The 90,242-nt window shown below is 70.8% G+C and carries 97 protein-coding genes; 17 read left to right on the top strand and 80 right to left on the bottom strand.

The window, feature by feature from the left end; genetic code table 11:
• The first annotated feature begins 133 nt into the window (after window positions 1-133).
• Complete coding sequence (locus tag J4709_RS45900) at window positions 134-715, top strand: coenzyme F420-0:L-glutamate ligase (protein ID WP_307802096.1); 582 nt, start codon at window positions 134-136, stop codon at window positions 713-715.
• A gap of 79 nt (window positions 716-794) precedes the next feature.
• Window positions 795-1,313: an AAA family ATPase gene (locus tag J4709_RS45905; protein ID WP_307802097.1), complete on the top strand. Its 519-nt coding sequence runs from the start codon at window positions 795-797 to the stop codon at window positions 1,311-1,313.
• 134 nt (window positions 1,314-1,447) lie between these two features.
• Here the strand turns inward: J4709_RS45905 and J4709_RS45910 are convergent, their stop codons facing one another.
• The 3 genes from J4709_RS45910 to J4709_RS45920 form a co-directional block, all read right to left on the bottom strand.
• Complete coding sequence (locus J4709_RS45910; RefSeq protein WP_208251792.1) at window positions 1,448-1,855, bottom strand: MazG-like family protein; 408 nt, start codon at window positions 1,853-1,855, stop codon at window positions 1,448-1,450.
• Between the two features lie 384 nt (window positions 1,856-2,239).
• On the bottom strand, window positions 2,240-3,529 hold the full coding sequence (gene fxlM / locus J4709_RS45915) for a methyltransferase, FxLD system (RefSeq protein ID WP_307802098.1): 1,290 nt from the start codon (window positions 3,527-3,529) through the stop codon (window positions 2,240-2,242).
• 406 nt (window positions 3,530-3,935) lie between these two features.
• Window positions 3,936-5,360 (bottom strand): coiled-coil domain-containing protein, encoded by a 1,425-nt coding sequence (locus J4709_RS45920; protein ID WP_208251794.1) that lies wholly within the window; start codon window positions 5,358-5,360, stop codon window positions 3,936-3,938.
• Window positions 5,361-5,606: 246 nt separating this feature from the next.
• Between J4709_RS45920 and J4709_RS45925 the strand changes: the two genes are divergently transcribed.
• Window positions 5,607-6,137 carry a J domain-containing protein gene (locus J4709_RS45925; RefSeq protein ID WP_208251795.1) on the top strand — a complete coding sequence of 177 codons (531 nt, stop codon included), beginning with the start codon at window positions 5,607-5,609 and terminating at the stop codon, window positions 6,135-6,137.
• A gap of 73 nt (window positions 6,138-6,210) precedes the next feature.
• Here the strand turns inward: J4709_RS45925 and J4709_RS45930 are convergent, their stop codons facing one another.
• The 4 genes from J4709_RS45930 to J4709_RS45945 form a co-directional block, all read right to left on the bottom strand.
• A complete protein-coding gene (locus J4709_RS45930; protein ID WP_208251796.1) occupies window positions 6,211-8,295 on the bottom strand; it encodes a hypothetical protein in 2,085 nt (694 codons plus the stop codon).
• A gap of 973 nt (window positions 8,296-9,268) precedes the next feature.
• Window positions 9,269-10,168 (bottom strand): hypothetical protein, encoded by a 900-nt coding sequence (locus tag J4709_RS45935; RefSeq protein ID WP_208251797.1) that lies wholly within the window; start codon window positions 10,166-10,168, stop codon window positions 9,269-9,271.
• Complete coding sequence (locus tag J4709_RS45940; protein WP_208251798.1) at window positions 10,165-11,241, bottom strand: ParA family protein; 1,077 nt, start codon at window positions 11,239-11,241, stop codon at window positions 10,165-10,167. The genes J4709_RS45935 and J4709_RS45940 overlap by 4 nt, the downstream gene beginning before the upstream one ends.
• Before the next feature lie 931 nt (window positions 11,242-12,172).
• Window positions 12,173-13,276: a C40 family peptidase gene (locus J4709_RS45945; RefSeq protein WP_208251799.1), complete on the bottom strand. Its 1,104-nt coding sequence runs from the start codon at window positions 13,274-13,276 to the stop codon at window positions 12,173-12,175.
• 148 nt (window positions 13,277-13,424) lie between these two features.
• Here J4709_RS45945 and J4709_RS45950 point away from each other — a divergent pair, with 148 nt between their 5' ends.
• The 8 genes from J4709_RS45950 to J4709_RS56000 all read left to right on the top strand — a co-directional run bounded on the left by J4709_RS45950 (window position 13,425) and on the right by J4709_RS56000 (window position 22,769).
• Window positions 13,425-13,988: a hypothetical protein gene (locus tag J4709_RS45950; RefSeq protein WP_208251800.1), complete on the top strand. Its 564-nt coding sequence runs from the start codon at window positions 13,425-13,427 to the stop codon at window positions 13,986-13,988.
• Complete coding sequence (locus tag J4709_RS45955; RefSeq protein ID WP_208251801.1) at window positions 13,988-14,335, top strand: hypothetical protein; 348 nt, start codon at window positions 13,988-13,990, stop codon at window positions 14,333-14,335. The genes J4709_RS45950 and J4709_RS45955 overlap by 1 nt, the downstream gene beginning before the upstream one ends.
• A gap of 9 nt (window positions 14,336-14,344) precedes the next feature.
• On the top strand, window positions 14,345-15,079 hold the full coding sequence (locus J4709_RS45960; protein ID WP_208251802.1) for a hypothetical protein: 735 nt from the start codon (window positions 14,345-14,347) through the stop codon (window positions 15,077-15,079).
• Entirely contained in the window at window positions 15,076-16,875 is a 1,800-nt protein-coding gene (locus J4709_RS45965; protein ID WP_208251803.1) for a hypothetical protein, read from the top strand. The genes J4709_RS45960 and J4709_RS45965 overlap by 4 nt, the downstream gene beginning before the upstream one ends.
• Window positions 16,872-18,296 carry an SCO6880 family protein gene (locus J4709_RS45970; RefSeq protein ID WP_208251804.1) on the top strand — a complete coding sequence of 475 codons (1,425 nt, stop codon included), beginning with the start codon at window positions 16,872-16,874 and terminating at the stop codon, window positions 18,294-18,296. Before J4709_RS45965 ends, J4709_RS45970 begins: the two co-directional genes overlap by 4 nt.
• A gap of 61 nt (window positions 18,297-18,357) precedes the next feature.
• The gene (locus J4709_RS45975; RefSeq protein ID WP_307802099.1) at window positions 18,358-20,001 is read left to right on the top strand and encodes a putative type IV secretion/conjugal transfer ATPase; all 1,644 of its coding nucleotides are present in this window, start codon (window positions 18,358-18,360) and stop codon (window positions 19,999-20,001) included.
• Window positions 20,002-20,079: 78 nt separating this feature from the next.
• Window positions 20,080-22,113: a type IV secretory system conjugative DNA transfer family protein gene (locus J4709_RS45980; RefSeq protein ID WP_208251805.1), complete on the top strand. Its 2,034-nt coding sequence runs from the start codon at window positions 20,080-20,082 to the stop codon at window positions 22,111-22,113.
• A complete protein-coding gene (locus tag J4709_RS56000) occupies window positions 22,110-22,769 on the top strand; it encodes a DUF4913 domain-containing protein (protein ID WP_208251806.1) in 660 nt (219 codons plus the stop codon). The genes J4709_RS45980 and J4709_RS56000 overlap by 4 nt, the downstream gene beginning before the upstream one ends.
• A gap of 85 nt (window positions 22,770-22,854) precedes the next feature.
• On the opposite strand, the gene J4709_RS45990 is transcribed toward J4709_RS56000, so the two are convergent.
• The gene (locus tag J4709_RS45990; protein WP_208251807.1) at window positions 22,855-23,532 is read right to left on the bottom strand and encodes a hypothetical protein; all 678 of its coding nucleotides are present in this window, start codon (window positions 23,530-23,532) and stop codon (window positions 22,855-22,857) included.
• Between the two features lie 446 nt (window positions 23,533-23,978).
• On the opposite strand from J4709_RS45990, the gene J4709_RS45995 reads away from it, so the two are divergent.
• The gene (locus J4709_RS45995; protein WP_208251808.1) at window positions 23,979-25,016 is read left to right on the top strand and encodes an AAA family ATPase; all 1,038 of its coding nucleotides are present in this window, start codon (window positions 23,979-23,981) and stop codon (window positions 25,014-25,016) included.
• 18 nt (window positions 25,017-25,034) lie between these two features.
• Here the strand turns inward: J4709_RS45995 and J4709_RS46000 are convergent, their stop codons facing one another.
• The 8 genes from J4709_RS46000 to J4709_RS46035 all read right to left on the bottom strand — a co-directional run bounded on the left by J4709_RS46000 (window position 25,035) and on the right by J4709_RS46035 (window position 33,631).
• A complete protein-coding gene (locus tag J4709_RS46000; RefSeq protein ID WP_208251809.1) occupies window positions 25,035-26,153 on the bottom strand; it encodes an NsdA family TPR-like regulatory protein in 1,119 nt (372 codons plus the stop codon).
• 95 nt (window positions 26,154-26,248) lie between these two features.
• Window positions 26,249-26,665 (bottom strand): DUF6300 family protein, encoded by a 417-nt coding sequence (locus J4709_RS46005; protein WP_208251810.1) that lies wholly within the window; start codon window positions 26,663-26,665, stop codon window positions 26,249-26,251.
• Window positions 26,662-30,213, bottom strand: coding sequence for a DNA polymerase III subunit alpha (gene dnaE, locus J4709_RS46010; protein ID WP_208251811.1), 3,552 nt, complete (start codon window positions 30,211-30,213; stop codon window positions 26,662-26,664). The genes J4709_RS46005 and dnaE overlap by 4 nt, the downstream gene beginning before the upstream one ends.
• Window positions 30,214-30,469: 256 nt before the next feature.
• Entirely contained in the window at window positions 30,470-30,673 is a 204-nt protein-coding gene (locus J4709_RS46015; RefSeq protein ID WP_208251812.1) for a hypothetical protein, read from the bottom strand.
• Between the two features lie 64 nt (window positions 30,674-30,737).
• Complete coding sequence (locus tag J4709_RS46020; RefSeq protein ID WP_208251813.1) at window positions 30,738-31,337, bottom strand: hypothetical protein; 600 nt, start codon at window positions 31,335-31,337, stop codon at window positions 30,738-30,740.
• Complete coding sequence (locus J4709_RS46025) at window positions 31,334-32,014, bottom strand: putative 2OG-Fe(II) oxygenase (RefSeq protein WP_208251814.1); 681 nt, start codon at window positions 32,012-32,014, stop codon at window positions 31,334-31,336. Before J4709_RS46025 ends, J4709_RS46020 begins: the two co-directional genes overlap by 4 nt.
• Before the next feature lie 61 nt (window positions 32,015-32,075).
• Window positions 32,076-32,864 (bottom strand): aKG-HExxH-type peptide beta-hydroxylase, encoded by a 789-nt coding sequence (locus J4709_RS46030; RefSeq protein WP_208251815.1) that lies wholly within the window; start codon window positions 32,862-32,864, stop codon window positions 32,076-32,078.
• 14 nt (window positions 32,865-32,878) lie between these two features.
• Window positions 32,879-33,631, bottom strand: a complete 753-nt coding sequence (locus J4709_RS46035; protein ID WP_208251816.1) for a hypothetical protein — start codon at window positions 33,629-33,631, stop codon at window positions 32,879-32,881.
• Window positions 33,632-33,818: 187 nt separating this feature from the next.
• Here J4709_RS46035 and J4709_RS46040 point away from each other — a divergent pair, with 187 nt between their 5' ends.
• Window positions 33,819-35,204 carry an NsdA family TPR-like regulatory protein gene (locus J4709_RS46040; RefSeq protein WP_208251817.1) on the top strand — a complete coding sequence of 462 codons (1,386 nt, stop codon included), beginning with the start codon at window positions 33,819-33,821 and terminating at the stop codon, window positions 35,202-35,204.
• Window positions 35,205-35,422: 218 nt separating this feature from the next.
• On the opposite strand, the gene J4709_RS46045 is transcribed toward J4709_RS46040, so the two are convergent.
• The 4 genes from J4709_RS46045 to J4709_RS46060 form a co-directional block, all read right to left on the bottom strand.
• Entirely contained in the window at window positions 35,423-35,716 is a 294-nt protein-coding gene (locus J4709_RS46045) for a hypothetical protein (protein WP_208251818.1), read from the bottom strand.
• Window positions 35,717-35,950: 234 nt separating this feature from the next.
• The gene (locus J4709_RS46050) at window positions 35,951-37,366 is read right to left on the bottom strand and encodes a DUF1173 family protein (protein ID WP_208251819.1); all 1,416 of its coding nucleotides are present in this window, start codon (window positions 37,364-37,366) and stop codon (window positions 35,951-35,953) included.
• A gap of 53 nt (window positions 37,367-37,419) precedes the next feature.
• Window positions 37,420-40,095, bottom strand: a complete 2,676-nt coding sequence (locus tag J4709_RS46055) for a hypothetical protein (RefSeq protein WP_208251820.1) — start codon at window positions 40,093-40,095, stop codon at window positions 37,420-37,422.
• 8 nt (window positions 40,096-40,103) lie between these two features.
• The gene (locus J4709_RS46060; RefSeq protein WP_208251821.1) at window positions 40,104-40,562 is read right to left on the bottom strand and encodes a hypothetical protein; all 459 of its coding nucleotides are present in this window, start codon (window positions 40,560-40,562) and stop codon (window positions 40,104-40,106) included.
• Window positions 40,563-40,794: 232 nt separating this feature from the next.
• Between J4709_RS46060 and J4709_RS46065 the strand changes: the two genes are divergently transcribed.
• Window positions 40,795-41,250 carry a hypothetical protein gene (locus J4709_RS46065; RefSeq protein ID WP_208251822.1) on the top strand — a complete coding sequence of 152 codons (456 nt, stop codon included), beginning with the start codon at window positions 40,795-40,797 and terminating at the stop codon, window positions 41,248-41,250.
• 377 nt (window positions 41,251-41,627) lie between these two features.
• Here J4709_RS46065 and J4709_RS46070 read toward each other — a convergent pair whose 3' ends face one another.
• The 14 genes from J4709_RS46070 to J4709_RS46135 all read right to left on the bottom strand — a co-directional run bounded on the left by J4709_RS46070 (window position 41,628) and on the right by J4709_RS46135 (window position 49,146).
• Window positions 41,628-42,179, bottom strand: a complete 552-nt coding sequence (locus J4709_RS46070; protein WP_208251823.1) for a single-stranded DNA-binding protein — start codon at window positions 42,177-42,179, stop codon at window positions 41,628-41,630.
• A 605-nt stretch (window positions 42,180-42,784) separates the two neighbouring features.
• Window positions 42,785-43,258 carry a hypothetical protein gene (locus J4709_RS46075; protein ID WP_208251824.1) on the bottom strand — a complete coding sequence of 158 codons (474 nt, stop codon included), beginning with the start codon at window positions 43,256-43,258 and terminating at the stop codon, window positions 42,785-42,787.
• A 39-nt stretch (window positions 43,259-43,297) separates the two neighbouring features.
• Window positions 43,298-43,519, bottom strand: coding sequence for a hypothetical protein (locus J4709_RS46080; RefSeq protein ID WP_208251825.1), 222 nt, complete (start codon window positions 43,517-43,519; stop codon window positions 43,298-43,300).
• Window positions 43,516-44,133, bottom strand: a complete 618-nt coding sequence (locus J4709_RS46085) for a hypothetical protein (RefSeq protein ID WP_208251826.1) — start codon at window positions 44,131-44,133, stop codon at window positions 43,516-43,518. The genes J4709_RS46080 and J4709_RS46085 overlap by 4 nt, the downstream gene beginning before the upstream one ends.
• The gene (locus J4709_RS46090; protein ID WP_208251827.1) at window positions 44,130-44,840 is read right to left on the bottom strand and encodes a hypothetical protein; all 711 of its coding nucleotides are present in this window, start codon (window positions 44,838-44,840) and stop codon (window positions 44,130-44,132) included. Before J4709_RS46090 ends, J4709_RS46085 begins: the two co-directional genes overlap by 4 nt.
• A gap of 70 nt (window positions 44,841-44,910) precedes the next feature.
• Complete coding sequence (locus J4709_RS46095; protein WP_208251828.1) at window positions 44,911-45,126, bottom strand: hypothetical protein; 216 nt, start codon at window positions 45,124-45,126, stop codon at window positions 44,911-44,913.
• A gap of 100 nt (window positions 45,127-45,226) precedes the next feature.
• Window positions 45,227-45,394, bottom strand: a complete 168-nt coding sequence (locus J4709_RS46100) for a hypothetical protein (protein WP_208251829.1) — start codon at window positions 45,392-45,394, stop codon at window positions 45,227-45,229.
• Between the two features lie 78 nt (window positions 45,395-45,472).
• On the bottom strand, window positions 45,473-45,670 hold the full coding sequence (locus tag J4709_RS46105; RefSeq protein ID WP_208251830.1) for a hypothetical protein: 198 nt from the start codon (window positions 45,668-45,670) through the stop codon (window positions 45,473-45,475).
• Between the two features lie 533 nt (window positions 45,671-46,203).
• Window positions 46,204-46,893: a hypothetical protein gene (locus tag J4709_RS46110; protein ID WP_208251831.1), complete on the bottom strand. Its 690-nt coding sequence runs from the start codon at window positions 46,891-46,893 to the stop codon at window positions 46,204-46,206.
• A 200-nt stretch (window positions 46,894-47,093) separates the two neighbouring features.
• Window positions 47,094-47,501, bottom strand: coding sequence for a hypothetical protein (locus J4709_RS46115; protein WP_208251832.1), 408 nt, complete (start codon window positions 47,499-47,501; stop codon window positions 47,094-47,096).
• Between the two features lie 121 nt (window positions 47,502-47,622).
• A complete protein-coding gene (locus J4709_RS46120; RefSeq protein WP_208251833.1) occupies window positions 47,623-47,820 on the bottom strand; it encodes a hypothetical protein in 198 nt (65 codons plus the stop codon).
• Between the two features lie 124 nt (window positions 47,821-47,944).
• Complete coding sequence (locus J4709_RS46125) at window positions 47,945-48,220, bottom strand: hypothetical protein (protein ID WP_208251834.1); 276 nt, start codon at window positions 48,218-48,220, stop codon at window positions 47,945-47,947.
• A 105-nt stretch (window positions 48,221-48,325) separates the two neighbouring features.
• The gene (locus J4709_RS46130; RefSeq protein WP_208251835.1) at window positions 48,326-48,613 is read right to left on the bottom strand and encodes a hypothetical protein; all 288 of its coding nucleotides are present in this window, start codon (window positions 48,611-48,613) and stop codon (window positions 48,326-48,328) included.
• Window positions 48,614-48,705: 92 nt separating this feature from the next.
• A complete protein-coding gene (locus J4709_RS46135; protein ID WP_208251836.1) occupies window positions 48,706-49,146 on the bottom strand; it encodes a hypothetical protein in 441 nt (146 codons plus the stop codon).
• A gap of 731 nt (window positions 49,147-49,877) precedes the next feature.
• On the opposite strand from J4709_RS46135, the gene J4709_RS46140 reads away from it, so the two are divergent.
• The gene (locus J4709_RS46140) at window positions 49,878-50,387 is read left to right on the top strand and encodes a DUF6624 domain-containing protein (RefSeq protein ID WP_208251837.1); all 510 of its coding nucleotides are present in this window, start codon (window positions 49,878-49,880) and stop codon (window positions 50,385-50,387) included.
• A gap of 261 nt (window positions 50,388-50,648) precedes the next feature.
• Here J4709_RS46140 and J4709_RS46145 read toward each other — a convergent pair whose 3' ends face one another.
• The 35 genes from J4709_RS46145 to J4709_RS46315 form a co-directional block, all read right to left on the bottom strand.
• Window positions 50,649-51,656, bottom strand: a complete 1,008-nt coding sequence (locus tag J4709_RS46145; RefSeq protein ID WP_208251838.1) for an MvdC/MvdD family ATP grasp protein — start codon at window positions 51,654-51,656, stop codon at window positions 50,649-50,651.
• A gap of 110 nt (window positions 51,657-51,766) precedes the next feature.
• The gene (locus J4709_RS46150; RefSeq protein ID WP_208251839.1) at window positions 51,767-52,000 is read right to left on the bottom strand and encodes a hypothetical protein; all 234 of its coding nucleotides are present in this window, start codon (window positions 51,998-52,000) and stop codon (window positions 51,767-51,769) included.
• Between the two features lie 553 nt (window positions 52,001-52,553).
• Complete coding sequence (locus J4709_RS46155; RefSeq protein ID WP_208251840.1) at window positions 52,554-53,678, bottom strand: protein-L-isoaspartate O-methyltransferase family protein; 1,125 nt, start codon at window positions 53,676-53,678, stop codon at window positions 52,554-52,556.
• 40 nt (window positions 53,679-53,718) lie between these two features.
• The gene (locus J4709_RS46160; protein WP_208251841.1) at window positions 53,719-54,183 is read right to left on the bottom strand and encodes a lasso peptide biosynthesis B2 protein; all 465 of its coding nucleotides are present in this window, start codon (window positions 54,181-54,183) and stop codon (window positions 53,719-53,721) included.
• The gene (locus tag J4709_RS46165; RefSeq protein WP_232385093.1) at window positions 54,180-54,446 is read right to left on the bottom strand and encodes a PqqD family peptide modification chaperone; all 267 of its coding nucleotides are present in this window, start codon (window positions 54,444-54,446) and stop codon (window positions 54,180-54,182) included. Before J4709_RS46165 ends, J4709_RS46160 begins: the two co-directional genes overlap by 4 nt.
• Window positions 54,446-56,398 carry an asparagine synthase-related protein gene (locus J4709_RS46170; RefSeq protein WP_208251843.1) on the bottom strand — a complete coding sequence of 651 codons (1,953 nt, stop codon included), beginning with the start codon at window positions 56,396-56,398 and terminating at the stop codon, window positions 54,446-54,448. Before J4709_RS46170 ends, J4709_RS46165 begins: the two co-directional genes overlap by 1 nt.
• A gap of 86 nt (window positions 56,399-56,484) precedes the next feature.
• Window positions 56,485-56,712: a hypothetical protein gene (locus J4709_RS46175; RefSeq protein ID WP_208251844.1), complete on the bottom strand. Its 228-nt coding sequence runs from the start codon at window positions 56,710-56,712 to the stop codon at window positions 56,485-56,487.
• Between the two features lie 211 nt (window positions 56,713-56,923).
• On the bottom strand, window positions 56,924-57,346 hold the full coding sequence (locus tag J4709_RS46180) for a hypothetical protein (RefSeq protein ID WP_208251845.1): 423 nt from the start codon (window positions 57,344-57,346) through the stop codon (window positions 56,924-56,926).
• The gene (locus J4709_RS46185; protein ID WP_208251846.1) at window positions 57,343-57,978 is read right to left on the bottom strand and encodes an ATP-binding protein; all 636 of its coding nucleotides are present in this window, start codon (window positions 57,976-57,978) and stop codon (window positions 57,343-57,345) included. Before J4709_RS46185 ends, J4709_RS46180 begins: the two co-directional genes overlap by 4 nt.
• A 473-nt stretch (window positions 57,979-58,451) precedes the next feature.
• Window positions 58,452-58,679, bottom strand: a complete 228-nt coding sequence (locus J4709_RS46190; protein ID WP_208251847.1) for a DUF397 domain-containing protein — start codon at window positions 58,677-58,679, stop codon at window positions 58,452-58,454.
• A 13-nt stretch (window positions 58,680-58,692) separates the two neighbouring features.
• Window positions 58,693-59,556, bottom strand: coding sequence for a helix-turn-helix domain-containing protein (locus tag J4709_RS46195; RefSeq protein ID WP_208251848.1), 864 nt, complete (start codon window positions 59,554-59,556; stop codon window positions 58,693-58,695).
• A gap of 198 nt (window positions 59,557-59,754) precedes the next feature.
• The gene (locus J4709_RS46200; protein WP_208251849.1) at window positions 59,755-60,183 is read right to left on the bottom strand and encodes a hypothetical protein; all 429 of its coding nucleotides are present in this window, start codon (window positions 60,181-60,183) and stop codon (window positions 59,755-59,757) included.
• Between the two features lie 56 nt (window positions 60,184-60,239).
• The gene (locus J4709_RS46205) at window positions 60,240-60,854 is read right to left on the bottom strand and encodes a DUF6573 family protein (protein ID WP_208251850.1); all 615 of its coding nucleotides are present in this window, start codon (window positions 60,852-60,854) and stop codon (window positions 60,240-60,242) included.
• Window positions 60,855-61,047: 193 nt separating this feature from the next.
• Window positions 61,048-61,434: a hypothetical protein gene (locus J4709_RS46210; RefSeq protein WP_208251851.1), complete on the bottom strand. Its 387-nt coding sequence runs from the start codon at window positions 61,432-61,434 to the stop codon at window positions 61,048-61,050.
• Window positions 61,431-62,123 (bottom strand): hypothetical protein, encoded by a 693-nt coding sequence (locus J4709_RS46215; RefSeq protein WP_208251852.1) that lies wholly within the window; start codon window positions 62,121-62,123, stop codon window positions 61,431-61,433. The genes J4709_RS46210 and J4709_RS46215 overlap by 4 nt, the downstream gene beginning before the upstream one ends.
• 196 nt (window positions 62,124-62,319) lie before the next feature.
• On the bottom strand, window positions 62,320-63,189 hold the full coding sequence (locus J4709_RS46220; protein WP_208251853.1) for a class I SAM-dependent methyltransferase: 870 nt from the start codon (window positions 63,187-63,189) through the stop codon (window positions 62,320-62,322).
• A 178-nt stretch (window positions 63,190-63,367) separates the two neighbouring features.
• Window positions 63,368-63,646 carry a hypothetical protein gene (locus J4709_RS46225; protein WP_208251854.1) on the bottom strand — a complete coding sequence of 93 codons (279 nt, stop codon included), beginning with the start codon at window positions 63,644-63,646 and terminating at the stop codon, window positions 63,368-63,370.
• A gap of 92 nt (window positions 63,647-63,738) precedes the next feature.
• Window positions 63,739-64,086 (bottom strand): hypothetical protein, encoded by a 348-nt coding sequence (locus J4709_RS46230; RefSeq protein WP_208251855.1) that lies wholly within the window; start codon window positions 64,084-64,086, stop codon window positions 63,739-63,741.
• A 235-nt stretch (window positions 64,087-64,321) separates the two neighbouring features.
• Window positions 64,322-64,726, bottom strand: a complete 405-nt coding sequence (locus J4709_RS46235) for a hypothetical protein (RefSeq protein WP_208251856.1) — start codon at window positions 64,724-64,726, stop codon at window positions 64,322-64,324.
• Window positions 64,727-64,901: 175 nt separating this feature from the next.
• Window positions 64,902-65,345, bottom strand: a complete 444-nt coding sequence (locus J4709_RS46240; RefSeq protein ID WP_208251857.1) for a L5-gp82 domain-containing phage-derived protein — start codon at window positions 65,343-65,345, stop codon at window positions 64,902-64,904.
• On the bottom strand, window positions 65,342-65,977 hold the full coding sequence (locus tag J4709_RS46245; RefSeq protein ID WP_208251858.1) for a hypothetical protein: 636 nt from the start codon (window positions 65,975-65,977) through the stop codon (window positions 65,342-65,344). The genes J4709_RS46240 and J4709_RS46245 overlap by 4 nt, the downstream gene beginning before the upstream one ends.
• A gap of 140 nt (window positions 65,978-66,117) precedes the next feature.
• Window positions 66,118-66,459, bottom strand: a complete 342-nt coding sequence (locus J4709_RS46250; RefSeq protein ID WP_208251859.1) for a FliH/SctL family protein — start codon at window positions 66,457-66,459, stop codon at window positions 66,118-66,120.
• On the bottom strand, window positions 66,446-67,009 hold the full coding sequence (locus J4709_RS46255) for a hypothetical protein (RefSeq protein ID WP_208251860.1): 564 nt from the start codon (window positions 67,007-67,009) through the stop codon (window positions 66,446-66,448). The genes J4709_RS46250 and J4709_RS46255 overlap by 14 nt, the downstream gene beginning before the upstream one ends.
• Window positions 67,009-67,902 (bottom strand): hypothetical protein, encoded by an 894-nt coding sequence (locus J4709_RS46260; protein WP_208251861.1) that lies wholly within the window; start codon window positions 67,900-67,902, stop codon window positions 67,009-67,011. Before J4709_RS46260 ends, J4709_RS46255 begins: the two co-directional genes overlap by 1 nt.
• A 60-nt stretch (window positions 67,903-67,962) precedes the next feature.
• Window positions 67,963-68,502 carry a single-stranded DNA-binding protein gene (locus J4709_RS46265; RefSeq protein ID WP_208251862.1) on the bottom strand — a complete coding sequence of 180 codons (540 nt, stop codon included), beginning with the start codon at window positions 68,500-68,502 and terminating at the stop codon, window positions 67,963-67,965.
• 107 nt (window positions 68,503-68,609) lie between these two features.
• A complete protein-coding gene (locus tag J4709_RS46270; protein ID WP_208251863.1) occupies window positions 68,610-69,194 on the bottom strand; it encodes a hypothetical protein in 585 nt (194 codons plus the stop codon).
• Window positions 69,191-70,045: a phosphoadenosine phosphosulfate reductase gene (locus tag J4709_RS46275; protein WP_208251864.1), complete on the bottom strand. Its 855-nt coding sequence runs from the start codon at window positions 70,043-70,045 to the stop codon at window positions 69,191-69,193. The genes J4709_RS46270 and J4709_RS46275 overlap by 4 nt, the downstream gene beginning before the upstream one ends.
• A 149-nt stretch (window positions 70,046-70,194) precedes the next feature.
• Entirely contained in the window at window positions 70,195-71,334 is a 1,140-nt protein-coding gene (locus J4709_RS46280) for a DUF932 domain-containing protein (RefSeq protein WP_208251865.1), read from the bottom strand.
• A gap of 71 nt (window positions 71,335-71,405) precedes the next feature.
• Window positions 71,406-73,040: an ATP-binding protein gene (locus J4709_RS46285; RefSeq protein ID WP_208251866.1), complete on the bottom strand. Its 1,635-nt coding sequence runs from the start codon at window positions 73,038-73,040 to the stop codon at window positions 71,406-71,408.
• A 124-nt stretch (window positions 73,041-73,164) separates the two neighbouring features.
• Window positions 73,165-73,551 (bottom strand): hypothetical protein, encoded by a 387-nt coding sequence (locus tag J4709_RS46290; protein WP_208251867.1) that lies wholly within the window; start codon window positions 73,549-73,551, stop codon window positions 73,165-73,167.
• Window positions 73,552-73,713: 162 nt separating this feature from the next.
• On the bottom strand, window positions 73,714-74,823 hold the full coding sequence (locus tag J4709_RS46295) for a DUF4192 domain-containing protein (protein ID WP_208251868.1): 1,110 nt from the start codon (window positions 74,821-74,823) through the stop codon (window positions 73,714-73,716).
• A gap of 95 nt (window positions 74,824-74,918) precedes the next feature.
• Window positions 74,919-75,860: a recombinase RecT gene (locus J4709_RS46300; RefSeq protein ID WP_208251869.1), complete on the bottom strand. Its 942-nt coding sequence runs from the start codon at window positions 75,858-75,860 to the stop codon at window positions 74,919-74,921.
• Complete coding sequence (locus tag J4709_RS46305) at window positions 75,850-76,848, bottom strand: YqaJ viral recombinase family nuclease (protein WP_208251870.1); 999 nt, start codon at window positions 76,846-76,848, stop codon at window positions 75,850-75,852. The genes J4709_RS46300 and J4709_RS46305 overlap by 11 nt, the downstream gene beginning before the upstream one ends.
• The gene (locus tag J4709_RS46310) at window positions 76,845-77,330 is read right to left on the bottom strand and encodes a hypothetical protein (protein ID WP_208251871.1); all 486 of its coding nucleotides are present in this window, start codon (window positions 77,328-77,330) and stop codon (window positions 76,845-76,847) included. The genes J4709_RS46305 and J4709_RS46310 overlap by 4 nt, the downstream gene beginning before the upstream one ends.
• Before the next feature lie 136 nt (window positions 77,331-77,466).
• Window positions 77,467-79,371, bottom strand: coding sequence for a ParB/RepB/Spo0J family partition protein (locus J4709_RS46315; protein ID WP_208251872.1), 1,905 nt, complete (start codon window positions 79,369-79,371; stop codon window positions 77,467-77,469).
• A gap of 800 nt (window positions 79,372-80,171) precedes the next feature.
• Here J4709_RS46315 and J4709_RS46320 point away from each other — a divergent pair.
• The gene (locus J4709_RS46320) at window positions 80,172-80,735 is read left to right on the top strand and encodes a hypothetical protein (protein ID WP_208251873.1); all 564 of its coding nucleotides are present in this window, start codon (window positions 80,172-80,174) and stop codon (window positions 80,733-80,735) included.
• Window positions 80,732-80,941 carry a hypothetical protein gene (locus J4709_RS46325; RefSeq protein WP_208251874.1) on the top strand — a complete coding sequence of 70 codons (210 nt, stop codon included), beginning with the start codon at window positions 80,732-80,734 and terminating at the stop codon, window positions 80,939-80,941. Before J4709_RS46320 ends, J4709_RS46325 begins: the two co-directional genes overlap by 4 nt.
• 18 nt (window positions 80,942-80,959) lie before the next feature.
• Here the strand turns inward: J4709_RS46325 and J4709_RS46330 are convergent, their stop codons facing one another.
• The 11 genes from J4709_RS46330 to J4709_RS46380 all read right to left on the bottom strand — a co-directional run bounded on the left by J4709_RS46330 (window position 80,960) and on the right by J4709_RS46380 (window position 90,063).
• A complete protein-coding gene (locus J4709_RS46330; protein ID WP_208251875.1) occupies window positions 80,960-81,253 on the bottom strand; it encodes a hypothetical protein in 294 nt (97 codons plus the stop codon).
• Window positions 81,254-81,512: 259 nt separating this feature from the next.
• Window positions 81,513-82,016: a hypothetical protein gene (locus J4709_RS46335; RefSeq protein WP_208251876.1), complete on the bottom strand. Its 504-nt coding sequence runs from the start codon at window positions 82,014-82,016 to the stop codon at window positions 81,513-81,515.
• An 89-nt stretch (window positions 82,017-82,105) separates the two neighbouring features.
• On the bottom strand, window positions 82,106-82,846 hold the full coding sequence (locus J4709_RS46340) for a DUF6585 family protein (RefSeq protein ID WP_208251877.1): 741 nt from the start codon (window positions 82,844-82,846) through the stop codon (window positions 82,106-82,108).
• A 303-nt stretch (window positions 82,847-83,149) separates the two neighbouring features.
• Entirely contained in the window at window positions 83,150-84,565 is a 1,416-nt protein-coding gene (locus tag J4709_RS46345; RefSeq protein ID WP_208251878.1) for an MFS transporter, read from the bottom strand.
• Window positions 84,566-84,606: 41 nt separating this feature from the next.
• Window positions 84,607-85,083, bottom strand: coding sequence for a nuclear transport factor 2 family protein (locus J4709_RS46350; protein WP_208251879.1), 477 nt, complete (start codon window positions 85,081-85,083; stop codon window positions 84,607-84,609).
• Window positions 85,084-85,169: 86 nt separating this feature from the next.
• Window positions 85,170-86,063 carry an alpha/beta hydrolase gene (locus J4709_RS46355; RefSeq protein WP_208251880.1) on the bottom strand — a complete coding sequence of 298 codons (894 nt, stop codon included), beginning with the start codon at window positions 86,061-86,063 and terminating at the stop codon, window positions 85,170-85,172.
• A gap of 201 nt (window positions 86,064-86,264) precedes the next feature.
• Window positions 86,265-86,693 carry a PPOX class F420-dependent oxidoreductase gene (locus J4709_RS46360; protein ID WP_232385086.1) on the bottom strand — a complete coding sequence of 143 codons (429 nt, stop codon included), beginning with the start codon at window positions 86,691-86,693 and terminating at the stop codon, window positions 86,265-86,267.
• A gap of 239 nt (window positions 86,694-86,932) precedes the next feature.
• Window positions 86,933-87,538, bottom strand: a complete 606-nt coding sequence (locus J4709_RS46365) for a dihydrofolate reductase family protein (RefSeq protein ID WP_208251881.1) — start codon at window positions 87,536-87,538, stop codon at window positions 86,933-86,935.
• A gap of 81 nt (window positions 87,539-87,619) precedes the next feature.
• Window positions 87,620-88,210, bottom strand: a complete 591-nt coding sequence (locus J4709_RS46370; RefSeq protein ID WP_208251882.1) for a TetR/AcrR family transcriptional regulator — start codon at window positions 88,208-88,210, stop codon at window positions 87,620-87,622.
• A gap of 56 nt (window positions 88,211-88,266) precedes the next feature.
• Window positions 88,267-88,497 (bottom strand): hypothetical protein, encoded by a 231-nt coding sequence (locus J4709_RS46375; RefSeq protein WP_208251883.1) that lies wholly within the window; start codon window positions 88,495-88,497, stop codon window positions 88,267-88,269.
• A 129-nt stretch (window positions 88,498-88,626) separates the two neighbouring features.
• Entirely contained in the window at window positions 88,627-90,063 is a 1,437-nt protein-coding gene (locus J4709_RS46380) for an MFS transporter (RefSeq protein ID WP_208251884.1), read from the bottom strand.
• Between the last annotated feature and the right edge of the window lie 179 nt (window positions 90,064-90,242).

The raw sequence follows: 90,242 nt of genomic DNA on the forward strand, positions 1-90,242 counted from the left end.
CTCCCACCCCGCCAGCACCGCCTCCCGCACGCCGCTCCGGACCGCATCCTGCGGCACCCACCGCACCCGCCAACTCAACCTGGAGCACCTCTCTCGATCAGCTACGACAGGCTAAGTCAATAGGGAAGTCTTCGTGTCCATCACCGAGAAACGGTACGTCGACCTCACCACCGTCACCCCCGGCGCCGAGGCGCTGGAACTGTCCGCCACGACCGGCAAGCCCGCCGAGCTGGTGCAGGTGATCCTCGACTCCTCCGACAGCTACTTCCTCGCCACCGCGAAGGGCCCGATCATCGCCCGGCACCACCTGGGCTACCAGCTCACCTCCGCCGGGATCGACCGCGCCGGCGCCGAGGGCGCATGGCTGCTCCCCGCGGACCCCGACGCGTCCGCCCGCGCCCTGCGCGACGCGCTGGCCACCGCCACCAAGGCGGACGTCGCGGTGGTCATCGCCGACTCCGACGGCCGCGCCGACCGCCGCGGAGCGACCGTCATCTCCATCGGCGCCGCAGGCATCGCCCCCCTGCGGGTCTCCGAGCACGACGGCAAGCGGCAAGAGGAGACGTTGGTCGACCTGTTGGCGGCCGCAGCCGCGATCATCCTCGGACAACGCGGCCGAGGCGCCCCTGTTGCTGTACTACGCGGCATCTCCTACAACGGCAGCGACGAAGGCGTCTCGGCGATGCTCCACCACAGCGGTCTTCGCAAGCAGTAGGGCTGCGCGGCGATCTGCGGCGCCGGCGCCGCGGATCGCTAGAACAATGGTCCGCATGTCTTCATCGAGGTCAAACCGCGTGTTGGTCGTCCTGCGCGGGAACTCCGGTTCCGGTAAGTCCAGCGTCGCGCGCGAGGTGCGTCTGCGCTATGGCCACCGGGATCTGGCGATCGTCTCCCAGGACGTGGTCCGCCGGCAGATCCTGCGGGAGAAGGACGTGCCGGGCGGCGCCAACATCGACCTGCTGGACACCATCGCTCGTTGGAGCTTGCACCGGGGCTACCACGTACTACTCGAAGGCATCTTGGACAGCGGCCGGTACGGGGCGATGCTGGAGACGCTGGTCCGCGATCACACCGGGCCGGCCTTTATGTACTACCTGGACATCCCGCTTGCGGAGACCCTGCGGCGCCACGACACCCGTCCGCAACGCCACGAGTTCAGTGCCCAGGACATGACGTCGTGGTACCGCGCGCACGACCTTCTGCCAGGGGCCGGCGAAACGGTCATCAAGGCCGACCAGAGCCTGGACGCCACCGTCGCGCAGATCCAGGAAGACACCGGCCTCCGCACCCCTATCACCGGACGTATTCCCTGATCGCAGGGGCAGCGGCTGGAATCCGGCATGGCTCCGCCGATGCGGTAGGCAGACCGCAGGTTGGTCACGGCGAGTGAGGCGGGCGGCTACCCGAACGATTCCGGCGCCGTCAGAACGCTTGGACGCCGCGGTGTTCAGCAGGTCGCAGCGGGCGGTGGCGCGCAGGAGGAGGCAGGGCCTGGACCGCCGACGGTGTCGGCACCGGAAGGTGGGGCGGCCACGTCACGGGCAGAAACGATTTCGAGCCTCCTGGCCATGTGCGCCTCGGCTTCGTCGACGCCGCCCGCCAGATCAGCCATCGCCACTGCGACGGTCAGCATGACGTCGGCGAGTTCGTCCAGAACGTCGACTCTGGTCTTATGAATCCCTTTGCGTGGATTTCCACCAGTCATTCCGATGTAAGCTTCGGCGACTTCGCCAACCTCTTCGGCGATTTTCAACACGAGAGTTTGGGTCGGTACTTCAACAAGGTAGCCGGAGCGGATTCGGGCAGTATCGGCCCAGAAATCGTGGCACGGCTCGGCCCGTTCAGCGGTCGTCACACGTCGAGACTAGACGGTGAAAGAGCGCTCATCTCGACTTCCTCGAACATTTGATCGAGCAGATTCCAGTGACGGCAGAGCCTGGGCCCGACGATCCCGTAGGCAACCGGGGGGCTGGCACGCCGCGCGGAGCGCCAGCAGCTCGCGGTCAGGACGGGTCGTCGAACGTGGAGTTGCACGTGGAGTTGCACGTACTGTCGTTGTCCGAGCAGGTGTTGCCCCTGCCGTCGTCGGTCGGGGCAGTTCCCGCGGGCCGCCGGTGCTTAGGCGACGAGCACCCTCACGTCCAGGTCGAACTCGTCGAACTCGTCGACCTCGGCGGGCCGCTCGGCCAGCGCCGCGGCGCCGCCCCGGGTCTGGTCGTGGACCATCTGACCACTCTCCTCACAAAACGGGGGTTGCAGAAAGCCCCTGGTCGGCCGCGGCGGTCGCCGACTGCGGCCAGAAGATCAGAATTCGGCTGTGCGCCTTGTCCACGGCGCGCCCGGCCGGCAGCAGGTCATCGGACGTGCCGGCGGGGTAGATCCGGTACTGCGGGCCGGGGGCCCTGCGGTACTCCCGGCTCCAGACCCGCAGCTGCTCGGCCACCGACTCGGCGAGCCCGGCGGCGCCGGGACCGTAGGCGTGCACGCCGTACTCCAGCGCCTTGCGGCCGTCCTCGGTCGCAGGCCGGGTCGTCAGGTAGGCCAGGTTCCCGGCATCGTCGACCACAGCCATCGCGGCGTTGCGCGGCGCGACCACGCCGGTGTCGCGGTCCTGGTCCACCAAGACCATGCAGAAGCCGGGGAAAGCAGTGGCCAGCCACATCTGCAGGGTGTCCAGGAACTCGCCGAGGCCGATCAGAGCACCGCTCCACGCCTCCACGCGCGGGGTGTCGAACACGCCCTCCAAAAGGCCCGGGTCGAGGTCGGTCCCGTCGTCGAACCGCAGGGTGACCTCACCGCCACGCATCACCAGCAGCGTGGCCTGGTGAGCGCCGGCACCCTGCACGGCCACGAACCCGAACATCTTCGACGCCGTACTGACCAGGTAGCCGTCGGCGCGTTCGAAGGTGATGACCCGGTGCAGCCCGCGGATACGCAGCGCGGTGGTGAGGCGGCCGCCCTCGGCCAGCTGCGCCGGCCAGGCGGGCGGGATGTCCCACGCCCCCACGGTGACCAGGATCCGGTCATAGGGCGCGTGCGCGGGCACGCCCGCCTCCGCGTCGGCGAGAACGACGTTCACCCGTGAATACCCGGCCTCATCGAGCATCCGGCTGGCCCGGTCGGTCACATATGGGTCGATGTCGACCGTGGTGACCGTGCCGGCCGGGCCGACGAGCTCGGCGAGCAGCGCCGCGTTGTATCCGCCGCTGCCGATCTCCAGCACGTTCATGCCCGGCTCGATCGCCGCCTGCTCCAGCATGAACGCTTGGACGTGCATGTCGGAGACCGAGCTGAGCGCGTTGCCTTCCTGGTCTCTCTTGGTGACGACCGCCCGGAACGGCTCGTAGGCATCCCGCGGCGGCACCTCGGGGATGAACAGGTGACGAGGCACGGTCCGCATCGCGTCGGCGACGACGCCGGACACGATCGTCCCGTTGCCGATGAGTTGCTCCACGGCGCCCTCGCGCCAGGAGGCGATCTGGCCGCCGCCGGACTCGCCGGTTCCGATGCTGTCGCTGGACTCGGTCACGAACATTCCCCATCTGCTACTCGAGTGCGGTTTGGTGGATCCCAGCGCGCGGTCGAGGTCCAGCAGCTCCACATGGCGGACACCGCCGGCTCCTGACCCGCCCGTCAAAGCCTGTCCGAGATAGCCGGGCGCCGCCTCGCGAACCGCGCTTGCGGGCGCTCAAGAGTGCGAAAGGCACACCGGGTCGGGACGGTCTCGCTGCCAGCGTCCGCCGCTGGACACCCCGGTCGCGCATCTGGTGGGTTCCCGGAACCGGGGACCTGTTGCAGTGACGGGGGCCCGTGGGGCCGGGGCCCGCACGCTCGATCGGCCGGAGCCTCCATGTCGAGGGGCTGGCGGGCGCCACAAGCGGGAGGGAAGCCCAACGGTCCCTCAACCGAGCTGACCCGAGAGCACGGGGGCCCGGCTACGGCTCGTCCGGTGCGGAGCCGCCCTTGCGGCCGGTGCTCTTACTGGAGGCGCCGGGGGACCGCCGACTACGAGGGCGGGGCTTCGGTCTGGGCTCGGCCGGGGCATCGGCGGTGGAACCTGTTTCAGCGGCGGAGCCCGTGTCGGGACGGCGAGCGGACCGGGTGGCGTGGTTGAGCTCCTCCTGCAACCGATCGATGTGCTCGTGGAGCGCTTCGAGACGTTCGGCCGCCGCGACCCGCTCGCGGCGTTCGGTGTCCAGGGCCTGCTCGGCGCGGGTGGTGCTGCGGCGCGCTTCGGTCAGGGCCTGCTCAAGGGCCTGCTTCTCGCCGGCGTGCACGCCGGCGAGAAGCTCGCGGTCACGTTCTGCGTCGGCGCGGGCCCGGGTGAGCTGGGCGTCTCGTTCGGAGTTTGCGGCTTCGGCCTGCGCCCGCAACCGCTGCTCGGCTTCATCGCGGATCCGTTCGGTCTCTGCCCGCGCGGTGGCGACGTCCTCGGCCGCCCGCCGCTGCACCTCGCGCAGTTCCTGGTTAGCACGCTCCCGCTCGGAACGCAGATCCACCCGCATCTGCTGGCGCTCCTGGTCGGCGGCGTCGCGGACCCGGTCCAACTCGGCTCGCACATCGCTGACCTGCTGGCGAGCGCGCTCGGCGTCGGCTTGGGCGTCAGTGGCGCGCTGGTCGGCCTGGGCGGCGGCTGTCAATGCCTGGTCCCGCTCGGTCTGCGCGGCGGCAGCCTGCCGCTGAGCGGCAGTAACCCTCTCGTCAGCCTGGCGGCCGGCCCGCTCGACCGCCTCGTCGCGCTCGGCGCGCGCGGCATCGATCCCGGCCTGGGCGTCGGCCGCGGCCTGCTGGACCAGTCTCTCGGCCTTGGCACGGGCGGCGGCGGCGTCCTGCTCGGCGCGCTCAGCTCGCTGGTCACTGGCTTCCAGCGCCTGCCGAGCAGCCTCGGCAGCCTCCCAGGCGGCATCGGCCTCCTCGGCCGCCTCAGCCGCTCCGGCCTCGGCAGTGGACGCCCGAGCCTCGGCGCGGCGCTGAGCGGCCTCGGCGTCAGCGAGCTGGGTACGGACCCGGTGGACATCGACCTGGTCCAGATCCCCTCGGATCCGCCGCACCAGAGCCGGAACCTGCCGCACCATCTCCTCCAGCGCCGCCAGCGGGTCCTGCTCGCTCTCGGCTTCCCGCTCGGCTTCCCGCTCGGCCGCCGCCTCCTCGGGCGAGCCGTATCGGCGCGCGTTGTGGTACTTGGTCGCGTGCTCCGGGCTGCAGAACAGCCGCTTACGTCCCCGGCGGCCTTCGGCCTCCAGGGGGATCTCATTGAGGCATTCGGGCAGCTTGCAGACCCGCCTCACCGCGGCCTGCGCGAGCGTATCGGCCGTCGGCCGCGCACTCGGTTCCTTGTCCTGCTGGGGCGTCTCTGTCACGGACCCGAGTCTATCATCTTTTCTTTTCTGATCTTATCTTTTCCACTCGATATGAAAAGAAAATAATTTGGTACCGGTGATGTTGCAGGTCACTCGTAACGCTCCTCCCGGCGGGGCTCGCCGGGAAGGACGCGACGAGCAATTGAGTGGCGCGTGGCGATGGTGGCGTCTGTTACTGGTGACTCGTAACGTTACGAGTCACCAGTAACCCGTGGGGTTGCAGGAGAGGGAAGGGATCTCACGTCAATGGCTCGCTACGCGACGGATCCGCCGATGCCTCCGGTGGAGGAAGTGCTGCGGTGCGGGTTCGAGCCCTGCAGCCTGGTCTGGCGCCGCCTGTCGAGGCCGGGACCGACGCCGGAGTTCTGCAGCGATCGCTGCAAGCAGGCCGATTACCGGGCCCGGCTGCGGTTGCCGAACAAGCAGGCGCGGGCGGCGCATGTGGCCGCTCGCCAGTGCCGACGCCGGAAGTGGGAGCACTTCGAGCGTGAGGAGTGGCTGCGCTTCGAGCGCGACTTCCACGACCAGTCCGGCAGGTTCTTCAACGAGCCGCCCTGGGGGTCGGCCGGCATGTCGGTTGGGGAGGCCCGGGCGGCGATCTTCAAGCTGGCCGACACGGCCGACGACGGCAGCGTCTCAGTGGTGCGAGCATACCGGCGGGCGCTTAAGCGCTCTCATACCGACACCGCCGGCGTGTCGACCGAGGAGGCCAAGAAGCTGCTGGCTGAGCTGCAGAAGGCTCGACAGATCCTGGAGGACGCAGGGGCCTGGCCGTGACGCCCGGCCCCCAGCACTACAGCCGCGGCGATGGAAGCGGCCTTTGCCGACGGGCGTGAACGGGGCGGCTAGGTCATGCGGCGGGGTTCACGGCGGTGGGGGCGGTCGGCTCAAGCCGTTCAGTGCCTAGTAGGCGCAGCGGGTCGACGACGGTGCCAACGTCGAGCTGGTGCAGCGTGGCAGCCGCGAGCGCGGCGGCTTCCAGCCGGGTCGCTTCGATCATCCAGGCGCGGTCGTGGTCGGGTGTGCCGTCCGGCTGGCGAGGGTAGGCGCGAGCGGTCGCGGCGAGGCCGGGCAGCGTGGTCTGGTCGGCTGGGGCCCGGCGGCCGCGGACGCGCTTCTCGGGGCGGCTGAGTCTCATCCAGGCGACTTCGGCCGACCACCACCGGTGTACGGCCCGCTCAACTGCGTAGACCACCGCGCGGTCGACACTGCGGGTCCGATGCCGGTCGGGCAGCTCGCGCACGGCGTCGGCGACGTCGCGGCCGGTGCGCTGCCAACCGTGTGGTCCCTTGCAGACGAGTCCGTGTCGCGTCAGGCTCGCCAGGTGCTTCGCCGTGGTCGTCGAGCTGTAGCCGGTGATCCTCTCCATCTCCTGGGCGGTGCGGGGCACGTCGCGCACCGCTTGCAGCGTCCAGGCTGCATGATGACCAAGCATGCCCCATAGATCGGAGCGGACCTCCCCCAGTACGATCCGCAGACTGTCAGCCAACTGCCGACCCCCGCCCTTTACGCTGTAAAGATCGGCGCTTGGAAACCTCCCTAACCCCTCCGGGGGGCGGGCGTTCGCCCTTGTGTCAGACCCGCTATTCCCTATATCGGCAACCGACGAGGACATAGCGCATTCGTGCCGGTGGTGCGTGTTGCACACGTGGTCGGCGGCCAGGCCGAGCGTGCGGGCCTGGGAGCGGCGCCGGTCCGCCGGCGCCGCCTCGCACAGCCAGCCGTCGGCGATGAGTCGGCGCATCGCCTCGTTGGCGGTCTGGCGGCTGTAGCCGGTCATCAGCGCAGCGCGGCGGACGTCCAGCGACACCTCCAGCCGGCTCGCGGTCAACATCACCACGGCGATCGCTAGCAGCGTCGCTCGGTCGGCCGGGCCACTCGGCCGCGTCCACCGGCCGGTACCGGCGGCATCCATCCGCCGCAGCAGGTCCACCACCGCGGCGGTGACATCGGGCGCTGGGTCGCGCTCACCGGCGCCGCCCGCGGGCACCCTGGCGGCGGCCTCCACCGCCAGGTCCCACTGGCGCGCCAGCAACGCCGAGCGGTCCCAGCCCTCCCGCGCGACCCGAAGCGCGGCACCACCGCAGGACCGCGTGGTCCGCAGCCATTCCAAGCCCGGCGAGCGGTCCGGGTCGTTTACTAGCTGCACCACCGCGGCGTGCGTGAAACCGGCCAGCGCCAGACCCTTGAGCACTCGGAAGGCGTGCGCGCTGTGGTCCACGGCGGGATCGAGCCGGGCCTGCAGGGCCTGCTGGGTGGCCTCGCCCGGCGTTCGCAAGCCCAGCTCCAGCCGGAGCCGCCCGCCGGCGTCCCGGGCGATCGGCCGGACCGGCTCGCCGTGGCGGAAAAGACTGGGCGGTAGCCGCCGGATCCGGCCCGCGCCCGCGTGCCGAGGCTGGTGTTCTCCCACCCGGTGCGTTTGGCCGGGAGGGGCCGGCGTGGCGGGCCGCCGCGGAGGCATGCGGCCCGCGAGCTGTTCCAGCCGCTCGGCGAGTTGCTTGTAGGCCAGCAAGGGCGCACCCCGGCGCAACACCGCGATCGCCTCGTCCGGCGAATGCTCCAGCAGCCGGGAGTACCCGCCGTTGCGATGCGGGCTGCCCGGCACCCGCACACACCCCGTCGCCGGGTTGAGCAAAGGACCGGCATCCAGCGTGGGGCACAGCGGACGTCGCCCGTCCGCACCGGTCAACGCGGTGACGATCCGCTTGACCAGCGATGCGGGGATCTCATCACGGCACCGCGTCCACACGTGCCGGCCCGGCCCGGGACCCGAGGCAGCCTTCACCACAGGGATTCCGACGGCGGCGAGCTGCTCGGTCAGGAACTCGACGTCGGGCCCGACCAGCTCGGCGACGCCGTCCAGGTCGAACGCGCACAGCCGGAAGCTGCCGGCCGGGCGGCCACGACGACCACCAGGCCCCAGGTACATCGACACCGGCCGGGACGGCTCGACGTCAACAAGCGCGACCTGCTCGTCGTACTTGTTCGCCCACCCCCCCTCAACCAGGGGGTTGGCGACCCTCGCACGGCTTCTTGGCGATAGCGCCGTCAGAAACTGGGTAGCTAGTCGATGAGCCTCCGTTGTGGCAGGTAGGTGCGTACGTTGTTGCGCTGGCAGGGTCCGGGCGGCAGCGTCCGTGCCTTCCCGGCAATCCGGTGATACGGGACCAGACACGCCGGAAGAAGGCAATGGTCGACCCGCCCCTTGGCGGGAAGCTATAGTGAAGCCTCACAACCCAATAAGGGGCTGCCCCGCCCACTAGGTACGTGGACGGGTGACAGTCCGAGGAGATGGGCCCACCAGTCACGTGGCGTGGCAACCGAAGTGGACTGGGGCCCGACGGACTCTCGAGTGTTCTTCTGGCCCCGGTGCTTCCGGGGCCTCTCCTTTTGGAGCGTCAGCTCACCAAGGGCAGCTCCTGGCCTGGCTTCATCAGCTTCTGGAGGTCGGCCTCATACGACGCCCAGTCCAGCGGAGGGTCGTTCGGGCTGGTAGGCATGCGCTCGATGAGCACGATGAGAGCAGCGGCCATGCTGGGGCGCGGCTCAAGCCGGCCCAGAATTTCATGCAGCTTGTCCGCGGTACGAGGCGGAAAACAGATGCTGGTGCGCCAGTCTCGTCCGCATCCAGGCTCGTAGGTGCTCCGCCGCGTTCGTTGGCCTCGCGCGGTTCCTCGACCAGGCATGCGAAGGATCATGGCACACGACGCCTCGGATCGTTTATTTATCGAACGGCGTGTTGCGATGCTTGCCCGATCAGTGACCCGAGACGGCAGCCTCTAGGCGGCCGTCTAACCCAAATCGGCGGATACCGGCACATAGCGGTATCCGCCGATGGTCTCGCTTAGCGAGCGATGATGCCTCGTTCTGAGGCTGACCTGCAGCGACAGCTCTCTCTGTGGCGGCGGTTACATTGACCGGCCCATCGACACCGGGATGTCGAAGTAGGCGCCCAACGCCAGACGCACGAGGACGGACAGCTTCAGGTTGTGTCGTTTCGCCAGAGCCTGCAGGCTCGGCTTCCATTGGGGCGACAGCTGGTACTGGACCCGCACGTTGGATGGCTCGTTCCGCCTGGTTCGGCCGGGAGCTCGTTCGATCACCGCAAGGCCGGGGAACAGGCCGCCATCGTGGACTGGTCCTCTTGCTGCCCGGATGAGATCGGGGAACTGGTCCTGGGCTTGAAGCACGGCGTTCAGGACGATCTTCTCTGCGGAGAGGCCGGTCTGCTGCATCCGCTTGACTCTGGCGGCGATGCTGACAGGCACGTACGCCTGGTGGGTGACCTTCCCCGCGTGGATCCAGTCCGATTCGTCGTATCCGTCTGTGTCACGGTCCTCAGCGAGCGATGAATGCGGGTCGGTCGAGACCGTGGGCTCGTCGGCTGAGGGTACTGTCGCGCCGGCTAGGAGGGGCGGATCCGCCCGGAACTCGGCGTCCAATGGCGCACTAGGCGACGGCACCGTCCGTTCCCGGACTGGCGCAGGCTCCTCAGCCGTAGGTGTTCTCGTCGGCGCAGAGCTGGCGACCTCGCTGATCGGTTGAGGTGAGACCTTCGGGTCCTGCGACTTGACCTGTGTGGTCTCGAGGTCGGCTTCGGCCGCTTCTTCCGAACTTCCTGACTGCGCTGGTTCGACCTTCTGGACGGCAGGTTCTCCCCGCCCGGCGGGATCTTGCGAGCTGGATGCTCCGGCAGAGGCCTCGGCGATACGTGCGCCGCGGCGACGTCGACTCCGGCCCAGCCCTGCGGTGTCAGGTTTCGGAGGAGCCACCGGAGTGTTCCCCGCCGTCTGGGTGGTGTCGGTCATACCGCTGCCTCCTCCTCTTCTCGTTCGATCTCGGTGATGCGTTTGACGACTTCGACCGTCAGAGACTCGTAGTCTCCGCCGACGGCTTCAGCGCGATCGGTCGGGAGCACAGTGCCGGATTCCCCTCGGGCTTTCTGCCACCATTTGATCCCATCGGTAGCTTCGCCCACTTCAAAAGTGAGCTGGCCACGATCACGACACCGCACCGCAACCGTCTCGGCGGAGCGGATCACCGCGTCGAAGACGGGCGCGTCTGAGCCCGCCTCCTGCAGCAATTGCTCAAGGCGTCGACGAGTTTCTACCCATAGCCCTACCGGCCGCTTCTCCCCCGTTATCCGGTCCGTCCGGTACCGATGGGTGAATCCGAAAAGCACGGCCCCGAGCAACTCCAGGTCGGGGTTGAGGTCTTCGGTCGACTGGAAGCGGTGGGCGACCCCACCGAGCCCGTCGACTGAGGCCTGGTCTCCAGTGGAGACCGGGGTGAGCACCCAGCGAGCTGCGCCGAGGGCCAGCTCCTGCGGCTCCCTGGTGACCGGCGGACAGTCAATGACGATCCACCGATAGATATGAGCCAACTTGGCCAGCATGACCGCCAACGACAGCCAGGCGGCTCGTCCGCGCTTGTTGACTAGCGCAACCATCTGTACCGGGAGCTGCTCCAACTCCACGCCGCTGGGGATCACGTCCAAGAAGGGCCGGACATCCCTAATGATCTTCGGGTCTGTCCCGTACTGCAGGGCCATCGCCAGGGATTCGCCGTTGTCGTTGAGGGGGTGTCCCTTGACCCCCAAATCGAGCAATGTGTTGCCCTGAGAGTCCATTTCGAGAACCAAGACACGTCCGGCGTCCAGTCCTCGCTCAGCCTTATCCTGCTCTGCCTCAGCCAGCAGGCCGGCGACATGAGTGGTGACGCTGGTCTTGCCCTGCCCGCCCTTGCCGTTGAAGACCGCAATCACACGTCTGAGAGATGGCCGCAGAAGGTCTACCAAGGCGTTGAGCTCGGAGGGGCTGGTCCGTCCGCTGAACTGTTTCAGATCCAGGTTCAACAGCTGCTCAGGCGCTTGAACGACCATGACTGCGGCTCTCCCGTACCAACTACCCCGGCTTGCGCGGTCGACGTCAGGCCAGACCGCCTAGTAGCTCGCGACCCTAGCGCAGAGATCCCTTGCACGCCCATACCTTCGGTACGGCGTGTCGCCGATGGGGGGTCTGCTTCGACGCCCAACCCGACGCTGCAACGATCGACGTCCTTCACGACAGCTCGTGCACTGGGCTCAACGCATGATCGTTCGATCCGCCGCCCATCACTTCTTGCAGGCGCCCCCAAGGGTGATTCGCCAGCGGCCTCTTCGCTGAGCCGATCAGCCGACCCACAAGCGGGATTAGCCTTCGACCCTGCCTAGAGACAAGCGCGCATCAGGACGTTCACCCTTCCGCCTAAATGTAAGGAGGATCGTGCGTCAGTTATTTCAAGCAACCTATCAAGGAGTTTTGGCAAAGCATTACAAATCGGGCTATGCATGGAACTTAACTAAGTCGCTTACGGTAGCCTACTGCTAGATGTCTATCTAGCTATCGAAGCTAGCCTCATATTAGGCAGCGCTAGAGGCATCACATAAGTCGGCATCCATCTCTTCGCTTGCAGGCTATGCAAGAGACTTCCTCTAGCTCTAGATAGAAGCCTTGATCTAGGACTAACTCAGAGACTAGCTCAACGCTCTGAACTGGGAAAACATGACTCACGTCACGTTCAGCACCCGGGGTAGGCGTGACGTGACAACTGCATGTTGGTCGACTCGATGTCGTCCTGCGTTGGGACTTCTTGTTTGGGGAGCAGAGTCATGAGTGTCAGTACATGTCGTGGCTGAGATGGCACGGTGTTCGTCGCCGGATGACAGGTCGTGCTTGGATCAGGGTCACAGGCCGCATCTCTTCACCGTGATCTTCGGTGTCTGCGGGTAGTTCAGCGCAGTTCTGGTCGATTGTAGAAGGCCCGGGCGCGGGTCATCCGTTGCCAGCCGGAGCGGTGAAGCGGACGCCGCCGCTGAATTCGCTGCGGTAGGTGCCGCTGATGGTGGAGATCCTGACCCAGTCGCCGGTGTGGGGGGCGTGGATCATTTTACCGCCGCCGATGTAGATGCTGACGTGGTGGGAGACGTCGTCGGTGGGATGGGTGAAGAACATCAGGTCACCGGGTTGCAGCTGGCCGAAGGAGACGTGCTTGCCGTGGGGGTCGTTGAACTGGCTGCCGGTGAAGTGCGCGATCTTGATCTTGCCGCCGGTGGCTTGGGCGACGGCGTACATGGTCAGACCGGAGCAGTCGAAGGCTTTGCCGCACTTGCCGTAGGAGCAGGCGTAGCCGGTGGGGCCGTCCCAGTTGCCGGCGCCCCACTTGTAGGGGGTTCGCAGCCAGCGCATGGCGGCCTGGACGATCCGCTGGCCGGTGGGCCCGCCGGCGGTCAGGCCGGTGCCGTCGGGGCAGTCGGCGCCGGTGAGGGAGGCGTCGGCTGAGCCGCCGTTGGGGCCGCCGACGGTGAAGTTCCCGGCGGCGTAGCGCTGGGCGAGGGCCATGACCTTGGTGGCGTAGGCCTCGGCCTGGGGTCCGGAGCCGTTGTAGCGGCGGACGGCGGTGCGGGCGTCGGAGCGGTAGCCCTTGTCCTCGATGAGGATGCGGGCGGCGGTGGGGATGGCGTCGGCGGGGTCGTAGACGTCTTTGTGGCCGTCGCCGTTGCCGTCGACGCCGCGGCGTTGCCAGGAGGTTCCGGCGGCGCCGCCGATGCCGATCTGCATGGGTCCGGCGGCGCCGGCCCAGTTGGCGCCGTGCCGGACGCCGGAGCCGGGGTCGCGGCCGTGGTCGGATTCGACCTTGCCGATCGCTGCGAGAACGTTCCAAGGGATGGCGTAGTCGCGGCCGGTCTTCTGGTAGATGGCGAGGTAGTTGGCGGGGATGTCGCGTGCGTCGCCGGAGGCGGCGGGCTGCCCTGCGGTCGGTGCGCTGCACAGGCCGCCGCTGCCGATGAGGCTGACGGTCAGCACGATCATCAGCATCCACAGCAGCACGATCGCGGCGCCGACGGCGACGAGCTTGGAGGTCGCCTTGGACAGCATCGTCCCCCTCGACGCGGCCTGCTACCGGGCGCCCGGTGGCGGGCCGGGTGCCCGGTAAATCCCAGTAGTCAATTCCGGCAACTTGCGAGTAATTACATCACTGTATGATCTTCGGCACCATCGCGGCGATCACCCCTGAGGGAGGGCCATGGCGGACACAACCGTCCGCGCGGGCGTTGCGGATCTGGCGCTGCACCAGGCCGGACAGCCGGGCGGACATCCGGTGATGCGGCCGGTGACCGGGGCCGGTGACCATCCGGGATCCGCGGTGGGCCGACCGGGCTTAGTGGCGATCGGGACGCACGGTGGGGCGGGAGTTTCCACGCTGGTACGGCTGCTGGATCCCTCGCGGAGCGGGGCGGTGGTGGAGTGGCAGACCGGCATGGCGGCGGGCGCTGATCGCGTCCCGCTGTTGGTGGCACGTTCCACCGCGGCGGGGACTATGGCCGCGGCGGGGTGGATCACGCAGTGGCGTCCTGATCTGCCGCGTCCGGTGTTGGTGCTGGTCGCTGATGTGCCGTTCCGTGCGCCGCCGGTCGTCCGCTACCGGGTCCGTGCTCTGTCGTCCCAGGTCGTGGGTGTGGTCGAGGTGCCGTACATGTTCCTGCTGCGGCATTTTGACGATCCGGCCGATGCGCTGACCAACCGGAAGATCATCCGCGCCGTCAAGTCCGTGCACCGTCAGCTCGACAAGCTTTCCGGAGGATCGTGATGTTGCTGTCTGTCGCCGTACGCCTCACCAACGCCGCCGCGCTGGCGTTCGCCCCATCACCGGCGCCGTCTGGCGGGGGAGGCGGCAAGCTGGACGACCCTGCCCCGAAAGCGCCCAAGGGGCTGGAGGGCATCGCCAGCGACTGGATCGCGTGGGCCAAGTGGGGTGCCCTGGTGGCGGGCGTGATCGGCCTGATCGTCTCGGGCATCATGATGGCGATCGGCCGGCGTAACCGCTCCCATCTGGCGGGTGAGGGTGCGGCCGGTATCCCGTGGGTGGTGGCGGGGTTGTCGCTGGCGGCGATGGCGGTGCCGATCGCCAACCAGATCATGAGCGCGACGGGCTGATCGGCTGACGTGGCTTCTACGCAGCAGATCAAACGCGCCGTCGAGCGTCGCCGGCGGCGCACCTGGATGTTGTTCATCGCCGTCGGCCTGCTGGTGGTGGTGTTGCTGGTGTCGTTGCTGCTCGGCGGGACGGGTTCTGGCGACAAGGCGACGCCCAAGCCGACGGCCCCGGCGCCGGGCACCGGCGCGCCTGCGCCAGGCTCAACGGTGACGCTGCCGCAAGCCGGGCAGGTGATCGACCAGAAGTTCCCGGTGAGGTTCCCGCACACTCCGGCTGGCGCGGCCGCGGCGATGGCGGCGATGCTCAGCTCCACCTGGACGATGGACGCCGTCAGCAACGCCCAGGCCGCCGACGTCTACGCCCAGCCGCAGATTCGGTCGGTCGCGCGGCAGGCCGGTGCTCCGGCCGCCGCCGGTCTACGGCAGCGAGTCGGGTTGCCAGTGGGCGGGAAACTCCCCGAGGGCGCGTATGTGTCGCTAACGCCGACCGGGGTCCGCTGGAAGGTCCTCGGCCCCGACCGGGTCCAGGTCGCGATGATGGTGAACGTCTCCAGCGCCGCCAGCACCCAGAACCCGCCCGACAACTGGGTGCACACGATCGGCTCCGGGTGGGTGTGGGACAGCAGCGTCCGCGGCGGCGACTGGGTGTTCACCGGCGACGACGTCGACGCGATGGTCCCCGACATCGCCACTCCGGGCACGCCGCAGTTCACCAAGCTGGGTTGGCTGGCGATCGCGTCATGAACGCCCCGCTCCTCGGCCGGGTGCGTCGGGCGGGCGTGTTGGTCGCCGCCCTGACCATGGCGGTGCTGGTCGCGGTCCTGGCGGTCCCTGGCATCGCCGGCCAGGCGGCTGCTGATCCGGCTCCGACCCCGTCCTCGAGCCCATCGGCCACTGCGACACCCGGCGGGGGCCAGAACGGCAAGAACGACAAGAAGAACTGCTGGGGAAAAATCCCCAACCTTCCGGTTCCGATTCCCAACATCCCGAACCTGCCTGACTGCTCCCGGCAGGCCATCCACGAAGGGGCTCAGCAGGTGGCGGGGGCCGCGTCGGACGCTGTGCTCACTCCGCTGGCGAACGCGATCGCCAAAACGACGAACCAGCTGGTGTTGGTGACGGTGACGGGGTGGCTGCAGCTGCCCTCGATCCGGCTGACCAAGTCGGGCATCTACGTGCAGCCCGACCAGTCCCATGCCGGTAAGAAGCTGGCGAACGGGGGCTGCATCAAGCCGCTGCCCAACGCCACGCTGTCTCCCCAGGCCCCGGGGGCGGATCCGCCGGCTAGCGGTGACGGTTCGGGCGGAGGCGCGACCGGGGATGCGTGCTCGATAGACAGCCCGGCGGTCACCCAGTTCGCCAGCGCGAAGGTCCAGGCCGTGATGATCAGCGTGGGCACGCTGGTGGCGGTGCTGCTGCTGATCTTCCAGGGGATGCGCACCGCGTTCTCGCGGCGCGGCACCCACCTGATGGATGCGCTGCAAGGGCTGATGGTGATGGCCGTGATGGCGGCGATCGGCATCGTGATCCTGGACGGCCTGCTGGTGTTCTCCGACGTGCTGACCAAGGAGATCTTGCAGGGCTCGATGGGCGACGGGCTGAACAAGCGGGTCACGGCCATGCTGGGGCTGTCGGTGACCACGCTCGGGCCCGGCCCGGTCATCTTGTTCGGCCTGTTCGTGTTCACCGTCGGCTTGGTCCAGTTGGTCATGTTGTTCATCCGGCAGGCGGCGATCCCGGTGCTGGCGATGCTGATGCCGGTCGCGGCCGCCGGGCAGGTCGGCGGGCAGATCTCCCGCCAGTGGCTGATCAGGTTGTGGACCAGCCTGTTCGCGATCGTCTTGTACAAGCCGCTGGCGGCGCTGATCTTCGCGGTGGGGTTCCTGGAGGTCAACCAGGGTCAGGGGTTCTGGGAGATCGTCCGCGGCCTCACCACCCTGGTGTTGGCGATCATGGCGCTGCCGACGCTGATGAAGATCTTCCAGCCGATCGTCGGCGCGGCGGTGTCGATCGGCGAGCACAACGTGACCCTGGCGGGGTTCATCGGCGGCATGGGCGAGGCCGGGGGGATCATGAGCAACCTGACCGGCCGCGGCGGCGGCGCCTCGGGCGGCAACGGTCAGGACGGTGACGCCGCCCCGGCCAACCCGCAGTCCTACCTGGGCGGCGGCCTGGGCGGGCGCGGCGGCGCCGAGGCCGGGGCCGGGGCTGCCGGAGGCGGTGCCGCGGCCGCGGTCCCGGCGGCCGGTGCGGCGCTGGCGGTCGCCGAGACCGGCGAGAAGGTCGGCGACCGCGTCGACCAGGCGGTCGCCAAGGGCGCGGACGCGTTCGTCGGCGGCGACGGCCAACCGGCCCCGCCGACCGCGGGGACGGGGCTGGGCGGGTCGAGCACCTCCGGTGACGACCGCGGCGCCGGTCCCGGCGGCGACCACCGAGACGACCCGCGTGACGATCCCCGCGATGTGGGGTTGGACCCGGGCCGGCAGCCGACCGACCAATGGCAGCACGAGCGGCACGACCGTGAGGGGGATGGGCGTTGAGCAGCGGATACGGCGACTGGCGGGTATCGCGGTCGATCGGGCTGGGCGGGATGGACACCCGCCAGACCGTGATGGTCGTCGCGTCGGTGATGGTGCCGCTGCTGACGTTCTCGGTCGCCGGGGTGGTGCCGGGGCTGGTGGTGGCGGTCCCGGCGGTGGTGGTGCTGGCGCTGGCGGTCACTCGCCGCAGCGGGGTGCTGGTGATGGACCTGGCCATCGCGCGGGTCCGCTGGCAGCGGGCGCACTGGCGCGGCGAGACCTCCTTCAGGGGGCAGGTGTTCGCCGAGCTGCCCCGGGCGTGGGACCTGCCGGGCGTGCTGGCGCCGTGCAAGCTGGTGGCGGTTGAGGAGCCCGGACGCGGCCCGGTCGGGGTGGTGTGGAACCAGGCGAGTGGGTTGATGTCGGCGACGGTGCTGCTGTCCCCGGCCGGGGCGCTGCTGAACGACCTGTCGACCATCAACTCCCAGGTGTCGGCGTGGGGGAACCTGCTGGCCTCGCTCGCCGACGACGAGACGATCCGGCATGCGGCGGTGACGATCGAGCTGGTGCCCGAGGCCGGCACCCGGCTGGCCGACCACGTCGCCGGACGCGCCGACCCGGACGCGCCCCAGCTGTCCAAGGACGTGCTGGACCAGCTGGTGGCCGCCGCGCCGCGCGGCGCCTCCCAGGTCCGGGCCCGGCTCACCTTGACCTGCGACCCGGCCGCCGGCGGTGGCAAACCCCGCTCTGCCGCCGCGTCGGCGGCCGAGGTCGCACGGATCCTGGGCGGGCTGTCGATCAGCTCGGCCGGCGCGGACGTGCTGCGCCGCGCCACCCCCGCCGACCTGGTGCGGATCGTGCGGACCGCGTTCGACCCGGCCGCCGAGGCGGCGCCCGCCACGGCGTGGGATCTGGAGTGGGCGGACGCGGGACCGGTCACCGCCGAGGACCGGCTGGACCGCTACGAGCACGACGGCGCGCACAGCGTCTCCTACGTGCTGCTGGCCGCGCCCCGCCAGCGCGTCGCGCACGACGTGCTGTTCCCGCTGTGCAAGCCGGGCAAGTTCCCGCGCCGGGTGACGATCGCCTACCGGACGCTGTCGCGGGACGAGGCGGGCCTGGTGCTGGAACGCGAGGCCAACGTCGCCGCCGCCCGCGAGTACGCCCGCAAGAAGTCCAGGCGCGATCCGACCGCGCGGGAGAACGCCGACCGCGACCGCGCGCTGCGCGCCGCCCGCCAGGAGGCCCGCGGCGCCGGGCTAGTGCAGTTCGCGATGTACGTCACCGCGACCTGCAGCGACCCGGCCGAGCTGGACGACGCGCGCCGCGAGGTGGAGCGGGCGGCGGGCGACTCCAAGCTGAAGCTGCGGGTCGCGCGCGGCGGCCAGGCCGCGGCGTTCGCCGCCGGTCTGCCGGTCGGGATCTTCCCGCCCGACGCCTGACCCGGGCCGCGTCTGTTCGACGTCCACTCCCGCCCTCGATGCCCGACGGAGGAACCGCAGAGTGCGCAGAAAGAACCGCCGTCCCCTCATCGACGAGGCCCTCACCGCCGCCCCCGCCCGCACCGGCCGCAAGAACCGCCCATTGACCGGGCCGGCAGCCGCACCGGCAGGCGGGCTGACGGGCGGGCTGACGACCGCGTTGCCGACGGCGCCGGACGGCGCCGCCGGACTGGGGCAGAGCAGCGATGACGAGCCGGTGGCGCTGCACCGGCGGGTCATCGCGCCGCGGCGCGGATGGCGGGGCCCCGCCGGCGGCCGCGCCGCCCACGTCGAGGCCGGGTCGGTGTATCTCGGCACGACCAGCGAGGTCGCCGGGCTGTTTCCGTTCTTGCAGGCCAGCGGCTTGCCGGCGGAAGGCGTGCCCATCGGGCCGGATCTGTTCTCCGGGGAGATGGTGTGCCTGGACCCGGCCGGATGGGTCGGTACGCTCACCAGCAACCCCGGGGTCTGGATCCAGGGCCAGCCCGGCGTCGGCAAGTCGGCGTTCGCCAAGCGGATGTGCCTGGGGCTGGTCGGCTACGGCTACACGATGCTGTGCCCGGGTGACGTCAAAGGGGAGTACCGCGATCTGGTGACTGCGCTCGGCGGGCAGGTCGTGCGGATCGGCCGCGGCCTGGACCGCATCAACCCGCTGGACTCGGGGCCGCTGGGCCGGATGCTGACCACCCTGCCCGCCTCCGAGCAGGAGCGGCTGCTGGCCGAGGTGAACGCGCGCCGCTCCGAACTGGTGCACGCGCTGCTGGCCACCACGCACGGCCTGGGGCGCCGCCCCAGCGCGACCGAGTCCACCGCGCTGACCACCGCGATCCGGCTGGCGGTACAGGCGTCCCCGGGCGTGGACCCGACCATCCCCGACGTGGTCGCCACGCTGCGGACCCCTCCCGCCGAACTGCTGGACAAGCTGCTGGCCTCCACCAGCGAGGAGTACATCGCGCTGACCCGCGAGCTGATCGCGGCGATGGAGAACCTGTGCGACGGTCCGCTGGCCGGGCTGTTCGACGCGCCGACCTCCACACCTTTGGACCTGGCGGCCCCGGCGGTCAGCGTGGACCTGTCGGCGCTGCTGACCGCCGGGGACACCGTGGTCGCCGCCGGGCTGCTGGCGACCTGGGCCTACTCCTACTCCGCGCTGGACACCGCGCGGGCGTTCGGGCTGGCGAACCGGCCGGTGGTGCTGCCGCTGGACGAGCTGTGGCGGGCGCTGCGCGCCGGCCCGGGGATGGTCGATGCGATGGACGCCATCACCCGCCTCAACCGGTCCAAGGGCGAGGTGTCGTTGATGCTGACGCACTCGCTGGGGGACCTGCAGGCGCTGCCGACCGCCGAGGACCGCGCCAAAGCGGTCGGGCTCATGGAGCGCTGCGACACCACGGTGCTGGCCGCGATGCCCTCCTCCGAGCTCGCGCGGTTCTCCGGCCAGAAACCGCTGACCGACCGGGAGCGGCAGCTGGTCGCCTCCTGGGCGGCGCCGACCGCCACCGGCGTGGACGGCACCACCCAGATCCACCCGGGCCGCGGCCGGTACCTCATCAAGATCGGGCACCGCGTGGGGATCCCGGCCGCTCTTGAACTCTCCGATGCCGAGCGGACCCTCTACGACACCGACCAGGCCGTTCGGCGGCAGATGAAAGAGACGACCACCTGAACGGCCGGCCGGTGGCGGGCCGGACCGGGCAGGCGAACGCACCAGCAGCAACCGAAGCGGGCAGGTGAGGAACCGGTGATGGGGGACAGGCAACCACGCCAGGGCGGCGGCGACGTCGCACCGTGGCTGATCCTGGGCGTGATGGGCGCCGGGCTGGTCGCCCTCGCGGTGATCTGGACCGGCGGCACCCTGGGCGCCGTGCTCACCGGCGGCGGCTGGCATCCGCCGCCGTTCTCCCTGCACACCCTCGTGCTGTTCTTCACCGGCGGCCCGCCCGCCCTGTGGCCGCAAGCGCCCGCGGCCGGGCCCGTCATCGGCATGCTCGTCCTGGTCGCCGTCGCCATCGCCGCGGCGGCCGCCGCGGTCCGCAAGATCGGCTGGCGGCGGCGCCCGGACCACGGGATGGCCGACGCCCGGCAGATGGCCGAGCTCACCGCCAAGGGCATGCAGGAGCGCGCCCGCGTCCTGCGCCCCGCCCTGGCCACCAGCGCGGACCGGCTCCCGGGAGAGCAGGTCGGGATCCGGCTCGGTGACCTGCAGCCGTCCGGGCCGAGCCTGTACGCCTCCTGGGAGGACACCCTGCTGGCGCTGATGGGCCCCCGCTCGGGCAAGACCAGCGCGGTCGCCGCCCCCACCATCCTGCGCGCCCCCGGCCCCGTCGTGGCGACCTCGCTGCGCGAGGACATCTACACCCTCACCGCCACCGCCCGCGCCCGCCGCCACGGCCCCGACGGGAAGCCCGCGCAGATCTGGGTGCTGGACGCCTCCGGCACCACCTTCCTGCCGCGCGACTGGTGGTTCGACATCCTCGAGCGCGCCGGTGAGTTCGAGGGCGGCTACCGGCTCGCCGGGCACTTCATCTCCCTGCTGGGCGATGCCGACCGCGTCAACTCCGACTTCTGGCTGTCGTCGGCGCGCGCGCTGCTGACCGGCATGTTCATGTCAGCGGCGCGTTCACGACGTCCGGTCTCCGACGTGCTGCGCTGGCTGGGCAACCCCGCCGACACCACCCCGCTGGACGCGCTGCGCGGCCACCCGCTCGGCACCGACCTGCGCAGCCGCATGGACGCCGCCGTCGAAACCCGCGACGGCATCTACCAGACCGCCCGCGAAGCGGTGTCCTGCCTGCTCGACCCCGACATCCTCGCCTGGATCACCCCGCCGGACCCCGGGGAGGCCGACCGGTACCGCAAGTTCCAGCCGGACCGGTTCGTCGCCGGCGTCGACAGCCTCTACCTGCTGTCACGCAAGGGCACCGCCTCGGCGGCCGGGGTCGTGGCCGCGCTCACCGACGCGGTGCTGCGCGCCGCCGAACGCCGCGCCGACCGATCCGCCGGCCGGATGGACCCGCCGCTGACCGTGCTGCTGGACGAGGCCGCCAACATCGGCCGCATCTCCGACCTGCCCGACCTGTACTCCTACATGGGCGGCAAGGGCATCAGCCTCACCACGATCATCCAGAACTACCCGCAAGGCGAGTCGGCCTGGGGCAAGACCGGGATGGCCGCGCTGTGGAGCGCCTCCACCATCAAACTCATCGGCGCCGGCATCGACGACCCCCGCCTGGCCGAGGACCTGTCCAAGCTGATCGGCGAGCGGGAGGTGATGGTCCGCAGCGTCTCCCACGGATCGGGCCGCTCCACCAGCACCTCCCCGCAACTGCGCCGCATCCTGCCGCCCGACAAGATCCGCGCCCTGCGCCGCGGCGACGCCGTCCTGTTCGCCTCCGGTCATCCGGTCGCGCCGCTCACCCTGCGCCCCTGGTACCGCGAGCCCGACGCCCCCGACCGCCAAGCCGAGGTCGCCGAACAACGCCGCCGGCTCCAACACCGCGCCGAGCAGCTCACGCGGACGGCCGAGCAGGACGCACGCAACGACCACACTGACGCCGACGCCGACGGCAACGCCGGCGCGGCCGTTCGTTTCGACCCCGACCTGCAGGGCGTCGATCCCGCCGACACGGTCCTGAGGATCCGAGACCGGGCAGCGGACCGGCGCGGATCGCCCGGCCCCGGGCACAGCCCCGCCGACGATGACCCCTGGCCGCCCGCCCCGCCGCCACCTCCCCTGCGGCCCTCCGACGGGCAGGAACTGCCGGGGCAGTGGTCGTGAGCGACAAGAGCGACACCGACCCGGACCCGCTCTCCGAGGAGGTCAAGAACCTCCAAGCCCAAGTCCGCGGGCTGAAAACCCAGCTCGGCGAACTCCGCAGACAGATCGACGAGCTCACCACCGACCCGCAGCTGCTCACCGCACCCTTCACCGCGCCGCCTGCCGCGCCAGCGCCACCGCCGCAGCAGGGCGGCCCCGGGCAGGGCGGCAGCCACGGCACCGGCAGCGACCAGCAAGAAGGAAACCGGCAAGAAGAGGAACAGGCGCCGCCCCCGCACATCTACTGGGAGAAAGAAGACAGGGACGCCCGCCTCAAGGCCATGCAAGACCTGGCCCACTGGGTCGAGACCTACTTCTTCCCCATCTACGTCGCCGGCCGCGGCGTCAAACCGGTCACGCCCTGGTGCATCCGCTGGTGGCTGCACCCCGAGGCCGTCGCCCGGCTCGAAGCCCTCTACTGCGCATGGACCGAGCAGGTCATCTCCCCCAAGGCCAAGCTCACCGGCCGCGCCACCTGGATCACCACCTACCTCGACCCGATCATGGAACAGCTCCGCTCACCCACCGGCCCGTTCATACGCTGCACCACCGACCCCGACCGCCCCCAGCACACCGCACCCGAGCACGTCCCCGCCGAGAACTACCCCGGCCCCTGACCGCGGCGCGCGGACCGAGCCCGGTCCCCGCGCGACCAGGGTGTCGCCGGATAGAGCCGCGCCAGCGTGTACGCCTGGGAACAGATCACTGCTCGCGGAGACGTTGCATGTCCGAGCGCGCCCGGTGCGGCTGCTCGTGCGCGTCCACCGCGTACTCCACCGCGGCCTTGATAACACGGTCGACGCCGCGGCGACGCCATCGGTCGATCGCCATCCGCGCGATGATGCCACCGGAGACCCGATAGAACCGCGGCGGGATCCGCCGCTTCGCCAGCTCGGCCTCGAACCAGAGCACGCGCTGCTGCGCCTGCTCGATGGAGGGGAACCGCTGCTCGGCCTCTTCCTGGACCTCGGCGTACCGGCGGTAATGCTCCACCGCCGCGGCCTCGCGAAGCGCCTCATAGCGCGCCGCCCACTGTCCAGCGAGGTAGAAGCTGACCGGGCTGAAGCGCGGGAGGTCGTCCCGGGACGATTCGCCGGCCATCTTCACCTGCACCCGGGTCCGGTAGGAGTACCGGGCCACCTCCATCTCCTCGACGCCCGCCCTCAGCAGATCGACCACGGCCGCAGCAAGAACGTCCGAGCTGGAGGCCGGTGGCCGGTCGTCCAGCCCGAGCAGGCGAAGCGCCTCCCCCTTCCGCTCCACTCCCGGAAGGGGCCGGTCCTCCTGGAGCCGCTTCCGCCACTTCTCCACGGTCTCCGCCTGCGTACGCGTCATCCTGCCGGTGGAGTACTGGACCGCAGGGACGTCATCGGCGTCCAAGGAGGAATCCATGTGGAAAGCTCACCGGCTCTGCGCTGCAGCGTCCACCTGGCCTCCCCAGCCGTGACCGAATCGTGGCCTGGTCATTCGTCTAGGAAGTCGACGGGGCCGGCGAGTTCGGGATTGACGACGGTGGGCAGGGGGGCCAGCCCTGAAGGCACTAGCGGCCTGCCGAAACCGCAGCCCCAACAGCGCCCAGCGCTTCCCCACGCGCATCAAGGAGTGCAGCGCCTGCGGGCGCTTCCACCTCACCGATGTGATCAGCAAGCCCGCGAAGGCGGGGAAGAAGCGGCGGCGCCGCAAGGGCGCGATGGCCTGGAAGTAGGAGGGGCGGCCGGAGTGCCGTCCCTCTCTGGGGCGGCGCTCCGGCCGACGCCACCTGCCGGTTCGCTGTCGCACAACATGTTGGCCGCCGGGCGGATGCGGCCTGGGTAGCGTTGTGGTGCGTGACCCTTCCTCCAGCCGAGTACTACGCCAGCCTGCCCAAGCACATCGCGGGAGCGGGAGCCATCCTGCACGACCCGGAGGGGCGAATCCTGCTCGTTCGCCCCTCCTACCGCGACGACACCTGGGAGATCCCTGGCGGCGCGATGAACGTCGGCGAGTACCCGTGGGAGACCGCTCAGCGGGAGACCAAGGAAGAACTCGGCCTCGACCTGCCACCCGGCCGCCTACTCGTCGTCGACTGGGTCCCGCCGCAGCCGGACGGCCGACCCGCCTTGGCGAACTTCGTTTTCGACGGCGGCCAGATCACGCAGGCCGAGGCCGAGAAACTCCACCTCCAAGCCGACGAGCTGGCCGACTGGCGGCTCACCGGCCCCACCGAATGGGAACGGCTGCTCGCGCTGCACATGGCGCGGCGCATCGCCGCCTGCGCCGAGGCACTCAGCACCGGCACCACCCTCTATCTGCAGCACGGCCGACGTCTGAGCGACACGGCCGAGACATCCAAGGACACGCCCGGCGTCGATGCGCAGCGCGGGCCACTACTGGTAGGTCCGGCGACAGGGTGGTTGCTGGTGGGATTGACAGGGTCGGGCAAGACCACCTTCGCCAAGCGCTTGGAGCAGCAAGGTGTCGTGCGGTTGTCGGTGGACGAGGAGGTCTTCCGGCGGCACGGCCGCTACGGCGTGGACTTCCACGAGTCGCGGTGGTTCGAACTGGCGGGCCCGGCGGCAGAGGAGGTCTACCGGCGGCTGGGCGAGCTGGTGAGGTCCGGGCGGGACGTGGTGCTGGACCACGGGCTGTGGACGCGGGAGGACCGGGACGCGGCCAAGAAGCTGGTGGAGGAGGCCGGCGGCCGGTGGCGGCTGATCTACTTCAAGGTGGGACGGGACGAACTGATGCGCCGCCTTCAGGCCCGCAATCAGCGGGCGGACGCCAACGCGCTGCTGGTGACCGAGTCGGCGCTGGAGGACTTCATCGCCCGCTTCGATGGGCCGGACGGTGAGGGCGAAGAGATCTTCGACGCCCAGCAGCCGTGACGGGCGGATACCGGTTGATCAGCTCGGCGGGAGGACGCGCGCCAGGTCCTTGAGCAGCGGCCGAAGGGCGGGGGCGCGTCGAGGGTGAGCGGCCAGGGTGTCGCGGAGATCGCCGATCAGGTGACGGCAGCGCGGCGAGGTGATCTGCGGTGCTTGCCGTGCGGCGGCACGCGCCGCACTGCCCGCTTGGTCGAGGTCTCCGGCGCGGGCGTGAGCGAGGCCCAGCCAGGTGAGGTGGCGCAGGGTGGAGCGCTGGTAGGCGGCGGTGGAGGTCAGTGCCCGGTCGTGCAGGAGGGTGGTGGCGCTGGCCAGGAGCTTTTGCTGGTGGCGGCCGGTGAGGTGCTCGGCCAGGGTGACCATGCCGCGGCCGGTGATGGCGTCGAGTTCGGTGCGGGTGACGTAGCGGGCCCACCGGGGAGTCTTGTCGCGGTGGGAGCCGGCGTGGTCGAGGGCCTGCAGGCTCTGGTCTCGGGTGCGCTGGAAGCCGCTCAGGTCGCCGGCGGCGGCGTAGGCCAGGCTGCTGCGGGCGGCGATGAGTGCTTGCACCGCCGCCGGGGCGCGGGCGGCGGCCTGCTGCGCGGCGGCCGACAGCTGGAGGGCCTGGCTGGTCTGACCCGGCATACCGGCCAGCTGGTTGCTCATCAGCGCGAGGATGCTGGCCGCCAGCGCGTGATCATTGGCGCTGTGGGCGGCGTGCAGGGCGGTCAGGTACCAGCGTTGCGCGGCGCCGTCTTGAAGGTTCTCGTACGCCATGAACCCGGCGGTCTGGGCGAGCTGGGCGAGCGCGGCGCACAGCCGTCGCCCGGTGGCGGTATCGTAGCTGGCCTGGCGCAGCAGCCGGGAGACGCAGGCGAACTGGTCGCTGACGAATCCGGCGCCGGCGGCGCCGTGCTGGTCGTCCATCTGCTGCGCGGCGGCGACGATGGTGTCGATGACGGTGATGGTCTCTGCCGACACCCGTCCTCCGGTGGCCGCGGTGCGGGCGATCGTGGTGGGGGCGGGGGCGTCCATCCATTCCCACGCCGACGCCGTCACAGCGGCGCCCGACAGGGCGATGAAGGCGCGTCGTGCCAGCATGGTGTGCGGCCATCCCTCCAGTAGGCGCAGCAGGCCCTGGTCCGTCCACGGTACGTCCAAACCGTCGTCGATGACCCGGCACTGCGGCCCGCGCGCTCGGGCCAGACCTGATGGAAGTCCAGCGGCTGGCCGATGACGACCTGCCGGGCTGCGCGTTAGAGCTCGCCTTTGCGCCAGGCCTCTGCTTCAGCGTCGATCTGGTCGACGTCCGGCGGCGGGATCTCGATGGAGTTGGCCCATGCGCTGATGAGGTCGGCGGCCTGCCTGACGGTGTCGGCATCGACGGCGCCGTGGACGTGGAAGTAGGTGATGAGCGCCCCGGCCTCCGGCTGGTCGGCGTCGCAGCCCGGGCACAGCACCACCTCGGTCGTTCCGCGGATGACGTGCCCGTCCTGTCGCTCGATGTCATGCGGAACGCGGGCCGACAGCAGACCCGGCCCGCCGCAGCGCGGGCAGGCCGGGACATGCAAGGCGGACACCACGTCGATCGGTCGTCTGCTCTGCTCGCCCGCAGACTCGGGGTCGTCGCGGTCGTCCGACTGGTCGCCGGGCCGTGAGCTGCTGGGGGTCATTGGATGGCGCTCGCGCCCAGCAGACTCTTGATGTCGCCGAAGAACGCCGAGTCCGGATTCACCTGGAAGGGCTCCAGGTTGAGCAACGTGCCGCGTCCGCCGTGCGTCATGTACGCCAGGTGGACCGGTGACCCGCCGGGGTGGGCGGACAGGATCCGCTTGAGTTCCGAGACCGTCCCGGCGTTGATCTTGGTGGCGGGGACGCTGATGACGACCGGCGGTTCGGACCCGCCGGCGGTGGAGACGTCCAGGACCTCCATTTCCTGGGCGTGCAGGGAGATGGAGCCGTCGCGTTCGTTGATCCGGCCGAGGACGCTGACCACCATGTCGTCGGCGAGCGTCGTCGAGTACAGCTGGTAGGCCGACGGGAAGAACAGGCACTCGATCGACCCGTCGAGGTCCTCCAGCTTGATGATCGCCCAGGAGTTGCCCGTCTTGGTGACCTTGCGGGTCAGCCCGGAGATCAGCCCGGCCACCCGCACCATGCCCTGGCGGCCACCGGCACCGACCTCGGCGGTGGTGGCCTCCCGGTTGCGCTCCAGGATCCGCTCTGCGCCGTCCAAGGGGTGGGAGGAGACGTACAGGCCCAGCATCTCCCGCTCGAAGGCCAGCAGCGTCGCCTTGTCCCACTCCCCGTCGTCGGGGATGGTCACCGCGAGCGGCGCCGAGCCTCCGTCGTCGGCCAGCCCACCGAACAGGCTGTCCTGGCCGATCGCCTCGGCCTTCTTCTCGCTGACCACCGAATCAACGGCCGGTTCGTGGGCGATCAGCAGCCCCCGCCGCGGGTGCCCCAGGCTGTCGAACGCGCCGGCCTTGATCAGCGACTCGATCGCGCTCTTCTTGCACACCGGCATCGGGACCTTGGTGAGGAAGTCGCCGAAGTCGGTATAGGCGCCCTTTTCTTTGCGGGCGGTGACGATGCCGTCCACGACGGCCTCACCGACGTTGCGGACCGCACCCAGACCGAACCGGACATCGTCGCCGACAGCGGCGAACATCGCTACCGACTCGTTCACGTCCGGAGGCAGCACCCTCACCTTCATCCGCCGGCACTCACCGAGATACACCGCCATCTTGTCCTTGTTGTCGCCGACCGAGGTCAGCAGCGCCGCCATGTACTCGGCGGGGTAGTTCGCCTTCATGTAGGCGGTCCAGTAGGAGACCATGCCGTATCCGGCGGTGTGGCTCTTGTTGAACCCGTACTGGGAGAACGGCACCAGCACGTCCCATACGGCTTGGGCGGCTTCGGCGCTGTAGCCCTTGTCGGCCATGCCCTGGGAGAAGATGGCCCATTGCTTGTCCATCTCCTCTTTCTTCTTCTTGCCCATCGCTCGGCGCAGGATGTCGGCGCCGCCGAGGGTGTAGCCGGCGAGCTGCTGCGCGATCGCCATGACCTGCTCCTGGTACACCACCAGGTGGTAGGTGTTCCCGAGGATGGGTTCCAGGGCGTCTTTCAGCTCCGGGTGGATCGGGGTGATCTCCTGCTGCCCGGCCTTGCGGAGCGCGTAGTTGACGTGGGCGTTGGCGCCCATCGGGCCCGGTCGCCCGAGGGCGAGGACGGCGGACACGTCCTCGAACTCGGTCGGGGCCATCAGCTTGGTGAGATCGCGCATCATCGAGCTGTCCAGTTGGAAGACGCCCAGGGTCCAGCCCGCGCGCAGCAGGGCGTAGGTGGGTTCGTCGTCCATCGGGATGTCGGTCAGCTTGACCTCGATCCCCCGGTTGGTTTTGACGTTGTCGATGGCGTCGCCGAGGATCGTCAGGTTCCGCAGCCCCAGGAAGTCCATCTTCAGCGCGCCCAGCTCCTCGCAGGAGGGGCCGTCGTAGCCGGTGATGCGGGCGCCGTCGTCGGGGCGCTGGTGGATCGGCATCACGTCGATGAGCGGCTGGGACGACAGGATGACGCCGGCGGCGTGCACGCCGGTGCCGCGGGTCAGGCCTTCGATGCCGACCGCGGTGTCCAGGACGCGTTTGACGTCCACGTCTTCCTCGTACAGCTGCCGCAGCGCTGTGGCCTCGGCGTACCGTGGGTCCTTCTCGTCGAAGATCGCCGAGAGCGAGATCTCCTTGCCGCCGGCGGCGGGCGGGAACGCCTTGGTGATCTTGTCGCCCAGTGCGTAGGGCAGGTCGTTGATGCGGCAGGAGTCCTTCACCGCGGCCTTGGCCTTGATGGAGCCGTAGGTGATGATCAGGGAGACGTTGTCCTCGCCGTACCGCTCGTTGACGTAGCGGATCATCCGCTCACGGCGACGGTCGTCGAAGTCCAGGTCGACATCGGGCATCGACACGCGTTCGGGGTTGAGGAACCGCTCGAAGATCAGGCCGTGCTCGATCGGGTCCAGGTCGGTGATGCCGGTGACGTAGGACACCATCGACCCCGTCGCCGACCCGCGTCCCGGGCCCAGCCACACCCCGTTCTCGCGGGCGTAGTTGCAGATGTCGGCGACGACCAGGAAGTAGCCGGGGAACCCCATCTCGTCGATGACGCCCAGCTCGTAGTTGATCCGTTCGGTGACCTCGGCCGGGACCGGGTCCCCGAACCGCTTCACCGCGCCGCGCTCGGCTTCCTTGCGCAGCCATGTCGACTCGGTTTCGCCTTCGGGGATGGGGAACTTCGCGGCCAGGTCGCGCCGCTCGAACACCTCGTCGTACGGCTCGACCATCTCGGCGACCAGCAGGGTGTTGCGGCACCCTTCCAGCCAGGCTTCGGAGGAGTCGATGCCGCGCATCTCCTCGGCGGTCTTGAGGTAGTAGCCGCTGCCGCTGAACCGGAACCGGTCGGGTTCGGCGAGGCGGGATCCGGTGCCGACGCACAGCAGCGCGTCGTGGGCGGCCGCCTGGTTCTCGGTCACGTAGTGGGAGTCGTTGGTGACCAGCGGCGGAATGCCGAGGGTGTCGGCGATCTTCAGCAGGTCATCGCGGACCCGCCGCTCCAGCGGAAGCCCGTGGTCCATCAGCTCCAGGAAGTAGTTTTCTTTCCCGAAGATGTCCTGGTACTTCGCCGCAGCCTTGAGGGCCTCGTCGAACTGGCCGAGCCGCAGCCGGGTCTGCACCGCACCGGATGGGCATCCGGTGGTGGCGATGATTCCCTTGCCGTGCTCGGCGAGGAGTTCGTCGTCCATCCGGGGCCACTTGCGGTAGTGGCCCTCCAGCGAGGCCAGCGACGTCAGCTTGAACAGGTTCCGCAGGCCGGGCGCGTCCTTGGCCCACATCGTCATGTGGAGGTAGGACCCGGACGCCGAGACGTCGCCGCCCTCGCCGGTCTGCTCGTTGGTCTTCTTCTGGTGCGGCTCGCCCCACAAGATCGGCTTGCGGACATGCCGGGACTCGGGAGCCACGTAGGCTTCCACACCCAGGATGGGCTTGATGCCGTTCTTCTTGGCGCCCTTGAAGAACTCGTACGAGCCGAACATGTTGCCGTGGTCGCTCATCGCTACCGCGGGCATCCCGAGTTCGGCGGCCTTGCCGATCAGCGGGCTGATCTTCGCGGCACCGTCCAGCATCGAGTACTCGGTGTGAACATGCAGGTGAACGTACGAATCAGCCAACGCCGAGCCTTTCTTTACGCGGCCGCCGAGCGGGGGACGGGGCCGGTGGTGCAGACGACCCCATGAGCCTACGGCGATCAGCGTGGCTCGTGGGACAGGGCAGGCCCATCTCGGTCTTGATCACAATCGAGGCCCGGCCGGAGCGCCCTTGGAGGGGCTCCGGCCGGGCCGGTGAGCAGCCGTTCCCTAGGGTGATGCGGCGGGGTCTGTGGGGCCGCTCACCTCAGGGTTCGGCGTGTCGGTCAGGCGATGTCGGTCAGGTCGTGGCGGGCAGCGACGTCTTGGCGTCGTGGCGCAGGGCGTAGTTGTCCTGCATCCCCTTGTCGCACGCCGTGTCCAGGACGATCAGCCCGGCGTCGGTGGCGGCCAGGAACCGGTCGACCTCGGTGTCGTCGAGGCCGTAGCCGAGGCCGGGGCCCTCCAGCCGGAGGCTGGCCGCGGCCTTCTCCGCGAGCGTCATGGGCATCTTCCTTCCATCTCGGTGCCGGCCCGGTCGGGTCGGCGCGGTGTGGGTTCGCCGGCGGTTACCGGACGGATGCGGCGATCGCGACCAGGACGTACTGGCCGTGTTCGAGGGGGACGATGGAGGAGGTGAGCCAGCCGGGGGCGGCGACGTGCGCGCCGGCCACGGGCCGGATCATCAGCTGACGGCCCCAGGGGAGTCCGGGCATCGCGGTCATCTGGGACCCGGCGCGGGGGTCGGAGAAGGCGAGGGCGCCGGACTCGGTGTGGGTGGGGGCGGGGCTGGCGGCCAGGATCCACCAGGCGACCAGGTCGGCGGGGTGTCCGGTGGCGGGGACGTCGTGGCCGTGCCGCCAGACCTGCACGTCGATGTCGACGCTGCTGATCGGGGGTGCCAGGTCGGGGCCGTAGGCGTCGGCGAGCGCGTCGAAGGAGGCGCGGAACGCCGTGGCCGCGGTGTCCAGGTCGGTGATGATGTCGCCCGGCGGCAGGGACTCCAGGGGCGGCCCGTCGGCGTCGATGTCGGCGGCGGCCGCCGACAGCAGCGGGGCCGGGGTGAGTTCGACGACGGTGATGGGCGTTCCCCAGTGCTGCCGCACGGACGGGCCGCCCGTGCTGCAGGGCCGCCGGTCGGGGGCGGACGTGGTGGTGGTGAGCGTCATGACATCCGGCTCCAGCGCTCGTGGTAGGCGATGTTCCAGGCGATCGCGATCCGCAGGCGCGAGTCCGTCGCGGTCGCTTTCACCGAGTGGGGCTGCCAGCCGGGGAATGCGACCATCCGGCCGGGGATCGGGGAGTAGCGGACGACGCCCTGGGAGGCGCTGCGGCCGACGGCGGCCGGGCGCGGGTCGAGCATCTGCAGGTACCCGGCCTCGCTGTCGCTGCTGGGGTCGGCGGCGACGTACAGCACGCCCGACCACGCCGAGTCGTGGTGGGTGTGGGGCCGCAGCGACCCGCCGGACCGGTACACCACCGCCCACGCTTCGGCGTTGACGTCGTGGCCGCCGATCTCGTCGGCGGCATCGCCCAGCACCGCGCGGGTCAAGGTGTCGCCGGCGGCGGCGATCTGGACCTTCAGCCACTCGATCGACGGGTGGTCCCAGGTCAGCATCGTCTGGGACGACTTGATCGCGTCGATCCCGCCGAAGTTCGCGGCCTGGGTGTCGGTCTTCTCCGCCTGAAGGATCATCTCCCGCAGGACCGGGAGGTGCTCGGCGGCGCCGGGGCAGTCGGCCTGGTAGGTGGGGGTCCTCCACATCTGCATCACCGGCCGGTCGGTGGGGAACGTCGGCGGGCCGGAGTCCGACGGCGCCGAGCGCGAATGAGCGGTCACGGTCACAGCCACAGTCCTTTCCTCGTTCGGGCATCTCGGGGTTTGCGTCGGGCCCGGCTGCAAGGGGTCACCCCACGCGAGCCGGCTCCGGGCCGGGCAGGTGGGCGGCGATCCGGTCGGCGAGGAGCCGGCCGACCGGGGTCAGGTGCCGGGCGGCGTCCAGGCACCCGGTCCCGTAGTCGGCCAGCAGCCGCACCCGGTCGTGGTCGCCGGTCGCCTGGTAGAGGCGGATGAGCGCGGCGGCGACGTGCGCGGCGCCCAGCGCCTCGTCCGGGCTTCGCCCGGCGGTCCCCGACGGCAGGGCGACCGGCGGCGCGTCCGGGGTCTCCAGCCGCCACATCTCCTGGATCAGGTACAGCCATTGGTGAGCGAGTTCGTGCACGAGCTGCTCGCGCAGCTCGGCCTCGGTGGAGAACGCGGCGTCGGCGAGAAGCACATGCTGCGGCCAGGACCGCGACGACGCCGAGATCGCGCCACGGTCGGGGAACAGCCGCGCGTACCGAACCGGCAGCCGCAGCAGCGGCCCCCACGCGGGCACCAGCTCCTCGAGTTCGATGAGGCGGCGGCTGATCGCGGCGCGGCGGGCCGAAGCCAGAGGCCGGGCGGGCATCGGCGGCGAGGTCCGCAGCGCGTAGATCGCAGACGGCATCAGCCACGCCTGCGGAGGCACCGCCCCGCGGGACCCGCTACGCGGAGCCTGCTCGGCCTGGGCGTGGCGGACGGCGGCGGCGCCGGCCAGCAGGCGCCCGTGCTGGAACCCGTCGTCCAGGAACGGGAGCCCGTCCAGCATCCGAAGCGGGTCGGCGAAATCTTGGCGGGTCAGCGCCAGTGCGGCGTCGGGGGAGGCAGAAGCCATCACAAGGATCCCTTTCAACGGGCGGGCGCAGGGGCGGGCGCGGGCACGCCTTGGACGTCCAGGAGCGGGTGGTTGCGGAGCGGTGAGTCGTCCAGTCCGAACGCCAGCACCGCGGCGCCGGCGCGGCGTCCGGTCTGCAGGCACGGCAGCGGCCACGGCGCCTCCGGTCGCGGCGTGAAGTAGACCGCGGGCGGACGCCCCAGCATCGCCAGCACGCCGGGTCCGCAGTCACGACCGCCGTAGCTGTCGAAGCTGAAGCGGGGGTGGCCGATGTCGAAGTCGTGGACGACCGCGACCGCGCCGCCAGTCGGCGTGCGGGTGGCGAGGAGTTCCAGTTCCTGCTCCAGCGGCCACGGGTCGCCCCAGTGCGCGTCGAGGAAACACAGCGGCCGGGTGTGGCGGCGGGTGACGTCGGCTATCAGTCGTGGGGAGTCGCAGCATTCCACGGTGGCGTTGCTGTGCCCGGTGAGGCGCCGGCGGGTGACCGCGACGTGGCGCGGGTCGATGTCGCAGGAGCGCACCGGCAGTTCCGGGTGCCGGGCCGCCAAGTAGAGGGTGGTGTCGCCGACGAAGGAACCGGTCTCGCAGATCGCGTCGCATCCGAGCATGCCGATCAGCTGGTCCACCAGCAGCGCCAGGTGGATGTCGAACCCGAAGGGCCCGCCGCCGTCCGATAGGCGGATCTGCCCGGCCCTGGGGATTCGGTAGAACTCCTCGTAGGTCCGTTGGACGTCCGACTCGGTCACCACCATCACCGCCTGCTGCATGAGTGGTCGCTGCGCCCTCCACACAACGCCCGGCTCTCCGCGGCGGCTAGGGGCTGAGGTGTCTCTCGGTGTCTCTCCTGAAACCGGCTCCGAGCACGTGCTGCGGCCGCGGCGGGAACCGGCCTCCCGGAAGGGGTGGCTCCGCATCGGCCCCCGCCGGATAGTGGCCAGGGAGGTGTCAACGACGATGCCGAGGCCGCGTACCAAGCCGATCAGTAACCCGGCGCTGGCCGCCGTGATCCGCCGAGCCGGCGTGACGTACGCCGCCTTCGCTCAGCAGGTCAATACGGTCGCAGGCGAGAATGGGTATGCCACCCGGTACAACCGAGGGTCCGTCGCGAACTGGCTGACCGGCCGCACCCCGACCCCGCGCGTGATCCCCTTCGTTGTGGAGGCCGCAGCCCGGTTACTCGGCGCTCCGCAGCTGGGCTCGGCGGATCTGGGCTGGCCCGACTGCGGGGTGGCCCCGCAGAGCCCGTGGGCGGGTGATCCCGCCACCTGGCTGGACCATCTGGGGAGATGCGACATGACCGACCTCGACCGGCGCTCCGTCCTCAGCGCCGGGGCGTTCGTGCTCAGTGCCGCGGCGATACCCGCCGCGGGGGTGAAGGGCGCGGGCAGGACCCCGCCCGTCCGGACCGGCGCCGCCGACGCGGCCCGCATCAAGGAAATGACCGAGACCTTTGCTGGCCTGGACGACCGGTTCGGTGGTGGCCACGCCCGTGCATCGGTTGCCGCGTATCTGACCAGCCATGTCGTTCCGCTACTGCGCAACGCGTCCTGCAGCAGCGCCGCGGTGTTCGTCGCGGCGGGTGACCTGGCCTACCTCGCCGGGTTCATGGCCAGCGACGCCGGCGCCGCAGGAGCCGCGCAACGCTACTTCATCCAGGCCGTCCGGCTCGCTGAGCATGCCGGAGACGACCAGGCCGAGGCCGGGCGGTTGCGGGCAACGGCCCTACGCGCCATGTCGTTGCAGGCGGTGTGGCTCGGCCACCCGGCGCAGGGCCGTGATCTCGCCGACGCCGCCGAGCGCGCATTGCCTGCCGGATGTCCGCTGCGGCTGCGCGCGTGGGTCAATTCGATGCGCGCCGAAGCCACCGCTGCCGCAGGCGACCCTTACCGGGCACGCGGCCTGCTGCGCACAGCGGAGTGGGACCTCGAACGCGCGTCATCGGATGGAGCCGTGTGGACCGGCGCTTACACGTGGGCCGCGCTGTCTCACCAGACCGGAACGACTCTCACAGCCGCCGGGGACCTGGCCGCCGCCGAAGACCACCTCACCGCATCCCTGGACGGACGCCCCGCCCACCAACGGCGGTCCCGCACCCTCATCGGCTCCCGGCTCGCCCACTTACAAGCCCGGCGCGGACACCACGACCAAGCCGCCCGCACCATCCAGACCATCGCCGCGGACCTCCCGCTGGTCGACTCGGCCCGCGTCGACCACGAACTCCACGCTCTCCGCGCCGAATGGCGCCAGGCACACGGCCCATCGGGCGGCGATGTCGCGGAGGCGGACGCGGCCCTCGCCGACGTTCTACGACGCCGGCATCGCAGCCGAACGCTGCTGTAGGGGCGCACGGCCAGGGTCTCCGCGCGGGCGGTGCCCGGTTCGAGGTCGGATTCCTAGAACCTGCCCAAGTCAGGAGCCACCGAATTCCTCACCGGATACAGGCCACCCGAGCAAGATTGAACGGCTCGTCTGAAGAGCCCCAGGTCGAGTCCGCTTCATGGACCGGCGGGTCCCAGCTGACCTCCACACAGTTCTCGGAAGATTACTCACCTCGCGGGCTATTTCATGGGCTCTGACGGGCTGGAGTTCGAGGGCGGGGTCGTGGTGAAGTCGGCGCGGGGCGCCCAGAAGCAGGGGGCGTCGGTGAGCGGGAACACCAGGATCTTGTCGCCGTCGATCCGGCCGAAGAATCCTTTGGTGCCGTCTCGTAGGTACAGGGTCTGGCCGGGGAGGGGGAGCGTTGGTCGGTGGTGAGGGGAGTGCAGTGCGGAGCGGGTGGCTGAGCCGTCCAGGTCGGCGGCGCCGTTGTCGTGGGGGAGTTGGGCGATCCGGAGGTCGGTTCGCGGGTCCATGGGGTGTGCTCCTGTCCGCCGGGGTGTGAGTGGCCGCCTCGGTTGGCGGCGTGTCGGTGTGCTCGGTCCCGGTGGCAGGTGTCATGGGCCGGCGGGGCGCGGCGCGCATGAAGCGGAGCTTGCGGAGCGTTGCGCGGCGCGTCCTGGTGGCCCAGCCTGGTCGCCGGGATCGAGCGCACCGCGGCTGCTGCGGGGCGGTCGCGGGGCATCGGCCGGCGGGCGGGCTCGTGGTCTCTATCGGGTCGGCGGGCGGCGGGGGGCGGCGCTGCGCAGTTTCACTTCGGGGAGGGGGTCGGTGACGTTCCATTCGATGACGGCGGTGCCGGCGTCGCGGTAGTGCTCTTGTTTGGCGCGTTTGCGTTCGTCGTAGTCGGCGCGGCCGAGTACGCCGTAGACCTCGACGTAGACGGGGGCGGGTGTGTCGGTGAGGACGAAGTCGGGGAAGACTGCGTCGGCGCCGTCGTAGCGGAGGGGTTTGGTGAAGCTGCGGCCGGCGGTGATGAGGTGGTCGGCCATGGCCACTTCGTGGGAGGAATCGGCTGGAATCCACCGGTAGTTGGTGAGCATGGCGGCCATGTCCGCGACGGCGAGGTAGTTGTTGGGGGTTCGCTCGACCAGGAACAGCCCGATCCGGCGCGGCTGGGTGGAACCCGCAGCGGTAGTGCTGGTGGCGGCTGTGGCGTGGGGGGTGGACAGCGTGGTGGTGGAGAGCGCGGCCCGGTAGGAGCGGCGGGTTTTGTCGAGCAGGGGGGTGCTGGCGAACAGGGCGCCACGGTGGTGCCGGAGCGTGAGCCGGGAGCCGTATTTGGTGGGAGTGATGTCCTTGATTTCGCCGAGGATGAGTCCGCGTTGCTGGTGGCGTCCGATGCGGCTCAGCTGGTCGGTGAAGGTGGTGAACAGTGTGGTGTTGGCGTCGGCGTTGTCGGGCCGGTAGGGCGGTACGACGTACAGCCGGGTGGTGAGGTCGTGTCCGTTGACGGTGCAGTCGGCGGCTTGGTGGGTGAGGCGGGTGTGGCAGGTGGACCAGCTGCGCCGCCAGGTCGGGTGCCAGAGGTTGAGTTGGGCTTGTTCCCACAGCCAGTGCAGTAGTCCGAGCAGGCTCATGGTGCGGGCGGTGCCGCTGGTGGTGCGGGCGGGGGTGGTGAGGGCGGGGGCTGCGCGGGTGCCGGTGAGCTGGAGGGGGGTGGCGAGGCGGATGGTGGTGCCGTCGGTGGTTTCGGTGAGCGCGCCGGCGGTGTATCCGCCGCGTCCGGACAGGTTCGCGGCGGCTTGGTGGAAGGGGCATTCGGGGGTGTGCTGGTCGCCTTCGCCGGGCCAGCGGGCGAGGTGGTAGCGGCCGGATCGGGATCGGATGACCAGTTTCAGTGCGGGGGTGCGGCACAGGCATTCGGCGTGGCCGGTTTCGGCGCGGGCGCGGGCGAGCAGGCGGGTGAAGCGTCCGGGGTCGTGGCGTACGGCGGCCAGGGGCACGAGGTGGTCGGCGAGCCGGACCTGCCCGGCGGTGCCGTCCTGCTCTGTGAGGGGCGCTGCGGGTTCGCGGTCGGCGCCGGTTGGGGCGCCGGTTGGGGTGGTGGGGAGGGCGCCGTCCGGTCTGGGTCCGGCTGCCGCGCGGCCTGGCAGGGGGTGTTGGGGCTGCGGTGGGCGCGACATCGTTTCAGGTGTCCTCTCTGGTGCTGGGTGGGCGGGGGGGACGGGATGCCGGGTCATCGTCGGGGACCGCCGCGGTGGGGGCCTTGGCGGGGCCGGTTGACCGGCGTTCGGTCGAGGTCGTTGGTGTCGGCGGGTCGTGGTTTGGTGGGGTTGGCTGCTGGGGCGGCGGGGGTGTTGCGGCGGGCGTTGAGTTGTTCGCGGACCTTCCAGGCCAGTCCGGCGGGTGTCGGTATTCCAGAGTCGCTGCCTTGGACCGCGGCCTGCACGAGGTCGGCTGCGGAGTGCCCGGCGGTTTCGGCCTGGTGCAGCACTTCGGTCAGCACCGGCCAGGTCGGGTGGATCTGTAGCGCGATGGCGTTCAGGCCGGGTTGGGCGGTCAGCAGTTCGGTGTAGCGGCGCACGGCGTCGCGGTCGGGCCGGTCGGGATCGGGGGCGGTGTCCGGCCCGGTCTCGGGGGCGGCGGGGCGGGGCGGGGGCTGCGGCGCTTCCTGCGGCGGCGGGGTTGGGTTCGGTTCGGCTTCGGGGTCGGGCTGTTGGGGTGCGGGGGGTGTCGGTGGGATGGTTTCTGGGCGGGCTGGTTCAGTGGGGGTCTGGGTGTCGTTGGGGGTGCTTGGCTCGCTGGTTTGTGGGCCGTCGTGGGGAGGGGGTTGTGGTGGTTGCGGGCGCGGTGGCTGCTCGGTGTGCTCTGGCTGGGGTGGGTCGGGGAAGAGCGTGGATGCCAGGGGCCGGTCGGGCGGTGGCTGCTGTCCCGGTTCTGCCGGCTGGGGTGCCTCGGTCGGTAGGGGCGGGGGCGGGGGTGGTGCCTGTGTGGGCCAAGGGTTGTCGGAGGCGGGCGACGGCGGCTCGGGCGTCGGCGTCTGCTGGTGTGTCATCGGGGTTTGGGGGGAGAGCTGCTGCCCGTTGCGGGCCGGTTCGGAGATCAGGGGGGTGTCGCGGGTCAGGGTGCGCTGGATGCGCCAGGACAGGACTTCGGGGACCGAGTGCGCGTCGCTCAGCGATCGCTCGGCGATGGCGGCGGCGAGGATGCGCTGGGGGTCGTGTCCGCGGTTTTCGGCTTGGCGGAGTACTGCGGCGAGCCGGGGCCAGTGGGGGTCTTTCAGGATGGTCGCGGGGTCGATTCGGCGGCCGCCGGTCTGGTTGCTGGCGAGCGCGTTTCGGACGATGGTGTGCAGGCGCTGGTCTTGGGCTGCGACCGAGTCGTAGGGGAAGTTGGGGGAGTGGTTGACGGTCCGCAGGTTCAGTGCGGTGCGTAGGTGGGCGTTGGCTTCTTGGGCGGCTTGTGCTTGGGGTCGGTGTCCGTGGCCGCGGAGCCAGTGGTAGGCGGCGCGGGTCGCTACGACGGCGGAGGCGATCAGTAGCCATACGGCGGTGGCGTCGCGGCCGTTGGCGAATGCTCGTCCGGCGGCGCCGAGTGCTCGGGTGGCCAGGCGTAGGTCGTCGGCGGCTTGGCGGGCGTGCCGTTCGCCGGCGCTCATTTCCTGGTCGTGCGTGTCGGGTTGGGTGTCGGACTGGGGTTCGTCGGGCTGCTGGGTGGTGGGGATCTGCGCGGCCCGCTGGAAGCTGTGGGCGGCTGCGGCGATCTGGTCGCGCATGGGGGGTGGTGCGTTGTCGGCGGCGATGGTGAGGGCGTCGCTGAGTGCGCGCATGATGGCGTCGGCGTCGGCGTCGCCGGCTTCGGGCAGCGCGCTGGCCGCATCGGAGATGGCTTCGGCGGCGCGTTCCCAGGTTTGTGCTCGGTCGTCGGCGCGCGAGGTTTGTTTGTCGGGTGCGGGCCGGTCTTGCGGCTGCGGGCGGGGCGGTTGGGAACCGGGTGGGTGTGGGTTGAGCGGCTGTGGGTTGGGGGGCTGTTGGCGTGGCCCGAAGGGCGCGGCTTGGGGGGTTTGCCGGTGTTCGGCGTCCTGGTATTCACGCAGGCGCTGGCGGATTTTCGTCAGCGACAGGTCGGGGGAAAGGGTCGATCCGGAGTACCGGATCGGGGCGCCGTCCTTGTCGCGGTCGCCGGGCATCGCGACGGAGAAGCCGGTGATGTCTCCGGTGTCGTTGGTGCGTGGGAAGACACGTAGTCCGTAGGACTCCAGGAGTGCGAAGAACTCGCGTTCGTCGGTGGCGTTGATGGACGCTTTGCGGACGAGCGGTTCCAGGCGTTCGCGCATGGGGATCTCCTCGCCGTGGCGGTGGGATTTGCGTAGTTCTTTGCGGGAGGCGTCGCGGCGGGCGGTGCGGTCGGCGGGCGCGGTGGAGCGCAGCCCGAGTTCGGTTTCGATTCGCAGGAGTTCGGCGCGGGCGCGCAGGGCGTCGTTGTGGTGGTCGACCCGGTTGCCGTCGGCTCGGGCGAGGGTCGCCACGATGTGGACGTGGTCGTCGGCGTGCCGGACTGCGATCCATCGGCAGGCGTCAAGGTCGCCGTCGGGGGCGATGCCGGCGGCGGCGACGATGCGGCGGCTGATGGTGTTCCACTGCTGGTCGGTCAGGATCGGGTCGGTGGGGGCGGCGCGGACGGGGAAGTGCCAGACCGGGTTGTTCACCGGGCGGCCCAGGCTGAGCTCGCGCAGCCACAGCGGTTGGTTCATCAGATCCGCGAGCCGCCGCAGGCCGGTTTCCCCGGCGCGGGCCGGGTCGTTCTCGCGGCCGCTCCATGATGCGATCAGGTGCGGGTCCAGGTGCTCCTCGTGGTCGCCGGGCCCGTACAGGTAGCGCAGCAGTCCGTCGACGCGGGGCCCGCGGATCACCTTCCCGATCATTGGCCGGTCCGGTAGGGCAGCAGCGCGGAGATCGCTTCGTCGAGGCGGTGCACGGTCTGGTCGAGGTCGGCGAGAGTTCCCGATAGTTGGGTGTGCGCGGTGCAGGAGGCGGGTTCGCCGTGTGGGTCGCCGCTGAGGCCGGTGGGGTTGCCGGTGAGGTTGCCGGTGGGTGCTTGGGCCAGGGCCTGGTCGACGCGCAAGGCGAGGTGTTGGAGTTCGCTGCGCAGGCTCATCAGTTGGCGCAGTGTTTCGTGCTCGTTGCGGGCGTGCGGGCTCACCTCGCCTCGGGCGACGGCGGCGGCCGCTGCCGCGACGTAGGCGGAGCGGGCTTGGCCGGCCCGTTGTGCAGCGATGGTCACCCAGGTGAACTCCTGGTCGCTGAAACGGACCGGGCCGACCCGGTGCGGGCGCGGTGTGGTGTCGCGTCCGCGGCGTCTGGAAATCGACTCTTCCACGTAGGAAAATCCATCCCTCTATCGAGCTAAATGGCTGCCCGGTGCCCGCTGGTTTCGGTGGCCTGCCTCAGAAGAGGGAGATAAGTCCGACTTAGCATATCTCTCGCTCTATCAAGATCACCTGTTGTGCACTTGTGAACAGCGGTGGGGTGCGGATGAAAAGGCGGCCGGGGGGCCGTCTGGTCGTTCCGCCACTTCCTCCGCGAACAAGATCAAACTAGGGTGATCGGTCATGAGCGATCAAGAGGAGATCCAGGCGCGGGCCCTGGCGGTGCTGAACGTCGATGGGAAGATCGAGGCGGTGCGCAAGCTGGCGGATGTGCAGCGCCGGCGTGCTGAGCTGGTGGAGGCGCTGGAGGCGGTGGATCGGGAGTACGGGGCTGAGCATGTGGCGGCGGTCCGGGTGGGGTGGTCGGACCAGGAGCTGGGCAAGCTCGGGTTCGAGGAGCCGACCCGGCGTCCGAAGGGCCGGCCTCGCAGCCGAGGCCGGGGGGCGGGGTCTGCCGGGGCGGCTGGCCGGGGTGGTCAGCAGGGTGAGGGGACGCCGGAGGCTGGGGTGCGTCCTGGTGATGGGACGCGGGGGCTCGAGGCGGGCGGTGAGGGGCAGGGTGCCGGGGCTTCGGGGGCCGGGGAGATGGGAGCCGCTGCGGGCGCCGTGGCTGCGGGTCAGGGTGTCGCGGGTGTGTAGGCGACTGGGGTGAGGGGGGCTCGGCGAAGCCGAGCCTTTGGGAGGAGGGTGCCCGGCGAAGCCGGGCTCGACGCGCCGCTTGCGGCGCCGGCGGCCGGAGGCCGCCAAAGAAGGGGCGCGGCCGAAGGCCGCTCCGCGTTGTGGCGGCGGAGCCGCCGGTGGGGTCGGGCTCGATGCCCGGCCCCACCGTGTGCGTCGCGCAGCGGCGCCGGCGGCCGGAGGCCGCCCGGGAGATGAGCGCGGCCGCAGGCCGCTCCGCTGCGGGTGGGGTGCGGGGGTTCAGGGCCGCCGGTAGGGGCGGGCTCGATGCCCGTCCCTACCGTTTGCGGGTGCGGCGGTGACCGCCCCGGGCGGGCGGGGCGGTCACCGGGTTCGGGTTAGGCGCTCGCCTTGGCGGCGGGCTTCTTGGTGGTGCTCCGCTTGGCGGCGGGCTTGGCGGCGGGCTTGGCCGGGGCGGGGGCGGCCGGGGCGGGCGCGCTCTCGGGCTCGGCGGCGGGCTCGCTGGCGGGCTCGCTGGCGGGCTCGCTGGCGGGCTCGCTGGCGGGCTCGCTGGCGGGCTCGGGCTCGGCGGCGGGCGCGGCGTCGCTGGTCTTGACCGGGCGGAACCGCTTGGCGACGCTCTCGGCGGTGGCCTTGATGTCGGCGCCGTAGTTGCCGGGGTTCTGCTTGCTCTCCCACGCGCGGGTGTACACGTTGTACGCGACGACGGTCACGAGGTCGCGGTCAGCGAACTCGGCGACGACCATTTCGGCCATCCGGCCCCACACGTCGACCTCGTAGGCAGTGGTGGCGATCGGCTTCCACTCGCCGTTCACGCGGCGAACGGGGTTGTCCAGGATTCGCAGGGTGGTGACCGGGACCCCGGCGGGGGTGAAGCGGAGTCCGGGGGCCTCGACCAGGATTCCCTCGATGATGATTCGGGTGCTCATTTCGTGGTCCCTTCGTTCGGGCTGTTGGCGGGGGTTGCGCTCCCCGCCCTGGCACTTATAACTATACCGCATTTTCCGGAGTTTGCACCCCTACCGGGGAGGATTTCCCGGATCATTTTTCGGCCTTCTTGCAGGGTCGCGCCCCTCTTCCGGGTCGGCCGTTGGCGCCGTGGTGCCCGCACCACGCGGCGCGCGGCTGGCGCCCCCGCGTCCCACCGCGAGACGGCAGCGGCGCGGCACCCCGCAACCTCCTCCCCCGCTCCCCCTTTTTCGGCCGAACCGACGACCAGCTTTAGCCAGTGGAGCCCGGCGCCTGTCAAAGGTCGAGCTTGCTCGATCGCGTAGCGACGCCGAAGGCGCCTTTGACAGGGGCCGGGCGGAACGTACAATCCGACCTCGGCTCGGCTGGAAAAGGGGGAGCTTGCGGCCGAAGGCCGCATACCTTCTTTCCCGCGCCGGGCGGGACGTCGGCGGGCGTCCCGGTGTGCGCCGAGGTGGACTGCTCCGGCCGATCGGGCCCGCCGGCGACCATCAGGCCCGATCGGTGGCGGCCCGGGCGCCGTCGTTCGCGCGGGCACGCGCCGGGTCTCACCAGGCGTCGGGTCTCACCACGCGTCGGTGGCGCAGGCGTGCAGCCACTGCTCGTAGGCGCGTAGGGCGGCTGCGCCGCGTCCATGCGGAGGGGGCGGCGCGAAGTAGGGGATGGAGGCGTTGGCGTCGGTGAACCGGGTACCGTCGGGCGTCTCGTAAACCGCTCCCGTCACCTGGAGGGTGGCACCGCCGGAGCGAAGGTAGGCGCTCAGCTGCCACCACGGGCCGGAGCCGATCCGGGATGTACGCCGCCACCCGGCGGAGTGCAGCCGCTCGATCCAGGGGAGCGTCGCCGGAGGCGGCACAACGAGCAGGGTCTGCGTCCCCGGTGAGGTGCCGGGGACCACGCGGGTGCTCCCCAGTTCGTTGAGGTTCGCGATGGCGATGCCGGGGCGCAGGGTCCAGCGCAGCTCGCCCAGCTCGGGGATGATGGCTTGCTGGGCCGCCAGCAGCCCGATGGCATCCGGGGAGGGCGGAACGGTGGTCATTGATCTCCTTCCTGGCTGCTTTCCGGTCGGTGGGCGCGGTCAGCAGATCGGCACGATGAACACGGCGGGGCTGGCCGTCCGGGGAGTGTGCGGCTCGTCGGAACCGTGGCGTGATCCCTCCCATGTGCTGGCCGGGGTGTAGAGGGCCAGTTCGATGTCGGCCACCGGACTGTAGTTGTCGCCTTCGCTGTCGCTCTGCACGATCACCAGAAGGGTGTCGGGCAGGTCGGCGAGGGCTGCGCGGAGTTCGGCGACGGTCATTTCTCAGGTGTCCCTTCGCTGGCTCGGTCGGCGGCGCGGCATCCTGGACAGCGGCCGGTGCGGGCCTCGGAGGTGAGCCGTGCGCGGACCTCCAGGCGGGCGCCTGCCGGGTCGTTGGCGGTCACCTGGTAGATGGCCAGCGGGCTCAGGTGGACCTCCCACATTCCGGCGGCGGGCAGGATGCGCCACAGCGGCTCGCGCAGCAGCATCTGCCGGGCGTGCAGCGCGTTCCACTCGTAGGAGTGGGTGGGCGACCGCGAGCCGGCGCTGACGCCTTCGCTTTCGATTTCACGCCGCGCGGTGCAGTACGCGCAGGGCTGCGGGGTCCACCGTTCCTGGTACTGCCCGTCCTGGACGCTGAGGACGAATCGCAGGCGGCGCCCGTAGGCGTCGGTGTGCTCGGTCCGCGTCCGAGCCAGGACGAGCTCCCCGGCCGCGGCGGCGTCCAGGACGCGCTGGCGTGCGGCCCGGTAGGGCAGGGATTCGACACGTTCGACCTCGGCGACGTGCTCGGCGACGTGCTCGGTGCCGTGTTCGGTGCTGTGTTCGCGGGTGCGGTCGGCGGTGGAGTAGGTGATGGCGTCGTAGCGCATGCGGTGGGTGCTCGCCGTCACCGGCCCGCGCTCCTGCCTCGGCCCCCGCAGTCGTGGCGGGATTGGACGGTTTGGATGCGGCGGACGCTGAGCAGCACCTTGAACATTTTCTCCAGACCTCGGGTCGTGGTCTGGCTGCACTCGTGCGCGGCGGCGCGCAGGGCGGGCAGTTCAGATATCAGGTCGCTGATGTCGTCTGCCGCTTCTCTGGTGATCAGCTGGCGGAGCCGTTCCAGGGTCGCGCCGTAGCGGTGCACGGCGGGCCCGGCCGAGGCGGCAGGTTGGTCGAGGCGAACGGCCCGCGGGACGTTGTCCGTGGTGTCGGCGGCTGCGGCCAGTTCGGTGATGTCGATGGTGTTGGCGGCGAGGATGCCGGCGGGGACGTCGTACCGATCGGACTGGACGTGGACCAGGGGCCAGTGCGTCAGGAGGGAGAATCCCGTGCTGGCGCACGACAGCCAGACTAGGCCGTTGAGGCGTACCAGGTCGCCCACGCTCATCGAGCGTCGGGCCAGGCGGTAGTAGGCGCCGCTCAACGGGTCATCTCCGTTGCCGACCCGGTACGCGTGCTCGGCCAGGGCGTGGACGTCGGCCGGTTCATCGGCGGGCAGGGTGAAGGTGAACACCTTCCTGACCGGATGCTGCGGCTGGTAGCCGAGCAGGCCGGCGCATCGTGCGATGGAGTTCTCTGCGATGTTGTGGAAGATCTCGATCGTCGTGGTGTTCATGTACTCCTCCGTCCCGCCCGTGGGCAGGGCTCGGTGCGGGGATTTTCGTGGTCGTGGACGGCCGTGGCCGTCAGGGGTTGCGGTGCGGGGCTCGAGGCGGGGTTGGTAGCAGGGTGAGGGTGCCCAGAGCGCCGGTCAGTTCCAGGAGCGCGGTGGCCTCCTCGGCGCGCAGGCCGTGGTCGATGAGCTGGTGGATGGCCTGGGCGCGGGAGAGCCCGGCGCTCTGTGTCGCCGGGGAGCGGGTGAGCCGGTACCGCTTGTCCGGGGTCGGGGTGATGGTGAGCACGACGAGTTCCTCCGGGCGTGCAGGCGGTCGGGAGAGCAGCCGGCGGGGGGATGCCGACGGCCGGCGCGCCTCGGCGCGCCGGCCGGTCCGTGCGGAAGGGTCAGATGTCGTCGGCGGCGTTGCGCCGGAGGGCTCGCCGCCAGGTCCTCGCCTCGCGGCGCTTGGCCTTGCGGAGCGCGTGACGCGTGGGGTTGTACGGGGTGTGCCCGGGGCAGCAGTACCAGGGCGCTGCGGTGACCTTCGCGCGGGTGCCGAGCATGTGCGGCATGGAGGCTGGCGTCCTCTTTTCTTGGAGGCGGTGGACGCGGGGGCCGGCCGGGGTGTGCCCGGCCGGCCGGTGCTCGGGTCAGGCCGCGAGCAGGTCCTTGTGCCGGGGAGCCGGGGCGGTGTTCACGATGGCCTTGATCTCCGCCTCGATGCAGACGTTGTCGACCCAGCCGAGTCCCGGGATCTGGGTCATGACGTCGTAGGTGGAGGTGAGTCCGCAGACGGGGCAGGTGGTGATGTCGGTCGGCTGGGGGAGGTAGTCCAGGCTCAGCTGCATCGCGCGTTCCTTCCGGTGGGCGGGGCCGCTTGTGCCCCGCGTGGTGTTTCCGACGCGAAGGCCACAAGCGGATCCGGCCACGGGCGGCGACTTCCAGCCAGGGCCGCGAAGATGTTTTCGGCGGGGCGGTTGGGCACGCCCTGCTGGCTGAACCGAAAAGATCTTCGCGGCCCGGTCGCCGCTGCCGCGCCGCGTGCTGTGCGGGATGGCCGACCACAGGTCGCCGCCCGCGGCCGGATCTGCTTTGCTCGTAGCGACGGAAGCGCCGCGGGGGACATGTGGCCGTGTCCGCTGGAGACGCGCGGTGCGGTGAGGCTGGACTGGCTCCCTTCAGACGGCCGGGATCACCCCTGTCCCGGCTGCGGGGTCACCGGCGGCTTCGGTGCCATGGCCCGGAGCACGCGAGGAGGCTGGGCGACACTGCAGCGAGGTGGTCCAGGCCGAGGGGGACGGTGTCCCGGTTACGCGGCGCAAGGCCGGTTGCCGGGTGGCTCAGCCGCCGGGTGGCGGGCAGGGTCCGGCCGGGTCGCGCGTCACCGTGTGGTGTCGCCGGGATGACCGGTGAAGTCCCACAGGGTGCGGCGCCGCCAGCGGTGCCAGGTTCGGCCACTGGCCTTGGTCTCGGTTTCGTCGGCCAGCTCGTACAGTTCAGTGGGCAGGCTGGTGTTGGCCGCGTAGCCCAGTACCCGGGCGGCCTCGGTGCTGCCGACCAGTTCGTCGGGATCGCCGGTGAGGTCCAGGACGCGCGCGCCGGTCGCGTTGCGAGTGCCGGTGGGCGGTCCGCCGCCGCGGCGGGTACCGCGGTCGTCGGCGAACGCCCATGCGGTCGATCGCCGCCATTTGCGGCGCGGCCGTTTGCCGGGTTTCTCCTCGACTTCGTCGGCGATCGCCAGCAGGGCGTCGGGGAGTTTGTGGCTGCGGTAGCCCAGGACGCGGCGGACCTCGGCGGCGGTGAGCAGGTCCTGGGGATCGCCGCTACGGTCGACGGCGGTCAGGCGCTCCTGCTTGGCCCTCTGCTGGGCGGTGAGGAAGGCGTCGATGTCCTGCGACCACCACCAGCGCCGCGTCGGCTCACCGGTCGTCTCCGCCGGGATCGGGGCGGGGAACCCGTTGCCGGGACGGTCGCCGTTCCAGCGGTCCACCGTCGGCAGGGCGGCGCCGGCTCGCTCGGCGACGCCGGTGCGATCCAGCGCCAGTCGGCCGTTGATGTTGCGGGTGGCCATCGCGGTTGCCCTTCGCCTGCTGGTGGGAGCCGGTACTGGTCGGGGGGATGTCTAGGATGGGCGCCACGGTTCTGGCTGCGGGCCGCCCTTCGCGCCCCGGGCCGGTCAGAGCCCAGACGGCCGGCGGACGTTGCGAACCCCTTGCCTGGGGAGTCCGCCGGCCGTCGTGCTGTCGGGCGGGGTGACGGTCCTGGAACGGCTCAGGGGTGTTCGTCGTCGAGCAGATCCCGCAGGACCTGGTGGGCGCTGGCCTGCAGCAGCATCGGGTCGGTCTCGGGCATGTGCACGGCCAGGTACCACAGCGCGCCGATGACCCGCCCGGCGGCTTCGGTGAAGGCGGCCGCGTCGACCTGCTCGGGGGAAACGTCCAGGTCGTCTGGTCCGTGGCCGAGCTGACCGGTGACCGAGTCGACCGCGTGCCGCTGGACGGCGCGGGCCAGCAGCATCTCTGGGTGGTCGACGACGCCGGCGTAGCTCAGCAGTCCGGTCAGAAGCCGGGAGAGGCGGTCGGGTCCGTCGCCGGGGTCGAACGCGGCGAGGGCGCGCTCGACCTTGGTCAGCAGTTCGGGAGAGTCGCTGGGATCGGGTTGGCGGGCGGATGCGGGCACGGCGGTGGTTCCTTCGCGGTTGTTGGGGCTTGCAGGCTGCGAACTGCACTTATAACTATACCCCTTTTATTGATCGGGTGGGCCCTGTGGGCGGAGAGATTCGGGGAACCCTCCGCGCCTGTCAGCAGGCGCAGTGCGGCTCGCTGAGGATCACCTCTAGCGGCCCGTCGAGGGGGATCTGCTCGGCGTGAAGCTCGGCGTTCTCTATCCAGTCTCGTACCTCGTCAATCGCCTCGGCTGCCGATTGTGCCCGGACCACGAATGCCCTGCGGTCCCCCAGCTCGTAGTTGTCGGTGCGGTGAAGCAGCCAGATGCTCATTAGAGATTCCTTCCTGGTGCTGCGGATCCGCTCGGGTGAACCGGACGTTGCGGGAGGTGGCCGAAGCGGTTCCGGTGCACCCGGTGGGAGGGCGGCGGCCGGCGGGCGTTGTCCTGGCTGGGGGTCAGTCGCCGCGCGGTGGTTCGGCGGGGATCCGCCGGAGGCTGAGGGCGAAGCGGGCGGTGTAGCCGAACTGTTCGTCGGTCACCTGGAAGACGATGCCCTGGTCGGGCCCCTGGTCGGGCGGTTCCGCCTCCGGGGCCTGATCCGGCGTGTACGCCTGGACGTGGGTGCTGGGCAGTAGGGAGCGGTGGAGTTCGGCTACGAACCGGGCGTCGCCCAGGTGGCGGACGAGCGCATTCTGGACGGCATCGGTCCAGCGGAGGGGGTCGGCGGACATGGGTGCATCTCCTCTCGCAACGGGCACCGAGCGGACGAGGACCGAGGCCGCGGGAAGACCCGCGGCCTCGGCGAGGTGAAGGGCGGCGTGGGATGGACCGACCGGCTACGCCGCGGTGATGCGGGGCCTGGGCGCATGGCCTGGTCGGCCGTGCGCGGTGGAGTAGTGGTCGGCGGGGATGCGTACCGCGGTGGCCCGGCCCCGCCGGTAGCTGGTGGTGAAGCAGTGGCCGGCGGGCGTGCGCCGGACGATGGTCACCGTGCCGGGCCGGGCGTCCTCGGCGCTGACGTCGACGACGTAGTCCCAGCTGTCCCCGGTCCAGACGGTCTGGGTCGGGCGGACCTCGCCCATCGAGGCGGGGATGGCGGTCGGAGGCTGGTGGTAGATCGGCATGCGGGCGTCCCTTCCGCGGCTGGGATGGCTTCCTGATCGCCTGGGCCCCGCGGTGGGGACGGAGTCGGTTCCGTCCCCACCGCAGGGTGCCGTCAGGCGGCCTGCGGGACGCTGTTGAGGTCGGGCAGCAGCGCGGGGACCAGCTCGTCGTTGCCGGGGGCGACGCCCCACAGCTCCGGGCGGGTCAGCGACCGGAACCCGATGATCGTGTACTTCATCATCGAGGAGGGCCGGGTGTTCTGCCGGTTGGTCTCGCGGGTGTAGGCGTAGGAGTCGATGTCGGCGACGACGACCTGCAGCCGCTCGTTCACCATCAGCTCGCAGTCGGCGATGCTGTTGGCGAGGTTGCCCTCGGTGGCGATGTAGACCCGCCGGGTGTGCTGGTTGATGAGCTTGACCCCGAGGGTGGCCTGCGGGACGTCCACCTCGAAGGTGAAGCCGGCGCGCTGCCAGGGGTTGCCCTTCACCGGGGTGATCTTGGGCGCGCCGGCGATCTGGCCGCGGACGGTGAAGGGGAACGAGAGCTCGAACATGTGCTGCTCCTTGTCGGAGTGCGCCTGGCGGGATGGCCGCCTTTCTGGCGGCCGGGGGATCCCGTTCCGGCTGGAGCAGACACAGCCGTGCGGAGGCCGGGGCGGCAACCGCGCGCCCTGCTCGGGGCCAAGATGTTTTCGCCGCTCTTGCGAAAAGATCTTGGCCCCGAGCAGGATGGCGGCCGGGGTCACGCAGGAGGCAAGCGCGTGGTTGCCGTTCCGGGTGCAGCGCGGCACAGTCGGCCCGGCCGGAACGGGAACTTCGGCCGCCCGGAGGCGGTCGACCGTCAGGCGTGCTCGGGTCAAGGAGCAGGCCCTGTTCTCGGCTACCGGACCCTCTTCCGCTCGCGGCCGGATCGGCGGCGCGTTCGACCGGCACGGTCCGGTGAGGTGCCAGACGGTCACAGCGCACCGGACTCGTCGTGCGGCCCTGCACGCCCTTGCTGCGGATGAGAGGCCGGCGGGCGAGTGGTAGCGTGCGCCCTTCTGAGCAGACACAAAACGCAGGCGTGAGTCGGTCGATGCCAACAACGTGGCGTTTCCGAAAAGGTCACCGCTGGACATGGTTGCCCGGGGTGCTATCTCGCCCGGGGGGCAGCACTCGACTACCGTGTGGGTATTGACCCAGAGCGCCGATTACAATCCTGGTTTCAGCAGCCATATCTCACGTTGTCGGAGGGCGCGGTGGCCACTGATCAAGCCGCTCTCGCCGCCGGGGAGAGGGTGTCCGCGTGACTGATGACCATTTGGCCGAGGAACTGGCACGCCGGGCTGCTTTGGACCAGGAGGTGCTGCAACGGCGTTCCGCCGAGAAGGAGTCGACGCGCAAGAGCGGTGCAGGCGGGACCGGTGAGTGGGAGTTGGTCCGCCAGGACAACACCGAATGGTTGAAAGCGGTCATCGCCGAGCATGGTTGGCCGGGCCGGACGCTGGTGGGTGATCACGCGGCGGAGGCGGCCTGGCTGCTGGCGCAGCACTCCGACCAGCAGCCGGAGTTCCAGCGTCATTGCGTGCGTCTGCTGCGGCAGGCCGTCCAGGAGGATCAGGCGCCGGCCTGGTGTCTGGCGTATCTGGACGATCGGGTTCGTGTCGCCGAAGGCAGAACTCAGTTGTACGGAACCCAGTATCGCGATGGGGTGCCCTATCCGGTCGAAGACCCCGATGGGCTCGATGAACGTCGAGTAGCTGTTGGTCTGGAGCCGCACGCCGACTACGACCGTCTGATGCGGAAGTCCGGCTGATCAACGCCGGCGCGGCTTTGAGGAAGAACTGTCGAAGGTAGCCACCGACGTACGGTGACCGGCCCCTCGGCTGGGCCGGCATGCATGGCAGGAACGCCAGGCAGGCGCTCGCGGGTATGCCTACTGAAGGAACCCGGTGGCTTTGTGCGGTGACGGTCCGAGGCCGCCCCTTGCGACCTGCACGGCCATACGCATCGCATGGTGGCTGGTGTTGCTCACTCACAAGGCGCACGGCCGCGTGAGTGAGCAACAGCCTGGAGGCTACGGGAGAGGGGCGGGGAGACCGGTACCGGTCTCCAGGGGGCTCAGGAGGGGGCGGCGCTTGTCATACAGATGCGCGGCGATCGCGTCAGTGATGGCAAGCCCGCATTTGATCTCCACGAACCCGTACATGCCGGAGGGGTTGCACTCCAGGAAGACCCATCCGTCAGGGCCATCGATGAAGTCGAACGCGCCGTACTCCAGGCCGTAGGAGCGCATGTACTTCAGCACCGATCGGGCGATGCCGGCGGGGACCTCGACCTGGTCGTAGGTCAGCTGGTCCTGAACCGGTCGCCAATCCAACTCGCCGTCCAGGTCGTCGCTGCCGTTCATGCGGACGGCGAACAGGTCCTCTCCCACGACGGTCAGCCGGATGCTGGGGCCGGGAATGACCTGCTGGAAGCTGGTGGCGGCACCGAGCTCGTCGGGGATGGCGGCCGGGTCGGCCCGGCGCGCGATCACCATGTTGTCGGGGTCAACGCCCTGGGCGTGGAAGGCTTTGGAGAGGACGTCGCGGCCGGAAGCCCAGGCACGGGCCTTGCGGCCTCCGGTGGTGATGACGGTGTCGGGGATGGCCATGCCGCATGCGGCGGCGGTGAGAAGCTGCCCGGGCTTGTCGTTGGCGATCTCGAATCGGCTCGGGTGATTGAGCCATCGCACCGGCAGCGTCTTCAGGACGCCGTACAGCGCCAGACGGTCCTCGCGGGCGGCCCAGGCCCGTGCTGCGGGGTCGGTGATGGCCGGATGTCCGGCCGGAGGCGTGGGCCAGCGCCACAGCACCCCCACGACGTTCTCCAGCTGGGCCGTGTGGTGGTCGTCTCCGATCCTCCCCTGCCAGGCCATCCGGTCCTGGTCGAGGGTCACCTCCATGTGGAAAGGACCGGATCCGGGGTCCAGGCGCACGACGGGCACCCTGCGGCGGTGCAGGGCCGAGACGATCAGGTCGCTGGTGTGGTCGTCGCGGTCGGTGAGGATGAGGACGGTGTCGCTGGTGGGCGCGTGAGCCATCGTTCTCCTTCGGCTGGGGGTGAACCGGGCGCAGACCAAAGAGGCGGCCCGCAGCGGAGGGCTGCGGGCCGCCTCGAATCTCACTCAGTGGCGGACGCGGGAGTTACCGGTCAGCCGTTGTCGTCGGTCTTGTTGTCCTTGTGGGTGGTGCCCCACGTCACGGTGAACTGGATCATCAGGTCCCGCTGGTCGGCCAGCGGGACGCCCTGGTGCAGGTTGACCTGGCGGTCGGGGTCGAAGACCAGCGGCGGGATGGCGGTGACCGCCGGACGCAGACCGACCTGGTTGCGCAGGCCGTAGGGGCGGAACTCCGACTCGGCGACCGGAGCGGTGAGCACGGGCATCTTCTTCTCCTGACGCCGGGCAGGGTCGGCCACCTCGGCTGGTGGCCTTTGGGTTCACGGTCTGTCCCCGTCCCGACGGGCCGACCCCAGCCGTGCGACGCACGGCGCGGTCAACCGGTCCGGCCCTGGATTCCAAGATGTTTTCGACGAAGGAGAAAAGATCTTGGAATCCAGGATCAGCCGGCCGGTTGACCGCGATGGGTGGCGTGCGGCACCGTCAGAGCCCGCGGGACAGGGACAGACCGTGACGCTCAAGGGCGCCGACCTGGCCGTCCCCTGGAGAGGGCAATCCAGCGCTGCCCCTTCCGAGCCCCGACACGGAGCGTGCTATGGCACACCGTCGTCGCGCCCGGCAGGCTCGGGAAGCGGGCGCGGTCCGGGGCCGCCGCTGCAGGAGGTCGTCGTAGGCGTGTCTGCCGCCTGCCTCTAGTGAAGCCGCGCCGGCGGCGGGTCCACAAGGCGAGTCCCCTCTGGGGTGCCTTGCGGACCCGCCGCCGGTGTGGCAGGTCTGTCGCAGGCGGCGGCGCGCCGGCCTGCGGTCTTTGGTTGTGGTTCAGCGGGTGGTGTGCCAGTTGGCCGGGGCGTGGACGGGCTGGCTGGTGGGGCCGATAGGTTCCAGGGGGGTGGTCCAGTCGCTGATGGCGTGGCGGCCGGTGTCGGTCCAGGCGGTGACGAGTTCGGCGAGTTGGTCGAGGAGGGACGGGTCGCCGGTGTGGTGGGCGGTGCCGTCGTGATGGATCCAGGCGGTTGCGGTGGTGTCGGGGTCGTGGAGGGCGCAGAGCCCGTGTGCGGGGTCGATGCCGTCGGTCCAGGCGCGGGTGGCGCGGGGGTCGTGGGCGGCCAAGTGGAACCAGAGAGCCTGGTAGTCGGTGTCGTCCAGTTCGGGTCCGACGTCGTGGGTGAGGGCGAGCGCGTCGGCGGGGACGGCTCGGGTGGGAGTGCGGGTGCGGTGGGCCGGCCAGTAGTAGAGGGGACCGGCGGCGGTCATGAAGTCGGCGTGAGAGACGGCGCGCGCGGTCGGGGCGGGGCCCGGCTGGGTGATGGCCAGGAGGGGATGTTGCCCGCCGTGCGCGGTGGGGACCAGGGCGAGCCCGCTGGGGGCGAGCTGGTCGAGCCAGTGGGGTGAGGCGCCGGTGACGCCGCAGGTGACGATGATGCGGTCGTAGGGGCCGGCGTCGGGGTGACCGAGGTAGCCATCGGCGTGCAGGGCGGTGACGCGGTCGATCCCGGCGCGGTCCAGGGCGGCGGCGGCCTCGGCCGCGACCGCCTGGGAGACGTCGATGGTGACGACGGGTGCGTCGGTGATGGTGGCGATCAGCGCGGCGTTGTAGCCGGTCCCGGCGCCGACCTCCAGCACCCGCATCCCGGGCTCCAGGTCGAGCGCTTCGAGCATCTTGGCGACCAGGGACGGCTGGGACGCCGAGCTGTAACCGCCGGCCTCGTCGTCGGGAACGTGGGTCATCAGCGACCGGTCGGAGTAGATCCGGTCCAGGACCTCGCCATCTGGTTCCTCGCCGACCTGGACCCGTTCGCGGCCCTGATAGATGGTGTTGAGGAACAGGTGCCGCGGGACGGCGGCGAAGGCGCTGGCGACGTGCTCGCTGCGGATGGCACCCTTGCCGGTCAGGTCGGCGGCGTAGGCGGTGAGCCGGTCGGCGATGGTGTCGGTGGCGGTCATGGTTCGGTCCCCGTTCCTGGCGGTCTGGTCGAAGGAGCGTTCAGCGGTCGTGGCGGCTGGCGCCGCCGGTGGTGGTGGTGGAGTGCGCGGTGATGGTGATGGTCGGGGTGTAGGTGGCGATGAGGTGCGCGGGTTCGCCGACGGGACGGCCGTCGACCTCGATCCAGGCGTGCGAGTGCAGGGGCGGGTAGCGCACTCCGCTGCGCCAGGTCGGCCAGGTCCCGGCGGTGCGGCAGAACATCGCGACGGCGATCGAGCGCAGCAGGCAGCCGGTGTCGCCTCCGCAGCGCGGGTGCAGGATGGTGATGACGGTGAAGGCGCGTTCGGCTTGCGCGCGACCGGCGGGACGGGCGACGGCATAGGGGGTCAGCGCGCGCCTGAGCGGGCCGGGCCGCGCGTTGGTCGCGGTCAGGATGACCCGGGCCGCGGCCAGCGCGGTCAGCCCCCGCAGGCGTTCACCGAGGGTGAGGGCGGCCGGTGGGGGCAGCGCGACGATGGAGCTCACCGGCCGTCCTCCAGCAGCAGGCCGCTGTTGTTCAGCTCGACGACCAGGGCGAGGACGTCGGCGCGGGCTCGTCCGGAGTCGATCTGGAAGCGGCCGGCCAGGGTGTCGGCCAGGTGAGCGGCGGTGGCGCCGGTGGTGAGCTGGTCGATCAGTGTGGCGGCGGAGGGGTTCAGGGCGTAGTAGCCGCCGTCGCGCTGGTCGAGCAGCAGGTGCTGCTCGCCGGTGCGGACGTGCTGGACTTCAGGGTGCAGGCGGACGATCATCACGCGGCCCCGCTCGTGCTCTGAGTGGTGGTGTGGTGGTGTGCTTTCAGCCAGGTCTCGCAGGCCAGGGTCTCGTTGAGGAACGAGGGCGGGATCCGGCCGTGTTCGGCGTCGCCGATCGCGCGGCGGATCCGGGTGTCGTCGATGAGTCCGAGCCCGGCCAGCGCCGATCCGTCGAACATCTCCAGCAGCGCCTCGCGGTGGGTGGCCAGGCCGTGCAGGATGTCGTGGTTGTAGTGGCCCTTGGTGCGCCGGTCGGGCAGCACCGGCCCCAGGGCGGGGCCGAGCGCGGCGTGCAGGAGCGGTTTCGGCTGCCAGGGGTCGGTGCGCTGGGCGGGGTGGACGGCAAGGCAGGCGTGAAGGACGGCGCGGTCGAAGAACGGGAACCGCGCCGTGACGCCGAGGGCCTCCAGCGCGTCGCGGTAGAGACCCGCGCGGCGGGCCATCGCGCGGACGCGGACCAGTTCGTAGTGCCGCGACGCCGTCGCGGCCAGCGGGACGGCCTGCGCCGCGGCGCCGCGGAGCTGCTCGCGCAGCATCGCCTCGGCGTCGCCCGTCGCCCAGGGCGGCAGCAGCACCGGCGCCTCCCATCCGGCCATTTCCCCCACCCGGTCCCGGTCCCGGCGGCCGGGCCGGTAGGTCAGGTCGCCGGCGGCCAGACCGGCGAGCCAGGACCGGTAGGAGGGGTTGGTGGTCATCGCGGCCAGCAGGTGCCGGGCCGCGACCCCCGACAGGGCGGCGTGCCCGCGGACGCGCCGCAGCGCGTCCCGCGGCGCCTGACGCAGGTGGTCGCGCAGATAGCCGACCGGCGCGGTCAGCACCTCGTCTCCGCCCTGCCCGTTGAGATGGACCCGGGCGCCGCTCGCGGTCACCACCTGCGCAAGATGGCATATCCGGGCCGCCGACGCGGCGAACGGCGCGGGCTCGTCCAGCAGCGGCAGTCCCGGGTCGGCCGGCGCGAAGAACGCCGGATGCTCACCCGGTTCCAGGACGCGATGCCGGATGCGGCACCCGGCTCCGGGCAGGTTCGCCGCGACACGGCGGGCCCAGAACACATCGTCGTTGGCGGCCGTCACCGACGCGGCGGTGACCAGCAGCATCGGCCGCCCCGGCTGCTGGGCGGCCAGGCCCGCCAGCGCGGCCGAGTCCAGTCCGCCCGACAACTGGCAGCTCACCATCCCCGCGCCGATCCCGGTGGGGCCGGTGGTGGTGTGGGTGGTCGCGTCGGTGACGGCGCCGGTGAGCGCGTCGGCCAGCCGCCCGGCGGCCTCGCCGAAGTCGATGTGCCCATCGGAGCCGGGCGGCGTCCAGTAACCCGCGACCGTGACGGGCGTGCGGGTTGCGGGCGTGCGGTCGAGGGTGATGCGGTGCCCGGGAGGGACCGTGTGGATTGCGGTGTAGGGGGCGGCGGTGGCCGCAGCCGCCGACACCAGTTCCGGGCAGGCCAGCCGGGCCGCCAGCCACCGGGTGTCGATGGCGGCGCCGGTCAGCTCGGCCAGCAGGGCGGCGCGGTCGCTGATCAGCACCTGGTCGTGGTGGCGGGTGTGGAACAGGCGGCGCAGCCCGGCCGGGTCGGTGTAGCCGTGAACGGCGTCCGGGCTGCTGACCAGGAGCAGGAAGTCGCCGGGCAGCCGGGTCAGGGCGTCGATGGTGCCGCAGGCGACGGCCCGCTCGACGCGGCCGCGCAGGGCACTGTCAGGCAGCGGGCAGTGGCCGAACAACGCGACCCGGACGCTCCCGGCGGCGACCACCCGCCAGTCCTGCGTTCCGGGATCACCGGCCAGCCAGAGCCGCCCGCATGCGTGCCGGGCGGTGCGGACCGCCCGCCGCCCCAGCAGCTGCTCCGCCTGCCCGAGGCCGACCTCATCAGGGGCCGTCTGGCCAGGGCCGATGCCGGGCAGCATGCAGACCCAGGAGGGACCGCGGCTGCGGGGGCGGCGGGGGATCACCATTAACGCTCCTTTCCAAGCCGGGGATCAGTGCGCCGAGCCGGAGCTCAGAGCGCGCAGGTCAAGACGTGCGGATCAGGACGTGCAGGTCAGGGCGTGTAGTACTGGCCGGCGTCGGAGTCGTCGCTGTTGCCGACGCTGACGCTGCCGTGGGTGTCGGCGCCGAACTCCCCGACGCGGGTGACCGACGGCGGCTGGTAGGCCGGGCCGCCGGCCCCGACGGTGGTGCCGGTCGCGGCGGTCTCGGGGGCGTCGACGGCCGGAACGCCGCGGGGGACGCGGTGGGAACCGCTGGGCTGGTTGATGCCGTGCTTCATGTCGTTTCTCCTGGTGGCGCCTGTTCCGGTCAATGGTTGCCGCTGGGCAACCCGGTCGCGTCATCCTCCTTCCTGCCTTGACCTTCAGCGGGCCGGGGCGGGCTGTCAACGAACGCCTCGCGGCCCCGCGTGAGGTTCTGGCGGTGGCGGTGGCCGCGGCGGCTAGGGACTCCAAGCGCGTGTTTGGTTCGTCGGCCTGGCCGCCGCGGGGTCAGGGGAGTTCCAGCTGCTCGCCGTCTGGTCCTCCGGCTGGTTCCGCACCTGGTTCCGCGCTGGGGCGGTCGGAGCCGGTCACCCGCCGCCAGCGGTCGTATTGGGTCCAGAGGTTCAGCTGGCCGGTGATCGTCTCGTCCAGCAGCGCGACCGCCCGCCGGGACGCCGCCGCCTGCCCGGCTAGGCCCGCGCGGCGAACCTGATCACGGGTCTGCGCCGCCGCCCGGTCCGCTTGAGCGGCGTGGCCGGCCAGAGTCGCGCGGACCTTGGTGAAGGTGTCGGCGATCGCTTCCAGCACGTCGGTGTCAGTGATGCCGTCCGGCAAGATGAGCACCAGGTCGGCGGCGGGAACCGGCGGTCGCGCGGACAGGTTCGGCGACCTGTTGGGGATCGGGGTGGAGCGTGCCCGGCCATCGCTCATCGGGCCAGGTCCCACCATGCGATCACAGCCTTTCCGCCCGCCGGGCTGGGATAGGACGCCCAGCGGCTGGCCAGCGAGGCGATCAACCCCAGGCCGCGGCCGCTCTCCGCAAGATCCTCCAGCGCCAGATCAGCCCGAGCCGGATCGCCGGGGGCCGGAGAGTCCGGCTCGTGCGGGCGCGCGGGGACCGGCGGGACGGGGCTGGGGTCCCAGACCTCGCAGAGCAGCCGCCGGACGGTCAGCCGCAGCTGAAGCGTGATGACCGGCGGGGTGTGATCGTGCAGGGCGGCGTAGTCGCCGGGAATGGTGTCCGAACCGACCTCGACGATCGCGTTGGTGACCAGCTCGCTGGTCACCAGAGCGACGTCGTCGGTGAGCGGTCCCAGACCCCATTTGCGCAGCTGCGCCGCCGCGAACCGGCGGGCCGTCGCGGCCGCGGACGGCAACGCCGCCAGCTTCAGCGCCTCGCAGTCCCGATCGGGGTCGCGCGGGTCCCGGGTGAACAACGGCGGCCGCTTCGGCGAAGGGCGCACCGACCGCTGCATCGGCGCGGACGGCTGCGCGGACGGCTGGGAGGGCTGGAACGCAGAGGGCGGCATCTGGGCCTGACATGGGACGGGGAGCACGGTCATCGCGATGGGCTCCTGGCTGTGTGGACGGCTGCCCCCGCGTGCGGGGTGGCCGCCCAGGCCGAGCGTCTGTTGAAGGTCCAGGCCGGGCGGCCGCTGTCGTGGTGGCCGGGGCCGAGCCCCAACCAGGTAGCCTGTCCGGGATTCGCCGATCTTCGGGATTCCCGAACTTGCTTCCCGCCCGTGAGTATGTGGCGTGTGGCACAAAGGCGGCAAGGGGAACGGCGGCGTGCGAGGTCGCGCCGCCGGGCGCGAACGCGACGAAAGGGCCGGAGCAAGGCTCCGGCCCTCAGGCATTTCGGCTGGTCAGCGTCGTTGTGAACGGGATATGTGCGGCCTGACGGCCGTCGCAGGTTGGGCCCGTTGCGGGCCTGCATGATGACCTACTCCGGCCCGACCGGATCACCGGACCGGCCCGTCGGTCAGCTCGGCGGGCAGTGCAGCCCCCGGCCCCGGCTCGCGGCGGTTCGCCGGGTTCAGGGCAGGTCGTGGGAGCCGTTCCTCACCTGCTGCAGGAACCGGTGCCAGGTCGCCGGGGACAGTGCCAGGACCGGGCCAAGGCCGTGCTGCTTGGAGTCTCGGACACCGATGCCCCGGCCCGGCCGGATGCCGGCCGCGACCTCGACGCACTCGGCGCTGTCCTTGCTGCGGCTGGACTTGCGCCAGCCGGCGTACTCGTCCGGGGAAGGGACTGCGGTGGCCATGGGCGTGCTCTCTCTATCTGGACGGCAGCGCGTCGGCTGCCCGGATCAGGAACTCGCGGCTGCTCTCGACTGGCAGTGCCACCTGGTTCAGTGCCTCGAAGGTCGCGGCATAGCGGCCGACCTGCTCGCCATCGGTCGAGACCATGTCGGTGAACGCGGCGTCGATCCCGACGACCATCGGGTCGCCGGAGTCTGGATAGGTATAGAGGGAGAACGAGGAGAACGGCAGAAAGCCGCCGACCTCGGCCTCGATCGGCAGCACCCGGACCCTGGTGGGCCCGTCGGCATCGATGACGCCGACCAGGTGCAGCAGCTGCCCGCGCAGCACCTCCGGCGGCGCCGACCGCCGCCGGATCGCGTACTCATCGATCAGTGCCTCGTAACGCGGGCCGCCCTCGCGGTTCAGCATCCGCTGCCGACCCGCCCGGCCCTTCAGGACGCCCTCCAGGGTCAGCCCGGACGTCAGCGGCCAGGGCGAGGACTCGATCCCCGCCTGGGTGAATTCCGGCGTCTGCAGCAGGCCCGGGATCACCGTCTGCTGATACTCACGGATCGTGGCCGCGCCCGCCTCCAGGTTCGCAAACAGCGCCTGCCGCTCGCCCATCGAGCGGGAGTTGGACTCCCACCAGCCTCGCTCGGCCGCCTCCCGGGCGATCGTCATCAGCTCGTTCCAGCGTTTGCCCTCGACGCCCAGGACCTCCAGAATCTGCATGATGTCGTCCAGATCCGGGGCGATCTGCCCGAGCTCGTAACGGGAGATCTGCTGGCGGGACGGATCGACCTGAGCCGCCAGCTTGTCCAGCGTGACCCCGGCCGCCGCCCGCAGTGCTTTGAGCTCCGAACCGAGACGCTTGCGGCGAACGTAAGGACTGAGCATTCCCGCACTCCTGGAATCGAGTCATCCCGGGCAGGTGGCTTTCTCGGGAAGTCACAGTATCCGGGAAACCACTTGGCCGGTGCGGAATCCAGAGGATCAGCAGCAGGGCGGTGAGCCGAATCGCCCGTCATGCCATCGCCAGCAGTCCGAACTCCAGGCGCAAGTTGTTGGCCGGGGCAGGGAGCGGCCGACGGCACGTCAGCCCCACCAGTCGGCGTCCTGACGTTCGACTTCCCGCGCCCGCCGTAGTAGCCATACCTCCGCGGATAGCGGTACTCGCTCCGCGGCGGCGGGCGCCACCCGCACCGCCGCCTGCTCCCACCGGAGCGAATCGGCCTCCGCATCTTCCCGATCCGAATTCGGCGCGGTCATGGCCCGCACGTACGCGGCGCGGAACGCGTTGACGGCCGGCCAGCGCGAGGCGACCTGGACGTCGTCGGGGTGCGGCAACGTCGCCTCGAGCGGCTCGGTTTCGCTCAGCATCTCCTCGCCCCGGTCGGCGGCCAGTGCGAGCGTGGCCGGGGTCTCGCAGGCGGTGAATCTGCGGGCGACCAGCACACCGGCGGTCTCGGCCATATCGGCGTCCAGCGCCAGCGCGACGTCCGCGGGGTGGGGGGCCGCGGACACCAGGACGTTGAACCGGGCAGATGCGGTGCTGGACCGCGAGGTCGTCCGTTGTCGCGTCAACGCTCCCCTGGCTGCATGATCGTGACGCAGGGCGCTCCGTCCTGGTCCGCGCCGAGCACGATCCATAGCCTGACCTCGGTCGGTTCGACTCCGTCCTCGCCGGGGACGGCGTCTCGCGCGACCCGGCACACCGTGAACGGGATCGGGGTGTCATCGGTCGGGCGGGCGCGCCGCGCGGCCTGCATACCCATCCAGACGACGTCGACCAGCCGGCCGTCCTGGTCCTGGATCGCGCCGGTCCGCGCGGCGTCCTCGGCCGTCCAGGCGACGCAGCCTTCCCACGCCGCGCGGGTCAGCGCGGTCGGCACCGCGATCCCGGCGTGCCGGCGGATGTCCTCGGGCACTTCGAACAGGGTGCCGTCGGCGATCGCGTCCGCGCGGGTGTAGAGGTCGATCGGATCGCCGAACACGTCGGTGATGTCGACCCGATCAGTGCCCAGGTCGGGGTCGAGATCGGTGTCCGGGTCGGTGCCGAGGTCGGTGGGTCCGTTCGGGGCGGCCCGCATCGCGTCCGGGCTGACGGTGCGGTCGCGTCCGGTGCGCCCGGTGATCAGCGCGTCGATCTCGGCGATGGTCTCGGCACTGGTCTTGGCGGGACGGTTCTTCTCCATCCGCGTGGTCTCCTTTCAGTAGGGGGCGGCACCCGCACCGGGCTGGTTCCGGGCGGGCTCGGCAGCGGTCGTGACTCCGGGCGCGCCGGGAGCTCGACGAGCCGGTGCGGATGGGTGTGGCGGTGTCGGCGCGGTTGGCAGGCGCCCGCCCAGCGGCTGACCGAGCAGGCTGGGCGGACGCCGGCGCGAGGTGTCACGGGGCGGGTTCGCCGCCGCTGTCGGGGCTGGTTTCCGGGCCCGTGGTCCGGCCCAGGTCCTTCGCCGCTTCGGCCAGGGCGGACGCGAGGGCCGGTAGGACGTCCTGAATCTGGGGGACGGCGGCGCGGATGGCACGGATGTCCTGGGCGATCGAGACCAGCGCGTAGCGGGCGGCGTCATCGAGCAGGACGGCCTGCTTGCGGCCGGTCCCGTTGACGATCGCCTGCAGGCGCAGGTCGGCGGCTCGTTCCTCGGCGCCGGCCTGATGCGCTGCCCGGATCGGCTCGCTGAGCCGGCGGAGCGCAGCGAGGCTGTTCCGCGCCATCCGCAGGGGGTCCGGCTCCTCGCCCGGCAGGCCCTGGTCCTGGTGTCCGCCGGTCACCGCTCGCCCTCCGTACGGTCGGGTCGCTGGGCGGTGGGGGCGGTCTTGTTGCGGGCGGCGCGGCGGGCCTGGCTCACCCATGCGTTCCGCTGCGGGAAGGCGTTCAGCAGCAGTACCGCCGGGCGGGTCTCTTCCGGCATCTCCAGCCGCAGGTGCTCGACCGCGAGTTCGAGCAGCGTGCGGTAGAGCTGGTCTGCCTGGCCGGCGACGGCACGGAGCTGCGCCGGGTTCAGCTCCGCGTGGGTCGTGTGTCCCTCGGCGGTGATGTAGGCGGCGGCGATCGCCGCGACCAGCCGGTCGGCGGCGGCGGCGTTCCCTTGCGGCTCGGTTGTGGTCGGCTCGGCAGGGGGCGCGTCCGGGGAGGTGAGCGCGCGTCTCACCTGGTCCTCAAGGTCGCGCATGAGGTCCATCGCGTACCCGTGGAGTGCCGCCTTGGACGCGGCGGGATGCGTGCGGTTGGTCTCGGCGACGATGATCTGCCGGGTCCGGATGCGCAGCGAGGCGGCCGCGCCTTGGATGACCCCTCTGGCCAGCTTGGAGGTGGTGTCGCGGGCCTGGGCGGAGGCGCGGAGCCGCTCGGCGATCAGTACGCGGAGCAGACGCGCGTAGCGGTCTGGCTGCGGGCCGTCCGAACCGCTCCGGTCGGTGCGGGGCGGCCGGCCGGGTTCCGGCGGTGGCGGCTGGTGCATCTGGATGGATCTCCTGTTCTGGGGAGCGAGAGGGGCAATGGCAATGCCTTGCGGCGGCTCTTGCGGCGGCACGGCTTGACCGGGCGGGCCGGCGGGCAGGTCGGTGGGGCGGGTTGGCGGGGCGGGGCGCCTGCCGCGGTTCCGATACCGGCCGGCCGGGCGGGTGTGGTGGAGAATCTGCTGGTAGGAGGCCCGGTCACCAGAGGGTCTGGGGTTCGGCGGCCGGCGAGGGCGGGTGAGCCGGAGGGAGGCCGGCGGTGCGGGCGTGGGCGCCGGGCTGGGCCCTGCTGGCGCGGACGCGCTGGGGCGCGGCGGGGACGGGTGCCCGCTGGGTGAAGTCGCAGCGGACGATCTCGACCGTGGGAGTGACGCCGCGCCACTGGTGGGCGTAGCAGGAGGTTTCGAGCCCGATGCTGGCCTCCAGCGTGATACCGGTCTCGGCCTCGAACCGGTCATACTCGCGGCGGCGGATCTCCTGGTAGTACGGGCGGCCGCTCCACGCGAACGGCGCGCTGGTCTGCGGGATGATGAAGGCGCCCTGGTCGCCGAGGTCAGCGGCCAGGTCGATGACGTGGTACTCCATCAGCGGGCCGCGGTAGCGGGGCCCGGCGCCATCCCGGCGGACACGCCCGTAAGGCGGATTGGCGATCACGGTGTCGAATCGGCCGAGGCCCAGCCCGGGGACGTCGAAGACGTCCGCGCAGATCCAGGTCGCCTCCGGTAGGAGCTTGCGGCCCACCTCGACGTAGGCGGGATCGCGTTCCACGCACACCAGCTCGCGCGGCGGCTTGCGGGTCCAGCGGCGGATCACCGTCTCCTGGCAGCCGATCGCCAGGTGGCCGATTCCCGCGCACAGATCCAGCACCCGATCCCCGTAGACGTGCAACCGCATCGTCTGCGCCAGGCCGATCGGGGTGAAGAACGCGCCGTCGAGCACGTTGCGGGAGGTGGAGGACTCTTGCCAGTGATCGAGGACGAATTCCCGGTCGTCTTCGGTAATGGGGGAGTGGTCGAGGATCTGGCAGGCCCGCTGATGCGCGGCGCTCTGCGCCTTGGTGAGTTTCAAAGCCGGCTCCGCTTGGTCATGAGAGGGGCGAACGGCGGCGGCACGGACGCGCCCGCCGACGATGGGTCCGTCGGCGGGCGCGTGAAGGATCGTGCTGCTGCCCGGGACGGCTCCGGTGGACGCCGTCGCAATCGGGAAGAAGGCCCACAGGGCCGGGATCGTCTTGAACCGGTTGGTGTCACTCGGGGTCCCACCGCTCTCCGGCGTCCATCGGGTCCCAGTCGCCGGGCGGCAGGACGGGGTAGCGGCGGCGGAGTTCCAGCTCGCGGTTCCACGATCGGGCCATGTGCGCGGCGCACTCGTAGATCATCTGGCCGGTGCCGCCGAACGACTCCCGGCCGGAAACCTCGCCCTGGCAGCCGTCGGGGCCGCGCAGGCACGGCTCGACAGCGGCCTCGCGATCAGGACCCGCGGCCGCACCCTCCGGCGGCTCGTCAGCGTGCGCACGTCGGGGCATGAGGTGACCTCCAGAAAGCTGTAGCGCGGCGACCAGGCCGCGGGGGAACTTTCAATATGGAAAGTTCCCCCGCGGCCCAGCTGAGTGGGTGGCTACTCGGCGGGGACGCAGGTTTCCAGGGGCACCCGGAGGACGTAGTCCTTGGTGCTCGGCGGGAGGTTCTTGCCGCGCGGGGTCAGGCGCAGGTTCTCGGTGGACTTCTCGTCCAGCTGGATGGTGCAGGCCGCACCCTCCAGCTCGATGACCTTGCCCGTCATGCCGGCGAGGTACTTGGGCCGGATGTTGTCGATCCGCACCGTGGACCCGACCTTGACCGAAGCCGCGCGGAGCCTGCGCAGGTCCCCGCGGCGGTCGCGGATCGCCATGGCGAGGCGGTCCAGGTCGCTCTCGTCGGTGACGGAGATGATGTGCTGCAGGGCGTCGGCCTGCGTGATGGGCATCTGGAGCCTTTCATCAGCGGTGATGGTGACCGGGCTTGGTCGTGATCTGGGGGCTTGGTTGTGGTCTGGGGGCTCGCTGGCCGAGACCATCGGCGTCGTCGCCGTTCGTGTCGTTCCTGGCGGTCTCCTCGGTTGTCGAGTCGGATAGGCCCCGCAGGGGCCGTGCGGCCCGGGCGGGCGCCGGTGAGGGTGGCGCCGGTACGGGAGCGGTACCGGGCGCTGGAACCCTCTCCGGTCAGTCTGTGGGTGGAAGCGGGCGGGTGAGCCAGGCGGTGTCGGCGGCCAGCGCTCGCGCCTGCTCGGTGAAGCGGGCAGCGAATTCGGGCGATGCTCGGCTGGTCCGCTTGACCAGCCGGATGGCCAGGCGTCCGGTGCAGGACACGCCCTGCCAGCGGCGGAGCAGCTCGTCCAGGATGTGGGCCCGTAGCCCGCGCAGGCACGGGCAGGGGCGCTGGCTCAGGCGGGTCCGGATGAGCGCGGCGGCTGCTTCGGCGTGCTGAAGGTCGCTGACGGTCCGGATCGGGGCCGGTGGCCACGGCGGGACGTGGGCGCACCGTCCGATCATGGTCATGGCGGCCTGGACCTGTTGGGCGCCGCGGGCGGTGGTGTGCAGCACATGGACGTCGACGGGCGCCGACATGACCGCGGTGGTAGGTGAGCGCGTGGTGAGTTCGTTGAGGTGAGAGGTGCAGGGACGGGAAGCGGAGTCGGATCCGGCGGCGGGCATTGCAAGGGGCCTTTCTCGCGTCGGCGCAGCACCGGGTCCCGCCGGCGCCGTCGCGCCGGCGGGACACCCTGCGGGGAAGGAGGTGGATTCAGATCCAGGCGTAGCCGTGCTCGGCGCCGGGATCGGCCTTGGCGAAGACCGCGAAGTCGGCGGTGTGCACGGGATCGCCGGTGCGGGCGTTCTCGAATCGCGGTCGGCGCCAGGGGTTGTAGGTGACGCGGAGGAGTTCACGCAGGTCGGGTTTGGTGTTGACGGCGGCGGCGGTGCCGACGCACCAGGCGTGGACGTTGCGTTTGCCGGTGCGGCGGCAGCGTTCCCAGCCGGCGCGCGACACCCGGAACTGCACGGGGCCGGTGGTGTCGGCGCACAGGGTGACGTCGTCGAGGTGGGCGATGACGCGGCCCTTGTGCTCGCCGGTCAGGGCGGTCACCGACCACAAGGTGGTGACCAGGTTGAAATGGACTCGGATCCGATGGCCGAGGAGCTGGTGGACGTCGTCCAGCAGAGCCGACCCCGGGCGGGTCCGGCTCACGCCGCCCTCCCACCGGTCCGGCCAGCGCCGGAACTCGGCTTGGCCGCGGCGCGTTCGTGCCGGGCCAGCAGCTCGCAGATCTCCTTCACAAGCGGAAACGGCAGCGCGGCCAGGGTGAGTTCTGCTCGCGAACCGTCACCGAGCACCGCGATCCGATGCTCTCGAACGGCGGCCCCCGGCGTGTACCAGGAGATCGTGGTCCACTGGTCGCACTTCAGGTGGGCGGGGGTGCGGACGTCTCCGGTCAGCGCGCCGGTCAGCTGCCGGACCTTGCGGGCGCGGGCCCGCGCGGTCTGTTCCTTCTCGCGCAGGAACTTCTGCGCGGCCGCCAGGTCCTTGCAGTAGCCGGGCAGCAGCCGGCGCGTGATGTCGGCGGCCAGCGCAGCCGGGCCGCGGTCGGCGCGGACGCTGATCTCGTGGCGGATGCCGCGGACATTGTCGGCGCCGTTGGGCAGTTCGCCGTGCGCGTAGATGCGCTCGCCGGTCCGGTCGGGCTCCAGCATGATCCGGTGCCCGTCGGGGTGTTCCACGACCACTGCTTCGTCCCAGTGGTGGGGGGAGGCGCGCCATAAGCCGCCGAGTTCGGCGGCGACGTCCCGCCCGAACCGCGTCCAATCTGCGATCGGTCCCATCGGACCTCCTTCATCATCGTGGCCGGCTCGTCACGGCCGGCTCGTTCTCACCGGCCCGCTCGGCCCGCCCCCTCGGGCGTCGTTCTCCCGAAGGGGCGGGCTAGGCGGCCGGACTCGGTGGGGCGGGCTGGGTGGATGGGCTAGGCGGCGCGGCCGCGGCCGGGTCGGGCCGTCCGGGGCACGGCGGGCGGGGGAACCTCTGCTCGTCGCGCCTGCAGCTCGGCGAAGGTGGGGACGCGCGCCATCCGGCGGACCTTGGCGGCCAGCCGCGCCCAGTCCTGGGCGATCTCCTGGTGGGCCTGGCCGTAGCCGACGTCGCGGCCGGCGGCGAACCCCAGCCGATAGCCCTCAGTGAACGCGGCCTGGTCGATCCGGCGGTCGCGGTCGCCCTGCGCGGCGAGGGACTCGATCAGCCAGGCCGCATGCGCGACCAGATACTGAAGACGCTGCTGATGCTCGCCCCAACCATCAGCGCTGGTCATCGGGGTCCTCCCGCCACGGCAGATGGGTGGGGCCCCACCGTTCCGGGCGGGGCGGGCCGAGCTCGACGGCCAGCTGGGCCAGGAACCGGCGATAGGCGCCGTGGGTGGTGAACCGGTTGGAGACCGTGCTCGTCCGGTTCCAGACCGTGTACTCGATCAGCTCACCGTCGGTGAACATCGATCGCCGAACGATCACGTCCCGGTACGGCTGGTATTCGGTGTCCAGAGCGATATCGGGGCGCCTGATGGTCGCCCTGACCAGCGGTGCCGGCCCGATGCGGATCACCTTCGGGTCACCGCTGCGGACCTCCCACAGCCAGTCCAGCCAGCGACCCGATTGGCCGGTCTGGGACCGGGGGTAGGGATGGGCGGCCAGCCACACCGGATCGACCAGGCCCTTGCCGTAGTGGCGGCGGAGGAGCTCCACCACATGGTCGGCGACGAAGTCCTCCCGGTCGCCCATGACCACGTACGGTGCATGGCCGGCGTGCGGGATCGTGACGATGGCGAGGTAGGTGCTGGAGCCATCGGCGAGCTGCGGCTCGTCCATCAGCGGGCTGCTCCTTCCTGGTCGTCGAGCTCGGACTCAGCATCGAGACCGAGACCGAGACCGACGTCGGGGTCGGGGTCGGGGTCGGGGTCGTCGCGCCACTGCCGCGCGGCCGCCGACATGTGCTCGTGGGCCTCGCCGGTGTTGATGAAGATCCGTGTGAAGGGGACGCCGTCCTCGTCGTGGTCGTCGCCGCCGTAGGTCTCGATGTCGATCAAGGGCGTGGTGTCCTGCGATCGGGTGAGGATCACCGACCACGACGGCGGGAAGTCGTCCTCGACCTGCACGCGCGCCCTGGGGAGGGGGGACAGCAGGCGGCAGATCTGGACGGCGGTGTCGGCCGGGACGCCGGTGAGCCGCAGATCGGCTGTCTTCGCGGTATCGCGCAGGACCACCGTCGCCTCCTGCGGTTGGCCGGACCGCCGCCACTGCACGGTGAGGGCCCGCTCGTGGGAGCCGGGCGGAGCGGGTGTGCACGTGGCTTCCGGCAGCAGCTGCCGGATCTGGTTGGCGACCCGGCTGCGGGCGGCGGCCGCCGCCTGCTCCCGCTGGAACCACCGCACCCGCTCCAGCGCGGGCAGGTAGGCGGGGAGCAGGCGGCGGGTGATGTCGCCGGCGATGGCGCGCGGCCCCCGGGCGGTGGACGCCCGGATCCGGACCGTGGGGCGGCCTGCCGGCTGGTCGTGGAAGGCGCCGGGGAAGACCCCCAGCGCCGTCACCGACGCTCGGCTGTAGGGGCTGGTGAACCGGAGCCGCAGCAGCGCTCCGTCGTCGCGCAGCAGCTCGCGGCCGTCAACGTCGGGAGAGGGGGCGAGGATCACCCAGTCCTCGCCCAGGTGCTCGGCGATGTCGCGGGTGAGCTGGGTCAAGTCGATCGTCGGCGAATCGGTCATCAGCGCTCCAGATGAGGTCGATCAGGTCAGGGCCCACGGGTCGGGGTCCGGGGCGAGCGACTAGAACGGCGGGTCGTCGCTGTAGCCGCCGCCCGCGCCGCTCCAGCCCTGGCCGGCGGCGCCGGCTCCTACGGGCTCGCGGTTCTGGCCGAAGTCGCCCCAGGGGCTCTGGCTGGCGTTGGGGGCGGCGTTCTGGGTGGTGGTGCCGTCGCTGGTGTGGCTGCTGCTGGTGTGCCGCTGGGTCTTGGTGACCTTGGCGCTGGCGTTGCGCAGCGACGGGCCGACGTCCTCGACGTCGATCTCGAAGACGGTGCGCTTGTCGCCCTCGCGGGTCTCGTACGAGCGCTGCTTGAGGCGGCCCTGCACGATCGCCCGCATGCCGCGCTGCAGGGTCTCGGCGATGTTCTCGGCGAGGTCGCGCCAGGCGGTGCAGGTCAGGAACAGGGTGTCGTTGTCCTTCCAGCCGTCGCTCTGGCGGTCGAACTTCACGGTGGTCGAGGCGATCCGGAAGTCGCAGACCGCGACACCGGTGGTGGTGAACCTCAGGTCGGGGTCGGCGACGAGGTTCCCCACGAGAGTGATCTTCGTTTCGTTGATCAACGCTGCTCCAGACGGAAATTACGAACGCCCGCGCACGGTGCGCGGGCGTTGAGGGGATGAGGGTTTCGGTGACAGGACTTGCGGCGGAGCTCCTTCCTGCAGTGGTGTCAGGACGCCAGGTGGATGCGGCTGCGGCGCCACTGCGCGAGCCACTCGGCGTACTGGCGGCGGTAGATCTGTTCGGCTGGGGAGTTCGGGTCGCGGGGGCGGCGCAGGTGTTCGGGGCAGCCTGTTCCGTCGCCCGGCGAATGGTCGTCGGCCCACACGAATCCGCAGACGCACAGCAGGCGGCCGTAGTCAGGGTCGGTGGTGCTGTAGATGGGACGTCCGCTGGGGGTACGGCCGTAGCGCGGTATCTGCCGGCGCACTTCGGCGTCCCAGCGCCGGGCGCCCTCGGGGTCGGCGTCCGGGTCGGGCCCGTAGTGAGCCATCGATGTGTAGCTGCGGTCGGCGGAGGCGATGGTCTCGGCGAGCCATTCGGCCGGAGTGCGCCGCGGCCGGTCAGGGTCGAGTTCGATGAAGGCGCGTTCGGTGGCCTGGTCCTGTCTTTCCTGCGCCCACGGGCAGCGCTCGTGGACGCCGAAATAGGTGAGAGTGTTCTGGTAACAGACGACGCAGCCGCATGGCCGGTACACCCACCCATGGAGATCCGCCAGGGTCAGTCGCCGCTCGGCGCCGGACGGGCTGGTCAAGTGAAACACCACCCTCCGTCGCAGGCGCCGTCCTCGTCGTCCAGCGGAAGCGGCGCGTCGGTGGGGACCACGTCGGCCAGGGGAGCGTTGAAGCGAGTCAGCCAGACCGGGTCACGGTCCAGTTCGTGGCGCCGCCGGTTGATGGTGTTCTCCAGGTCGCAGGCCCGCGCGAACAGCTGGGGCTCCTCGCGGCGCATGTTCCGCCACTGCTCCATCCGGTGGTGCGGGCAGAAGAAACACGATGACGGTGGTGGAAGAGGCAGTCCGGCCTTGGCGATGATGCGGGGGCAGTCGGCGCGGCGGATCCCCATGTCCAGCAGCGGGTAGACGATGTTCTCGTAGGGCTCGCAGCGCCGGTTGTTGGCGCGCTCGATCTCGTCGACGGTGATCCCGATCGCCACCGTCGCCGGTGTGTCTGCGCTGGCGCCCTGCTGCTTGAGCCACCGCCCGATCACTTTGATCTTGAAATCGGCGGTGCACGACCGAGTGCCCGGCGCGCCGTTGGACATCCGGACCGGAATCGGGATGGACCGCGACCCCTCCTTCATTAGTCGGCCGTAGAGGGTCTCGACGCTGCCGTTGCGCAGCTTCCGCTCGACCTGGATCAGCCGCAGCCCATGCCGGGCCGCGAACGGGGCCGCGTACCGGTGCAGGTAGCGCAGGGTGCCGGGGTTCTCTGAGTCGTCGCCGACGTTGGCGAACACGAAGGTGTCGTAGTCCAGGTCGCCGGCGGCGGCCAGGGCGAGCGCGGCGACGGTCTGCCAGCCGCCGCCGAAGGAGAAGGTCTTGGGCGGTACGCCCGGCGGCCAGAGCCGGACGTCCGGGCTCGGCGGCGCGTGGGTGGTGGCCATGGGGGGCTCCTCTCGGCTGGTCCTGCCGGCCAAGGGCGGGGAATGGCGACGGGCCGCCGCCCACCCCGGGGCATCCGGCGCGAACCGGATCGGGGCGGGCGGCGGCCCGCTCGGATGGCGCCGTGCTGGCGCCGGTCAGGTGGCGGGGGTCAGCGCTGGGCGGCGGCCAGCGTCAGGGCACGCATGGCCTTGGTCTCCATGTCGTGGGCGGCGTCGGCGTCGGTGAGGGTGTGGGCGACGCTGGTGACGGCGTGCATCACCCCGCCGGCGGTGGTGTCGCCGCCGCGGATGAAGTGGTTGAGGATCTCGGTGCGCTGGGACTCGGAGAAGGCCAGCTGGTCGCCCAGGACGTGGATGGTCTTTTGCGGGTCGCGGATCGGTGCGCCGGCGTCCCGCTCGATCTCGTGGAGCTTGGCCTCCACGTACTCGCGCTTCAGGAAGTGGGCGACGGCGTCGGCGGTCTTGGCGGTGATCAGGTCCAGGTTGCGCTGCTGGGTCTCGGCGCTCCAGGTGACGACGCCCTCCTCCAGGCGGCCGCCCACGTGCACGCTGCGCATCGCGTCGCGGTTCATGGTCATGCCGTTGCGGCAGACCTGGACCACCAGCCGCGGGGTGATGGTGAAAGCTCCGTGGCCGACCTCGGAGTTGGTGATGACGAACCCGGCGAACACCACCGGGTTGTCGGCACCGGCCTCGCCGGTGAAGGGGGACCGGTAGCCGTGCAGCAGCCGCGGCGCCAGCGCCCGGACCTGCTCGCACACGATCCGCACGTACATGCGGCGGTCGGTCAGGTCGCAGCCGTCGATGTCGACCTGAACGCCGGCGCGGCGGACGCCGTCCAGGGTGGCCATCAGCGCGTCGAGGTTGTCGACCCGCTTGTAGCCGTCCGAGAGCCAGGCGCGGGCGATCCCCTCATCGCCGTTGTCGCCGCGCAGCGCCCGCAGCAGGTACCGCTTGTCGGCGGGGGCGCGGTGCAGCCACCCGTTGAGGTTGGCGTCGTACAGGTCGAGCGCGTGCTCGCGCATCCGCGCCAGGTACTGCCGCGGGACGCCGAACTTCTCCGACAGGCCCTCGTCGGCGACGCCGGTGGGCCGGTAGACGCCGTCGGCGGAGGTGACCCCCGAGCGGGTCAGCATCGGCTCCACGCCGTGGACGATGAGCCGGCCGTGCTCGACGTGGACGGTGCGGGGGCCGACGACCATGTCGACCTTGCGGGTCTGCTGGCGCTCCAGCAGCGCGGCCATGTCCTGCAGGGTGGCGTTACGGGTCGTGGTGAGCAGCTCGGCCATAGTGGTTCCTTCCAGATCAGGTGCGGGTCGGACGGCGGAATCGGGGCGGTCTCGGGGCGGTCTCGGGCCGGTCATCGCTCGGGCTCGGTCGTCCCGGGCTCCGGGGACTGCTGTTCAGGGGCGGTGGATTCGCCGGTGAGCACGGCGGGCGTGTGGTGCAGGGCGAGGGCCTGGTGGACCTGATCGGGTCCGGGGAGCGGCAGGCCGGCCAGGTCCGTCAGCGTCCACGCCAGCTGAAGGACCTGTTTGAGGATCGGCACCGACGTCCCGGCGAGGCGGCGGCTCAGCAGCTCCAGGGCCTGGTCGTCGGGCAGGAACCGGCTGAGTATCACCGAGGCGGGTACCTGCGCGTTGGTGGTCCACGGGGTGTCGGCCAGCCGGGCCCGGGCCCGGTCGCGGGCGTCCCAGACATGCGTGGCGACCGCTGCGGTGCTGTCCCCGCCGATCTCGACCGGCTCGGCGTCCAGCAGCACTTTCACCGGCAGGTCATCCACCAGCGGAGCGATCCTGTCCAGGTAGCGGCGCCGCGCCGCCGGCGGGCAGGAGCACTCGCCGGCGCGGATGTTCTCGCACGGGCACATCGAGGCGCCGAGCACCAGCTGGAACCGCGGCTGGACCACCGTCGCGGTCGAACGCCGGGACATGCGGATCCACCCGCTGGTGAGGGTGCGGTGCAGCTTGTCCACCACCCGGCGCTCCAGCTCGGGAGCATCGCCGATCTCCAGCACCCCGTGCTGGGCCAGCAGCATCGCCCCGGGCGCCAGCGAACCCGAGGACGTCATGCGGCCGGCCGGCCCCGTCACCGAGACGGTGTGGTGCACGGTCCTGAACACCGGCGTGGAGGGCAGCGGGTCGCCGGCGTCCAGCAGCCCGGCGAGCGAGGACATCGTCGCGGCCGCGAGCTGCTCGTCGCGGTCCATGGGAGGCAGCAGCGCCGCGAGCGCCTCGGCGACCAGTGTCCGGCCGGGCGCGTAACCCGCGCCGGGTTCGGGGCGGCCGAGCAGCAGCAGGTCGTGGCCACCGGCCGCCGCGACCTCGACCGCGCGGCGGGCCACCGCCGGGAGCGGCGCCTGCGCGAGTTCCACCGGCGGCGCCGAGCGGCGCGTCCCCAGAAACTGCCACGGCAGCTTCCAGCCCTCGGCGGGCGCAGGCGGGACGTCCGGGAGATCCTTGTCGGGTTCGGTCAGCCACCGAAAGAGCCGCGCCCGGTAGAACAGCTCGGTCAGCGTCCGCGGCGCCAGCACCCGCACCCCATCGATCGCGGCGGCCTCGGCCGCGTTCTCCGGCGCGACGACCACCGTCGACACGCCGAGCTCGGCGGCGGCACGCACCGCGGGCAGCACACCGCGGGCCGGGCGTACCGCGCCGTCCTGGCCGAGCTCAGCCAAGAACAGGGTGCTGTCCAGCCCCTGCGTCGGGATTGAGCCGGCGGCCGCGAGCACGCTGACCGCGATCGCCAGCTCCATGGTGTTGCCGGGCTTGGGCAGGCTGACCGGGTACAGCGAGACGATGAGGTTCTGGGAGGGCCAGCGGATCTCGCTGTTGAGGGCGGCGTCGCGGACCCGGCGGCTGGCGCTCTCGGCCGCCTGGTCGTGCAGTCCGATCACGTGCAGGGCCGGGGGGCCGACGTTCATGACGGCCTCGACCTCGACCACCATTCCCTCCAGGCCGATCACCACGGCGGACAGGGTCTTGGCGATGCTCAACGGTGTTCCTCTCATCGGTCGGCCGACGTGAGCAGTGCACGGGCGGCGCGCGCTGCGTTCGGCCGGAACGGGCCAGGTCCTGGGGAGGGCGGGGTACCGGTTGGTGGGTCGCGGGCAGGGGTGGTCACTCCTCGAGAGCCGGATAGCGGCCGGCGTCGAACCCGATGACGAACTCGGTCACCGGCGGGGCGAGGACGCGCTCGTACAGCGGGTCGCTCCACACGTCCAGCCACCACAGCCGCACCCGCTGCTCGTCGACCCGCATCAGGTAGCCGGGCGGCAGGTGAGCGATCAGGTAGCGGCACAGCACGCAGTCGTCGGCGTTGTCGCGGCGGCCGCGGAATCCCAGGCCCCGCAGCGCGCGGGTGATTTTTCGGGGGGTGGCGGGCAGGGCGTCGAGGCGCTGGTCGACGGCGCGGATCACTGCCTCGTGCGGCGACTGGTCGTTCGGGACGGACTGTCGTGACGGGACCGGGCGGGGCGGTGGAATCGGGCGGGTGAAAACGGGCATCAGGGGCTCCAAACGAAGGCGGGCCCGGTACCGCCGACAGCGGGCGGTACCGGGCCGGAGGTCGAGGTGGCGTTCAGCACGGATGAGTTCCGCCGCCATCGGCAGGCGAGTGGGGAGCAGACCAGCGATGGGGAGGCGTTCTGCTCGGTGCGCGCGGCCCGGTCAGGATGCGGCGTCGTGCCGGGCGTCGCGCCGCAGCTGCTTGATCTCCGTCCGGTAGCCCTCGCTGAACTCCTCGGGGGTGACGGCCGGTCCCTCTTCGGGGTTCGCGCCCACGTCCACCATCTGGCGCAACAGGATCAGCATCGGGTCGTCGGGAGCGTCCTCGGTGCCGCGCTCAACCGCTGCTTTGGCGATGACGCCCTCGCCGGCGCAGAGCGCGGCTTGCACGGTCAGGCACGCCGGTCCCGACACCAGGCCCGGGATCGCCCGCGTGAGCACCTGGCCCCAGAACTCCAGGAACTCGGCGGCGTGGTCGGAGCCGATGCCGATCATCGCCAGGTCCCGGTTGTAGGGCTCCTGCAGGAGGATCAGCAGCCGCGCGATCTCCAGGTGGTCGACCGTCTCGAACGCGGCTCTGCCCCGGATCCGCTCGTAGAGCGAATCGATCAGCTCCTCGCCCTGATCGATCAGGTACAGCCGCCGGGCGGCCGGGTTGAGGTTCTGCGTCCGATCGGTGAGGTGGTCGCTGGCCTCTTTGATCGCGGCTTTCACACGGTCGGCTTCCTGCCCGGTCACCGGCGCGAGCCGGGCCGGGACGGTGTCGCGGCTGTCGGCGACGCTGAAGCCGCGCAGTACCGCCTCGGCCGCCACGACGCTGGTCTGCGAGTTCAGCGGTGTCCCCTCCGGCGGGCAGCACTGCGAGTCGGGGCAGGTGAAGGACCAGAATCGGTCGTCTTGGACGCGGACACCCTGGAGGACCTGCACGCCCGCCTCGCGCAGCACGGTCTCCACGATCGTGCCGAACGCGGTGACCGGCTCACTGTCGCCGTAACCGACCACGATCACCGCCGTGGCCTGGTTATGGGTCATGACCGAGGCGACCCGTTCGCCCGCCGCGGCCGCCACGGCGTCCTTGACCTCGATGGGCTGGTCGGCCGGTGCCAGACCGACGCGCATCGCCGGTCCGGGCGGGTCCCCGATCCCCACCACGACCAGGCTGTCGGTCGGGGTGAACCCGAGCATGAACGGGACCAGGGTCACGATCTCGGCCAGGGTGGTGACCATCGACGGGCCGGGGCTCTCGCCGAAGGCAGATTCGGTGTGCGACATGGCGACCTCCAGAAACGTTGAGCTCGGGTATGCCGATGGCCCGGCCTGAAGGCCGGGCCATCGGCAGGGTGGCGGGCGGCGCCCGCCCCGGGGGGTTACTGCGCGTCGTGCGCCTGGGGCGCCACCGTGCTCGGCGGCGGATCGAAGCCCGCCGTGCCCTGGACCACGTTGGCGAGGGCGGCGGGGAGCATGGGGTGGTTGGTGACCGCGGCGGCGTTGGTGTGGGGGTCGATGTCGTCGCGCACACCGTCGTCGGCGGCCAGCGCCGTCGCCAGCTCGGTCGACTTGGGCCCGAGCTTGAACGCGCGCCGCAGCATCGTCTTGTGCGCCATGGACTCGAAGTCGGTCCGCCACACACCGGTGACCTCGCCGCTGCGGCTGGAGCGGGGCGCGTACTTGTCCCGGTAGTCCTGCATGTCGGCGTGGCTCATCGGGTCGGTCAGCACGTACCCGCCGCCCTTGATCAGCAGTCGGGCGTAGTACGACACCGGCTCACCGCGCGGACCGGCGTCGTAGGGGATGTGGCGCAGCCGGTCACCGTCCTGGTTGTACTCCAGCCTCCATTCGTCCTTGGAGTAGCGGGTGCGGGCGCTGGCACCGGCCACCAGCCCGGACCGGTAGGCCAGATCCAGATACCCCTGGTAGCCGATGATCAGCTGGGCACGGAAGCCGCCCTGGCCGTCGTTGGCGTACCGGTCCCAGAACGGCAGCGGCCAGGCGTGCCCGAGCACCGCTGGCCGCAAGCCCAGTTGCGCGCAGGTCATCAGCGACCCCAGCACGCTCAAGGCGTCGCAGGAGGCCAGCTTGGGCTCCAGGCGCAGGCACGTCAGCGCGTCGCGGACGAGTTGACGCGCCTCGTTACCGCGCGGCATCGCCAGCTGGAACTGCTCGTGCATGGCCTTGATCTGGTCTTCCAGCGTCTTCGGCTTCGTCTTCTCCGCGCCGACCCCACCGTCCCCGCTCCGGTCGGGGGAGCGGCCGGTGGAAGTCTGCTCGGCGCGGCGGGCCGAGACACGCTCACCGAGGTCACGCCCCATCAGTGATCAACTCCTTGGGCAGCTTGTTGAGGAACTTGCGGTGGTGGTTGGTCTGGCGAGCCGCGGCCGCGGCGTCGGGGTACCGCTCCTCCAGCACCTTCTGCTTGTAGCTGGTCTTGGAGGCGTTGTCCCAGGTGGCGACCTCCTGGCCGCGGTAGGTCGCGATCTGGGCCTCTCCCATCAGGTGGGTGAAGTCGGTCTTGGCGCGCTGCTTGCGGGCCTTGGCGGCGACCTCGTCCAGGTGCGCGTCGTTGTAGTCGCGTAGCAGCCGCAGGCCCTGCTCACCGACCTCGACCTTGAGGCCTGTCTTCGCGCGCGGGAACATCCGGCAGACCAGGTCCTCAGCGGCCTTGCCGCCCTCCAGCGGCGGGGGAGTGCGGGCCCGCACCAGCTCCCAAAACTCCTCCTCCATCGCCCGCAGGTCGGCGATCAGCGCCTCATCGCGCTCCACCCGCCGGATCAGCGGCGGAGCGCCTCCGACCTGCGCCGCGACCCACGCGTGCGAAAGACCGGTGACGTCCAGGTAGTGCTGGGTCTGAGCCTCGGCGCCGTCGGCGATCTGCCCGTCCTCCCACTCCCCGCGCCGCCAATGGTTGGTGTTCTTGATCTCCAGCAGGCCACCGTCGCCGGTGAGCCGGTCCACCGACGCCAGCTGCCAGTCCCGGTCGGTGTGCCGCATCAGGCCGCACCGGACGGCTTCGATACCGGTTTGGTGCGTGAAGTACTCGGCGATCGCCGGCTCGACGATCTGCCCCCAGACCATGTCGTCGGTCTGCGGACGCTCCACCTTCGACCCGGTCTTGGTCAGGTACACCTCCAGCCGGGTCGTCCAGGGATCCAACCCCGCGACGGCCAGGGCATCGGACCCGCCGATCCCGCTGCGCCGTGCCGCCAGCCACCGCGGCCGCGGCACATCGCTGGGCAGCACCAGCACACCGGTCGGGGTGACCAGTTCACCCGGGCGCGCGTCCAGCTCATGGGCGGTCATCGCTCGGCCGCCCCTTCCACCGGGTCGGCCCGGGCCTCTGTACTCGTTGCGTCGTCGGATTCCTGGAGGATCCGCAGCCACCTCTCGGCGGCCTCCGGCTTTCCGTAGGCCTGCAAGAACTCGGCCACCACCACGACCTCAGTGGCGGTCAACACCGGCGCGAGGTGCCCCACCGGCATCTCGGCGGCGAACTCGCGGGCCAAGGCTCTGGCAGCGGCCTCGCCGAGGTGGCCGATGCTGTGGCCGACCCGCTCCTCCAGCCGCGCGACGATCCAGCTGCCGGCCGAGTTCACGGTGTCCTCGATGTCCGGGGAGTACGCCTGCGCAACGTCCTCCCACGCGTCGGCGTCGATACCGGACGCCACCTCGAGCGCCTCGGCCAGGCCGGAGGCTCGACCATGCCCGGACCACCAGGCAACTTCACGCTGCCCTCGGGCCTTGAAGAACACCAGAAGGTACTTGCCGGCCAGCTCGACGATCATGGTCCGGTCGGCCCGCGACGTATTGGGGGCCACTATCCAACTCCTTCTTTCAACTTGCCGGGGACGCGTGAGCCGGGTCGCCGGGCATCATTGCCCGGCGACCCGGCTCGGCTACGGAATGTTCGACTCGCTTGCGTCAGGCGGCTTCGGCGGCCACGTCGCCCGGGGTCTCGTCCGGGGTCTCGTGGGGACGCGAGTCGCCATCCCCCTCGCCGCCGCCCGGCTGGCCGACGTGCTCGTTGGCCGCCGCAGCGACGGACTCGGCGGCGCCGTCCGCCGCCGCATCCTGGCCGGTTCCTGCCTCGACGGCTCGCAGCGCGCTACCATCCTCGGCAGCCGCGAGCGCGGTACCCCCCTCGACCGCCTCCTGGTCGGGGTCGGTGCCGGTGTAGCGGACCTTGAGGATGACGGCCTTCTCGATCGCCACCGGCTTGTGCCCGGCCTTGTCCTTCAGGAACTTCAGGTACGCCGACGCCTCGTCGCGGGTGCAGTACGGGTTGGCCCTGTCGGTTCGCCAGGTGTTGCGCCGGTCGCCGATGTCGGCGATCTCGTACTCCATCGCGGCCACGTACTCGGCCAGTATCAGCGTGTGCAGCCGACCGGTCGTCGCCCGCTGCGCCTCCTCCTTCGCCTCGGTCAGCGACTTGCCGGTGAACTCGCGGAACAGCGACTCGCTGCGCCAGTTCCCCAGGCCCGCCCGCACCGGGCCCGGCATGACCAGCAGCTGATCGGCCAGGAACGCCATCGTCCCCGTCGGGGCGGTACGGCGCCGCAGCAGCTGGGCCAGGAACACCCGCCGCGCCTTGGCCGCGGTTAGCCACTCACGGTTCGCCCTCACCACCAGATCGCGAGGGGGTACGTACGTGGTCTCGGCGCCCTCGGTCCTGGCGGCGCGGCCGGTACGGCTGCGGTGCCCGTACTGCTCGGGCGAGGTGCAGTAGTACACCGCCCCGGGCGGCCCGTACGCGGTCACGAACACCCGGGCGCCCGGGCACTGGCGGTGGTTCTCCGGGGTCAGCTCCTGACCGTCCTTGTCCCGCAGCTGGTCGACCCGCCACCCGCCGGGCGGGAGGTTCTCGGTCACGGTCTCGCCCGCCTCGACGAGCTCGGCTCGCATCCGCATCCGCTGCCCGACTCGGGCATCGGCGAACCCGTGCCCGTACTGCACCGGGTCGGTGCAGTACTCCACCGGCTCGGTCAGGTCGTAGGGGAAGTGCACGCCGCGTCCCGGGCACTTGCTGTGCAGCTCGCTGTCGAGGAAGTCCTCCGCCTCGTCGCTCTCACCGCTGGACTCGCTGTGCTCGCCGTCGTCGCGCTCGTCGTCGACGCGGAGCCTGTCCAGCTCCACGGCACCGTCGGGCAGATCGTCGGTGACGGGGACGCCGGCTGTGGAGAACGCGGCGAGCAGCCGCTCGTGCTCGGCCTCGTCGGCGCGCTCCTTCCGGATGTTCTCGGCGACCGCCTCCATCGGCTCCCGGTACCGCCGCCCGCGCAGCAGCCGCTCGGTCGCCTCCTCATCGTCCTCGAACTCGGCGAGGATCGCCTGTTCGAGGATCGACGGCTGGTAACCCTCGAATGCCTGGGTCGCCCGCTGGTAGCCGGCGTCACTGAGCCTGCCGGCGTGGATGTGCTGCTGGACCTCCTTGGCCTTCAGGCCGAGCTGGCTGCGGGCCTCCTTGCGGGTGGCGCCGGCACCGATCGCGAACGTCAGCGCCAGCGTCTGCTGACGCTCGGTGTGGTTGAGCCGCGTCTCCGAGTCGTTCGCCAGGTACTGCAGCAGGTGCTGGCTGGCCTCGTCCAGGTCCCAGTGCACCACGCACCGCACCTCGGGACGCCCGGTCTTGCAGGCCGCCAACCAGCGCCGACGTCCCTCGACGATCCAGAAGGATCCGTCCTCCTGCGGGTTCGGGACGACGTCCAGCGCCTCCTCAACACCGCGGGCCGCGACCGAGGCCAGGAGCCGCTGGGACGGCTCGCCGTTGGGGCGGACGTGCTTGGGGTGCGGAGTGAGCTTGTCCACCGCGATGACCTGGAAGGTCACCGACGGCCTCCCCTCACTCGGGGCGAAGTCCTCCGAAGAACCGGCCGCCGTGGCCTCGTTCTCCGACAACGAAGTACTGCTCGTGCTCATGCTCTGAGCGCCTCCAGAAACTCTGTGCGGGGGCGACGCCCCCTGCTCCCTGTCCGGCGGCCAGCCCGCTTTACCTCGCCGTCCGGCGGGCCGTCAGCCCGGCGTCCCGGCCCCCGGAAGGTTTTCCGGATGGTGCTCGGCGTGGTCATCAGCCGGTGCTGGACGAGGAGGGAGACCGAGTCCGGGAGCCTGGATAAGAACCGGGCGGTGAGACGGAAAAGCTTCCGGGGGCCGGGCGCGTCAGGTCGTAGGAACCTGAAGGCAGTTGACGCGAGCCGGGTTGACGGCCCGCCGGACGGCGAGGTTGGCTGCTCCGCCGGACAGGGAGCAGGAGGCGCTCGCCCAGATTGATGGATGCTCAGTGCATGAGCTCGTGCGCTGCCCGAAGAGTCGGCCGTTCTTGGGAAGCGAGATTGCCGCCGGATGGTTCCGGAAGGAACGAGCAGATCCGACTGGCATCGTTTCGTGCTCGGACCTGCAGAAAGGGCCTCTGAGCGACAGCAGCTGGCATCGTCTCCACGGCCCGGCAGGCCAGCACTGTTGACCGCGACGAGGAACTTCCCGATGCGCTGGTGGCGAAGACCGCTGGTGGCTGAGAGCGCGGCCATGGTCTGGGAAGATGAGCTCTAATGCCATCCCCTCCTCAGTGGACTCCGCCTCACGCCCCCGACGCGCATCCCGTTCCGAGTGACGGACGCAGAAACTGCGGCGTGGTAGAGACCGTCCTCCGCCGCCAGTGGGACCCTGATCAAGGGCTGCCGCCGACGAGCCTGATCCACGCGATCGACCGGATCGCGGGTCTGCCTGTGCACCTCGCCTCACGCCTGGCGACCTGGCTGGACGGCCTCTGGCTGGGCGAAGGAGCGGTGCCGGATCTGGACAGCCTGTGGTTCTTGCGGGGGCAGCTCGTGCAGGAAGGCTCGTCGATTCTGTGGGATCACGAGCCGGCCGCGGTCGTCGGCCGCACCATGGTGGTGGGCACCGGCGACCACTTGAGCGTCAGCCTCGTCGACCATGAGCTGGGACACGTGTTCGACGCGATGGACGAGATGTCCGCCCGGCCGGATTGGCAGACGATCATGTGGCGATGCAGCCCGCTGGTCCTGCATCCCCGCTACCGAGATCCAGCTGAGCTTTGGGCAGAGGCCTACGCACATCTAGCTGTCGGGGAGCTGCGCCGCCTGACCCGCCTGCTCGGAGGGAACAGCGAGGCCATGGAGATGGTGTGGGCGTACTATAGGTACCAGCTCGGTCTGGAGGTGGGCCCCAAGTGATCCCGGTCATCGACCGCAACGGCGTCGACTTGCTGATGCCTCACGCCGCTGGGCACGGCGCCGAGCGGATCACCCCGGACGACCCCCGCTACGGCGACCTCAAGGCGATCGCCGTCGACCTGAACGTCCCTGATGATCCGACCGCAGACGCAGCCCTTGGCGCAGAGCTGGAAGCGCGCTACCGGGCCCGCGGCCACGCCGCCTGACCTGATTCCGCAAGACGATCAGCTACGTGCCGAAGGGCCTCGGCTGAGGATAGGCCGGACCCACCAGTACGGGCGGTTCAAGTAGTTGACCGTGATCATCTCGAACTGGCCATCGCGTTCGGGGCGGTAGGGCATGGCTCCGAACACGAGCAACCGATACACCGTCTCTGCGGCTCGGCCGTGATGCTCAACGTCCTTCTCCGCAGCGCGCACCTCGACCACGCGCCAGGTCATCCCGGTATCGGCCCGGCGCACCTCTGTTGGCCGACGTGGCAGGCCAGCGTGCTTGACGACCGCAGGGAACTCGTCCACCGAACAAATAATCGCACATGCGTTCGACGTGGGCACTGTCTGGGGCGCCGCATCGTCAGACCAAGCCGAGTGTGACGCCCAGCGATAGTTGGCGGCTCCCAGAGTTGGTTGGCGGGCCTTCTCTAAGTCTGCTCGGCGGGCGATCACCGACATCAGCGCCAGCACGGCGGAGGCCGGCAGTCCGCTGGTTGGGGCCGCTGGAAACTGCCCGGGATCCGTGCGGTTGTCGGCCGCCGTTGTTCAACCATGCCCCTCCCGTTCAGGGACGAAGGTCTCTGCAGTGCTTGGTGGTCGTCGACTGGAGGTTGAGGAGCGTCATCACGCCTGCTCTGCCGCTGAAACGCGAGCAGATGTCATCCGGTGTGGTGCCTTCGGCAGGCGAGACGACGAAGGCGTCGGAAGGCGGCAGGTGGTCGGGCATGTGGCCGCCGTAGTGCGTCAGCAACTGCGGCTGGGACAGATAGGTGACCGAAGCGATCAAGGTGCTTTGTTGGAGTTCTTGGCGGAGTTGGTCCTTCTCTGTCTGCGTCGCGATCTGAGATCGGCAGGGCGAGGGCTGGGACGTCCCTGGGAGGATCCCGGCGTTCCCTGCTGAGCACAGCAGGAAAGCGACCGTGGGCGCAGTCGGCTTGCTGGCTTCCTGATGAGCCACTGCGGTGCGGGGCTGCAAGGTGCCGGAGAACGCCGCCTCGTACAGCAGGAATCCGCCCCAGCCGGTGACGGCGGTTGCCAGCAGCGCGACAACGACACCCAGCGCGATCAACGCCGGCTTGTTCTTGGGCCCGCGTGGGGCGGGTGACACAGGAACGAACGGGCCCGGGGGCGGCGATGGAGGTGGTGTGGGGTGATGGGTCACGGTATCCAGCCGATCCTCGGTGTGTTGCGTTTGCGTTCCCTGTCGAGCAGGGTGTCGATGACACCACGCAGCAGGGTGTATCGCGGGATGCCGGCGACCGGTCGCCGGCATCTGGGACGGCGGCGACCGGCCTCAACGACGCTGAACCAGCCGTCTTGGACTTCGGCGCTCTCCAGCATCTGCCAGGGCACCTGGTGGTGTTTGAACCACAGGCCGTCCAGGGACACCGAGTACTTACCGAAGCTCAGCACGGACCCGCGCTGCAGATCCTCCAACGCGGCCGGCAGCCTGGACTTGCCGAGGTAGTCGCAGACGGCGCGGCCGACCGCATTGTAGGCGTAGCCCTGGGGCAGGCCGTGTCCGGCGCTCGGCGGGGCGCGGAGCCCGCCGTCGCGGTAGTCGCCCGCAAGGGTGGTGCCCACGCCGTATTCGCGGGCCAGCTTGTATTCGAAATGGGTGTGGGTGTAGTTCGCCTTCCCGTTCCGGTAGTGGTGCACCACGGACTCGTGCCACGTGGTGATGTCGCTCCAGCGGAAGACCTGCAGCGCGTTGTCGAAGCCCTGCCGGACCAAACCCGCACGGAACTGATAGACACGGTCGACCTTGCCGGCAGAGATCCCGACGCGCGTCGGGAAGGGATGGACGTACTCGCCGAGACCGTACTGCTCAGCCAGCCTTCTGGCTTCGCCGGTCAGATCCGCCCACGTACTGTCGGCCGGCAGCAGCCCCAACTCCATGTGCCCCCGTACTCGTGCTCTGTCCAAGGGGACGAATCGCGGACCGCCGAACGGACGGACGCGGAGCCGCCCCACAAGAACCTCTAACAGACAACTGTGTCCGAATGACGGGCGGCCCCGCAAGTGCGGCACGTGCGAGACGGTGCTGCACTTAAGCAGAACCACGGCCCGGGCCGGCGCCGGACCACAGGAACGCCCGGCTGGTAGGAAGTTGAGTCGGTGCGGGACCCTGCCCTGAGGCGACCCAGCTCGCCTCCCGCGGACGACGGCGCACCGTGCCCGGCATCCCGTCTTGCTGCGGGGTTACGCTGCTGCGTTCTGGTGTCCGGCGCGGGGCAGTGTCAGTGTCGCGCCCGCTGTCAGGAGGAGTCCGGCGGCAGCGATCAGCATGCTCCAGCGCATGCCGGTCAGGAACGTGTCCGCGCCGGCCAGTAGCGCCCCGAAGACCGCGACCGCGATCGCTCCGCCGACCTGGCGGCCGGTGTTGAGTACGGCGCCCGCGGTGCCCGCCCGGTCCGCGGGTACCGTGTCGAGCAGCATCGCGGTCAGTGCGGGCACCGTCAGTGCCCCCCCGAGGCCGACGGGCACCATCAGCGCCGCCACCGTCCACACGCCGGTGTGCGGGTCGACGGTGAGGAGCGCCATCAGCCCGGCCGTCCCGACCAGTTGTCCCGCCACCATCGGGACCCGCGGGCCGAACCGTCCGGCGAGTTTGGCCGAGGCCAGGTTCACCACTGCGACCAGTGCCGTCATCGGGATGAACATCAGACCCGCGTGCAGCGCGGACTGCCCGCGCTCCTGCTGCAGGTACAGGCTGAAGATGAACACCCCGCCGTAGTAGGCGGCATTGAGCATGAAGCCGACCGCCAGGGACACCGCCACCACCCGCGAGCGGAACAGCGGCAGCGGGAGCATGGGGTGCGCGCTGCGGGCCTGCACGGCGAGGAAGGCGACTGCCGCGGCCGCGGCCGACAGCAGCGACACCACCACGAGCGGCCGGGCGAAGCCCTGGTCGCCGCCTTCGATCACGCCGTAGGTCAGCGCGCCCATCGCGAGCACCGCCGTCACCTGCCCGGCCGCGTCAAGGCGCGCGGGCAGCCGCGCAGAGGCCGGCACGCGGGCGAGCAGGGCCAGGGCCAGCAGGCCTGCGGGGAGGTTGACGTAGAAGATCCATCGCCATCCCACCGAGGCGGTGAGCGCCCCGCCGAGCACCGGCCCGGCCGCCACCGCGACCGCGCCGCCCACGGTCCAGATGGCGATCGCCCGCGCCCGCCTGGCCTGGTCGGGGAAGCCCTGCCGGACCAGGGCCAGCGACGCCGGCATCATCACCGCCGCCGCGGCCCCCTGCACCAGCCGCGCGGCCACCAGCACGCCGAGCCCGGGTGCCAGCCCGCACGCGGCCGAGGCCAGCGCGAACAGCACCAGCCCGCCGCCGTAGGCCCGCTTGGCCCCGATGCGGTCGGACAGGGCGCCCGCCGACAGCATCAGGGCGGCGAACATCAGCGTGTACCCGTCCACCACCCATTGCAGGCCGGACATGCCGCCGCCGAGGCTGCGGCCGATGTCGGGCAGTGCGACCGTGACGATCAGCGCGTCCAGCGAGATGAGGAAGAAGCCCAGCAGCGCGGCACCGAGCACGACGGGGGATCCGCCCCCGGTCGCCTCGGGCGCCGCGGCTGCGCTTCGGGCCTCGGCGGAGGGTTTGGGCAGGGATGTCATCGGGGCGCTCCTGAAACGTCGGTGAAGGTGTGCGGCCGGGGTCAGCCTGCTGCCTGTACCGGCAGGTCCTTGTTGCCGTCGCCCCAGGTCGCCGTCATCACCACCGTGGTGATCAGCCATCGGCCGCCGGTGCGGGTCAGCTCCCAGCGGTAGTCACCGCCGAGCGTCCACAGCGGAGCCCCGTGAGGGGTGGCGAGGCGGTGGGTGGCCTGGAAGGAGGCGGTACAGACGGCATGGTCCCCGTCGACCTGGACCAGGTGGTTGGCGATCAGGTGCTGAGTGGCGTCGAAGCCGCCGAGCGTCGCCGACCAGGCGTCGACGATCTCCTGGGGAGTGAGCTGGACCGGGTCGCCGCCGTTCAGGCTGGTGTAGTCGAGCAGCACCTGTTCAGCGAACAGGCCGCGCAGGAGCGCCCATTCACGGCGGTCGGCGTGCACGGCCATCCGGGTGCAGGTCTCAACGATCTCGATCCTGGTCTCGGCCGGCGATGGCGTGGCGGCCTCAAAGGATTCGGACATGGCGAAGTGGTCTCCTGTCTGGGGGCGATGAGCGGGTGGTCAGGGCCTGGGGGCAGAACCAGCGAAGGTCAGGGTCTGCGGAGTGGTCACAGGGTGCGGGCGAAGTGCTCGGCCGCCGCGTCCGCGGCGAAGTCGACCTGCGGTGACTGGTCGTAGAAGTCGAACTGGGCACCCTCGGTCCACAGGAATCGTTTGGGCCCCGCGAGGCCGTGGTGGAAGCGGCGGGCACCGTCGGGGATGGCCGCGTCCTCGCTGTGCACCAGCAGCACGGGCACGGTCACCTGCGGCGCGATCGCGACGGCGTCGAAGTCCAGCCACCCGGGCCAGGCCATGACGGCGAACCGGTTGGGCCACTGCGCGATCCCGCCGCGTTTGGGGTTGAGGTAGAAGTCGATGTCGAAGGGCATGGCCGCGTCGGGGTCACTGCCGCTGACCACCGGCACGTAGGCGACCTGTCCGGAATCCTCGTACCTGCGTCGGGCCTCGGCCGCCGCGGCCTTCTTCGCCTCGATGCCCTCCGGACCGCCGTAGTTCTCCTCGCAGAGACGGCGGTCATGCAGCCACGGCGCCACCAGGGCGAGCGACCGCACTCGAGGATCCTCGGCCGCGAAGGCGCTCACGTACATCGCGCCCGCGCACACCCCCAACGCGCCCAGGTGCATGTCGCTCACCGCCGGATGCCTGGTCAGAAAGTCCGCCGCCGCGCGGAGGTCCTGGACCTTCAGCTCCGGTGACTCGTAGTCGCGTGGCCGGCCGCCGGACTCGCCGTAGCCGGTGAAGTCGAACGACAGCGCCGCGAAGCCACGCCGGGCCAGTTCCTCGGCGTACCGGTCGGCCATCTGCTCCTTGACGCTGGTCCAGGTACCGGCGACCACGACACCCGGCACCGGGCCGATCCTGCCGGCGGGGTCGGGCAGAAAGAGATGACCGGCGAGCTTGGCCGCGTCGTCGGCGAAACGCACATGTTCACGTAGTGGCAAAGCAGGGCTCCTTGGGAATGGGCAGAAGATGGCATGTCGCCGATCGGCCGCCGTGAGAAAGCCGATGGAGTCGGTGAGCGCGCGATGTCGGGCGTTGCTCATCCACGGCCCCTCTGCGCTGACGGATCGGCGGGCGCCGCTTGGGTGTGGTCGGTCAGCGTTCGCGGCGTCGACGGCCGCCCGCAGGTCCTTCGACCCCGGTCACACCGCGCGGCTCGCGCGCGGTCCGTCCAGCCCCCAGGAGACGATCCTGGTGGGAGTGATCCTGATGATCTCCCGTGACAGGGCGGGCAGGGGCGGCTCGTGGTCGGTCAGTGCCACCGCGGTGCCTCGGATCTCGATGCCCCGGGGCGCCCATGGGTCGACCGTCGCCAGGTCGTCCACGACGAAGGCGACTGTGCTGCCTTGCTGGATGTTGCGGAACTTCTTCGTCGCGCCCAGTGCGCCGCCGCCGATGACGATCGTGCCAGTGGCGGCGTCGACGAAGAAGTTGGTCGGGTTGTTCTGCAGCTGCCCCTCGGGTGAGACGGTGGCCAGCCGCCCGATGTCCTGCGTGGCCAGGTAGTCGAACTCTGCTCGGGTGAAGATGATGCACACGTCCTTCAGTCGAATCCCGTCGGGGGATGTCATGTCTGCAGAGCCCCCTCAGCCTTCGATGTGTTCGGCTGCGGTGGGAGGCCGGGGTGGTGAGGACGCCTTCGAACGCATCGAGGACGGGCGTGTGCAGGCGGGTTCTCTGCATCCGGATGCGGTCGGGGCGCCGGGACAAGGCGGGCGCTGTCGGGGGCTTTGCGGCACGCGCGGCGAGATGCCCGTGCTGCGCCGAGAGTCGCCGCAGTACAGGCGCCTGCTGGATGCTTTCCTGGCGTCTACCTGCTGGAGGACTGCGGAGTGCCGGAGGCCCGGTCGTAGGTGAGGAAGGCAGCTCCGGTCTTGAGGACGGTGTGGTCGATGAGCTCCCAGGCGTTGGGCACGAAGACCGTGCTCCGTCCGAAGAGGGGGATGCCGGAGCCGATGGTGAGCGGGCTGAGTTTGATGATCACGCGGTCGATCTCGCCGTACAGTGCGCCGGCCAGTTCCCCGCCGCCGACGAGCCAGATGTCTTTGCCGCCATCGCGCTTCAGTTCCCGTACCGTCGCCACCGGGTCACCGGCGACGAGTTCGACACCGGGGTCCGGGCTTTCGGTCAGTGTCCGGGAGAAGACCAGGTGCTTGAGGTGGGCGTAGGCGTTGGTCACGTCGGCAGCGAGGCCGACCTCATAGCTTTTGCGGCCTTCGACGACGGTGTCGAAATGGGTGCCTTCGGCGGTGATACCGAGCGCGGCCCGGGCCGGCCCCGGCAGGGTCTCGGGGTACTCCCCGATGAGGTGCTGGATGTAGTCCTCGGACGGGGACCAGAAGCCGCCGGGGCCGCTGGGGTCGGAGCCGTCCGGGCCGGCGATGAAACCGTCGAGGGTGGAGGCGACGAAGTACACGAGCTTGCGCAAGTCAGTCCTTTGTTGATCGGTCGGCGTGGATGGTGGGGTGCGCCGGTCGGGCCGGACCCAACCCCGGTGTCACTTCGTGGCTGCGGGGAACGGAGCGACGATGCGCTCCACTGCCTGAGTGACCAGTTCGTCGCGCTCGGCGTCTGTGAAGACATCCGGAAGTGTGAGCTGCTCAACGACCAGCCAGTTCATGGCCAGATACATCAGCAGGACGGCGGTCGCGCCGCCGGGCAGGCCCGCGGTCTCATGCAGGGTGACGTTCTCATTGATGTCGGCGCGGACCTGCTCGGTGAGCAGCGCGCGCAGCTCCGGCCTTCTGGTGGCCTCCAGCCGAAGCTCCAGCATCGCCAGGTGCCCCGATCGAAAGGCGGCGACCCTGCCGACACTCTCCCGCAGCATCGTGCCGTACGACACGGCGTCCCGCGCCTGGTCGAACATCTCGGTGAGCGCGCCCTCGGCGGGCCTGAGCCGCTCGTAGACGCGGACGCCGGCCTGGACGAGCAGCTCGTCGCGGTTGCGGAAGTAGTTGGACGTGGTGCCGATGGGCACCCCCACCTCCTTGTCGAGGGCGCGCTGCGTCAGGCCCCGCGCCCCCTCGCGGGCGAGAACCTCGATGGCGCCGTCGAGCAGCGCGGCCCGACGGGCCGGATTCTGACGCATCCCACACCTCTTCCCCGCTTGAAGTACTCAAAGTAAACCACGTCATTTGAAGTACGTCAACTGGAGTACGGGTGCCGCGCGGATCCGGGGAGGCCGACGGCTGTCAGTTGCGGGGTGACCACGTGTGCCTCGGCCGGGCCAGCGATGTGGTCCAGTTCTTCGAACTCGATGACCTCGAACGCGGCCTGACGCGGTTCGGCGAAGCGGTCACGGATGCGGCGCGCGACGGCGCTTGCTCCCACGTAGTCATACGCTTCGGCATCCAGGTTCGCCGTCCGACGAGCCACACCAGACGACCTTCGGCCCCTTGAGTGCCGCCAGGACCCGGCATCGGATACACCAGGGTCGGGTCGGCGGGAGCGGACATCGCGCATCATCCTTCTTCGGGGAAGTGGGCGGGGAACATCAGATCTGCGTCAGGGAGTCGTGGTGTTCTCATGAACGCGCGGGGCCGGGCTCGCCGGCCGTGCGCGCTCGGTGCTCCGGATCAGCCACAGGCCCGTGAGCACGGCTGTGGCCAAGGTGACGGCGCCGGCCACGACGAAGGCGCTGTTGAGCCCCTCCTCGAAGGAGGCGCCACCGGACTGTCGGGTGCGGACGACGGCTCCGAGCACCGCGACGCCGAGGACCGCGCCGATCTGCCGGGTGGTGCTGATGACGCCCGACGCCAGGCCGCCCTCCTGCGGGGCGGCCGCCTGGATGGCGGCGCCGGTCAGCGGGGACATGGTCAGGGCGAAACCGATGCCGACGACGGCCAGCCGCCACCACACGTTCGCGTAGCCGGTGTCGGCGTGCACGAAGCCCAGGGCCAGCAGGCCCAGCCCGGCCAGCATCAGGCCGGCGGTGACCATGATCCGGAAGCCGTACCGGGCGGCCAGCCGGCCCGCGAACGGGCTGACGATGACCATGGCGAGCGTGCCGGGCAGGGTCTGCACCCCGGCTCGCAGGATCGAGCTGCCCTGGACGTAGACGAAGAACTGGGAGAAGAAGAACGAGGAGCCCATGAGCGCGAACCCGACCACGACCATCGCCGTGTTGGAGACCGTGAACAGCCGTTGCCGGAAGAGCCGCAAGGGCAGCATCGGTGCCGGAACCCGCCCTTCGACGACCACGAAGGCGGCGAGGATCGCGGCCGCGGCGGCGAAGCTGCTCAGGATCACCGGCGAGGTCCAGCCGCGGGAGCCGCCCTCGATCAGCCCGTAGGTGAGCGCCCCCACGCCCAGGACGGACAGGACCGTTCCCGGGACGTCGATCGCCGGCGCGCTGGGGTTGCGGGACTCGTCCAGCGTGCGCAGGCCGGCGACCAGCAGGAGCGCGCCGACGGGCACGTTGACGAGGAAGATGGCGGGCCAGCCGAAGGCCTCCACGAGGACGCCGCCGGCCAAGGGCCCGGCGGCCAGGCCGATCCCGCTGAGTCCGGCCCACAGCCCGATCGCCCTGACCCGCTCGTGTGGAACCGGGTACGCGGCGGCGAGCAGGGTCAGCGAGGCGGGGCTCAGTGCCGCGGCGCCGATGCCCTGCAGCACCCGCCCGGCGATCAGCCAGCCGATCGTGGGCGCGGCCGAGCACAGGGCGGACGCGGCGGTGAACACCACGACGCCGGTCAGGAAGATCCTCTTGCGGCCGAAGCGGTCGGCGAAGACGCCGCCGGACAGCAGCAGCATGGCGACCAGCAGCACATAGGCGTCGACGATCCATTGCAGCCCGGTCAGCTGGGTGTGCAGTCGCTCCTGCATGTCGGGCAGCGCCGCCCCGACGATCGTGTTGTCGAGCAGCACCATGAACTGCCCCAGGCAGGTCACCGCGAGCAACGCCGCCCGGTTCTTTCCGGCCACTGGCGATACAGACGCCATCGTTCCTCCTAATGCAGTCCGTGACTGCGTTAGAAACATAGACGATGGAACGCGTTAACGCAACTGGGAGCTGCGCTAAGGTGAGGGCATGGAGGAACGAGAGCCGGCCCGGCGGCCCGGCGGACGCAGCGCCCGCGTCCGGGCGGCGGTGCACCAGGCCGTCACGGACCTGGTCGGCG

Origin of the sequence: Actinomadura violacea (assembly GCF_017573465.1) — a bacterium.
GTDB lineage: Bacteria > Actinomycetota > Actinomycetes > Streptosporangiales > Streptosporangiaceae > Spirillospora > Spirillospora violacea.

Coding starts and splice junctions, on each gene's coding strand:
- J4709_RS45925 (WP_208251795.1), top strand. CDS start 5,607: ATGGCTCGCTACGCGACGGATCCGCCGATGCCTCCGGTGGAGGAAGTG.
- J4709_RS45935 (WP_208251797.1), bottom strand. CDS start 10,168: ATGACCGACACCACCCAGACGGCGGGGAACACTCCGGTGGCTCCTCCG.
- J4709_RS45940 (WP_208251798.1), bottom strand. CDS start 11,241: ATGGTCGTTCAAGCGCCTGAGCAGCTGTTGAACCTGGATCTGAAACAG.
- J4709_RS45945 (WP_208251799.1), bottom strand. CDS start 13,276: ATGCTGTCCAAGGCGACCTCCAAGCTCGTCGCCGTCGGCGCCGCGATC.
- J4709_RS45950 (WP_208251800.1), top strand. CDS start 13,425: ATGGCGGACACAACCGTCCGCGCGGGCGTTGCGGATCTGGCGCTGCAC.
- J4709_RS45955 (WP_208251801.1), top strand. CDS start 13,988: ATGTTGCTGTCTGTCGCCGTACGCCTCACCAACGCCGCCGCGCTGGCG.
- J4709_RS45965 (WP_208251803.1), top strand. CDS start 15,076: ATGAACGCCCCGCTCCTCGGCCGGGTGCGTCGGGCGGGCGTGTTGGTC.
- J4709_RS45980 (WP_208251805.1), top strand. CDS start 20,080: ATGGGGGACAGGCAACCACGCCAGGGCGGCGGCGACGTCGCACCGTGG.
- J4709_RS46005 (WP_208251810.1), bottom strand. CDS start 26,665: ATGACCCCCAGCAGCTCACGGCCCGGCGACCAGTCGGACGACCGCGAC.
- J4709_RS46015 (WP_208251812.1), bottom strand. CDS start 30,673: ATGACGCTCGCGGAGAAGGCCGCGGCCAGCCTCCGGCTGGAGGGCCCC.
- J4709_RS46020 (WP_208251813.1), bottom strand. CDS start 31,337: ATGACGCTCACCACCACCACGTCCGCCCCCGACCGGCGGCCCTGCAGC.
- J4709_RS46030 (WP_208251815.1), bottom strand. CDS start 32,864: ATGGCTTCTGCCTCCCCCGACGCCGCACTGGCGCTGACCCGCCAAGAT.
- J4709_RS46035 (WP_208251816.1), bottom strand. CDS start 33,631: ATGCAGCAGGCGGTGATGGTGGTGACCGAGTCGGACGTCCAACGGACC.
- J4709_RS46040 (WP_208251817.1), top strand. CDS start 33,819: ATGCCGAGGCCGCGTACCAAGCCGATCAGTAACCCGGCGCTGGCCGCC.
- J4709_RS46045 (WP_208251818.1), bottom strand. CDS start 35,716: ATGGACCCGCGAACCGACCTCCGGATCGCCCAACTCCCCCACGACAAC.
- J4709_RS46050 (WP_208251819.1), bottom strand. CDS start 37,366: ATGTCGCGCCCACCGCAGCCCCAACACCCCCTGCCAGGCCGCGCGGCA.
- J4709_RS46065 (WP_208251822.1), top strand. CDS start 40,795: ATGAGCGATCAAGAGGAGATCCAGGCGCGGGCCCTGGCGGTGCTGAAC.
- J4709_RS46070 (WP_208251823.1), bottom strand. CDS start 42,179: ATGAGCACCCGAATCATCATCGAGGGAATCCTGGTCGAGGCCCCCGGA.
- J4709_RS46075 (WP_208251824.1), bottom strand. CDS start 43,258: ATGACCACCGTTCCGCCCTCCCCGGATGCCATCGGGCTGCTGGCGGCC.
- J4709_RS46080 (WP_208251825.1), bottom strand. CDS start 43,519: ATGACCGTCGCCGAACTCCGCGCAGCCCTCGCCGACCTGCCCGACACC.
- J4709_RS46090 (WP_208251827.1), bottom strand. CDS start 44,840: ATGAACACCACGACGATCGAGATCTTCCACAACATCGCAGAGAACTCC.
- J4709_RS46100 (WP_208251829.1), bottom strand. CDS start 45,394: ATGCCGCACATGCTCGGCACCCGCGCGAAGGTCACCGCAGCGCCCTGG.
- J4709_RS46105 (WP_208251830.1), bottom strand. CDS start 45,670: ATGCAGCTGAGCCTGGACTACCTCCCCCAGCCGACCGACATCACCACC.
- J4709_RS46110 (WP_208251831.1), bottom strand. CDS start 46,893: ATGGCCACCCGCAACATCAACGGCCGACTGGCGCTGGATCGCACCGGC.
- J4709_RS46120 (WP_208251833.1), bottom strand. CDS start 47,820: ATGAGCATCTGGCTGCTTCACCGCACCGACAACTACGAGCTGGGGGAC.
- J4709_RS46125 (WP_208251834.1), bottom strand. CDS start 48,220: ATGTCCGCCGACCCCCTCCGCTGGACCGATGCCGTCCAGAATGCGCTC.
- J4709_RS46130 (WP_208251835.1), bottom strand. CDS start 48,613: ATGCCGATCTACCACCAGCCTCCGACCGCCATCCCCGCCTCGATGGGC.
- J4709_RS46135 (WP_208251836.1), bottom strand. CDS start 49,146: ATGTTCGAGCTCTCGTTCCCCTTCACCGTCCGCGGCCAGATCGCCGGC.
- J4709_RS46145 (WP_208251838.1), bottom strand. CDS start 51,656: ATGGCTCACGCGCCCACCAGCGACACCGTCCTCATCCTCACCGACCGC.
- J4709_RS46150 (WP_208251839.1), bottom strand. CDS start 52,000: ATGCCCGTGCTCACCGCTCCGGTCGCCGAGTCGGAGTTCCGCCCCTAC.
- J4709_RS46155 (WP_208251840.1), bottom strand. CDS start 53,678: ATGACCGCCACCGACACCATCGCCGACCGGCTCACCGCCTACGCCGCC.
- J4709_RS46165 (WP_232385093.1), bottom strand. CDS start 54,446: ATGATCGTCCGCCTGCACCCTGAAGTCCAGCACGTCCGCACCGGCGAG.
- J4709_RS46170 (WP_208251843.1), bottom strand. CDS start 56,398: ATGGTGATCCCCCGCCGCCCCCGCAGCCGCGGTCCCTCCTGGGTCTGC.
- J4709_RS46175 (WP_208251844.1), bottom strand. CDS start 56,712: ATGAAGCACGGCATCAACCAGCCCAGCGGTTCCCACCGCGTCCCCCGC.
- J4709_RS46180 (WP_208251845.1), bottom strand. CDS start 57,346: ATGAGCGATGGCCGGGCACGCTCCACCCCGATCCCCAACAGGTCGCCG.
- J4709_RS46185 (WP_208251846.1), bottom strand. CDS start 57,978: ATGACCGTGCTCCCCGTCCCATGTCAGGCCCAGATGCCGCCCTCTGCG.
- J4709_RS46190 (WP_208251847.1), bottom strand. CDS start 58,679: ATGGCCACCGCAGTCCCTTCCCCGGACGAGTACGCCGGCTGGCGCAAG.
- J4709_RS46195 (WP_208251848.1), bottom strand. CDS start 59,556: ATGCTCAGTCCTTACGTTCGCCGCAAGCGTCTCGGTTCGGAGCTCAAA.
- J4709_RS46205 (WP_208251850.1), bottom strand. CDS start 60,854: ATGGAGAAGAACCGTCCCGCCAAGACCAGTGCCGAGACCATCGCCGAG.
- J4709_RS46215 (WP_208251852.1), bottom strand. CDS start 62,123: ATGCACCAGCCGCCACCGCCGGAACCCGGCCGGCCGCCCCGCACCGAC.
- J4709_RS46225 (WP_208251854.1), bottom strand. CDS start 63,646: ATGCCCCGACGTGCGCACGCTGACGAGCCGCCGGAGGGTGCGGCCGCG.
- J4709_RS46230 (WP_208251855.1), bottom strand. CDS start 64,086: ATGCCCATCACGCAGGCCGACGCCCTGCAGCACATCATCTCCGTCACC.
- J4709_RS46235 (WP_208251856.1), bottom strand. CDS start 64,726: ATGTCGGCGCCCGTCGACGTCCATGTGCTGCACACCACCGCCCGCGGC.
- J4709_RS46245 (WP_208251858.1), bottom strand. CDS start 65,977: ATGGGACCGATCGCAGATTGGACGCGGTTCGGGCGGGACGTCGCCGCC.
- J4709_RS46250 (WP_208251859.1), bottom strand. CDS start 66,459: ATGACCAGCGCTGATGGTTGGGGCGAGCATCAGCAGCGTCTTCAGTAT.
- J4709_RS46255 (WP_208251860.1), bottom strand. CDS start 67,009: ATGGACGAGCCGCAGCTCGCCGATGGCTCCAGCACCTACCTCGCCATC.
- J4709_RS46260 (WP_208251861.1), bottom strand. CDS start 67,902: ATGACCGATTCGCCGACGATCGACTTGACCCAGCTCACCCGCGACATC.
- J4709_RS46275 (WP_208251864.1), bottom strand. CDS start 70,045: ATGGCCACCACCCACGCGCCGCCGAGCCCGGACGTCCGGCTCTGGCCG.
- J4709_RS46280 (WP_208251865.1), bottom strand. CDS start 71,334: ATGGCCGAGCTGCTCACCACGACCCGTAACGCCACCCTGCAGGACATG.
- J4709_RS46290 (WP_208251867.1), bottom strand. CDS start 73,551: ATGCCCGTTTTCACCCGCCCGATTCCACCGCCCCGCCCGGTCCCGTCA.
- J4709_RS46295 (WP_208251868.1), bottom strand. CDS start 74,823: ATGTCGCACACCGAATCTGCCTTCGGCGAGAGCCCCGGCCCGTCGATG.
- J4709_RS46300 (WP_208251869.1), bottom strand. CDS start 75,860: ATGGGGCGTGACCTCGGTGAGCGTGTCTCGGCCCGCCGCGCCGAGCAG.
- J4709_RS46305 (WP_208251870.1), bottom strand. CDS start 76,848: ATGACCGCCCATGAGCTGGACGCGCGCCCGGGTGAACTGGTCACCCCG.
- J4709_RS46310 (WP_208251871.1), bottom strand. CDS start 77,330: ATGATCGTCGAGCTGGCCGGCAAGTACCTTCTGGTGTTCTTCAAGGCC.
- J4709_RS46340 (WP_208251877.1), bottom strand. CDS start 82,846: ATGGAGTTGGGGCTGCTGCCGGCCGACAGTACGTGGGCGGATCTGACC.
- J4709_RS46345 (WP_208251878.1), bottom strand. CDS start 84,565: ATGACATCCCTGCCCAAACCCTCCGCCGAGGCCCGAAGCGCAGCCGCG.
- J4709_RS46350 (WP_208251879.1), bottom strand. CDS start 85,083: ATGTCCGAATCCTTTGAGGCCGCCACGCCATCGCCGGCCGAGACCAGG.
- J4709_RS46360 (WP_232385086.1), bottom strand. CDS start 86,693: ATGACATCCCCCGACGGGATTCGACTGAAGGACGTGTGCATCATCTTC.
- J4709_RS46370 (WP_208251882.1), bottom strand. CDS start 88,210: ATGCGTCAGAATCCGGCCCGTCGGGCCGCGCTGCTCGACGGCGCCATC.
- J4709_RS46380 (WP_208251884.1), bottom strand. CDS start 90,063: ATGGCGTCTGTATCGCCAGTGGCCGGAAAGAACCGGGCGGCGTTGCTC.